Origin of the sequence: Pigmentiphaga sp. GD03639 (genome assembly GCF_029845405.1) — a bacterium.
Lineage (GTDB): Bacteria > Pseudomonadota > Gammaproteobacteria > Burkholderiales > Burkholderiaceae_B > Pigmentiphaga > Pigmentiphaga daeguensis.
On sequence record NZ_JAOCLR010000009.1, the window covers coordinates 111,566 to 203,043 of the forward strand.

A 91,478-nucleotide genomic window follows, 5' to 3' on the forward strand; every position below is an offset into this window, starting at 1 on the left:
TGGTGATAGGCGCCGTCCGCTCCATCGGCATCGAGTTCGACCGGTCCACCAATTCCTTCCGGCTGCCGGTGGTGGTGGACTTCTATCCCTCGCGCCTGGGCCTGCGCCGGCCCGGCGAGCCGGGCGCGCTGGATGCCGACGCGGAGCGCCGCCTGACGGACGCGCTGGTGCGCCGCGGCATGCGCGCCCAACTGCGCAACGGCAACCTGCTGACCGGCCAGATGTACGTCGCCATCGATTTCTTCAAGGGTGCGCCGCCGCCGGCCAACATGGGCCGCAGCCACGGCCTGGACGAATTCCCGACGATACCGGGCGCCTTCGATGAATTGCAGGGCAAGCTGGCCGACATCGTGGACAAGATCGGCAAGGTGCCGTTCGACGCCATCGGCCGCGACCTGACGGCGGCGCTGGCCGGCATGCGCGAGACCATGGCGTCGGCCGACAAGCTGGTGAAACGGCTGGACGGGCAGGTCGCCCCGGAGATCGTGGCGACCATGGAAGACGCGCGCAAGACGCTCAAGGCCGCCGAAGGCACGTTCTCGGCCGATGCCCCAATGCAGCAGGACCTGCGGCGCGCGTTGCAGGAGCTGATGCGCACCGCCAATTCGCTGCGCCAGTTGACCGACTATCTGGAAGAGAACCCGCAGTCTCTGCTGCGCGGAAAGCCCAAGGAAGAACGATGAAGACACACGCGCTGGGCGTGGCGGCGCTGGCCGCCGGACTGTCGGGATGCGCCGCGCCGCCGGCGCCCGACGTCTACACGCTGCAGGTCCCGTCGCGGGAAGCGGCAGCGGTGCCCTCGGCCGGACCGGCCATGGTGATCGACCTGGCTCCCGTGGCGCTGCCCGAGCGCCTGCGCCGCCGCCAGATCGTGCTGCGCGAGGATGGCGCGAAGCTGCAGATGCTGGAAGGGCAGCGGTGGTCCGCCACGCTGGGGGACGAGTTGCAGGATGCGCTGTCCTCGGCGCTCCAGGGCCGGCTGCACGCGGTGGACGTGGCCAAGGGCGGCGTGGCGGGCAAGCCCGCCTACCGCATCAACGTCGAGTTCTCGCGCCTGGACGCGCGCCTGGGCGGACCGGTCGAGGCCACGGTGGCGTGGTCGGTCAAACCGTCGGCGGGTGGCGCGGGGCAGGTCTGCCTGGGCCGCTTCGAGCAGGCCGCGGCCGGCGGGTCGGTCGCCGACGTGGTGGCGGCCCACCAGGGGCTGGTCGCCCTGGTGGCCGATGCCATCGCCGCCAGCGTGCGCGCGGTGCCGGGCGGCGGCCCGGCGCCGTACTGCGCGGCGGGATAGGGCCGGCGAACCGGCCCGGGCGCCTCAGGCGATCGTCCTGGCCTTGCGCACGCTGTCGATCAGCGAGCTGCGCAGCAGGAACTGGCGGTGCCGCTGCGGATCGTCGGCGATCCTGCGGATGTCGTCCAGCGCCTGTGCGCGCACGGCGGGATCCTTCTCCTCCAGGCGCTTCTTGTTGTTGACCGTCTGCTGCTGCACGAACTCGATGTTCATCTGCCGGCGCCGGCGCTCGTAGCGATCGAAGACCGACGCGTCTTCCTCGCCCCGCTCGACGGCGGCCAGCATGTCGACCAGTTCCATGGCGTCGTGGATGCCGCAGTTCAGCCCCAGGCCGCCGATGGGGTTGTTGACGTGCGCGGCGTCGCCCGCCAGGAACACCCGGCCCTGCCGGAAGCGCGCCGCCACCCGCTGGTGGACGCGGTAGATGTTACGGTGCAGCACCTCGTAGGGCTCGGCCCTGGGGAACACGTGGGCAAGGCGGCGGGCCACCGCGGCGTCGCTCAGGGCCTCTTCGTCGGTCTCGTCCACGCCCGATGGAAACACCGCGCGCCAGCGCCCCTGCATGTCGTCCCCCGAGATCTTGAACAGGTTCGTCCAGGCGTCGGGGTGGGCGAGGTAGTTGCGGTAGCAGCAGCCCATCAGGCGCTCGAAGTCGTCCTTGACCGTGATGACGATGAAGCGCTCGGGCCAGGTCATGCCTTCGAACGGGATGTCCAGCGCCTTGCGCAGCGCGCTGCGGCCGCCGTCGGCCGCGATCACGTAGTCGGCCTCGATGCGTACCTCTCCGCCGGGGGCCTGGGCGGTCAGGGTCACGCCGTCCCCGGACTGCGCGACCGCCGTGATGCGATGCTCGAAGTGGACCGCCGCGTCCGCGTACGTGCGCAGTTTCTCGATGCCCATGTTGCCGAGCTTGTGCTGCTCGGTCTGCACGACGAAGGGGTAGGGCGTGTCGTCCTTCAGGATCTCGTGGTCGAACTGGGCCACCATGGACTGCGCGGCCTGGTCCCAGAACTGGAAGTAGCGCGCCGTCAGGCCTTCCTTGACGAAGCGGTCGATCAGCCCCACGCGGGCGATCATCTCCAGGGTCGAGCTATGGGTGGTGGCGGCGCGGGGGCTGTCGTCCACGCGCGACTCGGCTTCGTACAGCGAGACCCGGAAGCCCTGCTGGACGGCGGCCAGCGCCGCGACGACACCGACCGGCCCGGCGCCCACGATGGCGATGTGCTTGCTCATTCAATGGCCTCCGGTGGAGTAGTCCTGGGGAATGTCGCAGCGGGCCACGCGGACCGGGCGGTTGCCGGCCGGGGTGTTGCGGCTCTTGCCGACGAAGCGCGGAACGCCGGCGGTCACGACGGCCGACACCGCGGCGATGTCGCCGTTGCGCAGGGCATCGAGCGGATCGTCCTTGGACCCGCCCACGCAGGCGTCCAGCAGGACCACGTCGGCATCCTTGCCCGGCTTCAGGAAACCGCTGTTGATGCCGTAGACCCGGGCGTTGTTGCCGGTGGCCGCCGCGATGGCCCATTCCACCGGCATGTCGGTCAGGCTGGCCAGGTGGGTGATCGTGTACATCATGCCGAGCGGCATGATGCCGCTGCCGGTGGGCGTGTCGGTGGCGATCAGGAAACGGTCGAACTGGTCGGCCTTGCGCACCATGTCGCCCAGCATGAGCGTGGTGCGCAGGTTGCCCGCGGTGCAGACCTGCAGCGCGATCTCCGACTCGTACACCATCTTCGGAAAACCCTCGTCGGGCATGGCCACGGGGCCGCCGTTGACGTGGAACGAGACATGCGGGTTCATGGCGATCAGGTGCTCGGCCCAGATGCCCGACGAACCGGGTATGGACGAGCCGCCGGTATGCACGGTGGTGATCATGCCGTGCTTGCGGGCCCAGCCTATGGCCTGCACGTAGTCGTACGGGGTCTTGACCGCGCCGAAGCCGGCCTTGGCCAGCCAGACGCCCTGCGCGGCGATGTCGGCGAAGTCCTGTTCCACCAGGCCGGGTTCGATGATGATGGAGCCCGCATATACCCGCATGCCGCCCGGACGGTAGTCCTGGAAGCAGCGCTGGGCGGCCACCGCCAGCGCCTTGACGCCGGCCGGATCCTTGGGGCGGCCGGGCGTGTGCACTTCCGAGGCCGTGATGCCGGTGGTGACGCCGCCGTGCACGTAGCTTTCCAGGAAGCCCACGGTCTTCTGTCGCGGCGTGTAGTCGCCGAAGGTGTTGTGCACCTGCGAGTCGATCAGGCCCGGAATGGCGGTGGTGCCGGCCGCGTCGATGACCACGTCGGCGCTTTCGACTTCCGCAGGACTCAGCGTGCCGACCTTGGAGATCAGCCCGTCCTGCATCAGGATGGCGTCGCCCGAGGCATAGGGCTCGCGCCATTCGCCGGTCAGTATCCGGCCCAGATTGACGATGGCGAGTTTCATCGTGTGCTCCTCAAACGAGTCCGTCCTTGCCCTGCACGTCCCGCAGCCGCAGGCCGCCCACGCGCGCGTTGAGCCGCTCGCGGTTGGAGACGGCGAACACCAGCGCGATTTCGTCGGGCAGGGGGCCGTCGGCGAAATACAGCGTCATGGCGTTATAGAGCGAGCGCACGTACAGCGCATCCTTGGAGGCCAGCGGCACGTCCAGCACCGTGCCCGGTCCGCCGATCTTGGTCACCGACGAGATCCAGGCCTTGCCGCCGCCGATCTCCTTGCGCAGGGGTTCGGCCGACGCCGTCGTCAGCAACGCGTTGGCATGTTCTTGTTCCCCGCCCAGCCCGACGACACCGGCCTTGCCGTACGACAGGATGGGGTGGTCGCCGTAGGCCGCGCGCAGCCGGGCGGCCATGCGGGCGCCCAGTTCGGGGCTGGCCTCGATCATGGGCGACAGGTCTTCCACGTATCGCCCGGCGTAGGGGTTTTCCACGAAGGCCACGATGGCCGCCTTGCGCAGCGATTCGTCGGCCGGCCGGCCGGCTTCCTCGAGCTTCTCTTCCACGATCGCCTGCCACCTGCGTACTTTCAATTGCATGTGTCGCTCCTGACGTCAGCCACCCTCGGGGCGAGGGTTCCAAATTCTTGTTGAACCGAATGTTCGACGATGTTATTGTCATACAATCATAAAGTCAATGAAGGTCAGGAGGGCTCTATGCGCGGACGCGCCATTCTGTTCTCGGAGATGAAGCCGGCCCCCGAGTGGGAAGAGAAGTTCAACCGCTGGTACGACACCGAACACATCCCCATCCGCATGGGCCTGCGCGGTTTCGTCAGCGCCCAGCGGTATGCGGCGCCCGAGCGCAACTACCTGGCCGTCTATGAAATGGACGATCTGGCCGCGCTGCGCACCGTCGCCTACCAGGCCATCAAGCAGCACCCTTCCGAGGAAACGGCCTGGATGCTGCGCAACGTGACCGGATTCACGCGCTACCTGTGCGAAGAAATCGGCAGCGCCGGCGACGCCTCGGCCGAAGCGCTCGATGCTCCGGTGCTGTATGCCGTCTGGTTCAACGTGCCGGAGGAACACCTGGCTGATTTCGATGCCTGGTACGAACAGGACCACGTGCCGTTGCTGCTGGAGTGCCCGCAGTGGCGCGCGGTGCGGCGCTTCCACGTCAAGGACGGCGAGCCGGGCCGCTACAACCGGCTGGCGCTGCACTACCTGGACGACGTCGGGGCGCTGGAGTCGCCGGCCCGCGCGAAGGCCCGCGCCACGCCCTGGCGCGCGCGCCTGGCCGACCAGCCCTGGTTCAAGGGGGCCTACGACCTGTTCGACCGCCACCAGGCCCGGCAACGGCCGCCGCTGTGACCGGAGATGACACCATGGACCTGAAGATTTCTCCGCGTTCGGTGCAACAGGAAACGGTGCGCCTGGTGCGCGAAGCCATCACCAGCGGCTACTTCAAGCCGGGCGAACGGCTGGTCGAGGCCAAGCTGTGCAGCCTGCTGGGCGTCAGCCGGACTTCCGTGCGCGAGGCGCTGCGGGTGCTGGCAACGGAAAAACTCATCACCATCGTGCCCAACAAGGGACCGTCGGTGGCCGAACTGAGCTGGGAAGAAGCCGAGAGCATCTATCACCTGCGCGCGCTGCTCGAAGGCGAAGCCGCGGCGCTGGCGGCCGGACGCGTCAAGCCGGACGACCTGCGCCGCATGCGCGAGGCGCTCGACACCTTTGCCGCCGCCGTCGACCAGCAGGACTGGAAGACGCGCATCTCGGCCACGGCGGATTTCTATGAAGTGATCATCCAATGCTGCGGGAACGCAGTCATGGGCGAAGTGCTGCACGGCCTTTTGACACGCATCAACTTCCTGCGGGCCCGGACCATGGCCAGCCCCGGTCGCGCCAAGCATAGCGTGCGCGAGCTCGAGGCCATCTATGGCGCGCTGGAGAAGGGCGATGCCCGCGAGGCGCGCGCCGTGGCCGTGGCGCACGTAAAGGCGGCCGAAGCCGAGGCACGCGACGTCTATCGGGAAATGAATCACGCAGCCTGATTTTTCAACCACGCACGTCGGGGAATGGCATGAAAATGAAGTGGCGATTTGCAGGGGTTCTTCTTTCGCTGACCATGGCGGGGGCCGCGCATGCGGCATGGCCCGAGCGCGCGATCACGCTGGTCGTGCCGTTCGCCGCCGGCGGCAATACCGACAGCATCGCGCGGATCACCGCCGAATGGCTGACCACGCAGCTCAAGCAGACCGTGGTGGTCGACAACCGCCCGGGGGCCAACGGCGCGATCGCCGCGGACTACGTCGCGCGCGCCCGGCCCGACGGCTACACGCTGTTCATGGCCACCTTGCCGCAGATGGCCATCGTTCCGGCCTTGCAGAAGGTCCGGTACGATCCCATCAAGGACTTCGCGCCGGTGTCCATCGTGGCCACCAACGAGTTCGCGCTGGCGGTCCATCCCGGCTTCCCGGCCAAGAGCCTGCCGGAACTGGTGGACTACATCAAGGCGCGGCCGGGCCAGGTCGCCTATGCCTCGGCGGGCAGCGGCTCGGTCAGCCATTTGACGATGGCCATGTTCGTCAAGCGCGCCAGCCTGTCGATGATCCACGCCCCGTATCGCGGCGGCGCGCCGGCCATCGCCGACGTGGTGGGCGGGCAGGTGCCCATGTACTTCGCCAACGTCGCCGAGGTCCTGCCCTACGTCAAGAGCGACAAGCTGCGCGTCGTGGCGGTATCCGGCGAGCGCCGGTCGACCGACCTGCCTTCGGTCAAGACGGTGGCCGAGCAGGGCTATCCCGGGTTTTCCACGGAAACCTGGAACGGCATCGCCGCGCCGGCGGGCACGCCTCGCGAGGTGATCGACCGCATCGCCGGCTCGCTGGCGGAAGCGGGCAAGGACGCGGGGTTCGCCGCGAAGCTGGCGGCCATCGGAGTATCGGTACTGTGCAATACGCCCGAGCAGTTCGCCCGCAAGCTGGCCGACGACAACAAGGTGTGGGCCACGGCGGTCAAGGAATCGGGGGCGTCGCTGGACTGAATCAGAACCGTTCGTCGGGCCGGAGATAGCGCCATTGACCCGGCGGCAGGTCGCCCAGCGTCACGCCGCCGATGCGCACGCGCTTCAGGCCCACCACCTTCAGGCCCACCAGTTCGCACATGCGGCGGATCTGGCGTTTCTTGCCCTCGAGCAGGGTGAAGGACAACTGGTCGTCGTTCTGCCAGCGGACCTTGGCCGGCCGCAGCGGCTTGCCGTCCAGCGACAGGCCGTGGTTGAGCCGCTTCAGGTCGCTGTCGGGCAGGCGTCCCGGACGGGTGTACTGCACGCGGACCAGGTATTCCTTGTCGACGGTGGAGTCCTCGCCGATCAGGTGCTTGGCGATGCGGCCGTCCTGGGTCAGGACCAAGAGGCCCACCGAATCGATGTCCAGCCGTCCGGCCGGCACCAGGCTGCGCAACTGGCTGGGCTGGAAGCGGATGGGCGAGCGGTCTCCGGTCCAGCGCGTGCTGGCCTTGACCAGGGTCACGGCCGGCTGGTAGCCGTCCTCGGCCTGGCCGCTGACATAGCCGACCGGCTTGTTCAGCAGGATGGTGACCCGCTGCGCCTGTTCGGCGCTGGCCTGGCGTTCGATGGTGATCTTCTGGTCCGGCAGCACCTTGCTGCCCAGCACCGACACCACCGCGCCGTCCACGCGCACCCAGCCGCGGCTGATCCATTCATCCGCCTCCCGGCGGGAGCAGAGTCCCAGTTCGGACATGCGCTTGGACAGGCGGACGGGTTCGGACATGCTGGCCACGGTCAAGAATCGGTGCAGAGGCGCTAGTGTAGTGGATGGGCCGTGGCCGCCGCCGCGACGGGTTAAGCTTGCGCCTTTGTCGGCCAGCTTCCCGCCCCTCCGCCATGAGCGACATCGATCCCATCCTGTTCCCGAACGACGACCGTGCCCAGGCCGAGGCGGCCATCGCCGCCGTGGAAGCCGCCACCGTCCGCCACGAGGCCGAGCATGCCGGCACGCGCGTCGTCTGGCGCTCGGCCGGGCAGGGAAGTCCGCTGGTGCTGCTGCATGGCGGGCACGGCAGCTGGCGGCACTGGATACGCAACCTGGGGGCGCTTGCGCAACGCCACACCGTATGGGTGCCGGACATGCCGTCGTTCGGCGAATCCGGCACGCTGACGCCGCCCGCCGACCTGCCCCACCTGGTGGCGACCACGGCGGCGACGCTGGACCAGCTCGTGGGAGCGGACACCCCGATCGACCTGGCCGGCTTCTCGTTCGGCGGCCTGTGCGCGGCCCACCTGGCCGCGCGGCGCGGGAACGTGGCGCGCCTGGCCCTGCTGGGCGCCGCCGGCCACGGCACGCCGCGCCGGCAGAAGGCCGCGATGGTCAACTGGCGGCTGGCAAGCGGCGAGGCGGCCCTGGTCGAGGACCTGCGCCACAACCTGCGCGCCCTGATGCTGCACGACGAAGGCAGCATCGACGCGCTGGCGGTGGCGGTGCACCGCCAGGCCTGCGAGGCCACGCGTTTTCGCAGCAAGGCCCTGTCGCAGAGCGGCCCCACCAAGGGCATCCTGGACGGCTTTTCCATGCCCATCCTGTTCGCCTGGGGCGAGCACGACGTGACCGCGTATCCGGACCGGGTGGGGCCGTGGTGGGTCGACGGCCGGCCCGAGCGCCAGTGGCGCGTGATTCCCCATGCCGGGCACTGGGTGCAGTTCGAGCAGGCCGAGGCGACGAACCGGATGCTGCTGGCCTTTTTCGGCTGAGCACGCACGAAGGCGCCCTCAACGCCCGGCCAGCAGCGGATACGGATTGATGGCGCCGCCGGCCTCGTAGATGCCGTAGTGCAGGTGGGTGGGCGTGCCGCGCGCATTCCCGCTGTTGCCCACGTAGCCCAGCGGCATCCCGGCCTGGATGCGCTGGCCCGACCGCAGGTCGGCATAGCGTTCGAGGTGGGCGTAGTAGTGCATCTGCCGGCCCGGGCCCATGACCCACACCGTGTTCCCGCCCAGCGTATTGGTGCCGATCCGGGTCACGATGCCTTCCGTGGCCGACAGCACGGCGGTGTTGCGGCGGGCGAAAATGTCTATGCCTTCGTGGTGCCGGCCGTCGGCGCGCGGGGCGTTCCAGGTGTCCCGCAGGTCGCGCGGACGCACCCCCTCGACCGGCACCGGCAGGCGCGAGGGGGCGGGCATCGCCGCCAGTCTCAGTCCGTACAGGGGGATTTCCAGTGCCGGGCGGACGACGGGCCAGCCCAGCCACAGCGCCGCGGCCGCCAGCGTCCAGGCAAGCAGCCGGGGGCGCCGCCGGCGGGGCGGCATCCAGGTGTGGGAAGCGGGCGTGGCCATGGTTTCCGCCATCTGCAAGAACGGTGCCCGCTACTTGCCGAAGCGGCCGGCCCCTGCTACGATATATTTTATGAACTACGCTTCCACGTATTTTTACTTTTACTTTTTTGGATTTCCAAAGCCGCTGGCGGAGGAAAGGAAGCGTCGTATCTAACGGATTCCTGCCCCAAAAAAGCCGCCAGCGTCCTGGCGGCTTTTTTTGTGCCTGGACGAAACGGTGGGGCGAACCCCCCAAGACATGCATACCAGACATCATTGAAATCCAGGAGAGGATCGTGTCCCACAACACCGACGACTTGCGCATTCGTGAAATCAAGGAGCTGGCTCCGCCTTCGCACCTGATGCGCGAGTTTCCCTGCACCACCAACGTCTCGGAGACGGTCTACTCCACCCGACAGGCGCTGCACCGCATCCTGCACGGCATGGACGACCGCCTCGTGGTGGTGATCGGGCCGTGTTCCATCCACGACACCAAGGCCGCCCTGGAATACGCCTCCCGCCTGAAGGCCGAGCGCGACCGTTTCGCCGGCGAGCTCGAGATCGTGATGCGGGTGTACTTCGAGAAACCGCGCACCACGGTCGGCTGGAAGGGCCTGATCAACGATCCCGACCTGGACGGCAGCTTCAACATCAACAAGGGGCTGCGCACCGCCCGCCAGTTGCTGCTGGAGATCAACGCCCTCGGCTTGCCTGCGGGGTGTGAATATCTGGACATGATCACGCCCCAGTACATCGCCGACCTCGTCTCCTGGGGGGCCATCGGCGCGCGCACCACGGAAAGCCAGGTCCACCGCGAACTCGCCTCCGGCCTGTCGTGTCCCGTGGGCTTCAAGAACGGGACGGACGGCAACATCCGCATCGCCGTCGATGCGATCAAGGCGGCGTCCCAGCCCCACCATTTCCTGTCGGTGACCAAGGGCGGCGTGTCGGCCATCGTGTCCACCAACGGCAACGAGGATTGCCACGTCATCCTGCGCGGCGGCAAGGCGCCCAACTACGACGCCGCCAGCGTGGAAGCCGCCGCCCAGGACATGGCCAAGGCCGGCCTGGCCCAGCGCGTGATGATCGATGCCAGCCATGCCAACAGCAGCAAGAAGCCCGAGAACCAGCCCCAGGTGCTGGACGACGTGGCGCGCCAGATGGAAGCGGGCGACAACCGCATCATCGGGGTGATGGTGGAAAGCCACCTGACGGCCGGCAGGCAGGACCTGGTTCCCGGCAAGCCGCTGGTCTATGGCCAAAGCATCACCGACGGCTGCATCGACTGGGATACCTCGGTGCAGGTGCTCGAGCGCCTGGCCCAGGCGGTGCAGGCGCGCCGGCTGGTGGCGACCAGCAGCGGCAAGTAGGCCGCGGCTAGAGGCCTCGGGTACGGCCCGAGCGCCACAGGACTTCCGGCGCGCCGGCATCCTGGTTGATGGCGCGGGCCAGTACGAACAGCAGGTCCGACAGGCGGTTCAGGTATTGCCGCGGCGGCGCATGGACGGTCTCGACGCCGGCCAGCGCCACCACGCTGCGTTCGGCCCGGCGGCATACGGTACGGGCCATGTGGGCCAGGGCCGCCGGCCGGCTTCCGCCAGGTAGCACGAATTCGCGCAGCGGCGGCAGCCGGGCGTTGTAATCGGCCAGCAGGCCGTCCAGGTGCGCCACGCGCGCCTCAGTCAGCAGGACGTGGCCGGGCATGCTGAGTTCTCCCCCCAGGTCGAACAGATCGTGCTGGATGTCCAGCAAGTCGTGCGCGATGTCCTGCGGCAAGGCTTCGGTCGCCAGCAGGCCCACCGCGCTGTTGAGTTCGTCCACGTCGCCGATGGCCGCGATGCGCGGCGAGTCCTTGGCCACGCGCGGTCCGGTGGCCAGGCCGGTGGTGCCGTCGTCGCCGGTGCGCGTGGCGATCACGCTCAATCGATGTCCCATGAATGCTCCATGATCAGGGTCCCTGTGCATGCCCCTGTGGGCATCGCCGTGCGTGGATTGTAGTCAGGGCGTTTCCGCTTTCCTTCTCTTCAACTGGCTGGGCGAGTATCCGTAGAATTGCCTGAAAGCGTGGGAATAGGCGCCTTCGCTGGAATAGCCCAGCTCGACCGCGATATCGAGCATTCGGCGGCCCTGGCCGTGCAGCTCGAGCGCGCGTGTCATGCGTGCATGATTGCGCCACTGCTGGAACGACAGTCCGGTCAGCTTCACGAAGATGCGCTGCATCGTCTTTTCGCTGGCTCCGGCCTGCGCCGCCCATTGCGCCAGCGTCCTGCCATCCGACGGGTCGGCCTCCAGCGCCCGGCAGATCTGGGCGATGCGCGCGTCCTCGGGAATGGGCAGGCCGGCTGCCACGCGCGGGGCCCGACGGATCTCGTCCAGGATCACCCGGGTCTTCCAATGGCGCGATGAGGCGTCGGCGTGCGAAGCGTCCCAGCGTCCCGCGTCGAAGATCAGTTCCCTGAGCAGGGGGCTGATTCCCGTCACGGCAAAGGCCGGCTCGGCATATACGGCCGCATCGATATACACGCTGTGGTACCGGTAGGGGCGCTCCATCAGCACCGCGTGGGGAAGGTCGGGAGGGATCCAGGCGGCTCGGCTGGGGCCCAGCCGGACCAGGTGGTGCCCGGTCTGGAGCAGCGTGGCGCCACGCTCGGGATACAGCAGTTGTCCGCAGGCGTGGGTGTGGAGCGAGGTGTCGCCCGCCTGGCCTTCGCGCACGACGACGCGCAGCGGCTCGCCCGCCATGTCGACGGGCAGGGGCACGGGCAGCAGCGTCATATGTCGGTTCTTCGCCGAAAACTGACGGTTTCTCGCAAGTGGAAGAAGCGGGCGATTCCTATAGTGCCGGGGATTCCACGGAGGAACGTCATGTCGAAAATCACTCGTCGGCGGTTGGGCGCGGCCTTGGCCGTCGCGGGGGTGGTCTGGAGCGCGGCCGGCCACGCGCAACGCTATCCTGAAAAGCCTATCACCATCGTGGTCGCCTATCCACCTGGCAGCGACACCGACGTCATGGCGCGTCCCTACAAGGGCGTCGCGCCGTCCGTGACGGACGTCGTGGCGGGCCACATTCCGGTCGCGCTTGTGACGATCGGGCCGGTCAGGCAGTATCTCAAGGCAGGCAAATTGACGGCCATCGCGGTGGCGGATCCCGACCGCACGCCGTTCCTGCCGAATGTGCCTTCCATCGCCGAGTCCGGGTTTCCCGACGTGCGCCTGCGCGCCTGGAACGCGTTCTTCGCGCCGGCGGCATGGTCGGCCGTGCCGGCGGGGGGCTCGCCCGCAAAGCTCGGAGCCCGGGTGGCCGCCGACTACCGGCAGTTGGGGCGGCTGATCGACGAATTGAAGATCCAGGCCGACTGACGGCCGGCGATCGTTCCATCTTCCCAGGAGGACACGTGGCGACCCGAACCATACAGACCGCCTCGCATTGGGGCGTCTACGACGTGGTGACCGACGAGCAAGGCGCCATCGTCGATACCGTGCCGTTCCGCGCCGACCCGCATCCGGCCAGCTTCGTGCGGGGCCTGCCCGAGATCGTGCGCGGGCCGCTGCGGATCGACCAGCCCTATGTCCGGGCGGGCTACCTGCGCCATCGCAACGGCCAGGGGCGCGGCGGCGACGCCTTCGTGCCCGTCGGCTGGGACCAGGCCCTGGGCCTGGTCGCCGACGAGCTGGCCCGGGTCAAGGCCGAGCACGGCAACGAGGCCATCTACGGCGGTTCGTATGGCTGGGCCAGCGCCGGCCGGCTGCACCACGGGCCCAGCGTGCTCAAGCGTTTCCTGGGCCTGCACGGCGGTTACGTGGACAAGCGCGGCAACCATAGCTTCGGCGCCGCGCTGGGCATCATGCCCTACGTCCTGGGGCGCTCGGACATCACCAATCTGGTGGCATCGTGGCCGGAAGTCATGGCCTCGACCGAACTGATGGTGATGTTCGGCGGCGCCGCCCTGAAGAATACCCAGCTCGACCCCGGCGGCGCGGTGGTGCACGACAACCCCGACTGGTACCGGAACACAGGAAGCGGCGGGCCCGTGTTCGTGACCATCAGTCCGTCGCGCGCGGACCAGCCGCCCGCGTCCCGTTCGGAATGGATGCCCATCCGCCCGCATACCGATACCGCGATGATGCTCGGCATCGCCCATACGCTGGCCTCGGAAGGCCTGCACGACCGGGAGTTCCTGGCCAGCCATTGCGAAGGCTACGCGCGCTTCGAGGCCTATCTGCTGGGCCGCGACGGCGGGCCGCCCCGCAGCGCGGAGTGGGCGGCGGCCATCACCGGCATTGCGGCCGGCCAGATCCGCGCGCTGGCCCGCAGGATGGCGGGCAGCCGCACCATGGTGAACCTGAGCTGGTCGGTGCAGCGCGCCGATCACGGCGAGCAGCCGGTGTGGATGCTGGTCACCCTGGCCGCGATGCTGGGGCAGATCGGGCTGCCGGGCGGCGGCTTCAGCATCGGCTTCGGCGCGGTCAACGGCATGACGGCGCCACGCGTCGAGGGCATGCCGCGCCCGACGCTGCCGCTGGGGCCCAATGCGATCAAGACCTACGTGCCGGTGGGCCGCATCGCCGACATGCTGCTGCATCCCGGCAAGCAGATCGAGTGCTTCGGCCGGGCCATCACGTTCCCGGACATCCGCCTGATCTATTCCATAGGCGGCAACCCCTTCCACCACAACACCAACCTGAACCGTTTCCTGCGCGCCTGGCAGGCGCCGGAAACGGTCATCGTCCACGAGCCGTGGTGGAACCCCGCCGCCCGGCATGCCGACATCGTGCTGCCGGCGACCACCACCATGGAGCGCAACGACATCCTGGCGCACGAGAACTCCCCTTATTGGATGGCCATGCGGCAGGTCATTCCGCCGGTGGGGCAGGCGCGCAACGACTTCGACATCCTGGCCGAGGTCGCGGGGCGCCTGGGTTTCGAGGCGGCCTATACCGAAGGGCGCGACGAGATGGGCTGGCTGCGCCACATGTACGAGGTCGCCGCCGCCAGGGCCCGGGAGTCGGGCTACGCGCCGCCGGCGTTCGATGCGTTCTGGCAGGCCGGCCAGTTCGCCTTTCCCCAGCCCGAGACCGGCTGCGTGCTGCTGGACGATTTCCGCCGCGATCCCGGGGGCCATCCGCTCGCCACGCCCTCGGGCCGGATAGAGATCCATTCGCGCACGATCGAGGGCTATGGCTACGCGGACTGCCCGGCCCATCCCGCATGGCTGGAGCCGGCCGAATGGCTGGGCGGCGCGCAGGCCGCGCGCTATCCCCTGCACCTCCTGTCCAACCAGCCGGCCACCCGACTGCACAGCCAGCTCGATCCGGCGCAGGCCAGCCGCGCCAGCAAGGTGGCCGGGCGCGAGCCCATCGCCCTGCATCCCGACGACGCGGAGGCGCGGGGCATCCGGGAAGGCGACGTGGTCCGCGTGTTCAACGACCGCGGGGCCTTCCTGGCGGGAGCCGTGCTGGCCGGGCACCTGATGCCGGGCGTCGCGCAGATCGCCACCGGGGCCTGGTACGACCCGCTGCAAGGCGGCGAGCCCGGTTCGCTGGACAAGCATGGCAATCCGAACATGGTGACGCTCGACAAGGGCACGTCGAGCCTGGCGCAGGGCTCGATGGCGCAGACCGCCCTGGTCGAGATCGAGCGCGTTGACGACGCGCCGCCGGTCACGGCCTTCGTGCCGCCGGCGGTGCGGCGGGCCTGATTGGGGGGCAGGGCGTAGAATCGGGGGGATCCACCCTCAGGCTGTCGATTCATGAATGCCCCCGATTTTTCCTCGCTGCGCCGTCCGGTGCCCCAGGCCTGCCTCGATGCGCTGGCCGCTCATTTCGGCGACCGCCTGTCGCTCAATGCGTCCGTGCGGGAACACCACGGCCGCGACGAGTCGCCCTATCCGGCGGTGCCGCCCGACGCCGTGGTGTTCGCCGAAAGCACCGAGGACGTGGTGGCGGCCGTCCAGGCCTGCGCCGCGCACGGCGTGCCGCTGATCGCCTACGGTTCGGGATCGTCGCTGGAAGGGCATGTGCTGGCCATCGAAGGCGGCATTACGCTGGATGTGTCCCGCATGAACCGCGTCCTGTCGGTCAACCCCGACGACCTGACCGTTACCGTGCAGGCCGGCGTCACGCGCAAGCAACTCAACAACGAAATCCGCGATACCGGGCTGTTCTTTCCCATCGACCCCGGCGCGGACGCCTCGTTGGGCGGCATGGCCGCCACGCGGGCGTCGGGAACCAACGCGGTACGCTACGGCACGATGCGCGACAACATCGTGTCCCTGACGGTGGTCACGGCCCAGGGCAAGGTCATCCGCACGGCGCGGCGCGCGAAGAAATCCTCGGCGGGCTACGACCTGACCCGTCTTTTCATCGGCAGCGAAGGCACGCTGGGCATCATCACCGAGGTCACGGTGCGCCTGTATCCCCAGCCCGAGGCCGTGTCGGCGGCGGTCTGCAACTTCCCCAGCGTCGATGCGGCCGTGGCCGCGGTCATCCAGACCATACAGATGGGTATCCCGGTCGCCCGGGTCGAACTGCTGGACACCGCCACCGTGCGCGCGTTGAACCTCTACAGCAAGCTGACCCTGCGCGAGACGCCGCTGCTGCTGTTCGAGTTCCACGGCAGCCCGGCCGGGGTCGAGGAACAGGCCACGACGGTGCAGGAGATCACGCGCGAGCACGGCGGCATGGATTTCGAATGGGCCGTGCATCCCGAGGACCGCAACCGTCTCTGGGCCGCGCGCCACAACGCGTATTTCGCCACCCTGCAGCTGCGTCCCGGCGCGCGCGCCTCCAGCACCGACGTCTGCGTGCCCATTTCCCGGCTGGCCGATTGCATCCGCGCAACCAACGCCGACCTGGCCCAGGCCAGCTTCCCCACCTGCGTGGTCGGACACGTGGGCGACGGCAACTTCCACGTGCAGATGCTGCTGGACCCGGACAGCGAGGCCGAATGGGCCGAAGCCGAGGCCATCAACCGCCGCATGGTCCGCCGCGCCCTGGACATGGACGGCACCTGCACCGGCGAACACGGGGTGGGCCTGCACAAGATGCAATTCCTGGCCGAGGAGCACGGCGAGGACGCGCTGGCGCTGATGCGGCAGGTGAAACAGGCTTTCGATCCGTTGAATATCCTCAATCCCGGGAAGGTGTTGCCCCTCCCTACGCGCTGAGGGGAAGCCCACCCCCTACGCCCTTCGGGCGCCCCCTCAAGGGGGCGAAACCGGCGGACTGGCAAAGCCAGATCCGCGGTTTCCTGGGTCTAGGGAGGTTATCTTGGACCGAATCATCGGTGCTATCGCTGGCGGCCAGCGATAGCACCGGTGCCACCCCTCAAGAAACAGGTACTAGACCCAGGATGCGGTGGATCCGGCTCCGCCGGTCCACCCGCATCGCCCCCTTGAGGGGGCCCGCGTAGCGGGTAGGGGGTGGGCTTCCCGGGGGGTAATACCACTATTGGGGAAAGCGGGGGCACGCTATCTTCAGAAGTTACTGGAGATGTGCATGAACGCCCCAACAGAAATCGGGCTGGACCCGATCGCGGCCGAGCGCCAGGTAGAGGTGGTGCAGGCATTGCGCGCTGTGCTTCCCAACTACTGTGTGCTGTTCAGGGAAGAGGACACGCGTCCCTACGAATGCGACGGACTGTCGCTGTTCCGCCAGTTGCCCATGGTCGTGGTGCTGCCGGAGACCGAGGAGCAGGTGCGGCAGGTCCTGCGGTTGTGCAAGCGGATGGGCGTGCCGGTGGTGGCGCGCGGCGCGGGCACCGGGTTGTCGGGCGGCGCGACGCCGCATGCCGAGGGTGTGCTGCTGGGCCTGGCGAAGTTCAACCGCATCGTCCATGTCGACCCCGAGGCGCGCCTGGCGGTGGTGCAGCCGGGCGTGCGCAACCTGGCCATCTCCGAGGCCGCCGCGCCCCACGGGCTCTACTACGCGCCCGATCCCTCCAGCCAGATCGCCTGCACCATAGGCGGCAACGTGGCCGAGAACTCGGGCGGCGTGCATTGCCTGAAATACGGCCTGACGGTGCACAACGTGCTGGCGGCGCGCGTGGTCACGATGGACGGCGAGGTGCTGGAGCTCGGCTCGTCGGCGCTGGACGAGCCCGGCCTGGACCTGCTGTCCATCATCATCGGCTCCGAGGGCATGCTGGGCATCGTGACCGAGGTCACGGTCAAGCTCATCCCGCGTCCGGCCGTGGCGCGGGTGGTCATGGCGAGTTTCGCGTCGGTCGAGGCGGCCGGCGATGCCGTCGCCCGGGTCATCGCGGCCGGCATCATTCCCGCCGGACTCGAAATGATGGACCGGCGCGCCGTGCACATGGTGGAACCCTTCGTGTGCGCGGGCTACGACCTCGATGCCGAGGCCATCCTGCTGTGCGAATCGGACGGCACCGAAGAGGAAGTGGCCGACGAGATCTGCCGGATCGAGGCGCTGTTCGCCCAGTGCGGCGCGACGCGCCTGCAGGTTTCCGGTTCCGAGGCCGAGCGGCTGCTGTTCTGGGCCGGCCGCAAGAATGCCTTTCCGGCGGCGGGGCGGATTTCTCCCGACTACTACTGCATGGACGGGACCATCCCGCGCCGCTGCCTGGGGCGCGTGCTGTCGGCCATCGCCGAGATGGAGCACAAGTACGGCCTGCGCTGCGCGAATGTGTTCCATGCGGGCGACGGCAACCTGCATCCGCTGATCCTGTTCGATGCCAACGACATCGACGAGGTCGAGCGGGCCGAGCAATTCGGCGCCGAGATCCTGGAGCTGTGCGTGGAGGTCGGCGGCACGATCACCGGCGAGCATGGGGTGGGGGCCGAGAAGATCGACCAGATGTGCGTGCAGTTCGCGCGCGAGGAGCTGGACGTCTTCTTCGGCATCAAGCACGCCTTCGACGCGACCGGCCTGCTCAATCCGGGCAAGGCCATCCCGACGCTGGCCCGGTGCAACGAATACGGACGCCGGCACGTGCACCGCGATGCCATCCGCTTTCCCGAGATCCCCCGCTTCTGATTCCCGGCCATGGACGTTCTGTTATCCGATCTTCGCGCCCGCGTGCTGATGGCCCATGTGGGCCGCAAGTCGCTGTACATCCGCGGCGGCGGCACCAAGGGCTTCTACGGGCTGCCGGTGGACCACGATGCCGTGCTCGACCTGTCGCCCTACGCGGGTGTCATCGACTACCAGCCCAGCGAGCTGGTGCTGAGCGCCCGGGCGGGTACGCCCCTTGCTCAAGTCGAGGAAATGCTGGCGGAGCAGGGCCAGATGCTGGCCTTCGAGCCGCCGCATTTCTCGGCCGGCGCCACGCTGGGCGGCTGCATCGCGACGGCGCTGGCCGGACCACGCCGCGCCAGCGCCGGTTCGGTCGGCGATTTCGTGCTGGGCGTGCGCCTGCTGGATGCCCAGGGGCGCGTGCTGCGTTTCGGCGGCGAGGTCATGAAGAACGTGGCGGGTTATGACGTGTCCCGCCTCGTGGCCGGTTCGCTGGGTACGCTGGGCGCGATCCTGGAGGTGTCGCTGAAGGTGCTGCCCCGGCCCGCCTGCGAGACCACGCTGCGTTTCGAGATGGACGAGGCAACGGCGCTGCGCCGGATGAATGCCTGGGGCGGCCAGGCGTTGCCGGTCAGCGCCACGGCCTGGTGCGGCGGATGCCTGACCGTCCGGCTGTCGGGCGCCCAGGCCGCGATCGCGGCGGCACGCGCGGCGCTGGGCGGCGAGGCGTTGCCGGACGAAGAGGCCCAGGCATGGTGGCGGTCGCTGCGCGACCATACGCATCCCTTCCTGGCCGTGCGTTCGCTGTGGCGCCTGTCGCTGCCGTCGGTGACCCGACCGCTGGGCCTGGGGCCCACGCTGATCGAATGGGGCGGCGCGCAGCGATGGCTGAGCGGGCCCGTGCCGGCGCAGCGCGTGCGCCAGGTGGCCGCGCTGGCGGGTGGGCATGCCACGTTGTTTCGCGCCGCATCGGTGGACGAGGCGCGGGCGTCGGGCGTGTTCCATCCGCTGTCGACGCCCGTGGCCGCCATCCATCGGCGCCTGAAGAACGAATTCGATCCGGAAGGGGTGTTCAATCCCGGCCGCATGTATCCCGACCTCTAGACACGAACCACCCATTCCATGCAGACACGGCTGACGGAGTCGATCAAGGACACCCCCGATGGCAGGCAGGCCGAGGCCATCCTGCGCAAGTGCGTGCATTGCGGATTCTGTACCGCGACCTGTCCCACTTACCAGGTACTGGGCGACGAACTGGACAGCCCGCGCGGCCGCATCTACCTGATCAAGCAGATGCTTGAGGGGGGCGAGGTCACGGCCAGCACCCAGTTGCACCTGGATCGCTGCCTGACCTGCCGCAATTGCGAGACGACCTGTCCGTCCGGCGTGGAATACGGGCAATTGATCGACATCGGCCGCAGGATGGTCGAGACGCGCGTGGAAAGGGCGCCCGGCGACCAGCTCAAGCGCGCGGTGCTGGGCAGGACGCTGGCTACGCCGGCCTTCGGGCTGGCCATGAGGCTGGGGCAGGCGCTGCGCCCCTTGCTGCCGTCCGCGCTGGCGGCCAAGGTGCCGCCGCGGCGGCCGGCGGGCCAGGTGCCGCGGCGCCGCCATGAGCGCCAGGTGCTGATGCTGGCGGGATGCGTGCAGCCTTCCATGATGCCGGCCATCGACGCGGCCACCCTGCGCGTGCTCGATGCCGTGGGGATCTCGGCCTCGGTCGCGCCGGGTTCGGGCTGCTGCGGCGCGGCGCGCTTCCACCTGAACCAGCAGGCGGCGGCGCTGGCGCAGATGCGCGCCAATGTCGATGCCTGGTGGCCCGACATCGAAGCGGGCCGCATCGAGGCCATCGTGATGAACGCCTCGGGCTGCGGCGCCACCGTGCGCGAGTACGCGCACCACCTGCGCGACGATCCGGCCTATGCCGGCCGGGCGGCGCGGGTGTCGGGCATGGTGCGCGACATCGCCGAGGTGCTGGCGCCGCACGCGGGCGAGCTGGCTCCGCGGTTGGCCGGCCGGCTGGCCGCGCGGCCGGTCTTCCATCCGCCGTGCACGCTCCAGCATTGGCAGGGCCTGAGGCCGCTGGTCGAGCGCCTGCTGGCGGACCTGGGCTTCGCGCTCCAGCCGTTCTCGGAAAGCCACCTGTGCTGCGGATCGGCGGGAACCTACTCGGTGCTGCAGCCCGAGATCGCCGGTGAGCTGCGCGACCGCAAGCTCGCCGAACTGGGCAGGGCCGGCCCCGATCTCATCCTGTCCGCGAACATCGGCTGCCTGGCGCATCTGCAGGCCGGCACGGACACCCCGGTCGTGCACTGGATAGAAGCGGTCGACGCCGCGCTGGCCGGCAAGCGCGTCAGCGGGTAGGAGACGCCCACATCAGCCGCAGTTCGTCCAGCAGCTTGACGGCCGGCTGGGGAAGAATGCCCTTGGTGCGGCGGAACACCATCAGCCGGCGTTGCAGGGCCGCGCCGGGAATGGGCAGGGTGTCGGCCAGCCCCGCGCCGCGCTCGGCCTCGAACATGGGGTGAGGCATCCAGCTCAGGAAGCCGGCGTGGGCCACCATGCTCTTGATGGCGATGATGGAGCGCGTCTCCACCACGATGTCGGGCGGGGGCAGGCCGCGCGAGGCGAACAGGTGCATGAGTTCGTCGAACGGCGCCGTGCCGCGCGGCGGCAGCACCCATTTGTGGCCTTGCGTGTCTTCCAGGCGCAGCCGGGCGCGCCTGCGCAGCGGATGCGTGGACGCGGCAATGATCTGGCTGGTGTCGTGCCATTCGCAGTCGGGGATCACACAGATGTCCGCCGTGTCCGGCATCGACACGCCTATGGCGAGATCGATGTCGTGAGTCAGCAGCGCGTCGGTCAGCAGGTCGCCCACGCCCTCGAGCAGATGGACCTGCAGGTTCGGCCATTGGGCCAGCACGCGTCCGATGGCCATGGGCAGCACGAGGCTGACCGCGCTGGCCACCGCGCCGACGCGTATGGTGCCGCGCGAGAGGCCGCGCAGCGCGTCGATTTCCTCGGTGGCCTGTTCCGCTTCGCGCTGTAGCAGGGTGGCGTGGGGGAGCAGCGCCTGGCCGAAGCTGGTCAGCATCATGCCGGTCGCATAGCGCTCGAACAGCGGGGCGCCGATCTGTTCTTCCAGCCGGCGGATGGTGCGGCTCAGGGCGGGCTGGGTGATGTTCAGCCTTTGCGCCGCCCGGCCCAGCGTTCCGTGCTGGACCACGGCCAGGAAGGCGTTGAGTTGGCGTATGTCGAAAGTCATGCCAAAAGGTAATGACTTTTTCCTGAAAAAGCAATGTTCAGGCAAGGGTATGCTGGCCATACTCTCGGGATTCGCCGGGCTCAGGAAACGGACCCCGGCCCGCACACCATCACACCGCGGAGACGAGACCCATGACCACCGTCCGCGAAGCCGTGCTCGACCTGCTGCGCGCCTTCGACATGACCACCATCTTCGGCAACCCGGGATCCACCGAGCTGCCGCTCTTCCTGGACTTCCCCAGCGACTTCGACTACGTGCTGGGGCTGCACGAGGGCGTGGTGGTCGCCATGGCCGACGGCTACGCGCAGGCGCGCCGCAACGCCTCGTTCATCAACCTGCATTCGGCGGCCGGCGTGGGCAACGCCATGGGCACCATCTTCACCGCCTACAAGAACCGCACGCCGCTGGTCATCACCGCCGGCCAGCAGTCGCGCTCCATCCTGCCCTTCGATCCCTTCCTGCATTCGGCGCAGGCCACCGAGCTGCCCAAGCCGTACGTGAAGTGGAGCTGTGAGCCGGCGCGGGCCGAGGACGTTCCACTGGCGATCGCGCGCGGCTACTACATCGCCATGCAGCCGCCCTGCGGTCCGGTGCTGATCTCGGTGCCCGCGGACGACTGGTCGCGCGAGTGCGAGCCGGTCCAGGCGCGTCGCGTCGGCAAGCTGCTGCGGCCCGATCCCGACGTCATGGCCGAGATCGCCGGCGCGCTGGACGCTGCGCGGCGTCTGGCCTTCGTCATCGGCGCCTCCGTCGACCGCGACGGCGCCTGGGACGACGTGGTGCAACTGGCCGAGCGCCACAAGGCGGGCGTGTGGGTCGCGCCCATGTCGGGCCGTTGCGGCTTCCCCGAGGACCATCGCCAGTTCATGGGCTTCCTGCCCGCCATCCGCGAGAAGATCGTCTCGATGCTGGGTGGCTACGACTGCATCTTCGTGATCGGCGCGCCGGCCTTCACCTATCACGTCGAAGGCTTCGGGCCGCACCTGCCGCCCGGCGCGAAGCTGGTCCAGCTCACCGACGATCCGCAGGTCGCGGCCTGGGCGCCGGTGGGCACCGCGGCGGTGGGCAGCATCAGCCTGGGCGTGCGCGAACTGCTGGCGCGGGCTTCGCCGCCGGCGCGCGAACTGCCCGCCCCGCGGGCGCCGCTGCCGCGCGCCGAGCCGTCCTCGCCCATGTCGGTGGCCTACGTGCTGCAGACATTGGCCGAGGTGCGCGATCCCGCTTCCATCGTGGTCGAGGAGTCGCCCAGCGCGCGGCCGGTCATGCACAAGTACCTGCCCATGCTGCAAAGCGAGACCTTCTACACCATGTGCAGCGGCGGCCTGGGCTACAGCATGCCGGCCGCCGTGGGCGTCGCGCTGGCCAAGCCGCAAAGCAAGGTCATCGGTCTGATCGGAGACGGCTCCAGCATGTACTCCATCCAGGCGCTGTGGACCGCGGCGCAGCTCAAGCTGCCGATCACCTTCGTGATCCTGAACAACCGGCGCTATGCTGCCCTGACGGAGTTCGCCCCGACCTTCGGCTTCAAGCCCGAAGACCCGCTTGCCGGCACCGACCTGCCCGATCTCGACTTCGTGTCGCTGGCGCGCGGGCATGCCTGCCAGGGTATCCGGGTGTCGGACCCCGCCAAGCTGGCCGGTGTGCTGCGCGAAGCGCTGGCATCGCCGGTGCCCATCCTGGTGGACGTGGAAATCGCCTGATTCCGCCGTCACTATCCCCATTCTTCCAGAGCAGGAGACTGACATGAAAACCCTGACCATGCTGATCGACGGCCAATCCGCCGAGGCCTCCGGCAAGGCGACCTTCGAGCGCCGCAATCCGCTCGACGGCTCGGTCGCGACCCGGGCGCCGGCCGCCACCCCCGAGGACATGACCAAGGCGGTCGACGCCGCCGCGCGCGCGTTCACGAGCTGGCGCGAGACCGGCCCGGGCGAGCGCCGGGCGCTGCTGCTCAAGGCCGCCCAGGCGCTCGAAGCCAAGGCGCCGGCCTTCATCGAGGCGATGGCCGCCGAGACCGGGGCATCGGCCATGTGGGCCGGCTTCAACGTCCACCTGGCGGCGGGCATGCTGCAGGAGGCCGCCGCCCTGACCACCCAGATCAGCGGCGAGGTCATTCCGTCCGACGTGCCAGGCAGCCTGGCCATGGCCGTGCGCCAGGGCGCGGGCGTGGTGCTGGGCATCGCGCCGTGGAACGCGCCCGTGATCCTGGGCGTGCGATCGGTGGCCGTGCCGCTGGCCTGCGGCAACACGGTCGTGTTCAAGGGCTCCGAACTGTGCCCCGCCACGCACGGGCTGATCGTCGAGGCCTTGAACGAAGCGGGCTTTCCCGCGGGCGTGGTCAACTTCGTCACCAACGACCCGGCGGATGCCGGCGCGGTGGTCGAGGCCGCGGTCTCGCATCCCGCCGTGCGCCGGGTGAACTTCACCGGTTCGACGCGCGTGGGCAAGATCATCGCGCAGACCTGCGCCAAGTACCTCAAGCCGGTCGTGCTCGAGCTGGGCGGCAAGGCGCCGCTGGTGATCCTGGACGACGCCGACCTGGACGCGGCGGTCAACGCCGCCGCCTTCGGCGCCTTCGCCAACTCGGGCCAGATCTGCATGTCCACCGAGCGCATCATCGTCGACGAGAAGATCGCCGATGAATTCGTCGCGCGCTTCGGCGCCAAGGCCAAGTCGCTGCCGCTGCAGGATCCGCGCAAGGGTCCCGCGGTGCTGGGATCGGTGGTCGACATGGCTACCGTCGAACGCTGCAACGCCATGATCGACGACGCGCTGGCCAAGGGCGCGGTGCTGGTGTGCGGCGGCAAGGCCGAGAACACGCTCATGCCCGCCACCATCCTGGACCGCGTCACGCCCGACATGCGCATCTACGGCGAGGAATCCTTCGGGCCGGTCAAGGCGGTAGTGCGGGTCGATGGCGTCGAGGCCGCCATCAACAGCGCCAACGACACCGAGTACGGCCTGTCCTCGGCCGTGTTCGGGCGCGACGTGGCGCGTGCCATGCAAGTGGCCAAGCGCATCGAGTCGGGCATCTGCCACGTCAACGGCCCCACGGTGCACGACGAGGCGCAGATGCCGTTCGGCGGTGTCAAGGCCAGCGGCATCGGCCGCTTCGGCGGCAACGCCGGCATCCACGAGTTCACCGAACTGCGCTGGATCACCGTGCAGACCACGCCGCGCCACTACCCGTTCTGATCGCTCCGCTCGCGCCCGTCGCGGCCGGGCGCGGACGCGGGCATCCGTGTTCGTTCATGACAAAACAGGAGACAGACATGAACCGTCAAGCAGGCAAAGCGGCCCTCGCGGCCAGGTGGAGCGCGCTCGCGCTGGGATGCGCGGTCGCCTTCGGCGCCGTGGCGCAAGCCTATCCGACCAAGCCCGTGAAGGTCGTGGTCAACTTCCCGCCGGGCGGCGCCGCCGACCAGATCGCGCGCGCCATCACCGGTCCCCTGCAAGAGGCGCTGGGCCAGCCCGTGGTGGTCGAGAACAAGGGCGGGGCGGGCGGCAACATCGGCGGCGAGGCGGTCGCCCGTTCGGCGCCCGACGGCTACACCCTGCTGATGAGTTCCGGCGGCATGGTGTCAGTCAACCCCTACATCTATCCCAAGATGTCCTTCGACCCGATCAAGGACCTCGCGCCCGTGGCCGCGGCCGCCAAGGTCAAGGTGTTCCTGGTGGTCAAGCCGGGCAAGCTGCCCACCGACGTCAAGTCGTTCATCGGCTACCTGAAGGCCAATCCCGGCAAGCTGACCTACGGCACGCCGGGCAATGGCAGCTCGCCCCACCTGGCCGCGGAGATGTTCCAGAGCCAGGCCGGCGTGAGCGCCGTCCATGTCCCGTACCGTGGCGCCGCGCCCGCGCTGGTGGACCTGCTGGCCGGTCAGATCGACTTCGCCTTCGACCCGGGCATTGCCATGCAGCACGTGCAGTCGGGCAAGCTCAACATGCTGGCCGTGGGCAGCCTGACGCGCTCGCCCATGTTCCCCAACGTGCCCACGCTGGACGAGGCGGGCCTGAAGGGCTTCGATGCCGACACCGTGTTCGGCTTCTACGCGCCCGCCGGCACGCCCAAGGACATCGTCACCAAGCTCAATACCGAGATCAACAAGATCGTGAGCACGCCCGCCTTCCGCAAGCGCCTGGTGGCCCTGGGCGGCGACCCCGCGCCCATGACGCCCGAGCAGTTCCACGAGCGTGCCGAGTACGACGCCAAGCGTTTCGGCGCCATCATCCGGGACCGCAAGATCGTCGGCGATTGATCCCGCCGTGACGGGTCAGGCGTACAGGCGTTCCCGCACTTCCACCGGCTGGATGCGCGGGACGCGCACGCCCAGGCTTGCGTTCAGCTCGCGCAAGCCGCCCAGCAGCCGGGCGGCGATGTCCTGCGAGAGTTGATAGCCTGTGACCGAGTCGCCGGTGATCTGCGCATCGGCGGCATACACCGTGCTGAGTATGTGCCGCGCCCCAAGCGCGTTCAGCACGGGCCGCAGGGCATAGTCCACGGCCAGCAGGTGGGCCGGCGAGCCTCCCGTGGCCAGCGGCAGGACGACCTTGCCCTGTAGCGCGGTCTGGGGAAGCAGGTCCAGGAAGGTCTTCAGTATTCCACTGTAGGCCGCCTTGTAGATGGGCGTGGCGATGATCACGGCATCGACCGGCGCCAGGGACCGGAGCGCGGCGGCAATATGGGCGTCGGTGGTGTCGGCCGACAGCAAGGCCTGGGCGGGCAGGTCGCGCACGTTCAGCGAGCGGGTGGCATAGCCCGCCTGTTCCAGGTGCGCGTCCAGGGTCTGGGCCAGCAGGGTCGAGCGCGAGACGGCCGAGGGGCTGCCGGTAATGGTCAGTATCGAGTGCATGGCGGGCTGCCGAATGTCGAGGCTGTCACCATAAGCCAGCCATCCGCGGAACCCAACCAAGAAATTCGCATTTGCTCAGAAGCTCGGCGTACAAGCGGCTCGTTCACATCTGCTCACGAACCGAACCATCCGCTTGCGACCCCCGGCTTGTGTACGCCCGGCGGCGCTCATATCTTCCGGTTATTGGCTTATGCGGAAACCGCCGATGGATCTCGTCGTCGCCACCCGCGACGGGCTGTACTGCCCGCCCGGGCGCTTCCATATCGATCCGTGGCGCCCCGTCGAACGGGCGGTGATCACCCATGCCCACGCCGACCATGCCCGCGCGGGGCACGGCGCCTACCTGGCCGCCGCGGCGGGCGAACAGGTGCTGCGCATCCGCCTGGGCGACATCCCGCTGCAGACGCTGGACTATGGGCAGGCGGTGGAGATGAACGGGGTCAGGGTTTCCCTGCATCCGGCCGGCCACGTGCTGGGCTCGGCCCAGGTGCGCATCGAGTATCGCGGCGAGGTCTGGGTGGCATCGGGCGACTACAAGCTCGAGGCCGATCCCACCTGCGCACCCTTCGAGCCGGTGCGCTGCCATGTCTTCATCACCGAATCGACCTTCGGCCTGCCCATCTATCGCTGGCCTGGCCGCGAGGCGCTGTTCAGCGAGGTCGACGACTGGTGGCGGCGGAACGCCGACGCGGGACGCGCCTCGGTGCTGTTCTGCTACGCCTTCGGCAAGGCGCAGCGCGTCCTGGCCAGCGTGGACCCGGCCATCGGGCCGGTCATCGCGCATGGCGCCGTGGCCGTGCTCAATGACGCGTATCGCCGCAGCGGCGTCGACTTGCCCGCCGCGCCGCGCGTGACCGACGTTGCCGACCGGTCCATGCTGCGGCGGGCGTTGGTGCTGGCGCCGCCTTCGGCCCAGGGCTCGCCCTGGCTCCGGCGCTTCGGGGATCATTCCGACGGCTATGCCAGCGGCTGGATGCGGGTGCGGGGCAACCAGCGACGCAAGGGCGTGGACCGCGGCTTCGTGCTGTCCGACCATGCCGACTGGCCGGCCTTGCAGCGCGCCATCGAGGCCACCGGGGCGCAGCGGGTCTTCGTGACCCATGGCAGCGCGCACGCCATGGTGCGCTGGCTGCGCGAGCGCGGCCTGGATGCCGAGACCTTCGCCACCGAGTACGGCGACGAAGAGGATGGCGACGAAGAGGATGGCGACATCGGCGATCCGGCGACACCGGCGGACGACGCATGAAAGCCTTCGTCGATCTTTATGCCGCGCTCGACGCCACGACCTCCAGCCTGGGCAAGCGGGCGGCCATGCTCGACTACCTGCGCCATGCGCCGCCGGCCGATGCCGCCTGGGCGGTGTATTTCCTGGCCGGCGGCAAACCGCGACAACTGGTGCCCGCGAAGCTGCTGAAGGAATATGCGCGCGAGGCCGCCGGCGTTCCCGAGTGGCTGTTCGAGGAAAGCTACCAGGCCGTGGGAGACCTGGCCGAGACCATCGCCTTGTTGCTGCCCGACACGCCGCACGCTGACGATGCCAGCCTGGCCGCCTGGATGGAGCACAGCCTGTTGCCGCTGCGCGGCATGGACCCCGGACCCTTGAAGCCCCGCTTGCTGGAGGCCTGGAGCCGGCTCGACACGCGTGGCCGGCTGGTCTTCACCAAGCTCATCACCGGCAGCTTCCGCGTGGGGGTGTCGCGGCTGCTGGTGACGCGCGTGCTGGCCGAGCTGGCCGGCGTGGACGCGAAGGAGATCGCGCAGCGCATGGTGGGCTATACCGACCTGAACGCATTGCCCTCGGCCCAGGGCTATCTGGCGCTGATCGCGGCCGAGGCGCCTGCCGGCCGCCAGGAAAGCGGGATGCCGTATCCGTTCTTCCTCGCCCATCCCTTGCAGGCGGATATCGCCGACTTCGAGCGGCTGCTGGGCCCGCCCGCCGATTGGCTGGTGGAATGGAAATGGGACGGCATCCGGGCGCAACTGGTGCGACGCGCGGGCGGAGCCTGGCTGTGGTCGCGCGGCGAGGAACTGGTCAGCGACCGTTTTCCCGAGCTGCTCCAGGCCGCGGCGGCCTTGCCCGAAGGGACCGTCCTGGACGGCGAGATCGTGGTCCACAAGGAGGGCAGGGTGCAGCCCTTCGCGCAATTGCAGCAGCGGATCGGCCGCAAGACCCTGACCCCGCGCATCCTGCGCGACATACCCGTGGCGTTGCTGGCCTACGACCTGCTGGAGCTGGAGGGCCAGGACTGGCGCGCCCGGCCCCAGCGCGAGCGCCGCGCCGCATTGGACGCATTGCTGGCCGACGCCGGAAGTGCCGGGTTGCTGCCCAGTCCGCTGCTGCTGGAGAGCTCCTGGGAAGACTACGCCCGGCTGCGCGAGAGCTCGCGCGAGCGCGGCGTGGAAGGCATGATGCTCAAGCAGGCCGGCGGCAGCTACGGCGTGGGGCGCAGCAAGGACGTGGGGCTGTGGTGGAAATGGAAGGTGGATCCCTATTCGGTGGACGCCGTGCTGATCTACGCCCAGAAGGGGCATGGCCGCCGCGCCAGCCTCTACACCGACTACACCTTCGCCGTCTGGGACGCGCCTCCGGGAACGCCCGGACGCGGCCTGGTCCCGTTCGCCAAGGCCTATTCGGGCCTGACCGACGACGAGATCCGCCAGGTGGATGCCATCGTGCGCAAGACCACGCAGGAGACCTTCGGACCGGTCCGCAGCGTACTGCCGACCCTGGTGTTCGAACTGGGATTCGAAGGGATCGCGCGCAGCACGCGCCACAAGAGCGGCATCGCGGTGCGCTTTCCGCGCATGTTGCGCTGGCGGCAGGACAAGCCGGTGGAAGAGGCCGACACGCTGGAAACGCTGTCGGCCTTGTTGCCCGCGACGTCGGCCGAGCCGTGACGCCTCATTTCCGGACGCCATGAATCTCTTCCTAAAAATTCGTTGACCGGACGGAGCGTCGCGCATAACCTAGCCGTGATTCGCACATATTGTCCATATTGCGAACAATCAACCGAGGGTGCCGGCATGCATCCCCGCAGATGCTCCGGCTCCTTCCATCGGCCAGAGGAAGCGTTCATGATGATGATGAAGAGAATGGCGGCGGGCGCGGCGGCTGTCCTTGCTCTTGCGGCGGGCACGGCATCGGCGCAGGGGTTCCCCGTCAAGCCGGTGCGAATCGTCGCGCCCTATGTTCCGGGTGGAACGGTCGATGCCCTGTCGCGCGCGCTTGCCGCGCAGTTGTCCGAGGAGTTCGGGCAGCAGGTGGTGGTCGAGAACCGGGCGGGAGCCTCCGGCAACATCGGCGCGGAATATGTCGCCGGCGCCGAGCCCGATGGCCATGTGCTGCTGCTGACGGCCAGCACGGTCATCGTCAACCCGCTCGTGATGAAAGAGAAGCAGCGCTTCGATCTGCACAAGGACTTCACGCCCATCGGCATGGTGGCCAGCACACCCCTGGTCTTCGTCGTGTCGCCGCAAAGCGGCATCGCCACGGTCGGCGATTTCATCAAAGAGGCCAAGGCGCATCCGGACAAGATCAACTTTGGCGTGGGGGGCTTCGGTTCCGGCGGCCACCTGGCCATGGAAACCTTCAACGTCCGGGCGGGCACGTCGATCCCGATGGTGATCTACAAGGGGTCCGCCCCCGCGCTGACGGACATCGTGGGCGGCCAGTTGAGCGCGATCATGGATCCCGTGCTGACTACTTTGCCCTTCGTCAGTACCGGCCGCCTGAAGGCCATCGCCGTCACGGGCGAGCGCCGCAGCGCGCTGTTGCCTTCGGTGCCCACCCTGGGCGAGGCTGGCGTGCCCGACATGGACTTCGTCTCGTGGTACGGCATGTGGGGCCCCGCCGGCATGCCCGAAGCCGTGTCCAGGCGTATCCAGGCTGGCTTGACGAAGGTGCTGGGATCGCCGCAATTCAAGGCCTGGCTGGACAAGCAGGGGATGGTTGCCGGCACGGTCACGGGCAAGCAGTTCGGCGACTATGTCCGGCAGGAAAGCAAGAAGTACGCGCAGGCTGTCGCGGATGCGAAGATCGAACCCAAGTGATCGGGACGGGGGAACAACGGTGGCTGGACGCAAGAAGACTTTCCACGGCGTGACCGTCGGCATCCTGATGGTCAAGACCGGGTTTTGCCGCCTGCCGGGCGATGTCGGCCATGCGGGTACCTGGGACTTCCCCGTGCAGTACCGCATCGTCGAAGGCGCGACGCCGGACAAGATGATGGCGCTGGAATCCTCGGGGTTGCTGGACGACTTCAAGGCCGCGGCGCGGGACCTGGTCGCCGGCGGCGTCGACGGCATCGCCACGACTTGCGGTTTCCTGGCCTTGTACCAGCGGGAACTGGCGGCGGCCTGCGGCGTGCCCGTGGCCTCCAGCAGCCTGCTCCAGGTTCCGCTGGCGCAGCGCCTGATCGCGCCGGACAAGCGGGTGGGGATACTGACCTTCAGCAAGGAGAGCTTGCATGCCTCGCACCTGGAGGCGGTGGGCGTGGATGCCGGCACGCCCGTCGAGGGCATGCCGGCCGACTCGGTATTCGTCACCGCCATCAAGTCGGGCGATGTCGTGCCGCGCCACGAGGCGATGCGTGTCGAGGTGCTCCAGGCCGCCGAGCGGCTGCTGGACCGCCATCCGGACGTCGGCGCCATCGTGTCCGAGTGCGCCAACATGACGCCGTTCAGCGCCGACATCGCGGAGCGCTTCGGCATTCCGGTGTTCGACGGCGTATCGCTGATCAACTGGTTCCAGGCGGGACTGCGGCCGCGCCGCTACCCGGCGGCCTGACGGCCGCGCGGCGTCAGCCGTGCTGGAGCGCGGACGAGACGTTCTCGCACGCTCGGTACAGGTGCTGTGCCAGCGACGAGCCCGTGTCCAGGCAGTCATCCAGGTCCAGTCCGGAGACGACGATGGCGCCGAGCGCCGCCGGGCTTCGTCCGTGGAAGGGGCAGGCGAGCGAGGCCAGCCCGCGCTTGTACTGGCCCACGGTGGCGCAGAATCCCCCTGCCTGGCGGATTTTCCGCAGCGCGGGGCGGACCTTGTCGAAACGGGCCTGGCCCAGCGTGGCCAGGCACAGGTCGTCGGCATACGTGGACAGGATGGCTTTGCCGCTGGCGCAATCGTCGATGGGGAACTGGTTGCCGATATCGATGATGACGTTCATCGGCGTGCGCGGCGTCCAGATGCGTTCGACGATGATGACCCGGTCGCGCGCCGGCACCGAGATCGACACCAGCGCGGAACGGCCGTGCAGGACTTTCTCCTGCAGTTCGACCGCGTAGGGCAGCGCGGCGCGCCGCACGTTGAGCCGGCTGGCGTGCGCCGTGGCGAACAGCAGGCACTCGGGGCCCAAGGCATAGGCGCCGTCGTCGGCCGTGACCATGTCCCAGTGCACGAGTGTCTTGAGCAGGCGATGGACGGTGGTCCGTTCTATGCCCGTGCGGCGCGACAGGTCCAGCGCCGTGGCGCCCTGGGGCGTGCTGGCCAGTTCGCGCAGCACCATGAAGGCGCGGTCTATGGATTGCACCCGTCCGGTGCCGTCGGCATCCGGCTGGCGGTGTTCTGGCGTCGTCTGCAAGGCTAGGGCCTGTTCACGCTAAAGGGAGTTCAGTCTTGGCGGGCGGCGGCGATCGCGTCCTGGACCTTCCGGGTCAACACTTTACCGTAATGGGAGCGCGGCAGGGCGTCCATGAACACCGTGCGCTTGGGGCGCTTGTGCGCGGACAGGCGTTCCCGGCAGAACGCCGCCAGCTCGTCGGGGCTGGGGCGGGAGCCGGGCCGCGCGACGATGGCGGCGGCGACGATTTCTCCCCACTCGGGGTCCGCGATGCCGACGACCGCGGCTTCGAGCACCGAAGGATGGCTGCACAGCACCTGCTCCACCTCGGCCGGCTGCACCGATTTACCGCCCGTGCGGATGATGGCCTTGGCTCGTCCCTGTATGCGCAATCGGCCCCGGACGTCGAGACAGCCCAGGTCGCCGGTGTGGAACCATGCGCCGTCCAGCACGGCAGCCGTCAGCTCCGGCTGGTTCCAATAGCCTTGCATGACGTGGCCGCCGCGTATCAGCACTTCGCCGACCGTGCCCGCGGGCAGGACGGTACGGCCGTCGCCGATGGCGATTTCGGCGCGGTCGGTCGTGGGGCCGACCAGTCCCAGCGTGCCGGCCGGATCGGCCAGCAGTTCGGAGGCGGCGGACGGCGGCCGATAGCAGGTCCACGGTGCTTCGGTCAGCCCATAGATGACGGAAAAAACGGGACCGAAGGCGGCCACTGCCTGCTCGAACAGTTCCGGCGGCATGGCGGCGGCGCCGATTTCGATGCAGGCCAGCGAGCCGAGATCGACGTGCACGTCGGGCAGCACCCTGAGGATGCGGACCAGGTGCGTGGGGACCAGCGATGTGCAGGTCGGCCGGTATCGCGCCGCCAGCTCGAGAAAGCGCCGGGGCTCGAAATGGCCGCCGAGGATGAGCGTGCCGCCTTGCAGCAGATGGGCCAGCAGCGATATCGCCGCGATCGGCCAGAGCGGCCGCATGTTCAGCATCCGGTCGCCCGTCCATGGCCGGCGCGCCGCCACGATGTTGTGAAGGGCCGCTGCATAGCTGCCGTGCGTATGCACGACGGCCTTGGGCATGCCCGTGGTGCCGCCCGTGTAGTTCAGCGCCGCGATCCGGTCCGGTTCGCATGGGACAGGTGGATGCAGGCCGGTCGTGGCCGCCCCGGCTTCGCCCGCCAGGCTGTCGAGCGGACGGGCATCGATGCCGCAGTCCTGCAGGCCCGGTCGCAGCGCCTGCACCCGGTCGGCGTGCGACGGGCAGTACAGCAGCACCTTCGCGCCGGAGTCGTGCAACTGGGCGAGGTGTTCGGCCGGGTCGAGGGCAGGGTCCAGCGATACCCGGACGCGGCCCGCGCTCATCACGCCATAGTCGGCGAACAGGAAAGCCGGCGTTGCGTCTCCCAGCAGCGCGACGCGGTCGCCCGGCCGGGTGTCGAACGCCGCGAGCAGCCGGTGCGAGAAGGCGAACACTTCGCCCACCAGTTCGGGAAAGCCGTAGCTTCGGCCGCTGTCCGCGTCGATCAGGGCGCAGCGGTCGGGCCAGGCCCGGCGGGCTTGTTCGAGAAGCGCGGGGATGCTCATGGCGGGCGATGAAGGGCGATATGTTCATAATAAACACAAGTTGTGCTCTATACAAACTCTTCCTAAAATCGTCCAGGATGTGCCTTGCAACCGGGGCACGGCGGAGCAATCGATGAGCATCGAATTCGAAGGCATGGGCGATGGCGTGTTCGTCGTCACGCTGAATCGTCCCGAGCGGCTGAATGCGCTGGACGCCGCGCACAAGCAGGCGCTGGCGGGCATATGGCGGCAGGCCGAGGCGCGTGACGAGGTCCGGGCCGTGGTGATGCGGGGGGCAGGCCCCCGGGCATTCTCGGCCGGCTCCGATTTCAAGGCGATGAAAGAGACCGGCGGCACCGTCGGCACCGACATCCTGGCCAACGCGATTCCGTCCGTGGGCGTGGAACTCACCAAGCCCGTGGTCGCCGCCCTGCATGGCTATGTCATCGGTTTTGGCCTGACGCTGGCCATCCATTGCGATCTGCGCATCGCCGGCCCGGACGCGCGCCTGTCCTTCCCCGAAGTCGAACACGGCATGCTATCCGGCATCAGCGACATCACGTTGCCCGGCCTGGTGGGCGAAGCGGCCGCGCTCGAGATCATGCTGACCGGCCGGGCCTACTCGGCCGAAGAAGCGCAGGCCATCCGCCTGGTGAACCGGGTCGCCGCCGATCCCTATGCCGAAGCCTTGGCGCTGGCGCGCAAGCTGGCAGGCAATTCCTTCCATGCCAATCGCCTGACCAAGCGGTTGGTGCTGGCCGAGCGCCGCGCCACCATCGCCCGGCATATGCAAGAGGTCGCCCAGGCCCGCCTGGACATCGCCGCGTCCAGCCGCCATGCATCCGTCCTCAATGCCGCCGGCGCGCAACCCCGAGCCCGCCTGGACTGAGCGGTGCAGGCGAGCGAAGCGGCGGCGCCCTCGGCCGGACCCGACTGGTATCTGCGCGCCATGGCCCGGCCGGCCGAATCATGCTGGGTCATGGCCGATGGCGCGCGCCTGCACTATCTGGCCTGGGGGCTCGAGCACACCCACAAGCCCGGCCTGTTGTTCGTGCACGGCTACCGCGCGCACGCCCGCTACTGGGATTTCATCGCCCCGTACTTCGCCGACGCCTTCCGGGTCGTGTCCATGGACTTGTCGGGCATGGGCGACAGCGGCCACCGTGCCGCCTACACCGCGCAGGGCTTCGCGGCCGACATCGGCGCCGTGATCGAGCATGCGGCGCTGGGGCCGGCGGTCGTGGTGGGGCATAGCTTCGGCGGCGCACGCGCCCTGCGCGCCGCCGCGGATTTTCCCGACCGGATCCGGCACGTCGTGGCGGTGGACAGCATCTGCCGCCTGGCCGACAGTCCACCCAGCCACGCCGCGCCGCCCAGGCGTCCCCGGCTCGAACCGTATCCGGACTTCGCCAGCGCGCGCGCCCGGTACCGGCTGACGCCGCCGCAACCCTGCGACAACGCGTTCCTGGTCGATCACGTCGCCCGCCATGCGCTCAGGCGGCAGCAGGGCGGCTGGCTGTGGAAATTCGATCCCCACCTGCCGCCGGGCCCGCACGAGGGAGACATGTCGGAACTGCTCGCCGGCCTGGAGATTCCCGTGGACTACGTGCGGGGGGAATTCAGCAGTGTCATCCGGCAGGAGGACGCCGAGCGCATCGTGGCGCATCTGCGGCATGGGCGTGGGCCCGTGGTCGTGCCACAGGCCCACCATTACCTGATGCTGGACCAGCCGATGGCGTTGATTGCCGTCCTGCGCGCGCTTTTTCAGGGCGGCAGGACGGCGGGTACTACTCGACCGCCTTGACCATGTCCTCGACGACCTTCTTCGCGTCGCCGAACACCATCATGGTCTTGTCGAGATAGAACAGCTCGTTGTCCAGGCCCGCGTAGCCCGCCGCCATCGACCGCTTGTTGACGATGATGGTGCGTGCCTTGTAGGCCTCGAGGATGGGCATGCCCGCGATGGGAGACTTGGGATCGTTCTTCGCGGCGGGGTTCACCACGTCGTTCGCGCCCAGCACCAGCACCACGTCGACCTGGCCGAACTCGGAGTTGATGTCCTCCATTTCGAACACCTGGTCATACGGCACTTCGGCTTCCGCCAGCAGCACGTTCATGTGCCCCGGCATGCGGCCGGCCACCGGATGGATCGCGTACTTCACGTTCACGCCCTTCTCGGTCAGCTTGGTGGTGAGTTCCTTCAGCGCATGCTGTGCGCGCGCCACGGCCAGGCCGTAGCCCGGCACGATCACCACGGTCTCGGCGTTGGTCAGCATGAAGGAGGCATCGTCGGGGCTGCCCGACTTGACGCTGCGCTGCTGCTGTTCGCCCGCCGCGCCGGCCGCCGAGGCGTCGCCGCCGAAGCCGCCCAGGATCACGTTGAAGAACGACCGGTTCATCGCCTTGCACATGATGTAGGACAGGATCGCGCCCGACGAGCCCACCAGCGAGCCGGCGATGATCAGCATGGGGTTGTTGAGCGAGAAGCCGATGCCGGCCGCCGCCCACCCGGAGTAGCTGTTCAGCATCGACACCACGACGGGCATGTCGGCGCCGCCGATGGGGATGATGATGAGCACGCCCAGCACGAAGGCGATGGCCGTCATGATGACGAACGGGGTCCACTCCTGGGTGACCGCGAACCAGATGCCGCATCCGACCATGACGACGGCCAGCAGCAGGTTCAGCATGTGCTGGCCGGCGAACACCACCGGCGCGCCACGGAACACGCGCAGCTTGTAGCGCCCCGACAGCTTGCCGAAGGCGATGACCGATCCGGAGAAGGTGATCGCGCCCACGAAGGTGCCGATGAACAGCTCGATGCGGTTGCCGGTGGGAATGGGGATGCCCGGATCGGCAATGCCGAAGGCATGCGGCTCGGCCACCGCCGCGATGGCGATGAACACCGCGGCCAGGCCGATCATGCTGTGCATGAAGGCCACGAGCTCGGGCATCTTGGTCATTTCCACGCGCTTGGCCATGATGGTGCCGGCGGTGCCGCCGACCAGCAGGCCCAGCACGACCCAGCCCAGGCCGGCCAGCGGCTCGGCGGCAAGCTTGCCGATCAGCGCGGCGGTGGTCAGCACGGCGATGGCCATGCCGACCATGCCGAAGGTATTGCCCATGCGCGAGGTCGTGGGGTGCGACAGGCCCTTGAGCGCCTGGATGAAGCACACCGAGGCGACCAGGTAGAGCAGGGTGACGACGTTGAGCGATAGCATCAGCGGGCCTCCTGCTTGGCGGCGTCGGCCGGCGCGGCCTTGGGCTTCTTGCGGAACATCTCGAGCATGCGCCGCGTGACCAGGAAGCCGCCGAACACGTTGACCGCGGCCAGCGCGACGGCCAGCACGCCCATGGCCTTGCCCAGGCCGGTGTCGGTCAGCGCCGCGGCCAGCATGGCGCCGACGATGATGATGGCGGAGATGGCGTTGGTGACGGCCATCAGCGGGGTGTGCAGGGCGGGAGTGACGTTCCAGACCACGTGGTAGCCCACGTAGATGGCCAGCACGAAGATGATGAGGTTGATGATGGTGTGGTCGATGAGTTCCATTACTTGTTCCTCAGCACGCGGTTGGCATCGCACACCATGCAGGCGGCAACGATCTCGTCTTCGCGCTGGATGGCGGGGGCGCCATCCTTGGCGACCACCAGCTTCAGGAAGTCCAGCAGGTTGCGGGCGTACAAGGCGGACGCGTCGGTGGCCACCTGCGCGGCGAGGTTGGTGTAGCCGACGATCTTCACGCCGTGCGCCTCGACCACCTGGTCGGGCCGGGACAGCGGGCAGTTGCCGCCGCGTTCCACCGCCAGGTCGACGATGACCGAGCCCGGCTTCATGCCGGCCACGGTTTCCTCGCTGACGAGCACGGGCGCGGGGCGGCCCGGGATCAGCGCGGTCGTGATGACGATGTCGGCCTGCTTGCAGCGTTCGGCCACCAGCGCCGCCTGGCGCGCCATCCATGCCGCCGGCATGGGCCGGGCGTAGCCGCCCACGCCCTGGGCGATCTCGCGTTCCTCGTCGGTCTCGTAGGGCACGTCGATGAACTTGGCGCCCAGCGATTCGATCTGTTCCTTGGCGGCGGGCCGCACGTCCGAGGCCTCGACCACCGCGCCCAGCCGCTTGGCGGTGGCGATGGCCTGCAGTCCCGCCACGCCGGCGCCCAGCACGACGACGCGCGCGGCCTTGACGGTGCCGGCGGCGGTCATCAGCATGGGCATGAAGCGGCCGTAGTGGTCGGCCGCGACGATGACCGCCTTGTAGCCCGCGATGTTGGCCTGCGAGGACAGCACGTCCAGGCTTTGCGCGCGCGTGATGCGCGGCGCGGCCTCGAGCGAGAAGCCGGTCACGCCGGTGGCGGCGAGTTTCTCCAGGCCTTCGGCGTCAAAGGGGTTCAGCATGCCCAGCAGGATCTGGCCCGCGCGCAGTTGCGCCAGCTCGGACTCCTGCGGCGCCTGGACTTTCAGCACCAGTTCGGCCTGCGCGTAGACCTGCGCGGCATCGGGCACCAGCGTGGCGCCCGCGGCGGCATAGGCTTCGTCGGGGAAGCTGGCCAGCCGTCCGGCGCCGGCCTGCACCAGTACCTGGTTGCCGCCTGCCGACATTTTCTTCACGGTTTCCGGCGTTGCGGCAACACGTGTCTCCCCCGGCCGGATTTCAGTCGGGACCCCAATCTTCATGAGATTCTCCTCGTTGCGTTGTGGCGGTCGAACGCAAGGGCGTTGCCGTCTTGCGCGGCCTGTGGCGATTCCCCTCGCGTCGCCCGGAGCATCCTAGCATGCCCGGTCAAATCGGCCGCGCCGGGCAGGGCCGGCAGCACCGGCCGGCGGCCGTCCCCAGGTTGACGGGTTGTATGATAACCGGGCAATATGTGTGCTTTGAACCTTCCCCGGTCACGCCTTCGCATGTCATCGACTCCCTTGCGCAGCAGCAACCTGGCCGAGCAGCTCAGCGAAGTGCTCGCCACGCAGATCGTGTCGGGCGAGCGCGAGGCCGGCAGCCGCCTGCCCACCGAAGAACGCCTGGCCGCCGATTTCGGCGTCAGCCGCACCGTGGTGCGCGAGGCCATCGCGCGCCTGAAGTCCGATGGCCTGGTCACGACGCGCCAGGGGCTGGGGGCCTTCGTCGCGGCCACACCAGCGGGCCGGCCGTTCCGCATCGGCGGCGAGCGGCAAGAGGCGAACGCCGTCGTGCAGCAGGTGTTCGAGCTGCGGATAGGCGTGGAGACCGAGGCCGCCGCCCTGGCAGCCGCCCGCGCGACCCCGGCGCAGGTCAAGGAGATCCGCCAGGCGTTGAAAGTCCTGAACCAGGCCAGCCTGCGCGGCGGCGACGGGGTCGAGGAAGACATCCTGTTCCACCGGGCCATCGCGCGCGCCGCCAACAACCCGGTCTACGACGATTTCTTCGAGTTCCTGGAACGCCATACCCGCAACCAGCTTTCCATCAGCCGCCGCAATTGCGAGCTGGCCGGCTGGCTGACCGACATCACGATGGAACACGAAGCCATCTACGAGGCCATCGCCGCGCACGACCCCGCAGCCGCCCGGCAGGCCGCCCATGCCCACATGAGCAACGCGATGGCCCGCCTGCAACGCATCCAAGCCCACTGAGGATGGAGCCCACCCCTACGCGCTTGCGCGCGCCCCTCGAGGGGCGGCACTGGCGGCCCGGCGGAGCCGGATCCGCTGTGCCCTGGAGGGGTTGCCGTTTCATCGACCAACGTGGCGCCCAGCCCCATGAATGATCAACCCCCCGTAAGAAGGAAGAGAGACATGTCCGCACCTCCCCGCCTGCAAGGCCTGCTTGCCCCGGTCGTCACGCCGTTCCAGCCCGACATGCTGCCCGATGCCGACCGCTTCGCCCGCCATTGCCAGTGGCTGCTCGACAGCGGCTGCGCCGGCCTGGCCATCTTCGGCACCAACAGCGAGGCCAACTCGCTGTCGGCCACCGAGAAGATCGAATTGATGGGCAGGCTCGTCGCCGACGGCATCCCCGGCGCCAAGCTGATGCCGGGCACCGGCGCCTGCTCGGTGCCCGAGGCCTCGCAACTGACCGCCGCCGCCGTCAAGCACGGCGCGGCCGGCGTGTTGATGCTGCCGCCGTTCTTCTACAAGAGCGTGCCCGACGAGGGCCTGTTCCGCTACTACAGCCAGGTCATCGAGAACGTCGGCGACTCGGCGCTGCGCGTCTACCTGTATCACATCCCGCCCGTGTCGCAGGTGCCGATCTCGCTGCCGCTGATCGAGCGCCTGATCAAGGCCTATCCCGACACCGTCGTGGGCCTGAAGGACTCGTCCGGCGACTGGAACTACTCCAAGTCCGTCATCGACGCCTTCGCCTCGACCGGCTTCGACGTCTTCCCCGCCAGCGAAACGCTGCTGCTGCGCGGCCTGCGCGCGGGCGGCAAGGGCTGCATCACGGCCACCGGCAACATCAACCCGGGTCCCATCAGCCAGCTCTACGCCAACTGGCAGGGTCCCGACGCCGAAGCGCTGCAGCAGAAGGTCACCCAGACTCGCGAACTGGTGCAGAAGTATTCGATGATCCCGGCGCTGAAGGCGATCATCTCTTATTTCGCGCAAGACCAGGCCTGGCGCGCCGTGCGGCCGCCGTTGACCGAGCTGCCGGGGGAGCAAGAGGCGGAGCTGATCGGCAAGCTGGAGGAACTGGGCTTCGACATGCCGGGGTTGAGGTAGCCCCTTGCGCCGCCCCCTTCAGCGGGCGCCCGAAGGGCAAGAGGGGAGGGCAATGATTCCGCCGCCCAGGCAGACTTCGCCATCGTAGAGGACGGCGGACTGGCCCGGGGTGACGGCCCACTGCGCTTCGGGGAAGCCCAGCTCGAAGGCTTCGCCCTGGGCGTGCTGCAGCGTGCAGGCGGCGTCGGGTTGGCGGTAACGGGTCTTGGCGCCGTAGGTGCCGGGGGCGGGGGGCTCGCCGGCGATCCAGGAGGCTTGCTGGGCTTGCAAGGCGTGGCTCAGCAGCCAGGGATGGTCGTGGCCCTGCACCACGTATAGCGTGTTGGACGCCAGGTCCTTCTTCGCCACGTACCAGGCGTCCGCGGTGCCGTCCTCCTGCTGGCGGCCCTTCACGCCGCCTATGCCCAGGCCCTTGCGCTGGCCCAGCGTGTAGAACGACAGCCCGACGTGCCGGCCCACGCGCTGGCCTTCGGACGTCAGGATGGGGCCGGGCTGGGTGGGCAGGTAGCGGTTCAGGAACTCGCGGAACGGGCGTTCGCCAATGAAGCAGATGCCGGTGGAGTCCTTCTTGGCGGCATTGGACAGGCCAAGCTCATGAGCGATGCGCCGCACCTCGGTCTTGCGGATCTCGCCCAGCGGGAACACCGTGCGCGACAGTTGTTCCTGGTTCAGCCGGTGCAGGAAATAGCTCTGGTCCTTGGTGCCGTCCAGGGCCTTGAGCAATTGATGGCGGCCCGCCTGCGGTCCCGACTCGACGCGGCGCACGCGCGCGTAGTGGCCGGTGGCGATGTGTTCGGCGCCCATGCGCATGGCATGGTCCAGGAAGGCCTTGAACTTGATCTCGGCGTTGCACAGCACGTCGGGGTTGGGCGTGCGGCCGGCCGAATATTCGCGCAGGAATTCCGCGAACACGCGGTCCTTGTATTCGGCGGCGAAGTTCACCGCCTCGATGTCGATGCCGATCACGTCGGCCACGCTGGCGGCGTCCAGCCAGTCCTGGCGGGTCGAGCAGTACTCGGAATCGTCGTCGTCCTCCCAGTTCTTCATGAAGAGGCCGACCACCTCGTAGCCCTGCTGTTTCAGCAGCCAGGCGCTGACCGACGAATCCACGCCGCCGGACATGCCCACTACGATGCGTCCCTTACTGCTTGCCATGATGCGTATCCACGATTGCCGTATGTGTGTAGAGCGCGTCCAGCGCCAGCCACGGCCGGCCCGACGCCCGCGCGCGCAGATAGTCGTCCACGCAGCGCATGACCAGCGGACTGCGGTGCTCGGCCTGCCGGGCGCGCAGTTCGTCGGCGGAGATCCAGAACGCGCGGCGTATGCCTTCGTCCAGGGCGCGGCCGGGAATCGGCTGGCCTGCCTCGCCCACGAAAGCGAAGCGCAGGAAAGTCGGCGCATCGGCGGCTTCGGGGCGCCACAGGTACGTGCCCAACCATCCCGACGGTACGAAGGGATGCGCGGTCTCTTCCAGGGTTTCGCGCCTGACGGCGCACTCGAGCGACTCGCCGGCTTCGAGGTGGCCGGCCGGCTGGTTCAGCCTGACGCCGTCGCCGGTGTCTTCCTCGATGACCAGAAACTTGCCGTCGCGCTCGATCACGGCGGCGACGGTGACTCGGGGCGTCCAGACCATGGAGGGTACTCGTTCGGATCCATGGGGGATTTTATCAAAGGGGGGCGCCGGCGCGGCCGGCTATCCCTCGAAGGCCTCGGGGTCATCCAGCACGATCCGCGCGGTCTTCTGGTAGTGCTCGGTCAGCAGTTCGACGGCCCGATCGGCGTCGCCCGCCGTGATGGCTTCCATCAAGGCCTCGTGTTCGGCCTGGATCGGACGGTCCGGGAAGATCTTCTGCACCGACAACTGGCGATAGCGGTACAACTGGTCCGCCAGCTGTTCGCAGAAGCCGATCAGCCAGCGCGACCCGCACCCGCCTATCAGCGCCCGGTGGAAGGCCCGGTGGCGCTGTTCCCATTCCGGGTTGGCCTCGAAGCGGTCGTCCCGCAGCGAGCGTGGCGTCTTGGACAGGCGATGGAAGGCCAGGACCAGGTCCTCTTCCCATTGCGCGGAGCCCGACGCCATGGACTTGCGCAGGGCGATCTCTTCCAGCCAGCAGCGGGTATTGGTGATCTCCACCAGGTCGGCGGGGCTGACCGCCGCCACGGCGAAGCCGCGCTGGTCGCGCTGCTCCACCAGGCCGTCGGCGGTCAGCCGGTTCAGCGCCTCGCGCACGGGGGTCTGGCCGGCGCCGTAGTGATGGCTCAGGAATTCGATCTGCAGCTTGCGCCCGGGCGGCAGCAACCGGCCCGCCAGCAGATCGGCGCGCATGCGGTCGTACAGCGAGGTGGCCAGGGTGGCGGCGGGGGCGCCGGGATCGGCCGGTGGGGCGGGGGTCTTAGCCACGAGAACTCCATGAAGCCCGTTGCGGGGCGGCCGTGCGTGGGTGCCGGCCGGTGGATTTTATATGAAAGTGTATAAAACACCGTCTTGGAATAAAATATGTATAAAAAATTGCGTTCCGAGAAAATGTATATAAAATGGCGAAGCCGAAGGAATGACCGCCCCGCGGGGCAGGCGTCTTTGCGCGTGCAGGCACGCGCGTTTTCACCCCACTATCGGAGTTAGAGATGAAATTCGTGAGTTTCCGCAAAGATGGCGCCGTGCGCCTGGGCGTCCTGGCCGATGACGGCATCATCGACCTGAACCAGGCCCAGCCGCAGGTCCCGGCGGACCTGGGTGCCGCGCTGCAGGCCGGCGTCGACCTCCAGGCCGCTGCCAAGGCCGCCATCGCGTCGTCGGCTCCGCGCCTGCCGGCCGACTCGATCGCCTACGCGCCCGTGGTGCCCCGCCCCGGCAAGATCATCTGCCTGGGCCTGAACTACTTCGACCACGCCAAGGAAGGCGGCCGCGACAAGCCCGAATACCCCTGGTTCTTCTTCCGCGGCGCCACCTCGCTGCTGGCCCATGGCGAACCCACGGTGCGTCCGCGCGTGTCCGACAAGTTCGACTACGAGGCCGAGCTGGCCGTGGTGATCGGCAAGGCCGGCCGCCACGTCAAGCGCGACCAGGCCATGGACCTCGTGTTCGGCTATGCCTGCTTCAACGACATTTCGGTGCGCGACTACCAGAAGCGCACGCCGCAGTGGACCATCGGCAAGAACTTCGACGCCACGGGCGCCTTCGGCCCGCACCTGGTCACCGCCGACGAGCTGCCTGCCGCAGCCAAGGGCTTGTCGATCAAGTGCCGCCTGAACGGCCAGGTCATGCAGGATGCCAACACCAGCGACATGATCTTCGACATCCCCGAGACCATCGAGCTGCTGACCGAAGTGCTGACTCTGGAGCCGGGCGACGTGATCGTCATGGGCACGCCCGCCGGCGTGGGCCAGGCACGCAATCCGCAGGTCTGGATGAAGCCGGGCGACGTGGTGGAGATCGAGATCGAGAAGGTCGGCCTGCTGCGCAACCCGGTCACGGCCGAAGCCTGATATCCGTAGCTGCGACGCCATGAAAAAAGCCACCGTTCATTCAGGTGGCTTTTTTCATTCTCATCAGAGACCGTCGCTGCCTTCCTGCCGGGCGGCCGGAAGGGGAGCGAGGGGTAGGCGGCCGCGGTCAGGAAGCGGCCTGGGTCTGGGGCAGCATGGCCTCGAAGGACTCGGCCTGGGCCATGGGCCAGTATTTCCGGTAGACCTCGTAGGGCGGCGTGCCGGCCAGCAGCTCGCCGCGCTTCAGGAAGGGAAAGAGGCTGGCCAGCAGCTTGACTTCGTTGCCCGATATCCGGCGCACGATGTGCTCGGCGCTCAGCTTGGATGGATGGTCCAGGCCCGCGGCCGACACCAGTTCGCTCAGGGCGCGCAGGGTGTTGCGGTGGAAGTTGTAGACCCGCTCGGCCTTGTCCGGCACCACCAGCGCCTGTTGTCGCAGCCGATCCTGCGTGGTGACGCCCGTGGGGCACCGGTCGGTATGGCAGGCCTGGGCCTGGATGCAACCCAGCGAGAACATGAAGCCCCGCGCGCTGTTGCACCAGTCGGCGCCCAGCGCCAGCGTGCGAGCGATGTCGAAGGCGGTGATGATCTTGCCCGAGGCGCCTATGCGTATCCGGTCGCGCAGGTTCACGCCGACCAGGGTGTTGTGGACCAGCAGGAGGCCGTCCTGCAGCGGCACGCCGACGTGGTCGGTGAATTCCACGGGCGCCGCGCCGGTTCCGCCTTCGGCGCCGTCCACCACGATGAAGTCGGGCGTGATGCCGGTTTGCAGCATGGCCTTGACGATGGCGAACCATTCCCAGGGATGGCCCACGCACAGCTTGAAGCCCACGGGCTTGCCGCCCGAGAGCCGGCGCAGGCGCGCCACGAACTGCATCAGGCCGATGGGCGTGGAGAAGGCGCCGTGGCGCGAGGGAGAATTACAGTCCACGCCCACCAGCACGCCCCGCGCCTCGGCGATCTCGGGCGTGACCTTGGCGCCCGGCAGGATGCCGCCATGGCCCGGCTTGGCGCCTTGTGACAGCTTGATTTCTATCATGCGCACCTGCGGCGAGGTGGCGTTGGCCACGAAGGCTTCCTCGCTGAAGCTGCCGTCCGCGTCGCGGCAGCCGAAGTAGCCGGAGCCGATGTTCCAGACCAGGTCGCCGCCCGGCGCGCGGTGGTAGCGGCTGATGCCGCCTTCGCCGGTGTCGTGCGCGAAATTGCCCTTGCGGGCGCCGGTGTTGAGCGCCGTCACCGCGTTGGCGGACAGCGCGCCGAAGCTCATGGCCGAGATGTTGAAGATCGAGGCGCTGTAGGGCTGGGTACAGTCCGGTCCGCCCACCGCCACGCGGAAATCGAAGTTCTCGATGTGCACCGGGGCCATCGAGTGGTTGATCCATTCGTAGCGGCGTTCGTACACGTCTTCCTGGGTGCCGAACGGGCGCTTGTCGATGTCCTGCTTGGCGCGCTGGTAGACGATGGAGCGCTGGTTGCGCGAGAACGGCGCGGCCTTGGTGTCGTCCTCGAAAAAGTACTGGCGCAGTTCGGGACGGATGAATTCGAACAGGAAACGCAGGTTGCCCAGGATGGGATAGTTGCGGCGGACGGCGTGCTTGCGCTGCAGGAGATCGACGATACCCAGCGCCAGCAGCGCCGCGAATATCAGCGCCGGGATGCCCCAGTCCGCGTCGTCCGCGGCCAGCAGGCCGAAGCCCGCGGTGCCCAGGACGGCCAGCCATAACGTGGTGTATCGGGGGGCAAACCAGGACATGCGAGACTCCTTGGGGCTGCAACGGAGTCAAGCATAGCAGCGCGGAGCGGACGGGCCGGGATCAGCCCCGGCGCGGATCGGTGTCGGCGAAGGAAGGGCGCTGCGCCAGTTTTTCGGCCAGGCGGGCCAGGTTCGGATGGCCGTCGCGCCAGTCGCGCTCGGGGTAGCGGAAGTCCAGGTAGCCCAGCGCGCAGCCCACCGCGACGTCGGCCAGCGTGTAGCTGTTGCCGGCACAGAAGGGCTTTTCGCCCAGGCCGGTTTCCATGGCATCCAAGGCGGCGTCGATCTTGCCCTGCTGGCGCGCGATCCAGCTCTCGCTGCGCAGCGCCTCGGGGCGCTGGGTATATTCGGCGCGGATCAGCACGGCGGCGTCCAGCAGGCCGTCGGCCAGGGCTTCCCAGCACTTGACCTCGGAGCGCTCGCGGCCCGAGGGGGGCAGCAGCCGGCAGACGGGCGTGATCGTATCCAGGTACTCGACGATGACGCGGGAATCGAAGACCGCGCCGCCGTCCTCCATGATCAGGCAGGGGACCTTGCCCAGCGGGTTGGAGTCCTGGATGCGGGTGTCCGCCGCCCACACGTTTTCCTGCTCGAACTGGTAGTCGAGTTTCTTGTCTGCCAGGACGATGCGGACTTTGCGGACGAAGGGGCTGGCCAACGAGCCGATAAGTTTCATAGAGCAAGAGCCGGGTGGTCCTAAAATCAGGGCCGGCCGGCGGGCATGGATGGGCCGCGGAGTATACCATCCGGACCCGTCCCCGGATATGCTGCGGTGCTACAATTTCTTTTTACTTTCAAGCGCTTATGAAGACTTCCGACCAGCTGACCCCCCTCAATGCATTGTCGCCGCTGGACGGCCGCTATGCCAGCCGCGGCGCGCTCCTGCGCCCGCTCTTGTCCGAAGCCGGCTTCATGCATCACCGGGTGCAGGTCGAGGTCGCGTGGCTGGTGGCGCTGTCCGACGCGGGACTGCCCGAATTGCAACCCTTCTCCGTTGCTGCGCGCCAGCGGCTGGCGGAACTGGTGGCGGAATTCTCCGAATCCGACGCCGCCCGCATCAAGGACATCGAGCGCACCACCAACCATGACGTGAAGGCGGTGGAGTACTGGCTCAAGGAAAAAGTGGCCGACAACGCCGAGCTGTCCGCCGCGGCCGAGTTCATCCACTTCGCGTGCACGTCGGAAGACATCAACAACACCTCGCACGCGCTGATGCTGCGCGCCGCGCGCGACCAGGCCCTCGTGCCGGCGCTGCGCAAGGCCTACGACAAGCTGGTGGCCCTGGCCGAACAGCATGCCGACCAGCCGCTGCTGTCGCGTACCCACGGCCAGCCCGCCAGTCCCACCACCATGGGCAAGGAATTCGCCAACATGGCGGCGCGCCTGGGCCGGGCCATCGCCGAGATCGAGCGCGTGGAGCCGCTGGCCAAGCTCAACGGCGCCACCGGCAACTTCAACGCCCACCTGTCCGCCTATCCCGAGATCGACTGGGAAGCCTTCAGCGCCAAGGTGCTCCAGGGCCTGGGCCTGACGCAGAACCGCCACACCATCCAGATCGAACCGCACGACTGGATGGCCGCGCTGTTCGACGCCGTGGCGCGGGCCAACGTGATCCTGCTCGACGTGAACCGCGACATCTGGGGCTACATCGCGCTGGGCTATTTCAAGCAGCGCCTGAAGGAAGGCGAGATCGGCTCGTCCACCATGCCGCACAAGGTCAACCCCATCGACTTCGAGAACTCCGAAGGCAACCTGGGGCTCGCCAACGCCACGCTGCGCCACCTGGCCGACAAGCTGCCCGTTTCCCGCTGGCAGCGCGACCTGACCGACTCCACCGTGCTGCGCAACCTGGGCGTGGCCTTCGGCTACTGCCTGGTGGCCTACGACGCCTGCGTGCGCGGGCTCGACAAGCTGGAGATCAACGGCGCGGCCATCGACGCCGACCTGGACGCCTGCTGGGAAGTGCTGGCCGAACCCGTGCAGACCGTCATGCGGCGCTATGGCTTGCCGCAGCCCTACGAGCAATTGAAGGCGCTGACCCGGGGCAAGGGCATCAGCGAAGAGGCGCTGCGCGAATTCATCCTGGGGCTGGACCTGCCCGACGAGCCCAAGGCCCGTTTGCTGGCGATGACCCCGCGCAACTACATCGGCCTGGCGGCCAAGCTCGCCCGCGAGCTGTCGTAGCCCGCCGGGATGTGGGCGCCGGCGCCCACATCCCGGGAACCCTGGCGCGCCGCGCGCATCGAACACGTTGGAATCGTTGTCCGACCGGTCTATCGTCCGGTAGACCCTCCCCCGTCCGTCCTACCCAGGAGCCCCTGATGAAGAGACTTTTGCGCGTACTGTCCGTCGCCTGTATCGCTGCCGCCCCCATGCTGCTGCCCGCCACCGCCGCCGCCCAGTTCGCCAAGCCCGAGGACGCCGTCAAGTATCGCCAGTCGGCGCTTACCGTGATGTCCAACCACTTCGGCCGCATCGCGCCGGTCGTGCGCGGCCAGCAGCCCTACGACCCGGCCCAGGTGAAGGCCGACGTGGCCATCGTGGCCATGATGTCCAAACTGCCGTGGAGCGCATTCGGCCCGGGAACCGAAGGCGGCGGCGCCAAGCCCGCGGTCTGGTCCGACAACGCCAGGTTCAAGCAGGGCCAGGAGCGTCTGCACGGCGATATCGACAAGCTGGTGGCGGCGGCCGACACCGGCGATCTGGCCCAGGTGCGGACCGCGTACGGCGCGGCCGCCGCCAGTTGCAAGGCCTGTCACGACAATTTCCGGAACCGGTAATCGATCGAAATAGGTTTCAGGGCTTGTAAGCCCGTTGTTTCAAAAAAAAGCCAGGTCCACCCTGGCTTTTTTCGTTTTCCGGCGGTCGAATACCTGTGTATTTCCGCCAAATGGGGGGCCCGTCATGGCTTCCGTATCGAAAATCGTCTTGTGCATGGCCGCCGCCTTTTCCACCGTGGCCGGCCTGCCGGTTCCCGTCGCGGCCCAGACCACGGCATCGACCCGCAACGGCGTCGCGCAACCCGCGGAGCTGGAGCAACTGGTCGCGCCCATCGCGCTGTATCCCGACGCGCTGCTGTCGCAGATCCTGATGGCCTCCACCTATCCGCTGGAAGTGGTCGAGGCTGCCCGCTGGCAGAAGGACCATCCCAACGTGACGGGCGCGGACCTGGAAGGTGCGATGCAGAACCAGGACTGGGATCCCAGCGTCAAGTCGCTGGTCGCCTTCCCCAACGTGCTGGACATGATGAACGAACGCCTGAGCTGGACCACGCGCCTGGGCGACGTCTTCCTGTCGCAACAGGATGCGCTGATGGACCAGGTCCAGGTGCTGCGGTCGCGGGCCCAGGCGGCCGGCAACCTGACCTCCGGGCCGGAGCAGACGGTCACCACCGTGCCGTCCTCGGGCGGCACCACGGTCATCCGCATCGAGCCCGCGCGGCCGGACGTGGTGTATGTGCCGGTCTATAACCCCACGGTCGTCTACGGGCCCTGGCTGTATCCGGCCTACACGCCGTTCTACTGGTACCCGCCCGGCTACGTGGCCGCCGGCGTCGTGTTCTCGTTCGGCGTGGGCCTGTTCATCGGGCACGCGCTGTGGGGCGGCTACGACTGGCACTCGCACCGGGTCAACGTCGTCAACATCTACAACTACAACAACTTCAACCGCACACGCTTCAGCCACGTCGACTGGCAGCACGATCCCTACCACCGCCGCAACGTCGGCTACGGTGATCCCGGGCGCGGCCGCCAGTTCTACGGCGGCGATCCGGCCAGACATTTCGCCGCGCGCGAGGCGTACCGCGCACGTGCCGATGCCTGGCGGCGCGACCTGCCCAATATCGACCGCGTGTCGCTGCGCGATCCCGGCAGGGATTTCGGCAGCCGCTTCGACGGAGGCCACGGCAGCCGGTTCGACGGTGGCCACGGTAGCCGTTTCGATGGCGGGCGGCCGGGAGCGGCGGGCGACCGCGGCACGCCCGGCAGCCGTTTCGATGGACAGGGAAGCGGCCCCAGGGCCGATGGCGGCCGCGGCCGCGAGACGGGTAACCCGGGCGCGATGCCGGGCCGCATGCCCGGTGGCGGTGCGGGGATGCCGGGAGCCGAGGGTGGGCGCGGGCAGGGGCCCCAGGCGTCGCGTCCGGGCCAGGACGGCCCGCGCGGCGCCGCGGGCATGCCCTCGCGTCCGTCCGGCGGCCGGGAATGGGCCGGTGGCCGTGGCGAAGGCGGCGGAGTTCAGGCTGGCCCCGGAGCGGGCCGGGGCTGGAGCGGTCCGCAGGGCGGCCGCGAGTTCGGCGGTGGACGCGAGTTCGGCCGCGGGGGCGGCGGCTTCCATGGCGGTGAAGGCCGTGGCGGGGAAGGCCGTGGGGGCGGCAGCGTGGGCATGGCCGGCGGCGGAGGCGGCGGTCATCACGGCGGCCGCTGACCGGCACGGCCCGAGACGGATCAGAACATGGCGGCGGGCCGCAGCGACACGATGCCGTAGACCACCGCGGCGACCACGGCCGCGATGACCAGCGCCAGCAGGCGGGTGCCCGCCGTATCCCGCGCGGAGTCGGCGCCAGCGGTGAATTCCTCGGCCGGAGCATCGCCGGTCACCATGGCGCGGGTCAGCTTCTGCTTCTTCGCGACCCGATACCAGATGATCGCCAGGAGGTGCAGCCCGACCAGGATCAGGATGGGCAGCTCATCGAGCTTGTGCAGCCCGGTCAGCCGGTCCGACCAGTCCTTGCCGACCAGGCCCGCCAGCGGCCCTTCCGTGAAGATGTCGTCGTTGGCGAACAGCCCCGTGACGGCCTGGTAGCCCAGCAGCAGGATCATGGCCACCACCGACAGCGCGCCCAGCGGATTGTGGCCGGGCGTGCGCGGCATGGTGCCCCCCAGGTAGGCGGCGATGGCGCGCGGCCCGCGCACGAAGCGCGCGAAGCGGGCATGGCTGCTGCCCACGAATCCCCAGACGATGCGGAACAGGATCAGCCCCAGCACCGCGTAGCCGAACAGCAGGTGGTATTCCGTCCACAGGCCGCCGGCCTTGATGGTGGCGAAGGCCCCGGCCACACAGATGACGAGCAGCCAGTGGAAGAGGCGGGTGGGAAGGTCCCAGACGCGGATCTTGCTTGGGTTGGGCATGGGGCAGCCACCGAGGAAGCGGGAGAATGGTTATTGTGCCATCGGTGCCTGGCCGCGCGGTACCGGTCCGCGCCGGTCTATCACGGGGTGGATGGCCTCGGCGCGCCGCAGCAGCGCCTCATCTTCCCCGGGGCTGCCCACGAGTTGCACGCCCACCGGCAGGCCGCGCGCGGACCAGGCCGTCGGCAGGTGGATAGCGGGCCAGCCGAGCACCGACCAGATCCGGTTGAAGGTCGATTCGCCGGTATGGTGCAGGCCCGCCGGTGCAGCGCCCGCCGCGCTGGGAGTCAGGATGAGGTCCACGTCCCGCATGTGGGCGGCAAGCGTGGCGCGCGCGTTCCGCACCCGGTCCCGGGCCTCCTGGTAGTGACTGGCCGTGATGGCCTGTCCCGCCTCGATCGCCGCCAGCATGACGGCGCTCAACTCGTGGCGACGCGCGTTGAGGATGGGCAGCAGCGAGCGGGCCAGCTCGTGCAGCATGATGCGGCGGTGGCATTCGGCCAGCGCGGGCAGGAGGCCGGGCAGGGGCGCCTCGACGACGGCGCAGCCCGCCTCGCGCATCGCGGCGGACGCATCGTCCAGCGCCTGCCGCGCTTCAGGAGCCAGCGGCCCCAGTTCCGTGGCGTCCAGCATCCAGATGCGCAGCCGGTGCCCGGGAGCAAGGGGTGCGAGGTCCCGCCAGGGAAGCAGGACGCTCGCGGCCAGGATGGCGTCCGCCACGGAACGTGTGAACCAGCCCAGGCAATCCAGGCTGCCGGCCACCGGAGCGACGCCGGCCGTGGGGACCGCGTTCAGCGAGGTCTTGATGCCAACCACGCCGCAGTAGGCGGCCGGTCGTATGACCGAGCCGCCCGTCTGCGTGCCCAGCGCCAGGGGCACCATGCCAGCGGCGACCGCGGCCGCCGAGCCGCTGGACGACCCGCCGGGCGTGTGGCCGGGCGCATGAGGATTGCGCGTCGGACCCGGATGCGAGAAGGCCAACTCGGCGGTGACGGTCTTGCCGACCGGTACCGCGCCCGCCGCGCGCAGCAGCTCGACGCAGGCCGCATGGCGGGACGCGGGGGCGGCCGCGCCGGGCAGACCGAGCCCGGTCGGCATGCCCGCCACGTCGATGATGTCCTTCACGCCCACGGGGACGCCCAGCAGGCTCGGGCGCGGATCGGTGAACGCCGGGCCGTCGCGGTAGGCGCGCTCGACCTCGCGCGGCTGGAACCAGCTCCAGGCCTCCAGGGCCGGTTCCAGCCGCGCGTGCTGCTCGATCACGCCGCGGGCGACGTCGGCCGGCAGCAGGAGGTTGTCACGCAGGCGGGCGGCGATCTCGCCCGCCGATAGTCGGGAATAGTCCAGGTGTCGCATGGCCGCCAGTATGCGGCGGGACGGTGTCCGCAGAGACCTGAATTTTTTTCGCGCCCCCCGCGCCGATTCGTCGTTTGCCCGCTCGGGCCGGACGGCCCAGACTTGCCCCGCAAGGAGGAAAGCCATGCAGACATTTTCCGATCAACTGGGGCTGCGCTGCGTACTGATGCGCGGCGGTACGTCCAAAGGGCCGTTTTTCCTGGCGGAGGACCTGCCGCCGGCCGGCGCGCGGCGCGACGCCGCGCTGCTCAGGCTGATGGGGGCCCTGGAGCCGAGGCGGATAGACGGCATAGGCGGCATCGATTCGCTTACCAACAAGGTCGCGATCATCTCGCGCAGCGCCCGGCCGGGCGTGGACGTGGACTATCTGTTCGCCCAGATCTGCGTCCACAAGAACACCATCGATTATTCGGTGAACTGCGGCAACATGCTGGCCGCGGTCGGCCCGTTCGCCATCGACGAAGGCCTGGTGAAGGCCGCCGCGGGGGCCTCCACCGACGTGGCCATCTTCAATGTCAACACGGGCAAGCGCATCGTCGCCACCGTGCGAACCCGGGCCGGCCGCGCCGTCTATGCGGGCGAGGCGGCCATCGACGGCGTGGCTGGCACCGCCGCGCCGGTGTGGCTGCGCTTCTGCGACGTGGCCGGCGCCAAGACCGGCAAGCTGCTGCCCACCGGCCAGGCCGTCGAGACCATGGAAGGCGTGCGCGTCAGCTGCGTGGACGCGGCCGTGCCCATGGCCATCGTCGAGGCCGCCGAGCTGGGGATGACGGGCTACGAGACTGCCGACGAGATCAATGCCCGCGACGATCTGCTGGCTCGTGTCGAGCGCGTGCGTTGCGCGGCCGGCCGAGCCATGGGGCTGGGCGACGTGTCGCGGCTGGAGATGCCCAAGCTGGTGACCGTGGCGCGGCCCGTGGGGGGCGGTACGATCAATGCCCGGTACTTCATGCCCTACACCTGCCATACCTCGTTCGCCGTGACCGGCGCGGTGTGCCTGGCGGCGGCCGTGCAGGTGCCGGGGTCCGTCGCCGCGCGGATCGCCGATCGGGCCGAGGCGGGCGAGGTCGCCATCGAGCACCCCGCGGGTACGCTGCGCGTGGGGATCGACGCGAGCCAGGGCGCCGCCGGCATCGAGATCCGATCGGCCAGCCTGCTTCGCACCGCCCGGCGCCTGTACGCCGGCACCGTCTATTTTCCGGAGGCGACGCTGGAAGCGTCCGCCGCCGAGTCTGCAAGGGAAGTGCTCGCATGAAACCGTTCCGTGTTCTCCTGACCGCCTGCCTCGCGTTCGCCGGGCCACACGCCGCGCAGGCGGCCGATGCCTACCCGGCCGGACCCATCCGGCTGGTGGTGCCATTTCCCGCTGGCGGCGGCACCGACATCCTGGCGCGCGAACTCGCGCGCGAGCTGGATCAGCAATGGCACCAGCCGGTCGTCGTCGAGAACCGCCCCGGCGCGGGCGGCGCCATCGGTGCCGCCGCTGTGGCCACGGCCAAGCCCGACGGCTACACCATGCTGATGACGACGGCGGGCGTGTCGGCCATCAACCCCAGCCTGTACAAATCCCTGCCCTACGATCCCGAGAAGCAGTTCACGCCGGTCAGCCGCGTGGCCTCGACCGTGTTCGGCGTGCTGGTGCATCCTTCGCTGGGGGTGAACTCCATCGGCGAGCTGATCGCGCTGGCCAGGAGCAAGCCGGGCATGCTGACCTTCGGGTCGGCGGGCAACGGCGCGGCGGGCCACCTGCCCGGGGAGCTGTTCAAGTCCATGGCAGGGATCGACATCCGCCACGTTCCCTACCGTGGTACCAGCCCGGCGCTGAACGACCTGCTGGGCGGCCAGATCTCCATGATGTTCGCCATCCTGGGGCCGGCCACGCCCTACATCAAGTCGGGCCGGGTCAAGCTGCTGGCGACCACCGGCGCCGCGCGCGCCGCAAGCTTTCCCGATGTTCCCACGGTGACCGAGGCCGGGCTGCCCGGCTACGTGGCCGACGAGTGGTGGGGCGTCGCCGCGCCCCGGGCCACGCCGGCCGACGTGGTGCGCAAGTGGAACGTGGCGATGCGGGCCTACGTGGCCAGGCCGGCCGTGCGGCAGAAGCTGATCGAGAATGGCTACGAGCCCGCGTCCGACACCGTGGAAGCCTTCTCGGCCCTGATCGCCTCTGACAAGGTCAAGTGGGGCAAGGTGGTGCGCGACGCTTCGGTCAGCGTGGACTAGGCGGCCTGCGACAGCAGGGCGCCCAGCAGGCGCGACACGGCGGGCGTGGGGACCACGCCCGGGTCCACCACCAGGCGCAGTTCGAAGCTGGCCCAGTCGTCGGCCAGCGGCACCTGCCGGATCTTGGCCGGCACGTGCCAGTCGGCGGGCGCGGCGGGCACCACGGCCACGCCCAGGCCCGCGCTGACCAGCGAGAACACCGCGGGGAAGCTGGTCACCTGGGTGGAGACGGCGGGCGGGTACCGCGTGCCCTGGCCGTCCTGGCCCGAGAACTGCGCCAGCGCGCTGTCAGCCGCCCGCGCGATGTGCGGGAACCGCAGCGTTTCCTCGTAGAAGACGGCGTCTCGTGCGGCCAGTTCATGGCCGGCGGGTACCGCCAGGACCAGCGGCGTGCGCGTATACGGCAGACTTTGCAGGTGGCCCGCCTGGGCGCCGGCATGGGCGATGCCCAGGTCCACCGACCCGTTGGCCACCGCCTCCAGCACCGCCGCGCTCGTGGCTTCCCGCACCGAGATGCGTATGCCGGGATATTCCACCGCGAAACGGGCCATCAGGTCCGCCAGCCCCGCGCACATGCCCGAGGTGTTGGAGGCGATCCTGACCGTGCCCGAGGTGCCGTCGGTGAACCCCGCCAGGTCCTGCTGCAACCCCTGCAATTCCTCCAGCACCCGTTCGGTACGCCGCGCCACCGCCTGGCCGGCGGCGGTCAGGCGCGCGCCTTCCGGCCGCCGGGTCAGGAGGGCGATGCCCAACTGGGATTCCAGTTCCAGGATGCGCTTGCTGGCGGCCGATGCCGTCAGGTGGATGGTCTCGGCCGCGCGCGCCACGCTGCCGGTTTCGTCGACCTTGCGCAGCAGCTGCAGGGTCAGGAGATCGAATCGCGGATTCATGGAAGTGCTCCGTCGGGTCGAATGGCCTGATGAAAACAAAAACGCCCGGCGGAGCCGGGCGCTTCGGGACGTCGTCCGGAACGATGCGGGCGTCAGCCCACGACTTCGCCGGTGTCCTTCTTGGCCGGCTTGACCAGGTCCTCGCGCTTGACGCCCAGCCACATGGCGATGGCCGCCGCCACGAACACGGACGAGTAGATGCCGAACCAGATGCCGATGGTCAGTGCCAGCGCGAAATAGTGCAGCGACGGACCGCCGAAGATCAGCATCGCGATCACCATCATTTGCGTCGAGCCGTGGGTAATGATCGTGCGCGAGATGGTGGCCGTGATGGCGCTGTCGATCACGTCCCGCACCGAGGCCTTGCGCTGCTTGCGGAAGTTCTCCCGGATCCGGTCCATGATGACCACGGACTCGTTCACCGAGTAGCCCAGCACCGCCAGCACCGCCGCCAGCACCGGCAGCGAGAACTCCCACTGGAAGAAGGCGAAGAAGCCCAGGATGATGACCACGTCGTGCAGGTTGGCCACCACGCCCGCCACGGCGAATTTCCACTCGAAGCGGAACGCCAGGTAGATCATGATGCCGACCACCACGAACAGCAGCGCCAGCAGGCCGTCGTGGGCCAGTTCCTTGCCGATCTGCGGGCCCACGTATTCCACGCGGCGCAGCTCGACGCCGGGGTCGGTGGCCTTCAGGGCCTCGATGACCTCGTTGCTCTGCTGGGTCGAGGTCTTGCCCTCGATGTTGGGCAGCCGGATCATCACGTCGCGCGAGGTGCCGAAGTTCTGCACCTGGAAGTCGTTGTAGCCCTTCTGCGAGATGGTGCCGCGTACCTTGTCCAGTTCCACCGCCTGCGGGTAGGCCACTTCCATGACCGTGCCGCCGGTGAACTCGATGGACAGGTGGAAGCCCTTGGTGGCGATGAAGAACACCGCCGCCAGGAACGTGACCAGACTGATGAGGTTCAGCACCAGCGCATGGCGCATGAACGGGATGGTCTTGTGGATGCGGAAGAATTCCATGTTGCTCAGACCTCTTTGGGTTTCCAGACCTGGCCAATCGACAGCTTGGCGAGTTTCTTGCGGCGGCCGTACCAGAGGTTGGCGAGCGCGCGGGCGCCGACCACGGCGGAGAACATCGAGGTCAGGATCCCGATGGTATGGACGATGGCGAAGCCCCGTACCGGGCCCGAACCGAAGGCCAGCAGCGCCACCGCCGCGATCAGCGTGGTGACGTTGGAGTCCAGGATGGTGCCCCAGGCCCGCTCGAAGCCGAGGTGGATGGCCTGCTGCGGCGCGGCGCCGTTACGCAGTTCCTCGCGTATCCGTTCGTTGATGAGCACGTTGGCGTCGATCGCCATGCCCAGCGTGAGCGCGATGGCCGCGATGCCCGGCAGGGTCAGCGTGGCCTGCAGCATGGACAGCAGCGCGATCAGCAGCAGCAGGTTGACCGCCAGCGCGATCACCGAGAACACGCCGAAGAGCCCGTAGTACAGGATGATGAAGATGGCGATCGCGGCGAAGCCGTAGACCACCGAGTGGAAGCCCTTCTGGATGTTGTCGGCGCCCAGGCTGGGGCCGATGGTGCGTTCCTCGATGATGTCCATGGGCGCGGCCAGCGAGCCGGCGCGCAGCAGCAGGGCCGTGTCGTTGGCCTCGACCGTGGTCATGCTGCCGGAGATCTGCACGCGGCCGCCGCTGATCTCGGTGCGGATCACGGGCGCGGTCACGACCTCGCCCTTGCCCTTCTCGAACAGCAAGATGGCCATGCGCTTGCCCACGTTGTCGCGGGTCACGTCGCGGAAGATGCGGGCGCCCTTGGCGTCCAGCGTCAGGTGCACGGCGGGCTGCTGGGTCTGGCCGTCGAAGCCGGCCTGGGCATCCTGCAGGTTCTCGCCGGTCAGCACGACCTGGCGGCGCACCAGCACCGGCCGGCCGTCGCGGTCGGTGTAGCGTTCCAGCCCGAAGGGCACGGTGCCGCTGGCCAGCGCGCTGGTGGCTTCCGGCGAGTCGTCCACCATGCGCACTTCCAGCGTGGCGGTGCGGCCCAGGATGTCCTTGGCCTTGGCCACGTCCTGCACGCCCGGCAACTGGACCACGATGCGGTCGGCGCCTTGCTGCTGGATGACCGGCTCGGCCACGCCCAGTTCGTTGATACGGTTGTGCAGCGTCGTGATGTTCTGGCGCAGCGCGTTGTCCTGCGCGGTCTTGATGGCCTGCGGCGTCAGGGCGCCGATCAGCTTGAAGTCGCCGCCGGCGTCCTGGTCGGTCAGCTGCAGGTCGGGCAGGCCGTTGCGCAGCACGTCGCGCGCGGCGTCGCGGGTGGCGGCGTCGCGGAACTTGATTTCGATGCTCTGGCCGACGCGGTCGATGCCGTTGTGGCGGATGTTCTTGTCACGCAGCAGCGAGCGCACGTCGCCGGTCATGGCGTCGTAGCGCTTGGTCAGCGCGCCCTTCATGTCCACCTGCAGCAGGAAGTGCACGCCGCCGCGCAGGTCCAGGCCCAGGTACATGGGCAGCGCGTGCAGTGCGCGCAGCCAGGCGGGCGAGGCCGACAGCAGGTTCAGCGCGACCACGTAGCTGGGGTCGGACGAATCGGGATTCAGCGACTTCTCGAGCAGGTCGCGCGCGCGCAGCTGCTGGTCCGGCGTGTTCAGGCGCACCCGCACCGTGCCCACGGGGCCGTTCTGCTCGAAGTACAGGCCGGTGTTGGAGATGCCCGCGGCCTGCAGGGTCTGGTCCACGCGCTCCATCATGGAGTTGTCGACCTTGACGGTCGCCTTGGCGCTGGAGACCTGGACGGCGGGGGACTCGCCGAAGAAGTTCGGCAGGGTGTAGATGAAGCCGATCACGACCACCACGGCGATCATGATGTACTTCCAGAGAGGATAGCGATTCATCGGTAATCAAACCTCGGAAGGCTGGCGCATCGGCGCCGGTGCCCGCAGCGGGCCAGGCCGCAGAACGCGAAAAAGGGGCGGCGCCCGGCGCCAGCCCCCGGCAGTGCATCGATGCCGCGCGAGCGGCATGGACGCGAGCGCCCGGCTTACAGAGCCTTGATGGTGCCCTTGGGCAGGACGGTCTGGACCGCGGTCTTCTGGACCAGGACTTCCACCGCCTTGTCGCCTTCGCGCGAGACTTCCAGCGAGACGTAGGTGTCGTTGACCTGGACGACCTTGCCCAGGATGCCGCCGGCGGTGACGACTTCGTCGCCCTTGGCCAGGGCGGCAACCATGTTCTTGTGCTCCTTCTGGCGCTTCATCTGAGGCCGGATCATCAGGAAATAGAGGATCACGAACATCAGGACGATGGGCAGCATCCCCATCAGGGCGCCTTCGCCTCCGGCCGCAGGAGCTTGCGCCAGGACATTGGCGAGCGCGTTGGATGTCAGCATTTCTTCTCCAGAATCAATGACTTGCGTCGAAAATAACTCAAAATTGTAGCCCAGCCCGCCCAGGGCGGAACCCGGCCTCTTCTAGGGATAACCCCGGCCGGATCCGCCGTGCTGACCAGTGGCCGCGAGCTCCTGGTTGGCCACGACGGGGCCGGGAGGTGGAATTCTAGACGCCACGGGCCCGGTTGGCGGCGAATTCCGCCCGCCAGGACGCGAAAACGCCGCCGGCGATGGCATCGCGCATTTCCTGCATCAGCTGCAGGTAATAGTGGAGGTTGTGGATGGTATTGAGCCGCGCCCCCAGGATCTCGTTCGACCTGAACAAATGGTGCAGGTACGAGCGGGAAAAGTTCTGACACGTATAGCAGCCGCAGGTTTCATCCAGCGGACGGGTGTCGTCGCGATAGCGCGCGTTGCGGATCTTGACGTCGCCGTAGCGGGTGAACAGCCAGCCGTTGCGGGCGTTGCGCGTGGGCATCACGCAGTCGAACATGTCCACGCCGGCGGCCACGCCGTCCACCAGGTCCTCGGGCGTTCCCACGCCCATCAGGTAGCGCGGGGCGTCCTGCGGCAGCCGGGGCGCCACGTGGGCCAGGATGCGCAGCATGTCTTCCTTGGGCTCGCCCACCGACAGGCCGCCGATGGCATAGCCATGGAAGCCGATGTCCTTGAGGCCCGCCAGCGATTCGTCGCGCAGGGTCTCGTACATCCCGCCCTGGACGATGCCGAACAGCGCGTTGGGGTTCTCCAGCGCGTCGAATTCATTGCGCGAGCGGCGCGCCCAGCGCAGCGACATCCGCATCGAGGTGGCCGCCTCGTCCACGGTGGCCGGCCGGCCGTCGATGGCGTAGGGCGTGCACTCGTCGAACACCATCGCGATGTCCGAATTCAGGCTGCGCTGGATGCGCATCGATTCCTCGGGCGTCAGCATCAGCCGCGCGCCGTCGATGGGAGAGGCGAAGCGCACCCCTTCCTCGGTGATCTTGCGCAGGCCCTCCAGGCTGAACACCTGGAAGCCGCCCGAGTCCGTCAGGATGGGCTTGTGCCACTGCATGAAGCCGTGCAGGCCCCCGTGGGCATCGATGATCTGCGTGCCCGGCCGCAGCCAGAGGTGGAAGGTGTTGCCCAGCACGATCTGCGCGCCGACCTCGTCCAGCTCGTAGGGCGCCATGGCCTTGACCGTGCCATAGGTGCCCACCGGCATGAAGATGGGCGTCTCGACCACGCCGTGGTTCAGCGTCACGCGCCCGCGGCGGGCCTGGCCCTCGGTGGCCAGGAGTTCGAATTTGAGTCCGTTCATCGTTCTATAAACATCGCGTCGCCGTAGCTGAAGAAGCGGTAGCGCTGGGCCACGGCATGGGCATAGGCGCGGCGGATGGGGTCCATGCCCGCGAACGCCGAGATCAGCATCATCAGCGTCGACTTGGGCAGGTGGAAATTGGTGATCAACGCGTCCACCACCCGGAACTCGAAGCCGGGCGTGATGAACAGGCGCGTGTCGCCGCGCGTCTCGCGCAGCGGCCAGTGGGTGGCGGCGGCCGACTCCAGGGCCCGCACGCTGGTCGTGCCCACGGCGACCACCCGGCCGCCCGCGGCGCGGGCCTGCGCGATGGCGTCCACGGTGGCCTGGGGTAGCGTATAGAGTTCGCTGTGCATCACGTGTTCGGACAGATTGTCCACCCGCACCGGCAGGAAGGTGCCGGCGCCCACGTGCAGCGTCACGAAGGCGGTGCGCACGCCCTGGGCGCGCAGTGTCGCCAGCAGGGCATCGTCGAAGTGCAGCCCCGCCGTGGGGGCGGCCACCGCGCCGGGTTCGCGGGCGTACACCGTCTGATAGCGGGCGTCGTCGCCGGTGTCCGGCGTGTGCGTGATGTAGGGGGGTAGCGGCGTCTGGCCGTGCTCGGCCAGCAGTTCCAGCACCGGGCCGGGGAAGCGCAGGTCGAACAGGTCGCCCTCGCGGCCCAGCATGGTCACGTCGAAGGCGCCCGCCAGGCGGATCGTCGCGCCGGCCTTGGGCGACTTGCTGGCGCGCAGGTGCACCAGCGCGCGGTCGGGTTCGGTGATGCGTTCGACCAGCACTTCCACCTTGCCGCCGCTGCTTTTTTCCCCGAAGAGGCGCGCCTTGATCACCCGGGTGTCATTGAAGACCAGGAGATCGTTCGGGCGCAGCAGGCCGGGCAGGTCGGCAAACCGGCGGTCGTGCAGCCCGCCTTGCGCATCCAGGTGGAGGAGGCGGCTGGCGGTGCGGTCGGCGGCGGGGGTCTGGGCGATCAACTCGGGCGGAAGTTCGTAGTCGAAATCGTCGAGAGTGAGATCTGGCACGGGTAAGACAGGGTTGGGAAAGCGCACGGCAACCCACCATCATAGCCTGGAATCGGCGCCTGTCCGGACGGCCGCCAGGCCGGCGGGCAGTGGGGAACCGGCGATAGGCGACGCTTGCCCCCGGCCCTTCCCCGCCAACTCATTCATCCTTGAAGCAAGCCTTGCGCTTTTCGATGAACGCCAGCATGCCTTCCTTGGCATCGCCGGTTTGAAGCGCGAGCGTCAGCAAATCGCCTTCGATCCTGAGCGCATCGTCCAGGCCGCGCTCCGCCCCTCTCGCGACCGCTTCCCGGGCGAGGGCGGAGGCGGCAAGGCTGAAGCCCGTGAACGAAGCCAGGAAATCCACGCCCGCTTCGATCGGGTCGCTGCCTTCCGACAGCCGGTCAACCAACCCCATGCGATAGGCTTCGTCGGCATCGACCGTCCGTCCGGAAAGAATCAGATCGAGCGCGCGCGATTCGCCGACGAGGCGCGGGAGTCGCTGCGTGCCGCCGTATCCGGGTATGAGGCCGAGTTTGATCTCCGGCAAGCCCATCCGTGCTTGCTTCATCGCGACCCGGAACGTGCACGCCAGGGCGATCTCGAGTCCGCCCCCGAAGGCAAAGCCGTTGATCACGGCGACAGAGGGGATGGGGAGCGTGCCGACGCTGCTGATGATGGCTTGCGCTTCCGCAATGGCCTTCCTGCTTGCAGAAGCAGAGCGTTCCATCATTTCCTTGATGTCGGCGCCAGCGCAGAAAGCCTTGCCGCCGGAGCCGGTGATGAGCAATCCGCGCGCCGCGGATTGCCGGATCTGCCCGATGACATCCCTCAAATCGGACAGCAGTTCAAGGCTTAACGCGTTGAGGGCCTCCGGGCGGTTCAACGTTGCGATCGCAATCGCTCCACGATACTCAAGGGTAACCAGCATGTGCGTCTCCAAAGCGAAAAAAGGGACTTTCAATGTTCACGGCAAGGCGGAAGAAGGGGGTGTGGGCGACTTAAACGCGTTAAACTGAGATCGCTCTGCATATCCGCATCTTCTCTGGATTCGACACGGGACATGACGCAGTTGACGAATACTGGAAAAAATCCAAAGCGTGAAGATGTGATGCCTGGCGAGGCAGGATCGTCGGGGCCCCGGTCCCTGATGCGTCTGTTGAACATATTCCACTCCCTGGCCAAATCCGGCGATAGCATGTCGCTTGCCGAGTTGAGCGCCGCGTTGGTCTCTCCCAAGAGCAGCCTGCTTTCTCTCCTGAGGCCATTGGTGCAAAGTGGCTTCTTGACGCAAGCCACGGGCCGTTACAGCCTGGGGCCGAAGGCGTTCCAGCTTTCGCTCGACATACTTTCTGTCCGTACCTTCTCCAAACTGATACGCACGTTTCTGCTGGAGCTTGCCGAGAGGAGCGGCGAAAGTGTCTACCTCGCCACCATCGACCGCACGGTCGGTCTGTGCAACTACGTGGAAATGATCGAGAGCCAGGAAGCCGTTCGCTATGCCGTCCCCGCGGGTACCTCCCGGCCCCTGTTCGTGTCTGCCGCCGGCCGCGCCCTGCTGGCTTTCCAGCCGCCGGAATGGCGTGACCGGTACATCAAGTCGACCAAGATGGTCGGTCCGGTGACCAAGGCCGCTATCGACAAGGCCTGGCTCAGGGACGAGCTCGAGCGGATCCAAAGCACAGGTATCGCCATCAGTCTCGGGGAAGCGGTTTCTGGCGCTTCCGGTATTGCCGCGCCCATTGTTTCCAACGATGGCACGGCGACGCATGCGTTGATGATTGCCGGCCCTACCGAGCGTTTCCAGAAGGCTCTTCCTGATTTGAAGAGGCTGATGCTGGAGGTCGCACCGCGAGCCTCCGACGTACTGCGCGACGTTCGCAATTGAGGCAGCAGGCCCGGCGTCGATCATCCTTTCAGCAATTCCTCTCTTGATCGCGCCTTTTCGGCGCCCAGCCACTCTGCAAGAACTGCCCTGCCTGTCTCTTTGGTCGGTTTCGCCGGCGGAACGGGAAGCCCGTTGCCGGTACGAGAGAATCGCGGCGCCGCCGCCGGCTGGGTGATTCCGTCCACCGTCACGAAGGTCCGGCGAGCCTTGAGGTGGGGGTGCTCCGGCGCCTCGCTGGCGCTCAGGACCGGCGCGAAGCAAGCGTCCGTACCTTCCAGCAGCCTGCACCAATAGTCGCGATCCTGGCTTTTGAATCTGGCCTTCAAGGCGGCCGCCGCCCGTCGACGATAATCGGGAGCCTCCCGGCGGCCGAGCGTCGTTGCATCGATCTCCAGACGCTCGAGAAGATCTTGATAGAACTTGTCTTCGATCGGCGCGACCGACACCCAGCATCCGTCGGCACATTCATACACGTCGTAGTAGGGGGCGCCGGAATCGAGGATGTTCTCTCCCCGGGGACCGAGCATGCCCGCTTCATGCATGCCGAAAACGGAGGTTGCCAGGGCGGCCGTGCCATCGACAATCGCGGCATCGACGATTTGTCCTTGTCCGGAATTGCGTGCCTCGAGGATGGCAGCAAGAATTCCCAACGCCAGATAGAGTCCGCCGCCCGCATAGTCTCCCACCAGATTGAGCGGCGGCGTGGGCGGTTGCTTTTCGCGCCCGATCCAGCTCAATACGCCGGTCAGAGCGATGTAGTTCAGATCATGTCCGGCTGCTCGAGCCAGGGGACCGTCTTGCCCCCAGCCCGTCATCCGGCCGTATACGAGGCGTGGATTGCGGGCAAGACAGATCTCCGGCCCCAATCCCAGCCGCTCCATCGTGCCGGGACGAAAGCCTTCGATCAGGGCATCCGCTGTTTCAAGCAGTTCCAGCACCAGCTCCTTGCTCGCCGGATCCTTCAAGTCGAGTGCGATGCTTTGGCGATTGCGCAAGAGCAGGTTGTATTCGAGCGGTCGCTCGATGCCCAGGCCAGGCGGGACCGGCCGATCTATCCTCAGTACCGTCGAGCCCATGTCGGCGAGGGTCATGGCTGCCATCGGCGACGGGCCTATGCCCGCAAATTCGACAATCCTGATTCCCTTCAAGGGGCCGCTGGCAATACCGGTCGTCGTTGTCATTGCTGTCCGGCGCCGGTCGTCTTGGCTACCGCCCGAGGGGGGCCGCTGTCGAAATAGAGTCCTCGACCGCTGGCGATCGGGCGGCCTTGGTCATCGGCAATGCGCGTTTCCGCAGTGATCAATTGCTTCCCCATGTGAACGACCTGCGCACTGGCGCGCAAGACCCCGGAGCTGGCGGCCCGGTGATAGTCCACGCTAAGGTCGATGGTCGGGACCGGATAGCCAAGGCGTGCTGCAATGGCGTAGTCGCCGGCCGTATCGATGAGCGATGCCAGGACACCGCCGTGTATCGAGTTGCGTTCCGGACTGGATACGAGGTCGAGACGCCAGGGAACCTCCAGCATGAGCCCATCGGGGCCCAGATGGGCAACTTTGACGCCGATCCATCGATTGAAGGGTGACCGGTCCACGATCGCCTGCATTTGTTCCAGGGTGTCGATAGCCATTGCATGCTTCCTCTTCGATCTTGCAGGGCTAGTCGATGCGTGCGTTGTTGGATTTGATGATCCTGTCCCATCGCTCATGTTCGTCAGCGATGAACCTGCCATATTGGACTGGCGTGCCGTGCTTCGGTTCGGCTCCCTGTTCTGCAAGGCGAACCAGTAGATCCTTGTCGTTCAGGGCCGTTTGAATGGCCGCGTTGAGCTTGGCGACGATTTCGGGTTTGGTGCCCGCCGGGGCCACGATGCCTGACCAGGCGCCAAGTTCCAACGGCTTGCCGACAACCTCGGAGAGGGTGGGGACATCCGGCAGCCCGCTCATGCGCTTTTCCGTGCCCACTGCCAGGGCGATCAGGCGCTTGTCTTTGATGAATGGGATCACTCCCGCGGAGGTGCCCGCATAGAAATCCACCTGTCCGCTTGCGACGTCGGTGACGGCGGGGGCTTCGCCCTTGTAGGGAACGTGAGTTGCGGACCCCCCGATCGCTTGTAGCAGGAGCAGTGCGGAGAGGTGGGTGATGTTGCCGTTCCCGGCGGACGCGTAGTTCAACCTTCCCGGATTCGCCTTGATGGCGGCGATGAGGTCCGACGCGCTTTTGTACGGGCTCTTCGGTGATGCCACCAGGATGATCGGGAGGCTGGCCGTGAGAGCAACGGGCTGAAAATCCTTGTAGCTGTACGGAAGCTTCGTGTACAGCGAAGGACTCAGGATCAGGGCGGACGTGTTGTAGAGGAGCGTGTAGCCGTCAGCCCTGGATTTCGCGACCTGGTCGCTGCCGATATTGCCGTTGGCGCCGGTCACGTTGTCGACGAAGACCTGTCCTCCCATGGCATCGCCCATTTTCTGGGCAATGCCGCGGGCAATGACATCGGTCCCTCCGCCGGCGGCAAATCCAAGGACCAGGCGGATCGGGCGCGACGGATAGGTTTCTTCGGCGTGGGCGGCGTTGGACGCCATGAGGAGGAGAAGGGGAACCGTCTTGAGAATCGTCTTCATGCCGTTTGTCTCGCATTCATTGGGAACCGGTGCTGCCAGGTGAAAGGGGGCGGACGGCGCTAGCCCGCCATCGTCAGCCCACCCGAGACCGAAATCACCTGACCCGTAATGAAGGACGCATCGTCCGAGGCCAGGAAGCAGACGGCACCGACTACATCTTCCGGCTGGCCCAGGCGGCCAAACGGAATCGCTTTTTCCAGCGCACCGCGCAGCTTGTCTCCGCTTTCGCCTTCCCCGGCAAAATCCTTGAACAGTGCGGTGTCGGTCGGCCCCGGGCAGACAACGTTGACGTTGATCTTCTTGCGCGCGGTCTCGCGGGCGATGGTCTTGGTGAAGGCGATGATGCCGCCCTTGCATGCCGAGTAGACGGATTCTCCCGAGGAGCCGACCCGGCCGGCATCGGAGGCAATGTTCACGATGCGTCCATGACCGCGTTCGAGCATACCTTTGAGCACCGCATGATGGAGATTCAGCGGGCCGACGAGATTGATGGAGATCAGCTTCTGCCAAAGGGCCGGCGTGGTGTTGACGAAGCGGTCCGCGTGATCCCAGCCGGCGTTGTTCACGAGCACGTCGACGGGGCCGAGCGTGGCCTCGATCCTGGCGACCGCTTCATTGACGGCATCGTGATCGGTGATATCGACCGCGCAGCCGATGGCTGTTCCTCCGTTCGTCTTGATCCCTTCCACGACTTCGTCGGCACTGGCCGCGTTGAGATCGAAGATGGCGACTTTGCTGCCTTCGGCGGCGAATCTTGCAGAAAGCGCCGCGCCGATGCCGCCGGCTCCGCCGGTAATGATGACGACTTTGTCCTTGAGTCCTCGCATGGCTTTCTCCATTGCAAAAAAGTTGCTATCTCGCTGCGTCTCGGCACTTCAGCATCCGCAGCGGGGTGTAGGTCAAGGCGACCGTGCCGTCCTGCTTGACGACCTTGTTGCGGGTACGGACCAGTGCACGGCCCGGCCGGCTATTCGAACGGCGGGATTCGATGACCTCGCACTCCACATGCAAGGTGTCGCCGGCAAACACTGGCGAATGGACGGTAAGCTCCATGTTGATGAACGCGTAGCCCGTCTTCTGCATCGTCGATTGGGCGAGCAGGCCTTCGGCCATGCCGTAGATGAACGCCCCCGGGGCAATACGGCCCTTGATGTCCGACTCGTTCCTGACGAACTCCATATCGGTGAACAGCACCTCCGTCATGTGAATGACGTTGATGAATGCGCAGATATCGGCGTCCTGGACGGTGCGGCCGAGCGTCTTGAATTTCCTCCCGAGCGGTAGATCCTCGAAGTACAGGCCAAGACCGACGGTGGGGATGTCTTCTTCACTCATGGTTTTACCTTTACTGTTGGCGGTGCCTGGCGTCCGTCTATCGGCGGGAAGGACGGCCAAGCAACCCGTTGGCGACGATGTTGCGTTGGATTTGATTGGTGCCTTCGATGATCTGAAGAACTTTCGCGTCCCGGAAGTATCGGTTGATCGGGTACTCCGACGAGACGCCGGCGGCGCCGAACATCTGCACCGCGTCGGTTGCCACACGCATCGCGGTGTCCGTGGCAAAGCACTTGGCCATGGCGGCGACCGGCGCCAGCGCGGCAGCGGGTTCGCAGGCATCCACCATCGATGCGGCGCGGTAGACCAGGTTGCGCGCGGCCTCGGTCTGGATCGCCATGTCCGCCAGCATCCATCGGATGCCTTGGAATTCCGAAATGGACTGGCCGAAGGCATTGCGGTTGGTGATGAACTCGATGGCGTGGTCGATGGCGCCCTGGGCCAGTCCGACACCGCGAGCGCCGATCAGCGGACGGCTGGCATTGAAGGCTTCCATGACGGCGCGGAAGCCGCCTCCGAGCAGGTTTTCGTCGGGGACGAATACGTTGTCGAGGAAGAGCGGGCAGGAGGGAACGCCGCGTGCGCCGATCTTGTCTTCTTTCTTTCCGACCGTGAATCCCTCGGCGTTTTTCTCGATGATGAACAGGCTGATTCCGTCCTTGTCGCCATCGTTGTACTTGGCCGCCACCAGGACGAAATCCGCGATGTCGGAGTTCGTGCACCAGATCTTGGCGCCATTGATCCTGTAGCCGCCCTCCACCTTTACGGCGCGGCAGCGGATGCTGCCGACATCGGACCCGCTCTGCGCCTCGGTGGTGGAAAACGCGCCGCGGATCTCTCCGGCAGCCAGGCCGGGCAGCAAGCGCTGTTTCTGGGCCTCGGTGCCGCCAGCGAGGATTGCTCCAAAAGGCACCCACTGGACGAGAAGGAGGTAGGCGGTGTTGTAGCAGACACGTCCCAGTTCCTCGATGGCAACGCATGCGGACAGCATGCTGTTGGCGCCGCCATAGACCTCGGGAAAAGGCAAGGTGAACAGTCCCAGATCCTTGAGCAGGGCAAACATGTCGTGAGGGTATTCGGCAGTCCGGTCGATTTCCTGCGCGCGTGGAGCGACGCGCTCCCTGGCGACGCGGCGGATGAGATCCTGGACCTGGCGTTGATCCTCTTGAAGTTCGTAGGTCATTTGTGCGGGTTCCTTGGGCGCTTTGCGCCCCGCTTCATTCAATCGTGCCCTTCTTGCGCAGTGCTTCCAGGTCGCTGGCGGCGAGGTCCAGGATCTCGCCAAGAATTTCGTCGGTGTGCTGGCCGCGCTGTGGCGGCGCATACCGGTATTCGATCTGCGTTCCCGAAAGCCGGATCGGGTTGCGCACGGTGCTCACCATGCCTCCCGCTACGTGCGGCATGTCCACTCTCATCTGGCGATGGACCACCTGGGGATGTTGGAATACCTTGTCGTAAGTGTTGATCGCACCGGTCGGGACATCGCAGTTTTCGAGACGCTTGAGCCATTCCTCGGTGGTATGTTCTGAAAAAGTCTTTTCAAGCTGCTGGACCAGCGCCGCCCGGTTTTCATTGCGGCCCGACATGATCTGGAATCGAGGATCCCGCGCCAGGTCGTCGCGTCCCAGGATCGAGCAGATCGCCTGGTATTGGGCATCGTTGCCGCAAGCCACGATCAGGTGGCCGTCGGCAGTCTTGAAGATCTGGTAAGGCGTGAGGTTGGGGTGGGCGTTCCCCCAGCGTCGGGGAATCTTGCCGCTGGTGAAGTAGCTGACGATCTGGTTCGAGCCGAAATGCACGATCGTGTCGAGAAGCGCGATGTCTATATGCTGTCCACGACCTGTTTCGTGGCGACTCTCTATCGCGGAAAGAATGCCGATCGCGGCGTTCAATCCCGTGAGCACGTCCGCCACCGCGATCGAGGTTTTCATCGGGCCGCCTCCGGGCTTGTCATCGGCTTCGCCGGTGATGCTCATGAGTCCCCCTTCGCCCTGGAAGACGAAGTCGTAGCCAGGACGCGACGCGTAGGGGCCGGTCTGTCCATAGCCCGTGACCGAACAGTAGATCAGCCTGGGATTGACCTCGCGCAGGTCTTCATACGACAGGCCGTAGCGCTTGAGGTCTCCGACCTTGTAGTTCTCCACCAGGATGTCCGACTTCGCCGCCAGGGTGCGAACCAGCGCCTGGCCTTCTTTCGTGCTGAGATCGACCGCAATCGAACGTTTGTTTCGGTTGGTGGACGTGAAGTACGCAGAGTCCTCCGTATTGTCGCCCTGGCCGTCTTTGGTCCACGGCGGGCCCCAATGACGCGTGTCGTCGCCTGCAACGGGGCGTTCCACCTTGATGACGTCGGCACCCAGATCGGCAAGCATCTGGGTGCACCAGGGGCCGGCCAGGACGCGCGTCAGGTCGAGGATGCGGAGATGTGAGAGAGGTCCAGCCATGTCTATCTGCGATGTGAGTAGGGCTTTGTTCCGAGGGGCGGCCGCACTGTCCGGGGCGGGGGACTATTCCTGATTCGTTCTTATATATGAACGATGTTCGTAAATATACACTGACGAAAGGTTCTATGCCATGATTCGTTGAATATTTTTTGCCACGACAACCGAGGAGCAGACATGGGCGAGTACAGCGACATCATTTACCGTCAGGACGACGGCGTTGCGACGATCACGATCAACCGTCCCGGGAAATACAACGCCTTTCGAGGCAAGACCTGCGACGAGATGATCGACGCTTTCAACCGCGCCGGGTGGGACAGGTCGGTCGGCGTGATCGTCCTGACGGGGACGGGAGACAAGGCGTTTTGCACTGGCGGCGACCAGTCGGCGCACGATGGCGGATATGACGGCCGAGGCATGATCGGGCTTCCTGTCGAGGAACTGCAGGGGTTGATCCGCGAAGTGCCCAAGCCCGTGATCGCAAGAGTCAACGGTTATGCGATCGGCGGCGGCAACGTGCTGGTCACGTGTTGTGATCTGGCCATTGCGTCAGAGACCGCAATCTTCGGCCAGGTCGGCCCCAAGGTCGGCTCGGTGGATCCAGGGTTCGGCACTGCGCTCCTTGGCCGAGTCGTCGGCGAGAAGCGTGCGCGCGAGATCTGGTTTCTATGCCGTCGCTACCAGGCGGCGCAGGCTTTGGAAATGGGGTTGGTGAACGCGGTCGTGCCGGCGGATCAACTGGATGCCGAGGTGAAGCGTTGGTGTGACGAGATCCTGGCCTTGAGCCCGACGGCGATTTCCATCGCGAAGCGCTCGTTCAATGCTGACTCCGATTCGATTCGCGGTATCGGGGGACTCGGCATGCAGGCGCTCAGCCTTTATTACGGTACGGAAGAGTCGCATGAGGGTGTGCGGGCGTTCCTGGAAAAGAGGAAACCCGAGTTCCGGAAATATTACGAAGGCAAGGAATAAGTTCCGCCTTGTCGGGCGGGCATGCCGTCGCCTCCGTCCTCTCATCCAGGAATCTCCGCCGGTGGCCTGGTTTCTGTTGACAGGGTGCTCGTTAGATTTAATAATATGAACAACGTTCATAAATATGAACGAATGAACGCCTGGCAAGCTTTCCAGAAGAATTTTTTCGGAGACATTTCGGCGGAGCCGTACCCCCGGCAACGCCGATGTACGAAACACGTGAAACTCACTAACTTCATTCCGCCAATCGCAGAGCTGGCGCCGAAGCTGGCCGCCCTGCGCCGACAGGCCCGCGACTTTCTCGCGGACGAGCATGCATCGGGCGGCTATACCCGTACAGCTGCCGGATGGGATCGCTACGATCCCGCGTTCAGCCGCAAAGTCGCCGCCAAAGGCTGGATCGGGATGACGTGGCCAAGGCAATATGGTGGCCAGGAGTCCTCCTACCTGGAACGCTATGTGGTGGCCGAGGAGTTGCTCGCCGCCGGTGCGCCGGTGCGCGCGCATTGGCTGGCCGATCGCCAGATAGGACCGCTGCTACTTGCCGTGGGGACCGAGAAGCAGAAAAGCGAAATCCTGCCCCTGATCGCCAAGGGAGAGTGCTACATCTGTGTCGGATTGAGCGAGCCGGATTCGGGTTCCGACCTGTCTTCCATCCGGACCAAAGCGACCAAGGTCGATGGCGGGTGGCTGGTCGAAGGCACCAAGGTCTGGACCAGTTATGCGCATATGGCACACAAGATGAATCTGTTTGCACGAACGAGCGCGCGAACCGAGGCGGATCGGCACGCGGGTGTCACACAGTTCATGGTGGACTTGAAGACCGAAGGCATCACTATTCGCCCGATCTACAACCTCGCGGATGACCACGATTTCAACGAAGTCATCTTTGACCGGGTCTTCCTGCCGGAGGATGCCGTGATCGGCAAAGTAGACGGCGCATGGAGCCAGGTCACCGGCGAACTTGCCCATGAGCGCAGCGGCTCCGAGCGATGGATGAACGCCTACGGTCTTCTCGTTGCATTGGTGGATCACATCGGGAAGGGTGCGACCGAATACGATGCCGAGCAAGTGGGACGTCTCGTTGCCCACCTCTCCACACTGCACCAGATGTCTTTTTCCATCGCGGGGCTCCTGGAGCGGGGCGAATCGCCCATGGTGGAAGCGGCCCTGGTCAAGGACCTGGGCACTCATCTGGACCAGGAGATTCCCGCCGTGGCGCGCCGCGTCGTCCCCGAGTGGGCGAGGGCCAGCCTGGATCCGGCCGACGGTTTCCACGACATGCTCGCCAGGGCCATCCTCTATGCCCCGTCGCACACGATACGCGGGGGTACTGCGGAAATTCTCCGCGGGATCATCGCACGTGGGCTTGGACTTCGCTGAGACGGCACCCGATGACTACCGAACGCGAACTGTTATTGGACCCCGCAAGACGTCTTTTCGGGGATTACTGCACCCGCCAGGCCATCGAAACGGCAGAACGAGGAGGGTGGCCAGAAGCTGTCTGGACGGCTCTCGAAGATTCCGGACTGACTCTTGCGGCCACGGCGGAAGCGCGCGGCGGACCGGGGTGCGACCTGGCCGATGCATTCTCCTTGTTGAAAGTCGCCGGCGCCTATTCCCTGCATGCCCCCTTGGCTGAAACGCTGCTGGCCGAGATGCTGCTGTCGGCGGCTGGCCTGCCGCCCGTGGAGGGGCCGGCCACGATTGCGTCCACGCCAGCGGGAGCACAGGTGCAATTGCACAGGGTGAATCGGCAGTGGCGACTCAGCGGGGTGGCGCACCGCGTTCCCTGGGCGCGGCATGCCTCTTCTGTCGTCCTTACCGCGATGCATGAGCAAAAGCCGGCGACCGTCGTGGTCAGAAAGCCGGCCGTCCGGCACCAGGCGGAGAATTTTGCCAACGAGCCGCGCGATACCGTGGATTTCGGCGATGCCATCGTTGACGAAGGCGATGTGGCGATCGAGCGCGGGATGTCGCCCGGCGAAGTCCACGCGTTTGGCGCGCTGGCGCGGGCATGTGCCATTTCCGGCGCTCTTGAGACCATTCTTGATAGTTCGGTTACTTATGCCCAAGAGCGGATCCAGTTTGGCAAACCCATTGCGAAATTCCAGGCTATCCAACAGCAGGCGGCCGTTCTTGCAGGTGAAGTGGCAGCCGCCTCTGCGGCTGTGCAAGCCGCCGTCGAGGGCCTGACCGAACAGGCCTCTCCGTTCGCCATTGCGGTCGCCAAGGTCCGGGCTTCCGAAGCCGCCGGCATCGTCAGCGCCATCGCCCACGAAATTCACGGGGCCATGGGATTCACCAAGGAGCACGCGCTGCACCTGTCGACCCGGCGCGTCTGGTCCTGGCGCGAGGAATTCGGAGACGAGCGCGAATGGGCCGAGTGGATTGGACGGCATGTCGCGACGCTGGGCGGCGAGGCGCTTTGGAGCGTGATCGCCCCCATTCCCGCGCCGTTTTCCAAATAGGAATTTTCGGAGCCGAAGTCCTCATGTCAGCAGCTACGCAACCCACTCTTCATCCCGGTCCCTTTGCGGGGGTGAGAGTTCTTGATTTCACAAACATGATGTCGGGGCCGTATTGCACCCGTCTGCTTGCGGACCTGGGTGCAGAAGTCATCAAGGTCGAGCCACCGGAAGGCGATCACAATCGCTCGAGGCGTCCTGTCCGCAATGGCTACAGCAGCTTCTTCGGGCAGTTGAACGCCGGCAAGAAATGCGTCGTGCTCAATCTCAAGAGCGCTGCGGGCGTTGCCGCCGCCAAAGCCCTGGCGCAGAAGTGCGACATCGTGGTGGAGAATTGGCGGCCGGGTGTTGCCGACCGTCTTGGCGTCGGCTACAAGGCGCTTTCCGAGGGGCGATCCGATCTGATCTATTGTTCCATTTCGGGTTTTGGCCAGACCGGCCCCAAATCATTGCGCCCGGCCTATGCTCCCATGGTGCATGCGGCCTCCGGCTTCGATCATGCGCAAATGGGTTACCAGAAGGCGGATCAGCCGGCCAACACCGCCACCTTTACCGGCGATTTGTTCGGCGGGATATCCGCCTTCAGCGCCGTCCAGGCTGCGTACATCCAGCGTCTGCGCACGGGCAGGGGCCAATACCTGGACGTTTCGCTATTCGACGGTATGCTGAACATCCTGGTCTATGAAGTTCAGGAAGCGCAAGCGCCCACCAACGAGAAGGTGCGTGTCTACCAACCTCTCAAGACCATCGACGGCCATATCGTGCTGGCTCCCACCAGCCAAAAGAACTTCGAGCTCCTGGCCCGGTCCGTGGGCCATCCGGAGTGGATCGAAGATCCGCGGTTCTCCCGTACGCGCGCCAGGGAGGCGCACTGGGGCGAACTGATGGATCTGATCGGAGAATGGACGAAGGTCCGCACCGGCCTTGAATGCGAGGACCACCTTCTGGCCGACGGCGTGCCGTGCAGCCGCTATATGACCGTCGCGGAGGCGATCGCCGATCCCCAGGTCGTCTACCGGGGTTCCATGACGAAAGTGGTGGATCCGGCGGGCAGCTACCTGATCCCCAATGCCCCGTTCGCCATGCCCGGTACGGATGCGGCGCCGAAGCCGCACATCCCGCAGCTGGGCGAGCACGGCCAGGAAATCCTGGGCGGACTGCTGGGATATGCGCCCGCGCAAATCAAACAATGCGCGGCACGCGCAAGTACCCGACCTACTGCGGAAGAGACCGAGTCATGAGCGAAGACAACCTGATCTTGTTCGAGGTCGATACGGACGGCATTGCCGTGCTGACCCTGAATCGTCCAGAAAAGTACAACGCCTTCACCAAGGCAATGATCATCCGGTGGAACGCGATCCTCGAAGAGGCGGCCGAAGACCCGGCGGTGAAGGCGATCATCCTGACCGGCGCCGGGAAGGCGTTTTGCACCGGCGGCGACGTCAATGCCCAGAAAGAGCGCGCGAACAACGATGCGCTCGAACGCAAGGATTTTCTTTTTCGCCACGTGCACAAGATTGCCTTCGCGCTTGAACGAATGGACAAGCCTGTTATTGCCGCGGTCAATGGCACCGCGCGCGGTGCAGGCATGGATATGGCGCTGATGTGCGATCTGCGCATCATGGCGCAGACGGCAACCATGGCCGAGAGCTACATCAACGTCGGGCTGATCGCGGGGGACGGGGGCACCTGGTACTTGCCGCGCCTGATCGGAACCGCCCGGGCGCTGGAGTTGTGCTGGACCGGCCGTGTCATCGATGCGGCCGAGGCCGAGCGCATCGGCCTGGTCAATCGCGTCGTCCCGGAAGGCGAGGCATTGAACGCCGCCAAAGAACTTGCGCGGACCATCGCGGCGCAGCCCTTCGAGGCGGTGCGTGCCTACAAACGCTCCATCTACCAGGGCATGACGATGACGCTCGCATCGCATCTGGACATGGTGTCGTCCCATACCTCCATCCTGCGCGAGACGCCCGACCACCGCGAGCGTGTGGCGGCATTTCTGGACCGCAAGAAGAAGGCCTGATGATGCGTGCCCTTGTCTGTACGGCCTTTGGAGAGCATGGCTCCGGCGAACGCGGGTCTTATTCGCCTGCGTCCCTGGCGGTGAGTGATGTCGAGACACCCGTGCCGCAGGCGGGCGAGGTGCTTGTCCAGGTGCACGCCGCGTCCGCCAATTTTCCGGATCTCTTGATGCTGGACAATCTGTACCAGCATCGTCCCGCCCTGCCGTTCATTCCAGGCTATGAATTTTCCGGCGTGGTCGAAAAGATCGGGCCCGGCGTGACGGGTATCGAACCCGGCGATGCCGGTGTCGCCATTACGCGCTCGGGGGGCTTTGCCGAGTCGGCCGTGGTTGCCGCCGATCGATTCTGGAAGCTTCCCGCGGGCATGGACATGCGGCATGCCGCTGCATTCCCGTTGGCCTATGGCACCAGCTACCACGCGCTCAAAGACCGTGCGCAGCTTGCCCGAGGGGACATTCTGCTCGTTCTTGGCGCCGCCGGCGGCGTGGGCATCGCCGGCGTCCAACTTGGAAAGATGCTGGGGGCCACGGTCATTGCCTGCGCGTCATCGGACGACAAGCTGAAACGGTGCACCGAGTGCGGCGCCGACTACACCATCAACTACGAGAAAGACGACCTGCGTAGCGCGATCAAGGCGATTGTTGGCGAACGTGGTGTCGATGTCGTGCTCGACCCGGTCGGGGGCAGGTATACGGAGGCAGCCTTCAGGAGTCTGGGCTGGAACGGAAGGCATCTGGTGGTGGGTTTCACGGCCGGGGAGATTCCGCGCCTGCCACTGAATCTTCCCCTGCTGAAAGGCGCTTCCGTGATCGGCGTGTCATGGGACACGTATTCCAGGAAATTCCCGGAAGGCGGGGCCCGGAACATCCGGGAACTGGCCGAAGCCATCGCCGGCGGAAAGCTGCTTCCCGCCATTGCTTCCGAGTATCCGCTGGAGAAGGCGAAAGAGGCCTTGGAAGATGTTCGCGAGCGCCGAGTGATAGGAAAGGCGCTGGTCATTTGTCGATCGGATATGAAACTCTTGCCCCAATGAAAATCCCTCTGCTGTTTACCCCGTTGACCCTTCGTGACGTCACGATTCCGAATCGCGTGATGGTGTCCCCCATGGCCCAGTACAGCGCGGTGGACGGCTTCATCACGGACTGGCATTTCGCCCATTTCGCCAAGTTCGCCATGGGCGGTGCGGGGCTGGTCTTCGTGGAGGCGACCAAAGTCGAGCGTCGGGGCCTGGGCACCGTCGGTGACATGGGCTTGTGGAAGGACGAGCAGATAGCGCCGCTCAAGCGCCTCACGCAGTTCATCCGTGCGCAGGGGTCGGTTCCCGCGATCCAGGTCAATCATGCGGGGCGCAAGGCGGGGACGCTCAAGCCGTGGGACGGATTCGGTCCGCTCGATCGTTCGATGCCAGTTGAAGGCGAGGAGCACTGGGAGGTGATCGGCCCCAGTGCGACAAGCTACCTGGAAGGATGGCCCATCCCCCGTCCCATGTCCAAGAGCGACATAGCCGATGTGGTCGATGCATGGGTCGCCACGGCGCAGCGTGCCGAGAAGGCCGGATTCGACATTCTCGAGGTTCATGGCGCGCATGGCTACCTGATCCATCAATTCCTGTCCCCGGCCTCCAACCATCGAACGGATGAATACGGCGGCAGTCTGGAAAACCGGATGCGATTCGCCCTGGAAATTTCGCGGGCGGTGCGCAAGGCCTGGCCGGAAGGCAAACCGCTGTTCTTCCGTGTTTCTTCGGTCGACGAGGGCGGCTGGACGATCGAGGACTCCATCGTACTGGCCAGGGAACTGAAGAAGTGCGGCGTGGATCTCGTCGACTGCTCGGCGAGCGGCATTGCGATCCGCTCTCCGACTGCTTCGCGCAATGTCGCCAATCGCGGATTTCAAGTGCCGTATGCCGAAGCGATACGACGGGACGCGGGCATCGCTACTGCCGCGGTGGGCCTGATCATCGATGGGCCGCAGGCGGACGAGATTCTTCGACGGCAGCAGGCCGATCTGATCGCAATCGGCCGCGAAATGCTCTATGACCCGTTCTGGGCCGCCCACGCAGCCCATGCCCTGGGCTACGACGCCGAGTTTTCGTTGATGCCCAAGCAGTATGGGTGGTGGTTGAATCGCCGAACCAAATCCGGTTTCACAAAAGACGCCAAATGAGCCATCTCTGTGCCCTGAGCAAGCGTCATACAACCTAGGAGACACTCATGGATCGCCGCGTCTTTCTCGCCACGGCAGGTATGGCTGCCGGGCAATCTCTTGTCGCACCAAGGCTTGCGCTGGCACAAGGCACCTATCCGAATCGTCCCGTACGCTTGATCATCCCCTTTGCGCCGGGAGGCCAGACCGACATCCTGGGCCGCCGTTTTGCACAGAAACTGGAGTCCGCCGCAGGCCAGTCGATCGTGCCGGAAAACAAAGGCGGGGCAGGGGGCACGATCGGCAGCCTGGAGGTCGTTCGCGCGGCGCCGGACGGATATACGCTGGAAATCGGGACGTCGTCGACCCACGCGATCAGTCCGTTCATCATGAGCAAGCCGCCGTATGATCCGGTGAAGGATTTCACGCCCATTGCCCTGCTCGGCATCATTCCCATGGTGATCGCGGTGCACCCGAGTGTTCCAGCCAGGAATCTTCAAGAGTTGATCGCGTTGATCAAGGCCAATCCGAGCAAGTATGCCTATGGTTCCGCAGGTGTCGGCAGCATCAACCACTTGACCGGCGAAATGTTCAAGACCCAGGCCGGGGGGCTGGAACTCCCCCATGTTCCCTACAAGGGAAGCGGGACCAGCGTGCAAGACCTGATCGGCGGACAGATTCCGGTCCTGATGGCGACCTTCTCGTCGGTCGAGGCCGCGCAGCGCATGGGGCGAGTCCGCATTCTGGCCATAACGATGGACAAGCGTTCGCCGATTGCCCCCGAAGTGCCGACGGCGGTCGAGAGCGGGATGCCCGACCTGCTGTCCTACACGTTCAACGCGCTTTTCGGGCCTCCCGCCATGCCGGCGGCCATCGTGGGCTATCTTGGCGATCAGTCTCACAAGATCATGAGCGACGTGGCGTTCCAGAAGGACCTGCAAGGCCTTGCGATCGACCCGGTCACGGATTCGACGCCGGAGTCCACTGCCAGGTTCGTTCGAGAGCAGGTCGCCCGATTCGTTCCCATCATCAAGGCGAGCGGCATCCAGGTCTAGGGCCTGCAATCATCGATGACCCGATCCGCGCAAGCGGCCGGGCAGGGAATGGATAAGACCTCGTCCAGAATCGTCGATTTCGCGATCTCCGCCAGAGACGCTTCATTTTCCGCCTCCGCGGTGGATGCGTGCAAACGCAGTCTGGTGGATACCTTCGCATGCGCGCTGGGGGCTTTTGATACGCCCCTGGCGCACAAAGCCCGCCATACCGCCGGCCGCTACAAGGGGGGGCAGCCGGCCGCCCAGGTCTGGGGCTGCGACTGGACCGCCAGCGTGGAGATGGCGGCTTATGCCAACGGCGTGATGCTACGCCTGCTCGATCTGAGCGACGCCTACAGGAAAAAATGCGGCGGACATCCCAGCGACGTCGTTGCCGCCATCGCCGCCGCGGCGGATGCCTGTAACTCGAGCGGCGCGGAAGTCATCGCGGCGACTATTGCGGCGTACGAGATCTACTGCGCCTGCTGCGATGCCGTCGATTTGAACGCCCTTGGATGGGACCAGCCCGTCTACGGCGTGGTCGCATCGGCGATGGGGGCGGGCATGTTGTTCGGTCTGGACAGGGAACAAATGGGGCAGGCGCTGTCCCTTGCCTTGGCCCCCAATCTTGCATTGCTGCAAACCCGGCGTGGGAGTCTTTCGAGCTGGAAGAACTGTGCGGGAGCGAACGCCGCCCGCAATGGTGTGTTCGCCGTCCTGTTGGCAAGGGAGGGGTATACCGGTCCCGAAGAGGTGTTTGAGGGACCGCATGGTTTGTTCGAAATAACCGGAGCCTTCGATTGGGACTTGCCGTCGATCGCCAGCGAGTCGAACCGCATCGCGCGGGTCAACTTCAAGAGTTTCCCATTGTGCTACCACGGACAAGCTGCCGCCTGGGCGGCGCAACGGCTGTTCGGTGTGGTCCGGCCGGATCAGATCGAAAGTATCGACGTGGCGACGTATCAGCAATCGTTCAATGAAATGGCGAGTGAATCATTGAAGTGGGCGCCGAGAACCGCGGAAACCGCCGATCACAGCCTGCCCTTTGTCGTCGCGACCATGCTCGTCTACGGCGACGTGGATAGGGATTCATTCAATGATGCGCGCCTCGACGATGCGGTACTGGCGGGCTTGATGAGAAAAACCCGGGTTACCGTCGACCCGGCACTATCCGACGGGTATCCGCAATCCGCGCCTTGCAGACTATCGGTGCGTCTTGCCAGCGGTGACCGTTTCGATGTCCGGATCGATTCGGCCAAGGGCCATGCGGACAATCCGATGGATTTCGGCGATCTGCGGACCAAGTTCGGGAAGTTGACCGCAGGGCGTTGCGAAGCGAGCCGGGTTGCCGGTTTCTGCCGCGCGATCGGCGCCCTGGAACATGCCCCGAGTTTTCGAGAGACGGTGGGAACGTGGCGCCACCTCGAATCGACCATCTATTGACTGGAAACGACTGGAAAGCATGACCATGGAAGTAATGGAGTATGACGTGCTGATCGTTGGCGGCGGTCCGGCGGGACTGGCCGCGGCGATCAAGCTCAAGCAACTTGCCTTGGAGAGCGGCGGCGAGATCAGCGTCTGCCTGATCGAAAAAGGTTCGACGATCGGTGCCCATATCCTTTCCGGCGCGGTGATGGATCCGATAGCCATTGACGAGCTATGGCCGGCCTGGAAGCAAGACGGTGCGCCGCTGAACCAGCCGGTTACGGAGGATCGGTTCCTGTTCCTGTCCGAGTCCGGCGGTTTCAAAGTACCCGGCTTCGCCTTGCCCGGAAACTTCCAGAACCATGGCAACTACGTCGTCTCCCTGGGAAACGTGTGCCGTTGGCTTGCCTCCAAGGCCGAGGAACTCGGCGTGGAGATCTATGCCGGCTTCGCCGGCACCGAGATTCTTTATGACGAGGGAGGCGCCGTACGCGGCGTGGCCACCGGCAATATGGGCGTGGGTCGAGATGGTGAGCGAACTGCCGGCTTCCAGGAGGGCATGGAGCTGGTTGCCAAGTACACCGTGTTCGCCGAAGGGTGCCGCGGTCACCTCGGCAAAAGGCTGATGGCCAAGTACGATCTGAACAAAGGGGCGGATCCGCAGGCCTACGGCATAGGCCTGAAGGAATTGTGGGAGATCGATCCGGCCAGACATAGGCCGGGCCTGGTAATCCATACCGCCGGCTGGCCTCTGAAAAGCGATACCTATGGCGGCTCTTTTCTCTACCATTTGGAAAACAATCTGGTGGCCGCGGGTTTCGTTGTCGGCCTGGCCTATCAGAATCCTTACCTCAGTCCGTATGACGAGTTCCAGCGCTACAAGCTGCATCCGATGATCAAGCCCTTCTTCGAGGATGGCAAGCGGCTCGCCTATGGCGCGCGCGCATTGACCGCCGGCGGCCTGCTCTCGTTGCCCAGGTTGATCTTTCCGGGCGGCGTGCTGGTGGGCGACGATGCGGGGTTCCTGAACGCTTCGCGCATCAAGGGTAGCCACGCCGCGATCAAGACCGGCATGCTGGCGGCCCAGGCTGCTTTCGATGCCATCGGCGCCGGCCGCGCGCGGGACGAACTCCTGGCTTATCCGGAAGCGTTCAAGCGCAGCTGGCTCTATTCGGAACTGAATCGCGCGCGAAACTTCAAGCAGTGGATGAGCAAGGGTTTGTACGCGGGGGCCATGATGGTGGGTATCGAGCAGAAGCTCTTCGGCGGCAAGGTGCCCTGGACCTTGCACCGCAGGCACGCCGACCACGAGTGCCTGAAGCCCGCCTCGGATTTCAGGCCGATCACTTATCCCAGGCCGGATGGCAAGATCAGCTTCGATCGCCTTTCTTCGGTGTTCATCTCGAACACGGCTCATGAAGAGAACCAGCCGGTGCACCTGACGCTCAAGGACCCGTCGGTTCCTGTCGACATCAACCTGGCCAGGTATGCCGGCCCGGAATCGCGTTATTGTCCGGCAGGGGTCTATGAGTTCGTGAAAAACGATACGCAACCGGGAAGCAATGGCGAACGCCTGCAGATCAACGCTCAGAACTGCGTGCATTGCAAAACCTGCGACATCAAGGATCCGACGCAAAACATCGTGTGGGTTGCGCCCGAGGGCGGCGGCGGTCCGAACTACCCCGAAATGTGAAGAACTCGGCCCGGAGCCGCCGTCGATTCCCCGTTTTTCGAGAAGGCTATGACTCTCTGCACGCCGACCCGCTACCCGATACTGCTGTCGCCGCTACGGGCCGGCACCCATCTGCTGGGGAACCGTGTCCTGATGGGAGCGATGCATATGCAGCTGGAGCTTCTCGACCGTCACACGGAGCGTCTGGCGTTGTTCTACGCCGCCCGGGCGCGAGAGGGGGTGTCCCTGATGGTCACCGGCGGCTTTGCTCCCCACCCCGATGGGCGCATGGACGAGTCCGCGCCCGTTCTGGCCAGTCCGATCGACGCAGAGAAGCTCAAGCCCATCACCGCCGCGGTCCACCGGGAAGGCGGAAAGATACTCCTGCAAATCCTTCATGCGGGGCGGTATGCCCGCATCGCCCGGCCTGTGGGAGCCTCGGAGCGTCCGTCACGCATCAACAGGCGTCCCCTGCGCGCACTCGATACCCGGGAGGTCTGGGGGACGGTCGAGGGTTTCGTCCGCTGCGCCGAACTGGCGAGGGCGGCCGGCTTCGATGGCGTCGAAATCATGGGTTCGGAAGGCTATCTTCTGAATCAGTTTACGAGTGAGCGCACGAACCCTCGCAGCGATGTATTCGGCGGCAGCATGGAAAACAGGCATCGGCTGCCGGTCGAGATCGTCCGCCGGATCCGCGCGGCGCTGGGGCCGGATTTCCTGGTCATGTACCGGATCTCGGCGGTCGATCTGGTTGAAGACGGCGCTTCCCGGACGGAAACCGTTCAATTGGCGCAGGCGGTGGAAAGTGTCGGTGCCGACATTCTGAACACCGGGATCGGCTGGCACGAGTCGCTCATTCCGACCATCATGTATGCCGTTCCCCGGGGAGCCTGGAGATTCGCCGTCGCCGCGATCAAAGGCGTCGTCGGGATTCCGGTCGTTGCCTCGAACCGCATCAATACGCCCGAAGTCGCGGAGCAGATCCTGGCCGAGGGCGTGGCCGACATGATTTCCATGGCCCGTCCTCTTCTGGCGGATCCGGCTTTCGTCAGTAAGGCCGCGGCGGGCCGCGCGGACGAGATCAATACCTGTATTGCCTGCAACCAGGCCTGCCTCGACTATATCTTCAAAGGGAAGCCGGTGACCTGCCTGGTCAATCCACGGGCTGGCAGGGAGCTTGACTATGCCGAATGGCATGCCTCGCGCCGGCGGCAGCGCATTGCCATTGTGGGGGGCGGCGGCGCTGGGATGTCCTGCGCGGTCACGGCGGCGGAGCGGGGTCATGACGTCACGCTTTATGAGGCATCGAAGCGCCTGGGGGGGCAGCTCAATTACGCGAAGGCGGTGCCTGGAAAGCAGGAGTTCAGGGAGCTGTTGCGATACTTCGCCCGGCGGTTCGACGTGCTGGGCGTCGACCTGAGATTGCAGGCGTCGCCAACGGATGAGGAACTGGCCGCGCAAGACTACGACCAGATCGTTGTCGCGACAGGCGTTCGCCCTCGTATTCCCGACTTTCCCGGCGTGTCGCATCCGAAGGTCATCACCTATGCCGACCTGCTCGATGGTAAAGCGCAGGCTGGCCGCCGTGTGGCGGTCATAGGCTCGGGCGGCATCGGTTTTGACGTAGCGGAGTTCCTTCTTGGTCAGCAGTGGCCTGCCGAAGGAGACCAGGCAATACGCCAGTTTCAAGCCTACTGGGGCGTAGACCCCAGCTTGCGCGCCAAAGGGGGATTGGCCACACCGCTATCCGCCGCCCCGGCACGGCAGGTCATCATGCTGCAGAGGCGTCTCGAAAAACCGGGCCGGACGCTGGGTCTGACAACCGGATGGGTCTTGAAAGGAAATCTGCAACGGGCCGGCGTCGAGTTTGTCGCGGGCTGTACCTACGAGCGCATGGACGATGCCGGCTTGCATGTCCGGGTCGAAGGAAACCTGCGCTGCCTTGAAGTCGATACCGTCGTGATCTGCGCGGGACAGGAGCCGGTCAACGACCTTTACCACGCACTCATTGCGCGAGGTTTTCCGGCACATCTGATCGGCGGTGCCCATACGGCGGCAGAGATCGACGCGCTGCGTGCGATCAGCTCCGGCATGCGCCTGGCCATGTCGTTCTAGTTTTCAATGCCAATGCGCCGCACCGGGTCACGCTGTCCGCGCTTCTTTCTTGAGCCACTCCCGGAACTGCTTGACGACCTCGCGTTTCGAGGCCGGTTCGTTGCTGACGATGTGGTAGCTGGACGCTAGCCGGATTTCCAGCGGGAAGGGTGCCACCAGTCGGCCGGTCGCCAGGTCCAGGCGGGCCAGTTCCTTGGTGGTCGCGACCACGCCCTTGCAGGCGACGGCGGCTTCCATCGCGGGGATGGAGTGCCAGAAGTGAGGCCCCCGCGAGGTGTCGATGCCCTCCACGCCGGCTTTCTCCAGCCACATGTCCCAGAACGACGGGCCTTCATACAGCACGCCGCGATCGTCGTGGAGCAGCACGTGGCGGCGCAGGTCGTCGGGCTCGCGCAGGGGGTTGTCGCCTTCGAGCAGGGCGGGGCTGCACAGCGGGGTGAGGGTCAGCGGCATCAACTGGTCGACCCGCATGCCCGGGTAGCCGCCGTTGCCGAACACGACCAGCACGTCGACCTCGTCCACCCAGCCCATCACGCTGGCGACGTCCCCGCGCGGTCCGCGCGGCAGGCGCGGGAACTGCCGCACCCGGGTGGAGACGCGCACGTCGATGTCGGGGAAGGCGGTCACGAAGCGATGCAGGCGCGGCATCAGCCAGTTGGAGATGAAGGACGGGGGCGCGCCGACCTCGAGCACGTCGGCGCCGCGGTGGTCGCGCAGCCGTCCCACCGCCTGGCGCAGGCAGTCGAAGCCTTCTTCCAGCTTGGGAAAGAAGATCTCGGCGCTGGCGGTCAGTTCGATGCCGCGGTGGACGCGGCGGAAAAGACGCACGCCCAGCATGTCCTCCAGGGTCTGGATCTGGTGGCTGACGGCGGCTGGCGTGACGTTCAGTTCCTCGGCGGCCTTCTTCAGGCTGCGGTGGCGGGCGGCCGACTCGAAGGCTCTCAGCGCGGTCAGGGGAGGCAGTGGATGACTCATGTTTTTAGATTAGTTTTTCTAACTTCATATGGGAAGAGAATTCGTGTGACAGGCCTGAAGGGCATGCCTATAGTGACCTGCAAACAAGAGCGCCATATTCCGCGCCCAAGCCATCTTCCGGATGCATCAAGTTAGTGCGTCTAATCTGAAAAACCACCCGTGGACACGCCATGCCCGATATCCAGATCCTCAATCCCGTTGGCCTTGGTACCCCGCTTGCCCAGTATTCCCAGGTGGCCCGTGTCAAGGCCTCGGAATTCGTCTTCATCGCGGGGCAGGTCGCGACCGATCAGCACGGGAACACCGTCGGCGCGGGCGACTTCGATGCCCAGTGCGTGCAGGTCTTCCGCAACATCGACATCGCGTTGAAGGAAGTGGGCGCCACCTGGCAGAACGTGCTGCAGTTCACGACCTACCTGGTGCACTCGCAGGACATTCCCAGGCTGGGCGCCTACCGCGAGCGTGCCTTTCCGGGCATGTTCGGCACCCGCGCCTATCCGACCAACACCTTGCTGATGATCGATCGCCTGGTGCGCGAGGATCTGCTGATCGAAGTGCAGGCGGTCGCGGCGCTATGAGTTCGCGTCTGCGCGAGGGCAGGTTCGAGCTGGACGGCATCCCCGTCCACTACGCCGAAGGCGGCGCGGGCCTGCCGCTGCTATTGCTGCATGGCTCGGGTGCCGGCGCGTCCAGCCACGGCAACTGGCAGCGCGTACTGCCGCGGCTGGCCGAGCTGCACCACGTGCATGCGATGGACCTGATCGGTTTCGGCCGGTCGGGCGCCAAGTCCGCCGGGCCGCATTTCGACTATGCCCTGTGGCTGCGCCAGTGCCGCGAAATGATCGCGCGCATGCCGGGAGAGCGGATAGGCGTGATCGGGCATTCCCTGTCCGGCACCCTGGCCCTGCGTCTGGCGGCCTGCGAACCGCGTGTGGCGCGCGTGATGACGACGGCGACCATGGGCGCGTCGTTCGCCGCCAATCCCGCCACGGAAACCGCCTGGAGCTTTCCCGGCGACCGCGAGGCGCTGAAGCGGGCCTCGCGCCTGCTGGTGCACGATCCGGCGCTGATCGACGAGGCCTATCTGGACGGTCGCGAGCGCATCCTGCGCGAGGGCGATCACGGCCGGCGTTTCGAACAGATGTTCGCGGGCGACAAGCAGCGCTTCATCGATGCCGTCGCGCTGACGGCGGACGAGCTGGGCGCCATCGGCTGCGAGGTACTGATGCTGCACGGCCGCGACGATCGCGGCTTCCCCGCCGATGTTCTTACGCTCCCGATGTCGCGATTCATCGCCCGGGCCGACGTGCACCTGCTGAGCCGCTGCGGCCATTCGGTCGCCTTCGAGTGGCCGGAGAAGTTCCTGGCGCTGGCCGTCCCGTTCTTCACCGGGGTGGCGCATGGGTGAGCCGGCCTACATTCTGAAGGGCAAGGTGATCGACGGCACGCTCGATGCACCCATCGCGCGCGGTGCGGTCGTGACGCAGGGCGAGGAGATCGCATGGGTGGGCGAGGCGGCGGCATTGCCGCCGCGCTACGCGCAGTCCGGCGCCCAGGTGGTCGACCTGCCCGGCCGCAGCATCTTGCCCGGCCTGGTCGACGGACACATCCACATCTCGTTCGGCGAGGCGCGCTCGGAAGAGGAACTGGCGCTGTACACGCCGGTGGAGTTCCGCACGCTGAAGGCGGTGTGGAACGCCAAGAAGGTGCTGCAGGCGGGTGTGACCAGCGCCTTCGATGCCGCGACCACGTTCAACATCGCGCAGTCGGTGCGCGACGCGATCGACAGCGGCATGTTCGAGGGGCCGCGCCTTGCGGTGTCGGGCCGGCAACTGACTTCCCACCAAGGGCTGGAGGATTCCTTCCCCAACTGGATGGAATTCCCGCCGGGGCAGGCGGGCGTGCTGATCCGCAGCCGCGACGAACTGGTCGAGCAGATCCGCTACCAGGTCAAGGACGGCGTCGATGCCATCAAGGTGTCGGGATCGAACGATTCCTTCATCACCCCTGATTCGCTCGACGGCTCGGCCTTCACCTATGACGAATACCGGATGGTGGCCGACGAGGCCCACCGGCTCGGCCGCATGTGCACGGTGCACGCGCGTTCCCGCGATGCCGTGGCCGATGCCGCGCGCGCCGGTTTCGACGTGATCTTCCATGCGTCGTTCATCGACGACGAAGGCATCGATCTGTGCCTGCGCAACGGCTGCGTGATCGTGCCGACGCTGCCCTTGCTGGTCAACGCGATCGAGGCCACGGGCGGGTCGGCCAATCCGGCCAATGCCGGGTTCCAGCGCGAGGTCGACGCGGCGCTGACCAACCTGGCCCGCGCCAGCCGTGCCGGTGTTCCGCTGGTGCCTGGGTCGGAAAGCGGCTGGTCGCCGGTGCCCTACGGCCAGTGGCACGCCCGCGAGATGCAGATATTCGTGGACGACCTGGGCCTGTCGCCCGGGCAGGCTCTGCATGCGGGCACGCTGGGCGCCACGCGTTTGTTCCGCCGCTTCGGCGACCGGGTCGGCAAGCTTGAGGCCGGACGCTATGCCGACTTGATCGTGGTCGACGGCGATCCGCTGGCCGACATCGGGCTGCTGCAGAAACCGTCGCGCTTCGACCTCATCCTGAAGGCCGGGCACCCGGTGGACCGCACGCCGCCCGCGCCGCGCAGGCCCATGCACTACGAACGGCACAAGATGTTCCTGAATGGCATTTTCCACTACGACCAGGAAGCCGGCCACGGCGTCCTGCGGCGCTGACCCTTCTTCATTCTCCAGCAGGAAACTCGATGACGTACAGCAAAGAGCAACTCGCCGGCCTGGTCCAGGCGGATCGCGTGCACCGGGCCTACTACACCGATCCGGCCGTGTTCGAGGCCGAGATGGCCAAAGTGTTCGGCAAGGTCTGGGTCTATGTGGGCCACGACAGCCTGGTGCCCAATCCGGGCGACTATTACTGCACGACGCTGGCCGGACAGCCGGTGGTGCTGAGCCGCCACGAGAGCGGTTCGGTACACGTGCTGTACAACCGCTGCGGCCATCGCGGCGCCAAGGTGCTGTCCCGCACGCGCGGCAACGCGCGCGTATTTTCCTGCATGTACCACGGCTGGGCGTTCCGCCCCAACGGCGAGCTGGCGGGCGTGCCCATGCGCGCCGACTTTCCCGAGGAAGCGCTGCGCGAGCCGCGCGCGGGCATGGAGCCGCTGCCGCGTGTCGACAGCTATCGCGGCTTCGTATTCGCTTCGCTCGATCCCGGCGTGATGCCGCTGCTCGATTTCCTGGGCGAGGCGCGCAAGGGCATCGACGAACTGGTCGACCGCTCGCCCGAAGGGCGGGTCGAGTTCGCGGCCGGCTGCCATCGCTACCACTTCCGCGGCAACTGGAAGCTGCAGATGGACAACATGGCCGACACCTACCACCCCGCGGCCGCCCACGGCTCGACCGTCGGTCCGGACGGTCGCCAGTTCCAGCGGCGTGCGGGTGACCAGGGCGGAGCGGCGCTGTTCTTCGCGCCCAACGGCGAGGCGGTGGTGTCGCAGCTGGGCGTGCGCGGCTTCCCGCATGGCCATAGTTCGGAACAGTCGCTGTTCGACAAGGAGCAGGCCGGCGGCGTCTGGGACGACTACCGTGCCCTGATGGTCGCGCGCTACGGCGAGGAACGCACCGCCGACATCCTGAAGAACCGCCGGCACAGCCTGACGCTGTTTCCGACACTGGACATCCTGATCGCCCAGACCTCGGTGCGCGTGGTCAAGCCGATCGCGGTGGACCTGACCGAGGTCGAGATCTGGCCGGTCCGGCTGGCGGGCGCGCCGGCCGTGATCTCGGACGATCTGGTCAAGTACGTCAACATGACTCACTCCGCGTCGTCGTTCATCCAGACCGACGATCTCGAAGCCTTCGAGCGCTGCCAGGAAGGACTGAAGGCGCAGGGCAGCGACTGGGTGCTGGTCGCGCGCGGCATGGGCGCCGAGGTCGACGAAGGCGACGGCGTGCTGTTCGGCGCGCGTTCGAGCGAAGTCGGCCAGCGCGCCAAACACTATGCCTGGCGCGACCTGATGAGCGCCTGATTCCACCAGAGAGCCACCATGAACACGCTTGCAAGACTCACCCCCGCGGGCCATGCCGCGCCGTCCCTGGACACCCTGCGCGACTTTGTCGAACACGAGGCCGATCTGCTGGACAACCGCCGCTTCGACGAGTGGCTGGACCTGTACAGCGACGATGCCGTGTACTGGGCGCCGGCCGCGCAGGACCAGGCCGACTGGATCAGTCACGTGTCGCTCTACTATGACGAGAAACACACCATGAAGACGCGTGTGGCGCGGCTCAAGCACCCGATGATCCATTGCCAGGACCCGCCTTCGACGACGGTGCGCGTGCTGTCGAACTTCGGTCTGGAAGCCGCTGACGGTGACCGTTTCCGCGTCCGCAGCAAGTTCATCATGCTGGAGGACCGGCCAGGCGCCGACCGCCGCGTGTACGGCGGACGTTATCTGCACACGCTGCGGTTCGACGGCACGCATTTGAAAATCGTCCAGAAGTGCGTGCGGCTCACCAACTGCGACCAGAGCTTCCCGCAACTGACCCAGCCGTTCTGAGGATGCGCATCGGCGCTCTTGCCCCTGGAGGTTCACGATGAAATCCCTGTTGCGCATCGGCCGCGTGCTGGCCTGTATGTCGATCCTGGCGTCCGCGGCCCCGGCCGTCCAGGCCGATGACTATCCGACCCGCCCCGTGCGGATGATCGTGCCGTACGCCCCCGGCGGCGCGCCGGACGTGCTGGCGCGCTCGCTGGCGCCGGGCTTGTCGGAGTTCTTCAAGCAACAGTTCGTGATCGAGAACCGGCCCGGCGCGGGCGGCATCGGCGCGGCCGAAAGCGTGGTCCGCGCCGCCCCGGACGGCCACGTGCTGTTCTTCTCCGACATCCAACAGCTTGCGATCAACCCCTACCTGTTCGCGAAGCTGCCCTATGCCGCCGACAAGGACTTCACGCCCGTGACCCTGGCCGCGACCATTCCGCTCTATATCGCCGTGCAGTCGTCGCTGAACGTGCACAACCTGGCCGAGCTCGTCGCCCTGGCCAAGGCCAGGCCGGGGGCGTTGACCTACGGCTCGTCGGGCATAGGCAGCATCCACCACATCGCCATGGAATCGATGCTGCACGGCCTTGGCATCAACGTCGTGCACGTGCCGTACAAGGGGTCGGGCCAGTCGGTGCCCGCCTTCATGGGCGGCGAGACCTCCCTGGTGATCGCCGCCTATCCGGCGCTGGAGCAATACGTCAGGACCGGCAAGGCGCGATTCATCGCCGTCACCACGCTCGACCGTCCGGCCATGACGCCCGACATCCCGGCCGTGTCCGAGACCGTGCCCGGCTACGACTTCAGTTCCGAGATGGGCATCGTGGTGCCGGCCGGCACGCCGCAGACCGTGGTACAGCGGCTTTCGGCCGCCGTGGCACGGGCGCTCAAGCAGCCCGATACCGTCGTCCGCCTGAAGGCCATGGGCGCCACCGCCATCGGCAGCAGCCCTGACGGCTATGCCGCCAACATCCGCAACAACCTCGACAAGTTCGGCAAAGCGGTCAAGCTGGCCGACATCACCCCCAACTGAACGCGTCCATACGGAGAGTTTCCTTGAAGCTGTTGAGATACGGCCCGCCGGGCCTGGAGCGGCCCGGCCTGCTCGACGCCGGCGGCGTGATCCGCGACCTGTCCGGCCTGCTGGCCGACCTCGGGCCCGACACCCTGTCGCCGGCCGCCCTGCAAGCGCTGGCCGCGCTCGACCCGCAGCGCCTGCCCGTGGTGGACGGCGCGCCGCGCCTGGGTACGCCCTGGCGCGGCATCGGCAAATTCGTCGCGGTCGGGCTGAACTACGGGCGCCATGCGGCCGAGGCCGGCATGGCCATTCCGGCCGAACCCACGCTGTTCTGCAAATGGACCAGCTGCATCTCGGGCCCGGACGACGACATCGTCATTCCGACCGGCTGCACCCGGGTCGACTGGGAAGTGGAACTGGGCATCGTCATCGGCAGCCGCGCGCGGGCCGTCGACGAGGCCGGCGCCTTGCGCCACGTGGCCGGCTACTGCCTGGCCAACGACGTGTCCGAACGCCAATACCAGATCGACCGCGGCGGCGGCCAATGGGGCAAGGGCAAGGGCTTCGACAGCTTCGGCCCGCTGGGGCCCTACCTGGTCACGGCGGACGAAGTGCCCGACCCGCAGGACCTGGAACTGTGGCTGGAACTCAATGGCGAACGCCGGCAGACGGGGCACACCGGCGACATGATCTTCTCCTGCGCCAGACTGGTCAGCGAGTGCAGCCGCGTCATGACGCTGGAACCCGGCGACGTCATCATCACCGGCACCCCGGCCGGGGTGGGGATGGGGGCCCGCCCGCCGCGCTACCTGGAAGCGGGTGACGTGGTCACGCTGGGCGGCGGCGTGCTGGGAACCCAGACACAGCGGGTCGTCGCGGCGGGCTGAGGGGCGAACCCCCAGCGCGGCCGCGGGCGGGGCGCGTCAGTCCTGGCGGCTCGTCACTTCCACCAGGTGATAGCCGAACTGGGTCTTGACCGGGCCCTGGACGACGTTGACGGGGGCGCTGAACACCACCTTGTCGAACTCCGGCACCATCTGGCCGGGACCGAAGGTGCCCAGGTCGCCGCCCTGGGCGCGCGAGGGGCAGTTGGAATGCTCGCGCGCGACCTGCGCGAAGTCGGCGCCGCCTTCGATGGCGGCTTTCAGTTCGTTGCACTGGGCCTCGGTGGAGACCAGGATGTGGCGGGCGCTTGCATGGGCCATGATTTGCTCCTTGGTAAGAGCAAGCAGAGTACCGCAAATTACGGGTATAATTTATGGCTCCCTTCCTTTCGGCCCTTCGCGCCGGAAGAACCTGCCCGAGTGGTGAAATTGGTAGACGCAGGGGACTCAAAATCCCCCGCCGCAAGGCGTGCCGGTTCGATTCCGGCCTCGGGCACCATCAGAAAATCTTCTGGCAATTCAAGCCATTAGAAGATTTCGCAGTACAATCCCCGCACCGGGGGATTTTCCTAAAGTTGTGGTCCGATACAGTTTCGGTACAGTGATGCGGCGCAAGCCTCATTCCGGAGCACTCATGGCTACCATTGTTAGAACATCCTCGGGCACTTGAAAAGCGCTCATTCGTAAGACCGGCTGGCCAACCACCGCCAAGACGTTCCGTACCAAGCGCGATGCCGAAGATTGGGCGCGTCGCACGGAGATGAAATGGTACGCGGCGTGTACATTCAGCGAGCGCCGGCCGAACGCATGACGGTGGAGGCGGCGCTAAAACGTTACCTCAGGGAAGTGACCCCCACTAAGCGTGCCTCAACTCAGGCAAGGGAGCATAAGAAGGCGCAGGTACTAATCCGCCATCTCGGCAAGTACTCGCTGGCCGCCCTGAACCCCGAAATCGTTGCGCAGTTTCGAGATACCCGGCTGGCCGGCGACGTTGACAACAACGGCAAACCACGCCCGCGCAGTAACAATACAGTGCGCCTGGAATTGGCACTACTAGGCCACCTGTTCGCCGTCGCCATCAAGGAATGGGGCATCGGCATGCCCTTTAATCCCGTCTCCAACATCCGGCGCCCGGCGCCAGGCGCGGGCCGCAACCGACGGTTAACCCAACAAGAGCAGAGCCGCCTGCTGCAAGCCGTCGACAAGCACTCGAACCCCATGTTTGGCTGGATCGTACGCATAGCGATCGAGACCGGCATGCGGCTCTCCGAAATCGCTACGCTGCGCATGCGGCAAGTGGAGACCGACAGGCGGGTCGTTCGGCTCGATCACACCAAGAATTCGTCGCCGCGCACTGTCCCACTGACCGCCGAAGCAACGCGCGTCTTCGCCGATGCGCTCGCCAACCCTT

At 66.8% G+C, this 91,478-nt stretch carries 86 protein-coding genes, 1 tRNA gene and 1 pseudogene (1 of these 88 cut by a window edge); 51 read left to right on the forward strand and 37 right to left on the reverse strand.

Features of this window, described 5'->3' with window-relative positions:
* Positions 1 to 683 carry the final stretch of an MlaD family protein gene (locus tag N5K27_RS12290; RefSeq protein WP_279816724.1) on the forward strand. 958 nt of this gene lie to the left of the window's left edge, so the window shows 683 of its 1,641 coding nt (coding positions 959-1,641); its start codon lies beyond the left edge, outside the window; it ends in the stop codon at positions 681 to 683.
* Complete coding sequence (locus N5K27_RS12295) at positions 680 to 1,291, forward strand: PqiC family protein (RefSeq protein ID WP_279816726.1); 612 nt, start codon at positions 680 to 682, stop codon at positions 1,289 to 1,291. The genes N5K27_RS12290 and N5K27_RS12295 overlap by 4 nt, the downstream gene beginning before the upstream one ends.
* Before the next feature lie 24 nt (positions 1,292 to 1,315).
* Here the strand turns inward: N5K27_RS12295 and N5K27_RS12300 are convergent, their stop codons facing one another.
* Genes N5K27_RS12300 through N5K27_RS12310 form a run of 3 tightly spaced genes read right to left on the reverse strand, consistent with a single transcriptional unit; the run spans position 1,316 to position 4,310 of the window.
* A complete protein-coding gene (locus N5K27_RS12300; RefSeq protein WP_087837080.1) occupies positions 1,316 to 2,524 on the reverse strand; it encodes an NAD(P)/FAD-dependent oxidoreductase in 1,209 nt (402 codons plus the stop codon).
* Positions 2,525 to 3,721 carry an amidohydrolase family protein gene (locus N5K27_RS12305; protein WP_087837079.1) on the reverse strand — a complete coding sequence of 399 codons (1,197 nt, stop codon included), beginning with the start codon at positions 3,719 to 3,721 and terminating at the stop codon, positions 2,525 to 2,527. It lies immediately after the preceding gene.
* 10 nt (positions 3,722 to 3,731) lie between these two features.
* Positions 3,732 to 4,310, reverse strand: coding sequence for an amino acid synthesis family protein (locus tag N5K27_RS12310; protein ID WP_130357428.1), 579 nt, complete (start codon positions 4,308 to 4,310; stop codon positions 3,732 to 3,734).
* A gap of 117 nt (positions 4,311 to 4,427) precedes the next feature.
* Between N5K27_RS12310 and N5K27_RS12315 the strand changes: the two genes are divergently transcribed.
* Genes N5K27_RS12315 through N5K27_RS12325 form a run of 3 tightly spaced genes read left to right on the forward strand, consistent with a single transcriptional unit; the run spans position 4,428 to position 6,759 of the window.
* The gene (locus tag N5K27_RS12315; RefSeq protein WP_279816731.1) at positions 4,428 to 5,084 is read left to right on the forward strand and encodes a DUF4286 family protein; all 657 of its coding nucleotides are present in this window, start codon (positions 4,428 to 4,430) and stop codon (positions 5,082 to 5,084) included.
* Positions 5,085 to 5,098: 14 nt separating this feature from the next.
* Positions 5,099 to 5,767: a GntR family transcriptional regulator gene (locus N5K27_RS12320; protein WP_279816733.1), complete on the forward strand. Its 669-nt coding sequence runs from the start codon at positions 5,099 to 5,101 to the stop codon at positions 5,765 to 5,767.
* Between the two features lie 35 nt (positions 5,768 to 5,802).
* On the forward strand, positions 5,803 to 6,759 hold the full coding sequence (locus N5K27_RS12325) for a tripartite tricarboxylate transporter substrate binding protein (protein ID WP_165963047.1): 957 nt from the start codon (positions 5,803 to 5,805) through the stop codon (positions 6,757 to 6,759).
* 1 nt (position 6,760) lies between these two features.
* Here the strand turns inward: N5K27_RS12325 and N5K27_RS12330 are convergent, their stop codons facing one another.
* Positions 6,761 to 7,507, reverse strand: coding sequence for a pseudouridine synthase (locus tag N5K27_RS12330; protein WP_279816736.1), 747 nt, complete (start codon positions 7,505 to 7,507; stop codon positions 6,761 to 6,763).
* Between the two features lie 113 nt (positions 7,508 to 7,620).
* Here N5K27_RS12330 and N5K27_RS12335 point away from each other — a divergent pair, with 113 nt between their 5' ends.
* Positions 7,621 to 8,484, forward strand: coding sequence for an alpha/beta fold hydrolase (locus N5K27_RS12335; protein ID WP_279816739.1), 864 nt, complete (start codon positions 7,621 to 7,623; stop codon positions 8,482 to 8,484).
* An 18-nt stretch (positions 8,485 to 8,502) separates the two neighbouring features.
* Here N5K27_RS12335 and N5K27_RS12340 read toward each other — a convergent pair whose 3' ends face one another.
* Positions 8,503 to 9,039: a M23 family metallopeptidase gene (locus N5K27_RS12340; RefSeq protein ID WP_279816839.1), complete on the reverse strand. Its 537-nt coding sequence runs from the start codon at positions 9,037 to 9,039 to the stop codon at positions 8,503 to 8,505.
* 302 nt (positions 9,040 to 9,341) lie between these two features.
* Between N5K27_RS12340 and aroG the strand changes: the two genes are divergently transcribed.
* Entirely contained in the window at positions 9,342 to 10,415 is a 1,074-nt protein-coding gene (gene aroG, locus N5K27_RS12345; protein ID WP_087837073.1) for a 3-deoxy-7-phosphoheptulonate synthase AroG, read from the forward strand.
* Between the two features lie 7 nt (positions 10,416 to 10,422).
* On the opposite strand, the gene N5K27_RS12350 is transcribed toward aroG, so the two are convergent.
* Both N5K27_RS12350 and N5K27_RS12355 read right to left on the reverse strand, forming a co-directional pair.
* Positions 10,423 to 10,980, reverse strand: a complete 558-nt coding sequence (locus N5K27_RS12350) for a cob(I)yrinic acid a,c-diamide adenosyltransferase (RefSeq protein WP_087837072.1) — start codon at positions 10,978 to 10,980, stop codon at positions 10,423 to 10,425.
* 63 nt (positions 10,981 to 11,043) lie between these two features.
* Positions 11,044 to 11,820: an AraC family transcriptional regulator gene (locus tag N5K27_RS12355; RefSeq protein WP_279816745.1), complete on the reverse strand. Its 777-nt coding sequence runs from the start codon at positions 11,818 to 11,820 to the stop codon at positions 11,044 to 11,046.
* Positions 11,821 to 11,910: 90 nt separating this feature from the next.
* Between N5K27_RS12355 and N5K27_RS12360 the strand changes: the two genes are divergently transcribed.
* The 6 genes from N5K27_RS12360 (at position 11,911) to glcF (ending at position 20,382) form a co-directional block, all read left to right on the forward strand.
* The gene (locus tag N5K27_RS12360) at positions 11,911 to 12,405 is read left to right on the forward strand and encodes a tripartite tricarboxylate transporter substrate-binding protein (RefSeq protein WP_279816747.1); all 495 of its coding nucleotides are present in this window, start codon (positions 11,911 to 11,913) and stop codon (positions 12,403 to 12,405) included.
* Between the two features lie 35 nt (positions 12,406 to 12,440).
* Complete coding sequence (locus N5K27_RS12365) at positions 12,441 to 14,744, forward strand: molybdopterin-dependent oxidoreductase (protein WP_279816750.1); 2,304 nt, start codon at positions 12,441 to 12,443, stop codon at positions 14,742 to 14,744.
* 51 nt (positions 14,745 to 14,795) lie between these two features.
* Positions 14,796 to 16,211: an FAD-linked oxidase C-terminal domain-containing protein gene (locus tag N5K27_RS12370; RefSeq protein ID WP_279816752.1), complete on the forward strand. Its 1,416-nt coding sequence runs from the start codon at positions 14,796 to 14,798 to the stop codon at positions 16,209 to 16,211.
* A gap of 331 nt (positions 16,212 to 16,542) precedes the next feature.
* On the forward strand, positions 16,543 to 18,039 hold the full coding sequence (locus N5K27_RS12375) for an FAD-linked oxidase C-terminal domain-containing protein (protein WP_087837067.1): 1,497 nt from the start codon (positions 16,543 to 16,545) through the stop codon (positions 18,037 to 18,039).
* A gap of 9 nt (positions 18,040 to 18,048) precedes the next feature.
* On the forward strand, positions 18,049 to 19,122 hold the full coding sequence (gene glcE / locus N5K27_RS12380) for a glycolate oxidase subunit GlcE (protein WP_279816754.1): 1,074 nt from the start codon (positions 18,049 to 18,051) through the stop codon (positions 19,120 to 19,122).
* A gap of 18 nt (positions 19,123 to 19,140) precedes the next feature.
* Complete coding sequence (glcF, locus tag N5K27_RS12385; RefSeq protein WP_087837065.1) at positions 19,141 to 20,382, forward strand: glycolate oxidase subunit GlcF; 1,242 nt, start codon at positions 19,141 to 19,143, stop codon at positions 20,380 to 20,382.
* Here the strand turns inward: glcF and N5K27_RS12390 are convergent.
* The gene (locus tag N5K27_RS12390) at positions 20,372 to 21,283 is read right to left on the reverse strand and encodes a LysR family transcriptional regulator (protein WP_176400646.1); all 912 of its coding nucleotides are present in this window, start codon (positions 21,281 to 21,283) and stop codon (positions 20,372 to 20,374) included. The genes glcF and N5K27_RS12390 overlap by 11 nt on opposite strands.
* A gap of 131 nt (positions 21,284 to 21,414) precedes the next feature.
* On the opposite strand from N5K27_RS12390, the gene mdlC reads away from it, so the two are divergent.
* From mdlC to N5K27_RS12405, 3 genes are all read left to right on the forward strand, one after another.
* Complete coding sequence (gene mdlC / locus N5K27_RS12395; RefSeq protein ID WP_279816759.1) at positions 21,415 to 22,983, forward strand: benzoylformate decarboxylase; 1,569 nt, start codon at positions 21,415 to 21,417, stop codon at positions 22,981 to 22,983.
* Between the two features lie 43 nt (positions 22,984 to 23,026).
* Positions 23,027 to 24,478 (forward strand): aldehyde dehydrogenase, encoded by a 1,452-nt coding sequence (locus N5K27_RS12400; RefSeq protein WP_087837062.1) that lies wholly within the window; start codon positions 23,027 to 23,029, stop codon positions 24,476 to 24,478.
* 77 nt (positions 24,479 to 24,555) lie between these two features.
* Entirely contained in the window at positions 24,556 to 25,542 is a 987-nt protein-coding gene (locus tag N5K27_RS12405) for a tripartite tricarboxylate transporter substrate binding protein (protein ID WP_279816762.1), read from the forward strand.
* 15 nt (positions 25,543 to 25,557) lie between these two features.
* On the opposite strand, the gene ssuE is transcribed toward N5K27_RS12405, so the two are convergent.
* Positions 25,558 to 26,136, reverse strand: coding sequence for an NADPH-dependent FMN reductase (gene ssuE / locus N5K27_RS12410; RefSeq protein ID WP_087837060.1), 579 nt, complete (start codon positions 26,134 to 26,136; stop codon positions 25,558 to 25,560).
* 205 nt (positions 26,137 to 26,341) lie between these two features.
* Between ssuE and N5K27_RS12415 the strand changes: the two genes are divergently transcribed.
* The 4 genes from N5K27_RS12415 to N5K27_RS12430 all read left to right on the forward strand — a co-directional run bounded on the left by N5K27_RS12415 (position 26,342) and on the right by N5K27_RS12430 (position 30,922).
* Entirely contained in the window at positions 26,342 to 27,382 is a 1,041-nt protein-coding gene (locus N5K27_RS12415) for a ligase-associated DNA damage response exonuclease (RefSeq protein WP_087837059.1), read from the forward strand.
* The gene (locus N5K27_RS12420) at positions 27,379 to 29,034 is read left to right on the forward strand and encodes an ATP-dependent DNA ligase (RefSeq protein WP_087837058.1); all 1,656 of its coding nucleotides are present in this window, start codon (positions 27,379 to 27,381) and stop codon (positions 29,032 to 29,034) included. Before N5K27_RS12415 ends, N5K27_RS12420 begins: the two co-directional genes overlap by 4 nt.
* Positions 29,035 to 29,211: 177 nt before the next feature.
* Positions 29,212 to 30,186, forward strand: coding sequence for a tripartite tricarboxylate transporter substrate binding protein (locus N5K27_RS12425; RefSeq protein ID WP_165963049.1), 975 nt, complete (start codon positions 29,212 to 29,214; stop codon positions 30,184 to 30,186).
* Between the two features lie 19 nt (positions 30,187 to 30,205).
* Positions 30,206 to 30,922 (forward strand): aspartate/glutamate racemase family protein, encoded by a 717-nt coding sequence (locus N5K27_RS12430; protein ID WP_279816769.1) that lies wholly within the window; start codon positions 30,206 to 30,208, stop codon positions 30,920 to 30,922.
* A 13-nt stretch (positions 30,923 to 30,935) separates the two neighbouring features.
* Here the strand turns inward: N5K27_RS12430 and N5K27_RS12435 are convergent, their stop codons facing one another.
* Both N5K27_RS12435 and N5K27_RS12440 read right to left on the reverse strand, forming a co-directional pair.
* Entirely contained in the window at positions 30,936 to 31,712 is a 777-nt protein-coding gene (locus N5K27_RS12435; protein WP_279816772.1) for an IclR family transcriptional regulator, read from the reverse strand.
* Between the two features lie 29 nt (positions 31,713 to 31,741).
* Complete coding sequence (locus N5K27_RS12440) at positions 31,742 to 33,271, reverse strand: class I adenylate-forming enzyme family protein (protein WP_279816775.1); 1,530 nt, start codon at positions 33,269 to 33,271, stop codon at positions 31,742 to 31,744.
* A gap of 112 nt (positions 33,272 to 33,383) precedes the next feature.
* On the opposite strand from N5K27_RS12440, the gene N5K27_RS12445 reads away from it, so the two are divergent.
* Positions 33,384 to 34,139 (forward strand): enoyl-CoA hydratase-related protein, encoded by a 756-nt coding sequence (locus N5K27_RS12445; RefSeq protein ID WP_279816777.1) that lies wholly within the window; start codon positions 33,384 to 33,386, stop codon positions 34,137 to 34,139.
* 3 nt (positions 34,140 to 34,142) lie between these two features.
* Positions 34,143 to 35,054, forward strand: coding sequence for an alpha/beta hydrolase (locus N5K27_RS12450; protein WP_207958590.1), 912 nt, complete (start codon positions 34,143 to 34,145; stop codon positions 35,052 to 35,054).
* Here the strand turns inward: N5K27_RS12450 and N5K27_RS12455 are convergent.
* The 3 genes from N5K27_RS12455 to N5K27_RS12465 are packed head-to-tail and all read right to left on the reverse strand — an operon-like array spanning position 35,038 to position 37,924.
* Positions 35,038 to 36,471 (reverse strand): NAD(P)(+) transhydrogenase (Re/Si-specific) subunit beta, encoded by a 1,434-nt coding sequence (locus tag N5K27_RS12455; protein ID WP_087837053.1) that lies wholly within the window; start codon positions 36,469 to 36,471, stop codon positions 35,038 to 35,040. The genes N5K27_RS12450 and N5K27_RS12455 overlap by 17 nt on opposite strands.
* The gene (locus N5K27_RS12460) at positions 36,471 to 36,800 is read right to left on the reverse strand and encodes an NAD(P) transhydrogenase subunit alpha (protein WP_279816781.1); all 330 of its coding nucleotides are present in this window, start codon (positions 36,798 to 36,800) and stop codon (positions 36,471 to 36,473) included. The genes N5K27_RS12455 and N5K27_RS12460 overlap by 1 nt, the downstream gene beginning before the upstream one ends.
* On the reverse strand, positions 36,800 to 37,924 hold the full coding sequence (locus N5K27_RS12465) for a Re/Si-specific NAD(P)(+) transhydrogenase subunit alpha (RefSeq protein ID WP_087837051.1): 1,125 nt from the start codon (positions 37,922 to 37,924) through the stop codon (positions 36,800 to 36,802). The genes N5K27_RS12460 and N5K27_RS12465 overlap by 1 nt, the downstream gene beginning before the upstream one ends.
* A 225-nt stretch (positions 37,925 to 38,149) precedes the next feature.
* Between N5K27_RS12465 and N5K27_RS12470 the strand changes: the two genes are divergently transcribed.
* Both N5K27_RS12470 and N5K27_RS12475 read left to right on the forward strand, forming a co-directional pair.
* Positions 38,150 to 38,854, forward strand: a complete 705-nt coding sequence (locus tag N5K27_RS12470; RefSeq protein WP_165963050.1) for an FCD domain-containing protein — start codon at positions 38,150 to 38,152, stop codon at positions 38,852 to 38,854.
* Between the two features lie 162 nt (positions 38,855 to 39,016).
* Positions 39,017 to 39,940: a dihydrodipicolinate synthase family protein gene (locus N5K27_RS12475; RefSeq protein ID WP_087837049.1), complete on the forward strand. Its 924-nt coding sequence runs from the start codon at positions 39,017 to 39,019 to the stop codon at positions 39,938 to 39,940.
* Positions 39,941 to 39,958: 18 nt separating this feature from the next.
* Here N5K27_RS12475 and mnmA read toward each other — a convergent pair whose 3' ends face one another.
* Genes mnmA through N5K27_RS12490 form a run of 3 tightly spaced genes read right to left on the reverse strand, consistent with a single transcriptional unit; the run spans position 39,959 to position 42,344 of the window.
* Positions 39,959 to 41,095 carry a tRNA 2-thiouridine(34) synthase MnmA gene (mnmA, locus tag N5K27_RS12480; RefSeq protein WP_087837048.1) on the reverse strand — a complete coding sequence of 379 codons (1,137 nt, stop codon included), beginning with the start codon at positions 41,093 to 41,095 and terminating at the stop codon, positions 39,959 to 39,961.
* Complete coding sequence (locus N5K27_RS12485; protein WP_087837047.1) at positions 41,082 to 41,576, reverse strand: NUDIX hydrolase; 495 nt, start codon at positions 41,574 to 41,576, stop codon at positions 41,082 to 41,084. The genes mnmA and N5K27_RS12485 overlap by 14 nt, the downstream gene beginning before the upstream one ends.
* 60 nt (positions 41,577 to 41,636) lie before the next feature.
* Positions 41,637 to 42,344 (reverse strand): FCD domain-containing protein, encoded by a 708-nt coding sequence (locus N5K27_RS12490; RefSeq protein ID WP_243724406.1) that lies wholly within the window; start codon positions 42,342 to 42,344, stop codon positions 41,637 to 41,639.
* 224 nt (positions 42,345 to 42,568) lie between these two features.
* On the opposite strand from N5K27_RS12490, the gene N5K27_RS12495 reads away from it, so the two are divergent.
* A complete protein-coding gene (locus tag N5K27_RS12495; protein WP_087837046.1) occupies positions 42,569 to 43,429 on the forward strand; it encodes a fumarylacetoacetate hydrolase family protein in 861 nt (286 codons plus the stop codon).
* Positions 43,430 to 43,556: 127 nt separating this feature from the next.
* On the opposite strand, the gene N5K27_RS12500 is transcribed toward N5K27_RS12495, so the two are convergent.
* Together N5K27_RS12500 and N5K27_RS12505 are read right to left on the reverse strand one after the other, a co-directional pair.
* Positions 43,557 to 45,182 (reverse strand): FMN-binding glutamate synthase family protein, encoded by a 1,626-nt coding sequence (locus N5K27_RS12500; protein ID WP_279816789.1) that lies wholly within the window; start codon positions 45,180 to 45,182, stop codon positions 43,557 to 43,559.
* Positions 45,183 to 45,243: 61 nt separating this feature from the next.
* Positions 45,244 to 45,858 carry a glutathione S-transferase C-terminal domain-containing protein gene (locus tag N5K27_RS12505; RefSeq protein WP_087837044.1) on the reverse strand — a complete coding sequence of 205 codons (615 nt, stop codon included), beginning with the start codon at positions 45,856 to 45,858 and terminating at the stop codon, positions 45,244 to 45,246.
* Positions 45,859 to 45,986: 128 nt separating this feature from the next.
* Between N5K27_RS12505 and purB the strand changes: the two genes are divergently transcribed.
* The 3 genes from purB to N5K27_RS12520 all read left to right on the forward strand — a co-directional run bounded on the left by purB (position 45,987) and on the right by N5K27_RS12520 (position 49,607).
* Positions 45,987 to 47,366: an adenylosuccinate lyase gene (gene purB, locus N5K27_RS12510; RefSeq protein WP_279816791.1), complete on the forward strand. Its 1,380-nt coding sequence runs from the start codon at positions 45,987 to 45,989 to the stop codon at positions 47,364 to 47,366.
* A 137-nt stretch (positions 47,367 to 47,503) separates the two neighbouring features.
* Positions 47,504 to 47,962 carry a cytochrome c gene (locus N5K27_RS12515; RefSeq protein ID WP_087837042.1) on the forward strand — a complete coding sequence of 153 codons (459 nt, stop codon included), beginning with the start codon at positions 47,504 to 47,506 and terminating at the stop codon, positions 47,960 to 47,962.
* Positions 47,963 to 48,086: 124 nt separating this feature from the next.
* A complete protein-coding gene (locus tag N5K27_RS12520; protein WP_279816794.1) occupies positions 48,087 to 49,607 on the forward strand; it encodes a DUF3300 domain-containing protein in 1,521 nt (506 codons plus the stop codon).
* A gap of 20 nt (positions 49,608 to 49,627) precedes the next feature.
* On the opposite strand, the gene N5K27_RS12525 is transcribed toward N5K27_RS12520, so the two are convergent.
* Positions 49,628 to 50,311 carry a cytochrome b/b6 domain-containing protein gene (locus tag N5K27_RS12525; RefSeq protein WP_087837041.1) on the reverse strand — a complete coding sequence of 228 codons (684 nt, stop codon included), beginning with the start codon at positions 50,309 to 50,311 and terminating at the stop codon, positions 49,628 to 49,630.
* A 30-nt stretch (positions 50,312 to 50,341) separates the two neighbouring features.
* Positions 50,342 to 51,667, reverse strand: coding sequence for an amidase (locus tag N5K27_RS12530; RefSeq protein WP_279816798.1), 1,326 nt, complete (start codon positions 51,665 to 51,667; stop codon positions 50,342 to 50,344).
* A gap of 124 nt (positions 51,668 to 51,791) precedes the next feature.
* On the opposite strand from N5K27_RS12530, the gene N5K27_RS12535 reads away from it, so the two are divergent.
* A complete protein-coding gene (locus N5K27_RS12535) occupies positions 51,792 to 52,922 on the forward strand; it encodes a 4-oxalomesaconate tautomerase (RefSeq protein WP_279816801.1) in 1,131 nt (376 codons plus the stop codon).
* Entirely contained in the window at positions 52,919 to 53,890 is a 972-nt protein-coding gene (locus tag N5K27_RS12540; RefSeq protein WP_279816803.1) for a tripartite tricarboxylate transporter substrate binding protein, read from the forward strand. The genes N5K27_RS12535 and N5K27_RS12540 overlap by 4 nt, the downstream gene beginning before the upstream one ends.
* Here N5K27_RS12540 and N5K27_RS12545 read toward each other — a convergent pair.
* The 7 genes from N5K27_RS12545 to N5K27_RS12575 all read right to left on the reverse strand — a co-directional run bounded on the left by N5K27_RS12545 (position 53,887) and on the right by N5K27_RS12575 (position 61,408).
* Positions 53,887 to 54,780, reverse strand: coding sequence for a LysR family transcriptional regulator (locus N5K27_RS12545; protein ID WP_279816805.1), 894 nt, complete (start codon positions 54,778 to 54,780; stop codon positions 53,887 to 53,889). The genes N5K27_RS12540 and N5K27_RS12545 overlap by 4 nt on opposite strands.
* A 92-nt stretch (positions 54,781 to 54,872) precedes the next feature.
* Entirely contained in the window at positions 54,873 to 55,805 is a 933-nt protein-coding gene (secF, locus tag N5K27_RS12550; RefSeq protein WP_087837036.1) for a protein translocase subunit SecF, read from the reverse strand.
* Between the two features lie 5 nt (positions 55,806 to 55,810).
* Positions 55,811 to 57,682 (reverse strand): protein translocase subunit SecD, encoded by a 1,872-nt coding sequence (gene secD / locus N5K27_RS12555; protein ID WP_087837035.1) that lies wholly within the window; start codon positions 57,680 to 57,682, stop codon positions 55,811 to 55,813.
* A gap of 146 nt (positions 57,683 to 57,828) precedes the next feature.
* Entirely contained in the window at positions 57,829 to 58,176 is a 348-nt protein-coding gene (gene yajC, locus N5K27_RS12560; protein WP_087837034.1) for a preprotein translocase subunit YajC, read from the reverse strand.
* A gap of 166 nt (positions 58,177 to 58,342) precedes the next feature.
* Positions 58,343 to 59,476 (reverse strand): tRNA guanosine(34) transglycosylase Tgt, encoded by a 1,134-nt coding sequence (tgt, locus tag N5K27_RS12565; RefSeq protein WP_087837033.1) that lies wholly within the window; start codon positions 59,474 to 59,476, stop codon positions 58,343 to 58,345.
* The gene (gene queA / locus N5K27_RS12570; RefSeq protein ID WP_087837032.1) at positions 59,473 to 60,498 is read right to left on the reverse strand and encodes a tRNA preQ1(34) S-adenosylmethionine ribosyltransferase-isomerase QueA; all 1,026 of its coding nucleotides are present in this window, start codon (positions 60,496 to 60,498) and stop codon (positions 59,473 to 59,475) included. The genes tgt and queA overlap by 4 nt, the downstream gene beginning before the upstream one ends.
* Before the next feature lie 139 nt (positions 60,499 to 60,637).
* Positions 60,638 to 61,408, reverse strand: a complete 771-nt coding sequence (locus N5K27_RS12575; RefSeq protein ID WP_087837031.1) for an enoyl-CoA hydratase-related protein — start codon at positions 61,406 to 61,408, stop codon at positions 60,638 to 60,640.
* 132 nt (positions 61,409 to 61,540) lie between these two features.
* Between N5K27_RS12575 and N5K27_RS12580 the strand changes: the two genes are divergently transcribed.
* Entirely contained in the window at positions 61,541 to 62,365 is an 825-nt protein-coding gene (locus N5K27_RS12580) for an IclR family transcriptional regulator (RefSeq protein ID WP_243724407.1), read from the forward strand.
* A 20-nt stretch (positions 62,366 to 62,385) separates the two neighbouring features.
* On the opposite strand, the gene N5K27_RS12585 is transcribed toward N5K27_RS12580, so the two are convergent.
* From N5K27_RS12585 to N5K27_RS12615, 7 genes are read right to left on the reverse strand one after another with little or no spacing between them, the layout of a single operon-like run.
* Positions 62,386 to 63,546: a CaiB/BaiF CoA-transferase family protein gene (locus N5K27_RS12585; protein ID WP_087837029.1), complete on the reverse strand. Its 1,161-nt coding sequence runs from the start codon at positions 63,544 to 63,546 to the stop codon at positions 62,386 to 62,388.
* On the reverse strand, positions 63,543 to 63,992 hold the full coding sequence (locus N5K27_RS12590; protein WP_087837028.1) for a PaaI family thioesterase: 450 nt from the start codon (positions 63,990 to 63,992) through the stop codon (positions 63,543 to 63,545). Before N5K27_RS12590 ends, N5K27_RS12585 begins: the two co-directional genes overlap by 4 nt.
* A gap of 28 nt (positions 63,993 to 64,020) precedes the next feature.
* The gene (locus N5K27_RS12595) at positions 64,021 to 64,983 is read right to left on the reverse strand and encodes a tripartite tricarboxylate transporter substrate binding protein (RefSeq protein WP_087837027.1); all 963 of its coding nucleotides are present in this window, start codon (positions 64,981 to 64,983) and stop codon (positions 64,021 to 64,023) included.
* Positions 64,984 to 65,042: 59 nt separating this feature from the next.
* Complete coding sequence (locus N5K27_RS12600) at positions 65,043 to 65,810, reverse strand: glucose 1-dehydrogenase (protein ID WP_087837026.1); 768 nt, start codon at positions 65,808 to 65,810, stop codon at positions 65,043 to 65,045.
* A gap of 25 nt (positions 65,811 to 65,835) precedes the next feature.
* A complete protein-coding gene (locus N5K27_RS12605; RefSeq protein WP_087837025.1) occupies positions 65,836 to 66,318 on the reverse strand; it encodes a MaoC/PaaZ C-terminal domain-containing protein in 483 nt (160 codons plus the stop codon).
* Positions 66,319 to 66,355: 37 nt separating this feature from the next.
* Positions 66,356 to 67,501, reverse strand: coding sequence for an acyl-CoA dehydrogenase family protein (locus N5K27_RS12610; protein ID WP_087837024.1), 1,146 nt, complete (start codon positions 67,499 to 67,501; stop codon positions 66,356 to 66,358).
* A 34-nt stretch (positions 67,502 to 67,535) separates the two neighbouring features.
* On the reverse strand, positions 67,536 to 68,762 hold the full coding sequence (locus tag N5K27_RS12615; RefSeq protein WP_087837023.1) for a CaiB/BaiF CoA-transferase family protein: 1,227 nt from the start codon (positions 68,760 to 68,762) through the stop codon (positions 67,536 to 67,538).
* Between the two features lie 174 nt (positions 68,763 to 68,936).
* Here N5K27_RS12615 and N5K27_RS12620 point away from each other — a divergent pair, with 174 nt between their 5' ends.
* From N5K27_RS12620 to N5K27_RS12670, 11 genes are all read left to right on the forward strand, one after another.
* Positions 68,937 to 69,731 (forward strand): enoyl-CoA hydratase-related protein, encoded by a 795-nt coding sequence (locus N5K27_RS12620; protein ID WP_087837022.1) that lies wholly within the window; start codon positions 68,937 to 68,939, stop codon positions 69,729 to 69,731.
* A 219-nt stretch (positions 69,732 to 69,950) separates the two neighbouring features.
* A complete protein-coding gene (locus tag N5K27_RS12625) occupies positions 69,951 to 71,114 on the forward strand; it encodes an acyl-CoA dehydrogenase family protein (protein ID WP_243724408.1) in 1,164 nt (387 codons plus the stop codon).
* A gap of 11 nt (positions 71,115 to 71,125) precedes the next feature.
* Positions 71,126 to 72,202: an acyl-CoA dehydrogenase family protein gene (locus N5K27_RS12630; protein ID WP_087837020.1), complete on the forward strand. Its 1,077-nt coding sequence runs from the start codon at positions 71,126 to 71,128 to the stop codon at positions 72,200 to 72,202.
* Positions 72,203 to 72,225: 23 nt separating this feature from the next.
* The gene (locus tag N5K27_RS12635) at positions 72,226 to 73,440 is read left to right on the forward strand and encodes a CoA transferase (protein ID WP_087837019.1); all 1,215 of its coding nucleotides are present in this window, start codon (positions 72,226 to 72,228) and stop codon (positions 73,438 to 73,440) included.
* On the forward strand, positions 73,437 to 74,222 hold the full coding sequence (locus N5K27_RS12640) for an enoyl-CoA hydratase-related protein (protein WP_087837018.1): 786 nt from the start codon (positions 73,437 to 73,439) through the stop codon (positions 74,220 to 74,222). The genes N5K27_RS12635 and N5K27_RS12640 overlap by 4 nt, the downstream gene beginning before the upstream one ends.
* A complete protein-coding gene (locus N5K27_RS12645; RefSeq protein ID WP_243724409.1) occupies positions 74,222 to 75,256 on the forward strand; it encodes an NADPH:quinone oxidoreductase family protein in 1,035 nt (344 codons plus the stop codon). Before N5K27_RS12640 ends, N5K27_RS12645 begins: the two co-directional genes overlap by 1 nt.
* Positions 75,253 to 76,389: an NADH:flavin oxidoreductase/NADH oxidase gene (locus N5K27_RS12650; protein WP_087837017.1), complete on the forward strand. Its 1,137-nt coding sequence runs from the start codon at positions 75,253 to 75,255 to the stop codon at positions 76,387 to 76,389. The genes N5K27_RS12645 and N5K27_RS12650 overlap by 4 nt, the downstream gene beginning before the upstream one ends.
* Positions 76,390 to 76,436: 47 nt before the next feature.
* Entirely contained in the window at positions 76,437 to 77,423 is a 987-nt protein-coding gene (locus tag N5K27_RS12655; RefSeq protein WP_087837016.1) for a tripartite tricarboxylate transporter substrate binding protein, read from the forward strand.
* Positions 77,424 to 77,438: 15 nt separating this feature from the next.
* Positions 77,439 to 78,845 (forward strand): MmgE/PrpD family protein, encoded by a 1,407-nt coding sequence (locus N5K27_RS12660; RefSeq protein ID WP_087837015.1) that lies wholly within the window; start codon positions 77,439 to 77,441, stop codon positions 78,843 to 78,845.
* A 19-nt stretch (positions 78,846 to 78,864) separates the two neighbouring features.
* The gene (locus N5K27_RS12665; protein WP_176400645.1) at positions 78,865 to 80,520 is read left to right on the forward strand and encodes an electron transfer flavoprotein-ubiquinone oxidoreductase; all 1,656 of its coding nucleotides are present in this window, start codon (positions 78,865 to 78,867) and stop codon (positions 80,518 to 80,520) included.
* Positions 80,521 to 80,568: 48 nt separating this feature from the next.
* Positions 80,569 to 82,614, forward strand: coding sequence for an NADPH-dependent 2,4-dienoyl-CoA reductase (locus N5K27_RS12670; RefSeq protein ID WP_087837013.1), 2,046 nt, complete (start codon positions 80,569 to 80,571; stop codon positions 82,612 to 82,614).
* Positions 82,615 to 82,641: 27 nt separating this feature from the next.
* Here N5K27_RS12670 and gcvA read toward each other — a convergent pair whose 3' ends face one another.
* Positions 82,642 to 83,589, reverse strand: a complete 948-nt coding sequence (gene gcvA, locus N5K27_RS12675; protein WP_087837012.1) for a transcriptional regulator GcvA — start codon at positions 83,587 to 83,589, stop codon at positions 82,642 to 82,644.
* 170 nt (positions 83,590 to 83,759) lie between these two features.
* Between gcvA and N5K27_RS12680 the strand changes: the two genes are divergently transcribed.
* Genes N5K27_RS12680 through N5K27_RS12710 form a run of 7 tightly spaced genes read left to right on the forward strand, consistent with a single transcriptional unit; the run spans position 83,760 to position 90,070 of the window.
* Entirely contained in the window at positions 83,760 to 84,167 is a 408-nt protein-coding gene (locus N5K27_RS12680) for a RidA family protein (RefSeq protein ID WP_087837011.1), read from the forward strand.
* Entirely contained in the window at positions 84,164 to 84,997 is an 834-nt protein-coding gene (locus N5K27_RS12685; RefSeq protein ID WP_087837010.1) for an alpha/beta fold hydrolase, read from the forward strand. The genes N5K27_RS12680 and N5K27_RS12685 overlap by 4 nt, the downstream gene beginning before the upstream one ends.
* Positions 84,990 to 86,342, forward strand: a complete 1,353-nt coding sequence (locus N5K27_RS12690; protein ID WP_087837009.1) for an amidohydrolase family protein — start codon at positions 84,990 to 84,992, stop codon at positions 86,340 to 86,342. The genes N5K27_RS12685 and N5K27_RS12690 overlap by 8 nt, the downstream gene beginning before the upstream one ends.
* A gap of 29 nt (positions 86,343 to 86,371) precedes the next feature.
* Positions 86,372 to 87,652 carry an aromatic ring-hydroxylating dioxygenase subunit alpha gene (locus N5K27_RS12695; protein ID WP_087837008.1) on the forward strand — a complete coding sequence of 427 codons (1,281 nt, stop codon included), beginning with the start codon at positions 86,372 to 86,374 and terminating at the stop codon, positions 87,650 to 87,652.
* 18 nt (positions 87,653 to 87,670) lie between these two features.
* Positions 87,671 to 88,183 (forward strand): aromatic-ring-hydroxylating dioxygenase subunit beta, encoded by a 513-nt coding sequence (locus tag N5K27_RS12700; protein WP_087837007.1) that lies wholly within the window; start codon positions 87,671 to 87,673, stop codon positions 88,181 to 88,183.
* A 37-nt stretch (positions 88,184 to 88,220) separates the two neighbouring features.
* Positions 88,221 to 89,198, forward strand: a complete 978-nt coding sequence (locus N5K27_RS12705; RefSeq protein WP_087837006.1) for a tripartite tricarboxylate transporter substrate-binding protein — start codon at positions 88,221 to 88,223, stop codon at positions 89,196 to 89,198.
* 23 nt (positions 89,199 to 89,221) lie between these two features.
* Complete coding sequence (locus N5K27_RS12710; protein WP_279816833.1) at positions 89,222 to 90,070, forward strand: fumarylacetoacetate hydrolase family protein; 849 nt, start codon at positions 89,222 to 89,224, stop codon at positions 90,068 to 90,070.
* A 36-nt stretch (positions 90,071 to 90,106) separates the two neighbouring features.
* Here N5K27_RS12710 and N5K27_RS12715 read toward each other — a convergent pair whose 3' ends face one another.
* Positions 90,107 to 90,388, reverse strand: coding sequence for a peptidylprolyl isomerase (locus N5K27_RS12715; RefSeq protein WP_279816835.1), 282 nt, complete (start codon positions 90,386 to 90,388; stop codon positions 90,107 to 90,109).
* A 93-nt stretch (positions 90,389 to 90,481) separates the two neighbouring features.
* Here N5K27_RS12715 and N5K27_RS12720 point away from each other — a divergent pair.
* Both N5K27_RS12720 and N5K27_RS12725 read left to right on the forward strand, forming a co-directional pair.
* Positions 90,482 to 90,566, forward strand: a tRNA-Leu gene (locus N5K27_RS12720).
* A 180-nt stretch (positions 90,567 to 90,746) separates the two neighbouring features.
* Positions 90,747 to 91,478, forward strand: a pseudogene (locus tag N5K27_RS12725) (tyrosine-type recombinase/integrase); the annotation flags it as partial.

Excerpts from the sequence above, each read along its gene's own strand:
- N5K27_RS12295 (WP_279816726.1), top strand. The coding sequence starts at position 680 with ATGAAGACACACGCGCTGGGCGTGGCGGCGCTGGCCGCCGGACTGTCG.
- N5K27_RS12300 (WP_087837080.1), bottom strand. The coding sequence starts at position 2,524 with ATGAGCAAGCACATCGCCATCGTGGGCGCCGGGCCGGTCGGTGTCGTC.
- N5K27_RS12305 (WP_087837079.1), bottom strand. The coding sequence starts at position 3,721 with ATGAAACTCGCCATCGTCAATCTGGGCCGGATACTGACCGGCGAATGG.
- N5K27_RS12310 (WP_130357428.1), bottom strand. The coding sequence starts at position 4,310 with ATGCAATTGAAAGTACGCAGGTGGCAGGCGATCGTGGAAGAGAAGCTC.
- N5K27_RS12315 (WP_279816731.1), top strand. The coding sequence starts at position 4,428 with ATGCGCGGACGCGCCATTCTGTTCTCGGAGATGAAGCCGGCCCCCGAG.
- N5K27_RS12320 (WP_279816733.1), top strand. The coding sequence starts at position 5,099 with ATGGACCTGAAGATTTCTCCGCGTTCGGTGCAACAGGAAACGGTGCGC.
- N5K27_RS12325 (WP_165963047.1), top strand. The coding sequence starts at position 5,803 with ATGAAGTGGCGATTTGCAGGGGTTCTTCTTTCGCTGACCATGGCGGGG.
- N5K27_RS12330 (WP_279816736.1), bottom strand. The coding sequence starts at position 7,507 with ATGTCCGAACCCGTCCGCCTGTCCAAGCGCATGTCCGAACTGGGACTC.
- N5K27_RS12335 (WP_279816739.1), top strand. The coding sequence starts at position 7,621 with ATGAGCGACATCGATCCCATCCTGTTCCCGAACGACGACCGTGCCCAG.
- N5K27_RS12340 (WP_279816839.1), bottom strand. The coding sequence starts at position 9,039 with ATGCCGCCCCGCCGGCGGCGCCCCCGGCTGCTTGCCTGGACGCTGGCG.
- N5K27_RS12350 (WP_087837072.1), bottom strand. The coding sequence starts at position 10,980 with ATGGGACATCGATTGAGCGTGATCGCCACGCGCACCGGCGACGACGGC.
- N5K27_RS12355 (WP_279816745.1), bottom strand. The coding sequence starts at position 11,820 with ATGACGCTGCTGCCCGTGCCCCTGCCCGTCGACATGGCGGGCGAGCCG.
- N5K27_RS12360 (WP_279816747.1), top strand. The coding sequence starts at position 11,911 with ATGTCGAAAATCACTCGTCGGCGGTTGGGCGCGGCCTTGGCCGTCGCG.
- N5K27_RS12370 (WP_279816752.1), top strand. The coding sequence starts at position 14,796 with ATGAATGCCCCCGATTTTTCCTCGCTGCGCCGTCCGGTGCCCCAGGCC.
- N5K27_RS12375 (WP_087837067.1), top strand. The coding sequence starts at position 16,543 with ATGAACGCCCCAACAGAAATCGGGCTGGACCCGATCGCGGCCGAGCGC.
- glcE (WP_279816754.1), top strand. The coding sequence starts at position 18,049 with ATGGACGTTCTGTTATCCGATCTTCGCGCCCGCGTGCTGATGGCCCAT.
- glcF (WP_087837065.1), top strand. The coding sequence starts at position 19,141 with ATGCAGACACGGCTGACGGAGTCGATCAAGGACACCCCCGATGGCAGG.
- N5K27_RS12390 (WP_176400646.1), bottom strand. The coding sequence starts at position 21,283 with ATGACTTTCGACATACGCCAACTCAACGCCTTCCTGGCCGTGGTCCAG.
- mdlC (WP_279816759.1), top strand. The coding sequence starts at position 21,415 with ATGACCACCGTCCGCGAAGCCGTGCTCGACCTGCTGCGCGCCTTCGAC.
- N5K27_RS12400 (WP_087837062.1), top strand. The coding sequence starts at position 23,027 with ATGAAAACCCTGACCATGCTGATCGACGGCCAATCCGCCGAGGCCTCC.
- N5K27_RS12405 (WP_279816762.1), top strand. The coding sequence starts at position 24,556 with ATGAACCGTCAAGCAGGCAAAGCGGCCCTCGCGGCCAGGTGGAGCGCG.
- ssuE (WP_087837060.1), bottom strand. The coding sequence starts at position 26,136 with ATGCACTCGATACTGACCATTACCGGCAGCCCCTCGGCCGTCTCGCGC.
- N5K27_RS12415 (WP_087837059.1), top strand. The coding sequence starts at position 26,342 with ATGGATCTCGTCGTCGCCACCCGCGACGGGCTGTACTGCCCGCCCGGG.
- N5K27_RS12420 (WP_087837058.1), top strand. The coding sequence starts at position 27,379 with ATGAAAGCCTTCGTCGATCTTTATGCCGCGCTCGACGCCACGACCTCC.
- N5K27_RS12425 (WP_165963049.1), top strand. The coding sequence starts at position 29,212 with ATGATGATGATGAAGAGAATGGCGGCGGGCGCGGCGGCTGTCCTTGCT.
- N5K27_RS12440 (WP_279816775.1), bottom strand. The coding sequence starts at position 33,271 with ATGAGCATCCCCGCGCTTCTCGAACAAGCCCGCCGGGCCTGGCCCGAC.
- N5K27_RS12445 (WP_279816777.1), top strand. The coding sequence starts at position 33,384 with ATGAGCATCGAATTCGAAGGCATGGGCGATGGCGTGTTCGTCGTCACG.
- N5K27_RS12455 (WP_087837053.1), bottom strand. The coding sequence starts at position 36,471 with ATGCTATCGCTCAACGTCGTCACCCTGCTCTACCTGGTCGCCTCGGTG.
- N5K27_RS12460 (WP_279816781.1), bottom strand. The coding sequence starts at position 36,800 with ATGGAACTCATCGACCACACCATCATCAACCTCATCATCTTCGTGCTG.
- N5K27_RS12465 (WP_087837051.1), bottom strand. The coding sequence starts at position 37,924 with ATGAAGATTGGGGTCCCGACTGAAATCCGGCCGGGGGAGACACGTGTT.
- N5K27_RS12470 (WP_165963050.1), top strand. The coding sequence starts at position 38,150 with ATGTCATCGACTCCCTTGCGCAGCAGCAACCTGGCCGAGCAGCTCAGC.
- N5K27_RS12475 (WP_087837049.1), top strand. The coding sequence starts at position 39,017 with ATGTCCGCACCTCCCCGCCTGCAAGGCCTGCTTGCCCCGGTCGTCACG.
- mnmA (WP_087837048.1), bottom strand. The coding sequence starts at position 41,095 with ATGGCAAGCAGTAAGGGACGCATCGTAGTGGGCATGTCCGGCGGCGTG.
- N5K27_RS12485 (WP_087837047.1), bottom strand. The coding sequence starts at position 41,576 with ATGGTCTGGACGCCCCGAGTCACCGTCGCCGCCGTGATCGAGCGCGAC.
- N5K27_RS12495 (WP_087837046.1), top strand. The coding sequence starts at position 42,569 with ATGAAATTCGTGAGTTTCCGCAAAGATGGCGCCGTGCGCCTGGGCGTC.
- N5K27_RS12500 (WP_279816789.1), bottom strand. The coding sequence starts at position 45,182 with ATGTCCTGGTTTGCCCCCCGATACACCACGTTATGGCTGGCCGTCCTG.
- N5K27_RS12505 (WP_087837044.1), bottom strand. The coding sequence starts at position 45,858 with ATGAAACTTATCGGCTCGTTGGCCAGCCCCTTCGTCCGCAAAGTCCGC.
- purB (WP_279816791.1), top strand. The coding sequence starts at position 45,987 with ATGAAGACTTCCGACCAGCTGACCCCCCTCAATGCATTGTCGCCGCTG.
- N5K27_RS12515 (WP_087837042.1), top strand. The coding sequence starts at position 47,504 with ATGAAGAGACTTTTGCGCGTACTGTCCGTCGCCTGTATCGCTGCCGCC.
- N5K27_RS12520 (WP_279816794.1), top strand. The coding sequence starts at position 48,087 with ATGGCTTCCGTATCGAAAATCGTCTTGTGCATGGCCGCCGCCTTTTCC.
- N5K27_RS12525 (WP_087837041.1), bottom strand. The coding sequence starts at position 50,311 with ATGCCCAACCCAAGCAAGATCCGCGTCTGGGACCTTCCCACCCGCCTC.
- N5K27_RS12530 (WP_279816798.1), bottom strand. The coding sequence starts at position 51,667 with ATGCGACACCTGGACTATTCCCGACTATCGGCGGGCGAGATCGCCGCC.
- N5K27_RS12535 (WP_279816801.1), top strand. The coding sequence starts at position 51,792 with ATGCAGACATTTTCCGATCAACTGGGGCTGCGCTGCGTACTGATGCGC.
- N5K27_RS12540 (WP_279816803.1), top strand. The coding sequence starts at position 52,919 with ATGAAACCGTTCCGTGTTCTCCTGACCGCCTGCCTCGCGTTCGCCGGG.
- N5K27_RS12545 (WP_279816805.1), bottom strand. The coding sequence starts at position 54,780 with ATGAATCCGCGATTCGATCTCCTGACCCTGCAGCTGCTGCGCAAGGTC.
- secF (WP_087837036.1), bottom strand. The coding sequence starts at position 55,805 with ATGGAATTCTTCCGCATCCACAAGACCATCCCGTTCATGCGCCATGCG.
- secD (WP_087837035.1), bottom strand. The coding sequence starts at position 57,682 with ATGAATCGCTATCCTCTCTGGAAGTACATCATGATCGCCGTGGTGGTC.
- yajC (WP_087837034.1), bottom strand. The coding sequence starts at position 58,176 with ATGCTGACATCCAACGCGCTCGCCAATGTCCTGGCGCAAGCTCCTGCG.
- tgt (WP_087837033.1), bottom strand. The coding sequence starts at position 59,476 with ATGAACGGACTCAAATTCGAACTCCTGGCCACCGAGGGCCAGGCCCGC.
- N5K27_RS12575 (WP_087837031.1), bottom strand. The coding sequence starts at position 61,408 with ATGCTGGTTACCCTTGAGTATCGTGGAGCGATTGCGATCGCAACGTTG.
- N5K27_RS12580 (WP_243724407.1), top strand. The coding sequence starts at position 61,541 with ATGACGCAGTTGACGAATACTGGAAAAAATCCAAAGCGTGAAGATGTG.
- N5K27_RS12585 (WP_087837029.1), bottom strand. The coding sequence starts at position 63,546 with ATGACAACGACGACCGGTATTGCCAGCGGCCCCTTGAAGGGAATCAGG.
- N5K27_RS12590 (WP_087837028.1), bottom strand. The coding sequence starts at position 63,992 with ATGGCTATCGACACCCTGGAACAAATGCAGGCGATCGTGGACCGGTCA.
- N5K27_RS12595 (WP_087837027.1), bottom strand. The coding sequence starts at position 64,983 with ATGAAGACGATTCTCAAGACGGTTCCCCTTCTCCTCCTCATGGCGTCC.
- N5K27_RS12600 (WP_087837026.1), bottom strand. The coding sequence starts at position 65,810 with ATGCGAGGACTCAAGGACAAAGTCGTCATCATTACCGGCGGAGCCGGC.
- N5K27_RS12605 (WP_087837025.1), bottom strand. The coding sequence starts at position 66,318 with ATGAGTGAAGAAGACATCCCCACCGTCGGTCTTGGCCTGTACTTCGAG.
- N5K27_RS12610 (WP_087837024.1), bottom strand. The coding sequence starts at position 67,501 with ATGACCTACGAACTTCAAGAGGATCAACGCCAGGTCCAGGATCTCATC.
- N5K27_RS12615 (WP_087837023.1), bottom strand. The coding sequence starts at position 68,762 with ATGGCTGGACCTCTCTCACATCTCCGCATCCTCGACCTGACGCGCGTC.
- N5K27_RS12620 (WP_087837022.1), top strand. The coding sequence starts at position 68,937 with ATGGGCGAGTACAGCGACATCATTTACCGTCAGGACGACGGCGTTGCG.
- N5K27_RS12630 (WP_087837020.1), top strand. The coding sequence starts at position 71,126 with ATGACTACCGAACGCGAACTGTTATTGGACCCCGCAAGACGTCTTTTC.
- N5K27_RS12635 (WP_087837019.1), top strand. The coding sequence starts at position 72,226 with ATGTCAGCAGCTACGCAACCCACTCTTCATCCCGGTCCCTTTGCGGGG.
- N5K27_RS12640 (WP_087837018.1), top strand. The coding sequence starts at position 73,437 with ATGAGCGAAGACAACCTGATCTTGTTCGAGGTCGATACGGACGGCATT.
- N5K27_RS12645 (WP_243724409.1), top strand. The coding sequence starts at position 74,222 with ATGATGCGTGCCCTTGTCTGTACGGCCTTTGGAGAGCATGGCTCCGGC.
- N5K27_RS12650 (WP_087837017.1), top strand. The coding sequence starts at position 75,253 with ATGAAAATCCCTCTGCTGTTTACCCCGTTGACCCTTCGTGACGTCACG.
- N5K27_RS12655 (WP_087837016.1), top strand. The coding sequence starts at position 76,437 with ATGGATCGCCGCGTCTTTCTCGCCACGGCAGGTATGGCTGCCGGGCAA.
- N5K27_RS12660 (WP_087837015.1), top strand. The coding sequence starts at position 77,439 with ATGACCCGATCCGCGCAAGCGGCCGGGCAGGGAATGGATAAGACCTCG.
- N5K27_RS12665 (WP_176400645.1), top strand. The coding sequence starts at position 78,865 with ATGACCATGGAAGTAATGGAGTATGACGTGCTGATCGTTGGCGGCGGT.
- N5K27_RS12670 (WP_087837013.1), top strand. The coding sequence starts at position 80,569 with ATGACTCTCTGCACGCCGACCCGCTACCCGATACTGCTGTCGCCGCTA.
- gcvA (WP_087837012.1), bottom strand. The coding sequence starts at position 83,589 with ATGAGTCATCCACTGCCTCCCCTGACCGCGCTGAGAGCCTTCGAGTCG.
- N5K27_RS12680 (WP_087837011.1), top strand. The coding sequence starts at position 83,760 with ATGCCCGATATCCAGATCCTCAATCCCGTTGGCCTTGGTACCCCGCTT.
- N5K27_RS12685 (WP_087837010.1), top strand. The coding sequence starts at position 84,164 with ATGAGTTCGCGTCTGCGCGAGGGCAGGTTCGAGCTGGACGGCATCCCC.
- N5K27_RS12690 (WP_087837009.1), top strand. The coding sequence starts at position 84,990 with ATGGGTGAGCCGGCCTACATTCTGAAGGGCAAGGTGATCGACGGCACG.
- N5K27_RS12695 (WP_087837008.1), top strand. The coding sequence starts at position 86,372 with ATGACGTACAGCAAAGAGCAACTCGCCGGCCTGGTCCAGGCGGATCGC.
- N5K27_RS12700 (WP_087837007.1), top strand. The coding sequence starts at position 87,671 with ATGAACACGCTTGCAAGACTCACCCCCGCGGGCCATGCCGCGCCGTCC.
- N5K27_RS12705 (WP_087837006.1), top strand. The coding sequence starts at position 88,221 with ATGAAATCCCTGTTGCGCATCGGCCGCGTGCTGGCCTGTATGTCGATC.
- N5K27_RS12715 (WP_279816835.1), bottom strand. The coding sequence starts at position 90,388 with ATGGCCCATGCAAGCGCCCGCCACATCCTGGTCTCCACCGAGGCCCAG.